The organism is Mycolicibacterium sp. Y3, from assembly GCF_051188035.1.
Taxonomy (GTDB): Bacteria; Actinomycetota; Actinomycetes; order Mycobacteriales; family Mycobacteriaceae; genus Mycobacterium; species Mycobacterium fluoranthenivorans.
The window spans coordinates 4,871,474-4,984,370 of the sequence record NZ_JAVQLT010000001.1 but is presented as its reverse complement, the minus strand read 5'-3'; the positions used below and the strand labels follow the sequence as shown (position 1 = coordinate 4,984,370).

At 65.6% G+C, this 112,897-nt stretch carries 113 protein-coding genes, 2 tRNA genes, 1 other RNA gene and 2 pseudogenes (2 of these 118 cut by a window edge); 50 read left to right on the top strand and 68 right to left on the bottom strand.

Annotated elements, in window-relative coordinates:
• Nucleotides 1–201, top strand: the 3' portion of a protein-coding gene (locus QN239_RS24270) for a hypothetical protein (RefSeq protein ID WP_499014322.1). Its footprint begins 195 nt before the window's first position; only the last 201 of its 396 coding nucleotides appear in the window; its start codon lies off the left edge, out of view; its stop codon occupies nt 199–201.
• 326 nt (nt 202–527) lie between these two features.
• On the opposite strand, the gene QN239_RS24265 is transcribed toward QN239_RS24270, so the two are convergent.
• Nucleotides 528–1,517, bottom strand: coding sequence for a hypothetical protein (locus QN239_RS24265; protein WP_499014320.1), 990 nt, complete (start codon nt 1,515–1,517; stop codon nt 528–530).
• Between the two features lie 310 nt (nt 1,518–1,827).
• Nucleotides 1,828–2,147 (bottom strand): annotated as a pseudogene (locus QN239_RS24260) (XRE family transcriptional regulator).
• 555 nt (nt 2,148–2,702) lie between these two features.
• Here QN239_RS24260 and mobF point away from each other — a divergent pair.
• From mobF to QN239_RS24245, 3 genes and pseudogenes are all read left to right on the top strand, one after another.
• On the top strand, nt 2,703–5,510 hold the full coding sequence (gene mobF / locus QN239_RS24255; protein ID WP_499014319.1) for a MobF family relaxase: 2,808 nt from the start codon (nt 2,703–2,705) through the stop codon (nt 5,508–5,510).
• A gap of 958 nt (nt 5,511–6,468) precedes the next feature.
• Nucleotides 6,469–6,714, top strand: coding sequence for a hypothetical protein (locus QN239_RS24250; protein WP_499014318.1), 246 nt, complete (start codon nt 6,469–6,471; stop codon nt 6,712–6,714).
• Between the two features lie 251 nt (nt 6,715–6,965).
• Nucleotides 6,966–7,268: pseudogene (locus QN239_RS24245) on the top strand (MspA family porin); the annotation flags it as partial.
• A gap of 71 nt (nt 7,269–7,339) precedes the next feature.
• On the opposite strand, the gene QN239_RS24240 reads toward QN239_RS24245, so the two are convergent.
• Nucleotides 7,340–7,612, bottom strand: a complete 273-nt coding sequence (locus tag QN239_RS24240; RefSeq protein WP_499017036.1) for a hypothetical protein — start codon at nt 7,610–7,612, stop codon at nt 7,340–7,342.
• Between the two features lie 597 nt (nt 7,613–8,209).
• Here QN239_RS24240 and QN239_RS24235 point away from each other — a divergent pair.
• The 8 genes from QN239_RS24235 (at nt 8,210) to QN239_RS24200 (ending at nt 15,494) form a co-directional block, all read left to right on the top strand.
• Nucleotides 8,210–10,006, top strand: a complete 1,797-nt coding sequence (locus tag QN239_RS24235) for a hypothetical protein (protein ID WP_499014317.1) — start codon at nt 8,210–8,212, stop codon at nt 10,004–10,006.
• Nucleotides 10,007–10,089: 83 nt separating this feature from the next.
• Nucleotides 10,090–10,533, top strand: coding sequence for a hypothetical protein (locus tag QN239_RS24230; RefSeq protein ID WP_499014315.1), 444 nt, complete (start codon nt 10,090–10,092; stop codon nt 10,531–10,533).
• Between the two features lie 200 nt (nt 10,534–10,733).
• Nucleotides 10,734–11,177, top strand: a complete 444-nt coding sequence (locus tag QN239_RS24225) for a hypothetical protein (protein WP_499014313.1) — start codon at nt 10,734–10,736, stop codon at nt 11,175–11,177.
• Between the two features lie 833 nt (nt 11,178–12,010).
• A complete protein-coding gene (locus tag QN239_RS24220; RefSeq protein ID WP_499014311.1) occupies nt 12,011–12,757 on the top strand; it encodes a hypothetical protein in 747 nt (248 codons plus the stop codon).
• Between the two features lie 1,000 nt (nt 12,758–13,757).
• A tRNA-Leu gene (locus tag QN239_RS24215) sits at nt 13,758–13,840 on the top strand.
• Between the two features lies 1 nt (nt 13,841).
• Nucleotides 13,842–13,916 (top strand) — tRNA-Leu (locus tag QN239_RS24210).
• Nucleotides 13,917–14,154: 238 nt separating this feature from the next.
• Entirely contained in the window at nt 14,155–15,081 is a 927-nt protein-coding gene (locus tag QN239_RS24205; protein WP_499014309.1) for a GH-E family nuclease, read from the top strand.
• Nucleotides 15,082–15,098: 17 nt separating this feature from the next.
• Nucleotides 15,099–15,494 (top strand): ankyrin repeat domain-containing protein, encoded by a 396-nt coding sequence (locus QN239_RS24200; protein ID WP_499014308.1) that lies wholly within the window; start codon nt 15,099–15,101, stop codon nt 15,492–15,494.
• Nucleotides 15,495–16,435: 941 nt separating this feature from the next.
• Here the strand turns inward: QN239_RS24200 and QN239_RS24195 are convergent.
• Nucleotides 16,436–16,792, bottom strand: a complete 357-nt coding sequence (locus tag QN239_RS24195; protein ID WP_499014307.1) for a hypothetical protein — start codon at nt 16,790–16,792, stop codon at nt 16,436–16,438.
• Between the two features lie 357 nt (nt 16,793–17,149).
• On the bottom strand, nt 17,150–18,487 hold the full coding sequence (locus QN239_RS24190; protein ID WP_499014305.1) for an aminotransferase-like domain-containing protein: 1,338 nt from the start codon (nt 18,485–18,487) through the stop codon (nt 17,150–17,152).
• 78 nt (nt 18,488–18,565) lie between these two features.
• On the opposite strand from QN239_RS24190, the gene QN239_RS24185 reads away from it, so the two are divergent.
• Nucleotides 18,566–19,183 carry a DJ-1/PfpI family protein gene (locus QN239_RS24185; protein ID WP_499014303.1) on the top strand — a complete coding sequence of 206 codons (618 nt, stop codon included), beginning with the start codon at nt 18,566–18,568 and terminating at the stop codon, nt 19,181–19,183.
• A gap of 66 nt (nt 19,184–19,249) precedes the next feature.
• Here the strand turns inward: QN239_RS24185 and QN239_RS24180 are convergent, their stop codons facing one another.
• The 7 genes from QN239_RS24180 to QN239_RS24150 form a co-directional block, all read right to left on the bottom strand.
• Nucleotides 19,250–20,092, bottom strand: a complete 843-nt coding sequence (locus tag QN239_RS24180) for a hypothetical protein (RefSeq protein ID WP_499014302.1) — start codon at nt 20,090–20,092, stop codon at nt 19,250–19,252.
• Nucleotides 20,093–20,837: 745 nt separating this feature from the next.
• A complete protein-coding gene (locus QN239_RS24175; RefSeq protein ID WP_499014300.1) occupies nt 20,838–21,473 on the bottom strand; it encodes a GPR1/FUN34/YaaH family transporter in 636 nt (211 codons plus the stop codon).
• A gap of 106 nt (nt 21,474–21,579) precedes the next feature.
• The gene (locus tag QN239_RS24170) at nt 21,580–22,005 is read right to left on the bottom strand and encodes an arsenate-mycothiol transferase ArsC (RefSeq protein WP_499014299.1); all 426 of its coding nucleotides are present in this window, start codon (nt 22,003–22,005) and stop codon (nt 21,580–21,582) included.
• Nucleotides 22,002–22,670, bottom strand: a complete 669-nt coding sequence (locus QN239_RS24165) for an arsenate reductase ArsC (protein WP_187098689.1) — start codon at nt 22,668–22,670, stop codon at nt 22,002–22,004. The genes QN239_RS24170 and QN239_RS24165 overlap by 4 nt, the downstream gene beginning before the upstream one ends.
• Nucleotides 22,667–23,782: an ACR3 family arsenite efflux transporter gene (gene arsB / locus QN239_RS24160; protein ID WP_499014298.1), complete on the bottom strand. Its 1,116-nt coding sequence runs from the start codon at nt 23,780–23,782 to the stop codon at nt 22,667–22,669. The genes QN239_RS24165 and arsB overlap by 4 nt, the downstream gene beginning before the upstream one ends.
• Nucleotides 23,779–24,147 (bottom strand): ArsR/SmtB family transcription factor, encoded by a 369-nt coding sequence (locus QN239_RS24155; protein ID WP_499014296.1) that lies wholly within the window; start codon nt 24,145–24,147, stop codon nt 23,779–23,781. Before QN239_RS24155 ends, arsB begins: the two co-directional genes overlap by 4 nt.
• Before the next feature lie 62 nt (nt 24,148–24,209).
• Nucleotides 24,210–24,704 (bottom strand): ArsI/CadI family heavy metal resistance metalloenzyme, encoded by a 495-nt coding sequence (locus QN239_RS24150; protein ID WP_499014294.1) that lies wholly within the window; start codon nt 24,702–24,704, stop codon nt 24,210–24,212.
• 102 nt (nt 24,705–24,806) lie between these two features.
• On the opposite strand from QN239_RS24150, the gene QN239_RS24145 reads away from it, so the two are divergent.
• Nucleotides 24,807–25,166, top strand: coding sequence for an Rv2640c family ArsR-like transcriptional regulator (locus QN239_RS24145; protein WP_167157701.1), 360 nt, complete (start codon nt 24,807–24,809; stop codon nt 25,164–25,166).
• Nucleotides 25,167–25,213: 47 nt separating this feature from the next.
• On the opposite strand, the gene QN239_RS24140 is transcribed toward QN239_RS24145, so the two are convergent.
• Both QN239_RS24140 and QN239_RS24135 read right to left on the bottom strand, forming a co-directional pair.
• Nucleotides 25,214–26,038: a hypothetical protein gene (locus QN239_RS24140; RefSeq protein ID WP_499014292.1), complete on the bottom strand. Its 825-nt coding sequence runs from the start codon at nt 26,036–26,038 to the stop codon at nt 25,214–25,216.
• A complete protein-coding gene (locus QN239_RS24135) occupies nt 26,035–26,664 on the bottom strand; it encodes a TetR/AcrR family transcriptional regulator (protein WP_499014290.1) in 630 nt (209 codons plus the stop codon). The genes QN239_RS24140 and QN239_RS24135 overlap by 4 nt, the downstream gene beginning before the upstream one ends.
• Before the next feature lie 175 nt (nt 26,665–26,839).
• On the opposite strand from QN239_RS24135, the gene QN239_RS24130 reads away from it, so the two are divergent.
• Complete coding sequence (locus QN239_RS24130) at nt 26,840–27,145, top strand: DUF4193 family protein (RefSeq protein WP_499014288.1); 306 nt, start codon at nt 26,840–26,842, stop codon at nt 27,143–27,145.
• A gap of 35 nt (nt 27,146–27,180) precedes the next feature.
• On the opposite strand, the gene QN239_RS24125 is transcribed toward QN239_RS24130, so the two are convergent.
• Complete coding sequence (locus QN239_RS24125) at nt 27,181–27,381, bottom strand: hypothetical protein (RefSeq protein ID WP_499014286.1); 201 nt, start codon at nt 27,379–27,381, stop codon at nt 27,181–27,183.
• A 438-nt stretch (nt 27,382–27,819) separates the two neighbouring features.
• Between QN239_RS24125 and QN239_RS24120 the strand changes: the two genes are divergently transcribed.
• The gene (locus tag QN239_RS24120; protein ID WP_090355524.1) at nt 27,820–28,182 is read left to right on the top strand and encodes a histone-like nucleoid-structuring protein Lsr2; all 363 of its coding nucleotides are present in this window, start codon (nt 27,820–27,822) and stop codon (nt 28,180–28,182) included.
• Nucleotides 28,183–28,621: 439 nt separating this feature from the next.
• Nucleotides 28,622–29,197: a hypothetical protein gene (locus QN239_RS24115; protein ID WP_499014284.1), complete on the top strand. Its 576-nt coding sequence runs from the start codon at nt 28,622–28,624 to the stop codon at nt 29,195–29,197.
• A gap of 4 nt (nt 29,198–29,201) precedes the next feature.
• Here the strand turns inward: QN239_RS24115 and QN239_RS24110 are convergent, their stop codons facing one another.
• From QN239_RS24110 to QN239_RS24100, 3 genes are all read right to left on the bottom strand, one after another.
• The gene (locus QN239_RS24110) at nt 29,202–29,864 is read right to left on the bottom strand and encodes a response regulator (protein WP_499014282.1); all 663 of its coding nucleotides are present in this window, start codon (nt 29,862–29,864) and stop codon (nt 29,202–29,204) included.
• Nucleotides 29,861–31,072, bottom strand: coding sequence for a sensor histidine kinase (locus QN239_RS24105; protein WP_499014280.1), 1,212 nt, complete (start codon nt 31,070–31,072; stop codon nt 29,861–29,863). The genes QN239_RS24110 and QN239_RS24105 overlap by 4 nt, the downstream gene beginning before the upstream one ends.
• Nucleotides 31,073–31,139: 67 nt before the next feature.
• A complete protein-coding gene (locus QN239_RS24100) occupies nt 31,140–31,382 on the bottom strand; it encodes a hypothetical protein (RefSeq protein ID WP_499014278.1) in 243 nt (80 codons plus the stop codon).
• Nucleotides 31,383–31,673: 291 nt separating this feature from the next.
• Between QN239_RS24100 and QN239_RS24095 the strand changes: the two genes are divergently transcribed.
• The 11 genes from QN239_RS24095 (at nt 31,674) to QN239_RS24045 (ending at nt 43,578) form a co-directional block, all read left to right on the top strand.
• Nucleotides 31,674–32,474 (top strand): DeoR/GlpR family DNA-binding transcription regulator, encoded by an 801-nt coding sequence (locus QN239_RS24095; protein ID WP_499014276.1) that lies wholly within the window; start codon nt 31,674–31,676, stop codon nt 32,472–32,474.
• Nucleotides 32,471–33,952 (top strand): FGGY-family carbohydrate kinase, encoded by a 1,482-nt coding sequence (locus tag QN239_RS24090; protein ID WP_499014274.1) that lies wholly within the window; start codon nt 32,471–32,473, stop codon nt 33,950–33,952. Before QN239_RS24095 ends, QN239_RS24090 begins: the two co-directional genes overlap by 4 nt.
• Nucleotides 33,953–33,977: 25 nt before the next feature.
• Nucleotides 33,978–35,312 carry an ABC transporter substrate-binding protein gene (locus tag QN239_RS24085; RefSeq protein ID WP_499014272.1) on the top strand — a complete coding sequence of 445 codons (1,335 nt, stop codon included), beginning with the start codon at nt 33,978–33,980 and terminating at the stop codon, nt 35,310–35,312.
• A gap of 68 nt (nt 35,313–35,380) precedes the next feature.
• Complete coding sequence (locus tag QN239_RS24080; protein ID WP_499016951.1) at nt 35,381–36,232, top strand: carbohydrate ABC transporter permease; 852 nt, start codon at nt 35,381–35,383, stop codon at nt 36,230–36,232.
• Nucleotides 36,229–37,044 carry a carbohydrate ABC transporter permease gene (locus tag QN239_RS24075; RefSeq protein ID WP_090355510.1) on the top strand — a complete coding sequence of 272 codons (816 nt, stop codon included), beginning with the start codon at nt 36,229–36,231 and terminating at the stop codon, nt 37,042–37,044. Before QN239_RS24080 ends, QN239_RS24075 begins: the two co-directional genes overlap by 4 nt.
• A gap of 23 nt (nt 37,045–37,067) precedes the next feature.
• Complete coding sequence (locus tag QN239_RS24070; RefSeq protein ID WP_499014270.1) at nt 37,068–38,138, top strand: ABC transporter ATP-binding protein; 1,071 nt, start codon at nt 37,068–37,070, stop codon at nt 38,136–38,138.
• A gap of 43 nt (nt 38,139–38,181) precedes the next feature.
• Nucleotides 38,182–38,952 carry an SDR family NAD(P)-dependent oxidoreductase gene (locus tag QN239_RS24065; RefSeq protein ID WP_499014268.1) on the top strand — a complete coding sequence of 257 codons (771 nt, stop codon included), beginning with the start codon at nt 38,182–38,184 and terminating at the stop codon, nt 38,950–38,952.
• Nucleotides 38,953–38,998: 46 nt separating this feature from the next.
• Nucleotides 38,999–39,820 carry a BtpA/SgcQ family protein gene (locus QN239_RS24060; protein WP_499014267.1) on the top strand — a complete coding sequence of 274 codons (822 nt, stop codon included), beginning with the start codon at nt 38,999–39,001 and terminating at the stop codon, nt 39,818–39,820.
• 112 nt (nt 39,821–39,932) lie between these two features.
• Nucleotides 39,933–40,223, top strand: coding sequence for a WhiB family transcriptional regulator (locus tag QN239_RS24055; RefSeq protein WP_090355501.1), 291 nt, complete (start codon nt 39,933–39,935; stop codon nt 40,221–40,223).
• Nucleotides 40,224–40,368: 145 nt separating this feature from the next.
• Nucleotides 40,369–41,898: a long-chain-fatty acid--ACP ligase MbtM gene (gene mbtM, locus QN239_RS24050; protein ID WP_499016950.1), complete on the top strand. Its 1,530-nt coding sequence runs from the start codon at nt 40,369–40,371 to the stop codon at nt 41,896–41,898.
• A 15-nt stretch (nt 41,899–41,913) separates the two neighbouring features.
• The gene (locus QN239_RS24045) at nt 41,914–43,578 is read left to right on the top strand and encodes a CocE/NonD family hydrolase (RefSeq protein WP_499014265.1); all 1,665 of its coding nucleotides are present in this window, start codon (nt 41,914–41,916) and stop codon (nt 43,576–43,578) included.
• On the opposite strand, the gene QN239_RS24040 is transcribed toward QN239_RS24045, so the two are convergent.
• Nucleotides 43,575–44,543 carry an NADPH:quinone oxidoreductase family protein gene (locus QN239_RS24040; RefSeq protein WP_090355495.1) on the bottom strand — a complete coding sequence of 323 codons (969 nt, stop codon included), beginning with the start codon at nt 44,541–44,543 and terminating at the stop codon, nt 43,575–43,577. The two genes, QN239_RS24045 and QN239_RS24040, sit on opposite strands and share 4 nt — an antisense overlap.
• Nucleotides 44,544–44,566: 23 nt before the next feature.
• Here QN239_RS24040 and QN239_RS24035 point away from each other — a divergent pair, with 23 nt between their 5' ends.
• Complete coding sequence (locus tag QN239_RS24035; protein ID WP_499014263.1) at nt 44,567–45,655, top strand: NAD(P)-dependent alcohol dehydrogenase; 1,089 nt, start codon at nt 44,567–44,569, stop codon at nt 45,653–45,655.
• A gap of 53 nt (nt 45,656–45,708) precedes the next feature.
• The gene (locus QN239_RS24030) at nt 45,709–46,632 is read left to right on the top strand and encodes an alpha/beta fold hydrolase (RefSeq protein WP_499014261.1); all 924 of its coding nucleotides are present in this window, start codon (nt 45,709–45,711) and stop codon (nt 46,630–46,632) included.
• A 49-nt stretch (nt 46,633–46,681) separates the two neighbouring features.
• Here QN239_RS24030 and QN239_RS24025 read toward each other — a convergent pair whose 3' ends face one another.
• A complete protein-coding gene (locus QN239_RS24025; RefSeq protein ID WP_499014259.1) occupies nt 46,682–48,010 on the bottom strand; it encodes a flavin monoamine oxidase family protein in 1,329 nt (442 codons plus the stop codon).
• Nucleotides 48,011–48,069: 59 nt separating this feature from the next.
• Here QN239_RS24025 and QN239_RS24020 point away from each other — a divergent pair, with 59 nt between their 5' ends.
• Nucleotides 48,070–49,041, top strand: coding sequence for a TIGR03617 family F420-dependent LLM class oxidoreductase (locus QN239_RS24020; protein WP_499016949.1), 972 nt, complete (start codon nt 48,070–48,072; stop codon nt 49,039–49,041).
• Between the two features lie 45 nt (nt 49,042–49,086).
• Nucleotides 49,087–50,655 carry a flavin-containing monooxygenase gene (locus tag QN239_RS24015; RefSeq protein WP_499014258.1) on the top strand — a complete coding sequence of 523 codons (1,569 nt, stop codon included), beginning with the start codon at nt 49,087–49,089 and terminating at the stop codon, nt 50,653–50,655.
• On the opposite strand, the gene QN239_RS24010 is transcribed toward QN239_RS24015, so the two are convergent.
• Nucleotides 50,652–51,218 (bottom strand): YdcF family protein, encoded by a 567-nt coding sequence (locus QN239_RS24010; RefSeq protein WP_499014256.1) that lies wholly within the window; start codon nt 51,216–51,218, stop codon nt 50,652–50,654. The two genes, QN239_RS24015 and QN239_RS24010, sit on opposite strands and share 4 nt — an antisense overlap.
• Before the next feature lie 33 nt (nt 51,219–51,251).
• Here QN239_RS24010 and mug point away from each other — a divergent pair, with 33 nt between their 5' ends.
• A complete protein-coding gene (gene mug, locus QN239_RS24005; protein WP_499014254.1) occupies nt 51,252–51,770 on the top strand; it encodes a G/U mismatch-specific DNA glycosylase in 519 nt (172 codons plus the stop codon).
• On the opposite strand, the gene QN239_RS24000 is transcribed toward mug, so the two are convergent.
• Complete coding sequence (locus tag QN239_RS24000; RefSeq protein ID WP_499014252.1) at nt 51,735–52,490, bottom strand: helix-turn-helix domain-containing protein; 756 nt, start codon at nt 52,488–52,490, stop codon at nt 51,735–51,737. The genes mug and QN239_RS24000 overlap by 36 nt on opposite strands.
• 52 nt (nt 52,491–52,542) lie before the next feature.
• Here QN239_RS24000 and QN239_RS23995 point away from each other — a divergent pair, with 52 nt between their 5' ends.
• Complete coding sequence (locus QN239_RS23995) at nt 52,543–52,878, top strand: DUF4345 domain-containing protein (protein WP_499016948.1); 336 nt, start codon at nt 52,543–52,545, stop codon at nt 52,876–52,878.
• 37 nt (nt 52,879–52,915) lie between these two features.
• Here the strand turns inward: QN239_RS23995 and QN239_RS23990 are convergent, their stop codons facing one another.
• Together QN239_RS23990 and QN239_RS23985 are read right to left on the bottom strand one after the other, a co-directional pair.
• Nucleotides 52,916–54,058, bottom strand: coding sequence for an Rv3169 family protein (locus tag QN239_RS23990; RefSeq protein WP_499014251.1), 1,143 nt, complete (start codon nt 54,056–54,058; stop codon nt 52,916–52,918).
• On the bottom strand, nt 54,055–55,197 hold the full coding sequence (locus QN239_RS23985; protein ID WP_499014249.1) for a phosphotransferase family protein: 1,143 nt from the start codon (nt 55,195–55,197) through the stop codon (nt 54,055–54,057). The genes QN239_RS23990 and QN239_RS23985 overlap by 4 nt, the downstream gene beginning before the upstream one ends.
• 54 nt (nt 55,198–55,251) lie before the next feature.
• On the opposite strand from QN239_RS23985, the gene QN239_RS23980 reads away from it, so the two are divergent.
• Both QN239_RS23980 and QN239_RS23975 read left to right on the top strand, forming a co-directional pair.
• Complete coding sequence (locus QN239_RS23980) at nt 55,252–55,848, top strand: TetR/AcrR family transcriptional regulator (RefSeq protein ID WP_499014247.1); 597 nt, start codon at nt 55,252–55,254, stop codon at nt 55,846–55,848.
• Nucleotides 55,849–55,905: 57 nt separating this feature from the next.
• Nucleotides 55,906–56,796 (top strand): alpha/beta hydrolase, encoded by an 891-nt coding sequence (locus QN239_RS23975; protein ID WP_499014245.1) that lies wholly within the window; start codon nt 55,906–55,908, stop codon nt 56,794–56,796.
• On the opposite strand, the gene nuoN is transcribed toward QN239_RS23975, so the two are convergent.
• From nuoN to QN239_RS23830, 29 genes are all read right to left on the bottom strand, one after another.
• Entirely contained in the window at nt 56,786–58,390 is a 1,605-nt protein-coding gene (gene nuoN, locus QN239_RS23970; RefSeq protein ID WP_499014243.1) for an NADH-quinone oxidoreductase subunit NuoN, read from the bottom strand. The two genes, QN239_RS23975 and nuoN, sit on opposite strands and share 11 nt — an antisense overlap.
• Nucleotides 58,387–59,964 (bottom strand): NADH-quinone oxidoreductase subunit M, encoded by a 1,578-nt coding sequence (locus tag QN239_RS23965; RefSeq protein ID WP_499016947.1) that lies wholly within the window; start codon nt 59,962–59,964, stop codon nt 58,387–58,389. Before QN239_RS23965 ends, nuoN begins: the two co-directional genes overlap by 4 nt.
• A complete protein-coding gene (nuoL, locus tag QN239_RS23960) occupies nt 59,958–61,832 on the bottom strand; it encodes an NADH-quinone oxidoreductase subunit L (RefSeq protein WP_499014241.1) in 1,875 nt (624 codons plus the stop codon). Before nuoL ends, QN239_RS23965 begins: the two co-directional genes overlap by 7 nt.
• 31 nt (nt 61,833–61,863) lie before the next feature.
• Nucleotides 61,864–62,163: an NADH-quinone oxidoreductase subunit NuoK gene (nuoK, locus tag QN239_RS23955; RefSeq protein WP_090356218.1), complete on the bottom strand. Its 300-nt coding sequence runs from the start codon at nt 62,161–62,163 to the stop codon at nt 61,864–61,866.
• Nucleotides 62,163–62,897 carry an NADH-quinone oxidoreductase subunit J gene (locus QN239_RS23950; RefSeq protein ID WP_499014239.1) on the bottom strand — a complete coding sequence of 245 codons (735 nt, stop codon included), beginning with the start codon at nt 62,895–62,897 and terminating at the stop codon, nt 62,163–62,165. The genes nuoK and QN239_RS23950 overlap by 1 nt, the downstream gene beginning before the upstream one ends.
• Nucleotides 62,894–63,433 (bottom strand): NADH-quinone oxidoreductase subunit NuoI, encoded by a 540-nt coding sequence (gene nuoI / locus QN239_RS23945; RefSeq protein ID WP_499014237.1) that lies wholly within the window; start codon nt 63,431–63,433, stop codon nt 62,894–62,896. Before nuoI ends, QN239_RS23950 begins: the two co-directional genes overlap by 4 nt.
• Nucleotides 63,426–64,643, bottom strand: a complete 1,218-nt coding sequence (gene nuoH / locus QN239_RS23940; RefSeq protein ID WP_499014236.1) for an NADH-quinone oxidoreductase subunit NuoH — start codon at nt 64,641–64,643, stop codon at nt 63,426–63,428. The genes nuoI and nuoH overlap by 8 nt, the downstream gene beginning before the upstream one ends.
• Nucleotides 64,640–67,018 (bottom strand): NADH-quinone oxidoreductase subunit G, encoded by a 2,379-nt coding sequence (locus QN239_RS23935; RefSeq protein ID WP_499014234.1) that lies wholly within the window; start codon nt 67,016–67,018, stop codon nt 64,640–64,642. Before QN239_RS23935 ends, nuoH begins: the two co-directional genes overlap by 4 nt.
• On the bottom strand, nt 67,015–68,352 hold the full coding sequence (gene nuoF, locus QN239_RS23930; protein ID WP_499014232.1) for an NADH-quinone oxidoreductase subunit NuoF: 1,338 nt from the start codon (nt 68,350–68,352) through the stop codon (nt 67,015–67,017). The genes QN239_RS23935 and nuoF overlap by 4 nt, the downstream gene beginning before the upstream one ends.
• Nucleotides 68,349–69,059 (bottom strand): NADH-quinone oxidoreductase subunit NuoE, encoded by a 711-nt coding sequence (nuoE, locus tag QN239_RS23925; RefSeq protein WP_499014230.1) that lies wholly within the window; start codon nt 69,057–69,059, stop codon nt 68,349–68,351. The genes nuoF and nuoE overlap by 4 nt, the downstream gene beginning before the upstream one ends.
• A complete protein-coding gene (gene nuoD, locus QN239_RS23920; RefSeq protein WP_499014228.1) occupies nt 69,056–70,381 on the bottom strand; it encodes an NADH dehydrogenase (quinone) subunit D in 1,326 nt (441 codons plus the stop codon). Before nuoD ends, nuoE begins: the two co-directional genes overlap by 4 nt.
• Nucleotides 70,381–71,058, bottom strand: a complete 678-nt coding sequence (locus tag QN239_RS23915) for an NADH-quinone oxidoreductase subunit C (RefSeq protein WP_499014226.1) — start codon at nt 71,056–71,058, stop codon at nt 70,381–70,383. The genes nuoD and QN239_RS23915 overlap by 1 nt, the downstream gene beginning before the upstream one ends.
• Nucleotides 71,055–71,609: a NuoB/complex I 20 kDa subunit family protein gene (locus QN239_RS23910; RefSeq protein ID WP_090355436.1), complete on the bottom strand. Its 555-nt coding sequence runs from the start codon at nt 71,607–71,609 to the stop codon at nt 71,055–71,057. Before QN239_RS23910 ends, QN239_RS23915 begins: the two co-directional genes overlap by 4 nt.
• Nucleotides 71,600–71,974 (bottom strand): NADH-quinone oxidoreductase subunit A, encoded by a 375-nt coding sequence (locus tag QN239_RS23905; RefSeq protein ID WP_090355434.1) that lies wholly within the window; start codon nt 71,972–71,974, stop codon nt 71,600–71,602. Before QN239_RS23905 ends, QN239_RS23910 begins: the two co-directional genes overlap by 10 nt.
• A 159-nt stretch (nt 71,975–72,133) precedes the next feature.
• Nucleotides 72,134–72,535, bottom strand: coding sequence for an Rv3143 family two-component system response regulator (locus QN239_RS23900; protein WP_499014224.1), 402 nt, complete (start codon nt 72,533–72,535; stop codon nt 72,134–72,136).
• A 10-nt stretch (nt 72,536–72,545) separates the two neighbouring features.
• Complete coding sequence (locus QN239_RS23895) at nt 72,546–73,055, bottom strand: YceI family protein (protein ID WP_499014222.1); 510 nt, start codon at nt 73,053–73,055, stop codon at nt 72,546–72,548.
• Nucleotides 73,052–73,420: a nuclear transport factor 2 family protein gene (locus QN239_RS23890; RefSeq protein ID WP_499014221.1), complete on the bottom strand. Its 369-nt coding sequence runs from the start codon at nt 73,418–73,420 to the stop codon at nt 73,052–73,054. Before QN239_RS23890 ends, QN239_RS23895 begins: the two co-directional genes overlap by 4 nt.
• A gap of 19 nt (nt 73,421–73,439) precedes the next feature.
• Nucleotides 73,440–73,766, bottom strand: a complete 327-nt coding sequence (locus QN239_RS23885) for a DUF6285 domain-containing protein (RefSeq protein WP_499014219.1) — start codon at nt 73,764–73,766, stop codon at nt 73,440–73,442.
• Nucleotides 73,763–74,710 carry a phosphotransferase family protein gene (locus QN239_RS23880; protein WP_499014217.1) on the bottom strand — a complete coding sequence of 316 codons (948 nt, stop codon included), beginning with the start codon at nt 74,708–74,710 and terminating at the stop codon, nt 73,763–73,765. The genes QN239_RS23885 and QN239_RS23880 overlap by 4 nt, the downstream gene beginning before the upstream one ends.
• Nucleotides 74,707–75,945: an acyl-CoA dehydrogenase family protein gene (locus QN239_RS23875; protein ID WP_499014216.1), complete on the bottom strand. Its 1,239-nt coding sequence runs from the start codon at nt 75,943–75,945 to the stop codon at nt 74,707–74,709. Before QN239_RS23875 ends, QN239_RS23880 begins: the two co-directional genes overlap by 4 nt.
• A 20-nt stretch (nt 75,946–75,965) precedes the next feature.
• A complete protein-coding gene (locus tag QN239_RS23870; RefSeq protein WP_499014214.1) occupies nt 75,966–76,580 on the bottom strand; it encodes a TetR/AcrR family transcriptional regulator in 615 nt (204 codons plus the stop codon).
• Between the two features lies 1 nt (nt 76,581).
• Nucleotides 76,582–77,472, bottom strand: coding sequence for a hydroxymethylglutaryl-CoA lyase (locus QN239_RS23865; protein WP_499014212.1), 891 nt, complete (start codon nt 77,470–77,472; stop codon nt 76,582–76,584).
• The gene (locus QN239_RS23860; protein ID WP_499014210.1) at nt 77,469–78,671 is read right to left on the bottom strand and encodes a CaiB/BaiF CoA transferase family protein; all 1,203 of its coding nucleotides are present in this window, start codon (nt 78,669–78,671) and stop codon (nt 77,469–77,471) included. The genes QN239_RS23865 and QN239_RS23860 overlap by 4 nt, the downstream gene beginning before the upstream one ends.
• Nucleotides 78,668–79,846, bottom strand: coding sequence for an alpha/beta hydrolase family protein (locus tag QN239_RS23855; RefSeq protein WP_499014208.1), 1,179 nt, complete (start codon nt 79,844–79,846; stop codon nt 78,668–78,670). The genes QN239_RS23860 and QN239_RS23855 overlap by 4 nt, the downstream gene beginning before the upstream one ends.
• A gap of 20 nt (nt 79,847–79,866) precedes the next feature.
• Entirely contained in the window at nt 79,867–80,970 is a 1,104-nt protein-coding gene (locus tag QN239_RS23850) for a homogentisate 1,2-dioxygenase (protein ID WP_499014207.1), read from the bottom strand.
• Nucleotides 80,971–81,128: 158 nt separating this feature from the next.
• On the bottom strand, nt 81,129–81,365 hold the full coding sequence (locus tag QN239_RS23845; RefSeq protein ID WP_499014206.1) for a hypothetical protein: 237 nt from the start codon (nt 81,363–81,365) through the stop codon (nt 81,129–81,131).
• A gap of 95 nt (nt 81,366–81,460) precedes the next feature.
• Entirely contained in the window at nt 81,461–81,739 is a 279-nt protein-coding gene (locus tag QN239_RS23840; protein ID WP_499014205.1) for an NADPH-dependent FMN reductase family protein, read from the bottom strand.
• Entirely contained in the window at nt 81,739–82,896 is a 1,158-nt protein-coding gene (locus QN239_RS23835; protein ID WP_499014204.1) for an acyl-CoA dehydrogenase family protein, read from the bottom strand. The genes QN239_RS23840 and QN239_RS23835 overlap by 1 nt, the downstream gene beginning before the upstream one ends.
• A 46-nt stretch (nt 82,897–82,942) precedes the next feature.
• Nucleotides 82,943–83,509, bottom strand: a complete 567-nt coding sequence (locus QN239_RS23830) for a TetR/AcrR family transcriptional regulator (protein WP_499014203.1) — start codon at nt 83,507–83,509, stop codon at nt 82,943–82,945.
• A gap of 231 nt (nt 83,510–83,740) precedes the next feature.
• Here QN239_RS23830 and QN239_RS23825 point away from each other — a divergent pair, with 231 nt between their 5' ends.
• The gene (locus tag QN239_RS23825; protein WP_090355398.1) at nt 83,741–84,709 is read left to right on the top strand and encodes an esterase family protein; all 969 of its coding nucleotides are present in this window, start codon (nt 83,741–83,743) and stop codon (nt 84,707–84,709) included.
• A 64-nt stretch (nt 84,710–84,773) separates the two neighbouring features.
• On the opposite strand, the gene QN239_RS23820 is transcribed toward QN239_RS23825, so the two are convergent.
• The 4 genes from QN239_RS23820 to hisN all read right to left on the bottom strand — a co-directional run bounded on the left by QN239_RS23820 (nt 84,774) and on the right by hisN (nt 89,739).
• Nucleotides 84,774–86,168, bottom strand: a complete 1,395-nt coding sequence (locus QN239_RS23820) for an FAD-dependent oxidoreductase (protein WP_499014201.1) — start codon at nt 86,166–86,168, stop codon at nt 84,774–84,776.
• A 114-nt stretch (nt 86,169–86,282) separates the two neighbouring features.
• The gene (locus QN239_RS23815) at nt 86,283–87,491 is read right to left on the bottom strand and encodes an acyl-CoA dehydrogenase family protein (RefSeq protein WP_499014199.1); all 1,209 of its coding nucleotides are present in this window, start codon (nt 87,489–87,491) and stop codon (nt 86,283–86,285) included.
• A 14-nt stretch (nt 87,492–87,505) separates the two neighbouring features.
• Nucleotides 87,506–88,882, bottom strand: a complete 1,377-nt coding sequence (locus QN239_RS23810) for an acyl-CoA dehydrogenase family protein (protein WP_499014197.1) — start codon at nt 88,880–88,882, stop codon at nt 87,506–87,508.
• Nucleotides 88,883–88,962: 80 nt separating this feature from the next.
• A complete protein-coding gene (gene hisN / locus QN239_RS23805; RefSeq protein WP_499014195.1) occupies nt 88,963–89,739 on the bottom strand; it encodes a histidinol-phosphatase in 777 nt (258 codons plus the stop codon).
• A 24-nt stretch (nt 89,740–89,763) separates the two neighbouring features.
• Between hisN and QN239_RS23800 the strand changes: the two genes are divergently transcribed.
• A complete protein-coding gene (locus QN239_RS23800; RefSeq protein ID WP_499014194.1) occupies nt 89,764–90,111 on the top strand; it encodes a hypothetical protein in 348 nt (115 codons plus the stop codon).
• Here the strand turns inward: QN239_RS23800 and QN239_RS23795 are convergent.
• A complete protein-coding gene (locus QN239_RS23795) occupies nt 90,108–91,055 on the bottom strand; it encodes a type IV toxin-antitoxin system AbiEi family antitoxin (RefSeq protein ID WP_499014193.1) in 948 nt (315 codons plus the stop codon). The two genes, QN239_RS23800 and QN239_RS23795, sit on opposite strands and share 4 nt — an antisense overlap.
• Nucleotides 91,056–91,180: 125 nt before the next feature.
• On the opposite strand from QN239_RS23795, the gene QN239_RS23790 reads away from it, so the two are divergent.
• The gene (locus QN239_RS23790; RefSeq protein ID WP_090355387.1) at nt 91,181–91,588 is read left to right on the top strand and encodes a PPOX class F420-dependent oxidoreductase; all 408 of its coding nucleotides are present in this window, start codon (nt 91,181–91,183) and stop codon (nt 91,586–91,588) included.
• Here the strand turns inward: QN239_RS23790 and QN239_RS23785 are convergent, their stop codons facing one another.
• Entirely contained in the window at nt 91,589–92,944 is a 1,356-nt protein-coding gene (locus QN239_RS23785; protein ID WP_499014191.1) for an FAD-dependent oxidoreductase, read from the bottom strand.
• 140 nt (nt 92,945–93,084) lie between these two features.
• Here QN239_RS23785 and prfB point away from each other — a divergent pair, with 140 nt between their 5' ends.
• Genes prfB through QN239_RS23750 form a run of 7 tightly spaced genes read left to right on the top strand, consistent with a single transcriptional unit; the run spans nt 93,085 to nt 98,624 of the window.
• The gene (gene prfB / locus QN239_RS23780; protein ID WP_499014189.1) at nt 93,085–94,209 is read left to right on the top strand and encodes a peptide chain release factor 2; all 1,125 of its coding nucleotides are present in this window, start codon (nt 93,085–93,087) and stop codon (nt 94,207–94,209) included.
• 3 nt (nt 94,210–94,212) lie between these two features.
• Nucleotides 94,213–95,121 carry a mechanosensitive ion channel family protein gene (locus tag QN239_RS23775; protein WP_235632763.1) on the top strand — a complete coding sequence of 303 codons (909 nt, stop codon included), beginning with the start codon at nt 94,213–94,215 and terminating at the stop codon, nt 95,119–95,121.
• Nucleotides 95,118–95,654, top strand: a complete 537-nt coding sequence (locus QN239_RS23770; RefSeq protein WP_499014187.1) for an Rv3103c family proline-rich protein — start codon at nt 95,118–95,120, stop codon at nt 95,652–95,654. Before QN239_RS23775 ends, QN239_RS23770 begins: the two co-directional genes overlap by 4 nt.
• Before the next feature lie 35 nt (nt 95,655–95,689).
• Nucleotides 95,690–96,379, top strand: coding sequence for a cell division ATP-binding protein FtsE (ftsE, locus tag QN239_RS23765; RefSeq protein ID WP_090356209.1), 690 nt, complete (start codon nt 95,690–95,692; stop codon nt 96,377–96,379).
• Nucleotides 96,380–97,273, top strand: coding sequence for a permease-like cell division protein FtsX (gene ftsX / locus QN239_RS23760; RefSeq protein WP_090355378.1), 894 nt, complete (start codon nt 96,380–96,382; stop codon nt 97,271–97,273).
• Nucleotides 97,274–97,275: 2 nt separating this feature from the next.
• Entirely contained in the window at nt 97,276–97,782 is a 507-nt protein-coding gene (gene smpB, locus QN239_RS23755) for an SsrA-binding protein SmpB (RefSeq protein WP_499014185.1), read from the top strand.
• Nucleotides 97,779–98,624, top strand: a complete 846-nt coding sequence (locus QN239_RS23750; protein ID WP_499016946.1) for an EamA family transporter — start codon at nt 97,779–97,781, stop codon at nt 98,622–98,624. The genes smpB and QN239_RS23750 overlap by 4 nt, the downstream gene beginning before the upstream one ends.
• On the opposite strand, the gene QN239_RS23745 is transcribed toward QN239_RS23750, so the two are convergent.
• The 6 genes from QN239_RS23745 to QN239_RS23720 all read right to left on the bottom strand — a co-directional run bounded on the left by QN239_RS23745 (nt 98,621) and on the right by QN239_RS23720 (nt 104,639).
• Nucleotides 98,621–100,207 carry an ABC transporter ATP-binding protein/permease gene (locus QN239_RS23745; RefSeq protein ID WP_499014184.1) on the bottom strand — a complete coding sequence of 529 codons (1,587 nt, stop codon included), beginning with the start codon at nt 100,205–100,207 and terminating at the stop codon, nt 98,621–98,623. The two genes, QN239_RS23750 and QN239_RS23745, sit on opposite strands and share 4 nt — an antisense overlap.
• Nucleotides 100,204–101,052 (bottom strand): phosphatidate cytidylyltransferase, encoded by an 849-nt coding sequence (locus QN239_RS23740; RefSeq protein WP_499014182.1) that lies wholly within the window; start codon nt 101,050–101,052, stop codon nt 100,204–100,206. The genes QN239_RS23745 and QN239_RS23740 overlap by 4 nt, the downstream gene beginning before the upstream one ends.
• The gene (locus QN239_RS23735) at nt 101,036–101,647 is read right to left on the bottom strand and encodes a lysophospholipid acyltransferase family protein (RefSeq protein ID WP_499014181.1); all 612 of its coding nucleotides are present in this window, start codon (nt 101,645–101,647) and stop codon (nt 101,036–101,038) included. Before QN239_RS23735 ends, QN239_RS23740 begins: the two co-directional genes overlap by 17 nt.
• A gap of 62 nt (nt 101,648–101,709) precedes the next feature.
• Nucleotides 101,710–102,450, bottom strand: a complete 741-nt coding sequence (locus QN239_RS23730; RefSeq protein WP_499014180.1) for a CDP-alcohol phosphatidyltransferase family protein — start codon at nt 102,448–102,450, stop codon at nt 101,710–101,712.
• A 115-nt stretch (nt 102,451–102,565) separates the two neighbouring features.
• Complete coding sequence (locus QN239_RS23725) at nt 102,566–104,395, bottom strand: serine/threonine-protein kinase (RefSeq protein WP_499014179.1); 1,830 nt, start codon at nt 104,393–104,395, stop codon at nt 102,566–102,568.
• Between the two features lie 31 nt (nt 104,396–104,426).
• Nucleotides 104,427–104,639, bottom strand: a complete 213-nt coding sequence (locus QN239_RS23720) for a hypothetical protein (protein ID WP_499014177.1) — start codon at nt 104,637–104,639, stop codon at nt 104,427–104,429.
• Between the two features lie 109 nt (nt 104,640–104,748).
• On the opposite strand from QN239_RS23720, the gene QN239_RS23715 reads away from it, so the two are divergent.
• Nucleotides 104,749–105,582 (top strand): maleylpyruvate isomerase family mycothiol-dependent enzyme, encoded by an 834-nt coding sequence (locus QN239_RS23715; RefSeq protein WP_499014175.1) that lies wholly within the window; start codon nt 104,749–104,751, stop codon nt 105,580–105,582.
• Between the two features lie 79 nt (nt 105,583–105,661).
• Nucleotides 105,662–106,033: a transfer-messenger RNA gene (gene ssrA / locus QN239_RS23710) on the top strand.
• A gap of 100 nt (nt 106,034–106,133) precedes the next feature.
• Here the strand turns inward: ssrA and QN239_RS23705 are convergent.
• Nucleotides 106,134–106,793, bottom strand: a complete 660-nt coding sequence (locus tag QN239_RS23705) for a helix-turn-helix transcriptional regulator (RefSeq protein ID WP_499014173.1) — start codon at nt 106,791–106,793, stop codon at nt 106,134–106,136.
• A gap of 238 nt (nt 106,794–107,031) precedes the next feature.
• Complete coding sequence (locus tag QN239_RS23700) at nt 107,032–108,330, bottom strand: glycoside hydrolase family 26 protein (RefSeq protein ID WP_499014171.1); 1,299 nt, start codon at nt 108,328–108,330, stop codon at nt 107,032–107,034.
• Between the two features lie 271 nt (nt 108,331–108,601).
• Here QN239_RS23700 and QN239_RS23695 point away from each other — a divergent pair, with 271 nt between their 5' ends.
• A complete protein-coding gene (locus QN239_RS23695) occupies nt 108,602–109,357 on the top strand; it encodes a glycoside hydrolase family 26 protein (RefSeq protein WP_499014169.1) in 756 nt (251 codons plus the stop codon).
• 53 nt (nt 109,358–109,410) lie between these two features.
• Here QN239_RS23695 and QN239_RS23690 read toward each other — a convergent pair whose 3' ends face one another.
• Nucleotides 109,411–111,762, bottom strand: a complete 2,352-nt coding sequence (locus QN239_RS23690) for a glycosyltransferase family 2 protein (protein WP_499014167.1) — start codon at nt 111,760–111,762, stop codon at nt 109,411–109,413.
• A gap of 620 nt (nt 111,763–112,382) precedes the next feature.
• Here QN239_RS23690 and QN239_RS23685 point away from each other — a divergent pair.
• A protein-coding gene (locus tag QN239_RS23685; RefSeq protein WP_499014166.1) for a UTP--glucose-1-phosphate uridylyltransferase crosses the window boundary here: on the top strand, nt 112,383–112,897 show its 5' portion. The gene runs 412 nt beyond the window's last position; only the first 515 of its 927 coding nucleotides appear in the window; its start codon is at nt 112,383–112,385; its stop codon lies off the right edge, out of view.

Genomic DNA, 112,897 nt, shown 5'->3' with positions numbered 1-112,897 from the left:
ACAACTCTGTTGCGGCTCGCGAACGACGCCTTGAGCGCGGCAGTCTCAGCGCAACAGGAATACCGCAGAGCACTCGACAAGCCTGAACACACCGATGCCGGGACGGCATGGCTGGACCGAATTTCGTTGGCGGGCCAGACCATCATGCCTGCAAGTACGACGCTGCGAATACTTGGTGCTGCGGAGTCCGCTATGGAATGAGTGCACTTGCATCACACATAATGGACGACGAGATCCTGCAGCTCGTCGGCGAATTTCCTCGTCGAGCGCAGCCGCACCGCGATCGTTTTGAGGAACTTCCTCGAACTGACTGGCCATCGAGCAACGGTTTTTGCGGAGATTGTTGCCAAAGCTATTGGGGAGCCGCAACTGAAGTCCCCGGCAATACCCGTCCGAACCTAGTGATGCGTGCCATACGCGCCAGCTAGGTTCTGTGAGTCTGCTGCTGGGTAACGTTTACACCCGGGGTGATTGGACCGGGCACGAAGTTGCCTTTCGTGATGAACTGCCCGCTCACTGATGACCGGCTACTGGATGGGCGGAGGCGGCGAGTCTTTGGTGTCGAGGTCGTTCCACCCGGGCCACGGCTCGATGTCGTGGTTATCGAGTGGTATTGCTGCTCGGATTCCCAAAACTTCGTCGGGACTATCTTCGTCGTCGGTGTATAGATCATCTGACTCGCCGGCCGCGTTGGGGAAGGCTGCGCGGGCCTCACGCCGTGTTTCGAATCGCGCGAACGTCGCTAGCTTCTCATGCGAGAGGCGCAGGCCACCGCCGCCGATGCCAAACACGACAGTCGCTTCGTTCGGCCCGACAGAAAGTATCTCGCCGATACCGAAGTCCGCGTTCGCGATGTACCTCGGTTCTGGTTTTACACCGACTCCTTCGGCGAGCTGATTCGTTCGGTCGAGTATCCGAGTGACTCGCCCACCGAGTGTGCGCTGGTGCAGTTCCATTGCACGTACCCGCTCAATCACCTCGCCTAGAAGCTCACTTGGGTTTCGCTGGTCGCTATTTAGTCCGACTTCCAGCTTCTGCTGCCTCTGACGAATCTTGTCGAGCTCGGCTACAAGTTCGGGCCAAAATCCGTCAAACAGTCGGCTTATCTGATGCTCAGACAGTTTTGGATCGGACACTTCGTTCACCGACTTCACAAACTTAAACATGTCGTCACGGTCGTTGATATTGGTGTGCTGAAAGTCCCACAGCGGTCCTGTGATGTCGCGCGGTTGTAGGTCGAAGAGCAGCGTCCGTACGCGCGAATTGGAGTGGCCTGCGAGCGCACCCGCTTCAAAGTTCAACCACGGTTCCGCGACGTTCTGTCGGGTGACACAGATGACGCCCTGCCCGCTCCCTGCCAGTTCATCCATAATGGTCCGGCTACCAAGGGTTCCCTTTGCGATGTCTTCGCTAGACACCCACGGTTGCGCGGAGGTAACCACGAGCGGTAGCCATTGATGGATCGCTCGCGCTACTGCGTGACTCACTGGCTTCGACCAACTGACGAAGATCTTCACGCACCCATTCTCCCAGCCAGGTGCGTGGCGGGTGGTCAGGCAGTCGCCTGCGTGGCGCACTCGTAACGCAAAGTGTCCGCAGCCAAATCGCGTCAGCATTCTATGCGAATACCTTCGGCTTAGTGGCTATCTTGGGTTACCACCGGGGGCATTTCGTGGAAGCGCAGAGTCACACCCTGCCACTCGGCGTTGGAACGAACTTGGGCCGCTCAATTTCGGTCGCGATCGCCTTCCGCCCTTTCTTAACCGCCGCCGACCGCGGATCAGTCCATGCCCGTCCGTCCAGGGCGGGGGCTTGAAGGTCTTGACCTCATGCTGTCAGTTCCATGGTTCTCTCGCCGAATTCCGCCACGATACGGAGATGCCCCCCAGGGCCGCGACATACGATTGCAGTGTCTCTAACTCGGTATGCGACAGATCGCCAGCCTCCAACTTCGACACCCAGGCCTGCGACACACCCATGAGAGCGGCGACGTCGGCCTGCCGTGCGTGATGGGCTTTACGGATGTCGGCGAGGCGCTGCGCCTGAACGGCGTCGTGCATCTTTTTACGCGCGGCATCGGCCTGCGCCGGGTCGATACTCCCCGAAGCAACTGCCTCGGCGCGGATCTCACGCCAGTGTCGTGCCATCGTCCTCGTATTGATTCCCAGTAACTCTGCTGCGCGAGGAACCGCAAGCAGGAGTGGAAGGTTGTCGAACACGCTGTCTTCCATCTTGATTCACCACCCTTCGAACGTGGTCCTGCGATCGGGAGAAATACGATGCCGGGCAGGCGCTGTGTGTGATTGAAGCCCCGGCTACTGGCGCCGCGAGGAGCGAAATGATCGCCCCGGTGTCGTATCCATCGAGCCGACTAACACAACTGTAAGTCTCTCCACCGACACTTCCGACGCTAATTTCTCACACCGTCTCGACGCGATTTGGCAGCGCTGCGCCCGAACGCGAGATCCCAACAGCCACGTGTCATCCAATCGCGAACCCTGAATCCTGTGACCTCTCCTCACCGCCTTCGCCATCGCTCACAGGCTTCTCATCACATACCAAAACAGCTGGCCCCGTTACACTTCCACCGTCGCATCTCATTCGTCCCAACTTCCAAATACTGCTTGGCACATTTGCGCAAGGTGCGAGAATGGTTGTGGCGCAGTCAGCGTCAACACCTCGATCTGTGGATGGATCGGCGAATGTTGACAATCTCGAAGCTCAAGGCGTGGTCGATCAGCTACTACATCGACACCGCGGACACCGCCGCGCGCGCCAGCCGGGACGCGAGCGCTGCCGGTGGCGGGCTGGGGGAGTACTACTCGGAACACGACACCCGCACCCCAATCTGGATATTCGCCGGGGACGCCCGCACGGCGGCGACGCTGGCTGGGCTCAGTGATTTCCAGCGTGGCGGCGGGCAAGCGGATTCGGCGGTGGTGGGGCGGTGGCTCGATGACGGGATCGCCCCGAACGGCGCGATGGGGCGCACCTTCGGGACCCGCGGTGTGCATGGTTTCGATCTGACGTTCGCCGCGCCCAAGAGTGTGTCGCTGCTACGCGTGCTGCGCGGTGATGATGTGGTGCAGAAGGGGATCGCCTACGCGCACGCCACCGCGATCAGTGAGGCGATGGAGTATCTGGCCCAGCATGTCGGTTACACGCGCGTCCACAATCCGGTGACGGGGGAGAAGGACCTGCAACGGCTGCCCGGGATCGTGGGGATCGCCTATCAGCATGAGACCAGTCGGTGTGGGGATCCGCACCTGCACACCCACGTGATCGTGCCCAACCGCCAAGCCCGGGCTGATGGACGGTTGGTGTCGTTGGATGGGACGTCGCTGTTTCATGAGGCGAAAGCGGCGGGCGTGATCTACCAGGCCACCCTGCGCCGCGAGCTGCAGCGGTCATTGGGGTTCGAGTGGGAGCAGGTCGACCCCGGCACGGGGATGGCGGAGCTGGCCGGGATGTCTCGCGAGACGATCACGGCGTGGTCGCGGCGCTCGTCGCAGTTGCGGGACTGGGCGGCCGGGCACCTGGAGCAAGGGGAGGACGGCGCGTGGTCGGCGGCGCAGCTCGGTACCGCGCAGAAAGCGACCCGGCCGACCAAACCGGAGGAGTTGGCGTGGAGTGTTTTGGTGGAGCAGTGGCGCGTGGATCCGCGTGGGATGGAAATTGACCGCGCGCAGTTTCTCGCAGCCCGCGCTGCGCGGCGCGCACATGCGCGGACCGCGTTTGACCGCGCGCGGGTGCTCGCGGCCGCGGAAAAGATCGACAAAGCAACTTTCATCCGGGCCGATCTCATCGAGGTCCTGGGGGCGCAGGTGCCGGTGGATTCGGAGCTCTCACCTCGGAAAATGGTGGAGGCCGCGGTGGACGCGGTCATTGTGCGGTTGTCCGCGCCGCGCGCGGCACACCAACGCGAAGGCCACGAAAAGTTCACCCTCGACGCCACCCTGGCCGAGGAAACCGCGGTCATGGAGTTAGTGGACGCGCGCAACGACCGTGCGCAGTTGTGGCTGCCCGCGCGGGACACCGCGGGGTTGTCTGCGGATCAGCGCGCCGCGGTGACCGAGATCGCGCGCTCGCCATGGCTGGTGCAGCCGTTGACTGCGCCTGCGGGCGCGGGCAAGACCACCTGCCTGCGCACCCTCGCGGGCGCTGCGCACGGAGTCGCGCGGGGAACCGCGATCGTGCTTGCCCCGACCGGCAAGGCCGTCGATGTGGCACTGCGCGAAGGGGCGGGGAATCAGGGCTACACCGTCGCCAAAGCACTCCAACTGCTCGACGACAAACAGCTGGAGTTGGACCGTTTCAGCCTGGTGATCGTCGATGAGGCCGCCATGGACGGCACCAGCGACCTACGCCGGCTGCTGACCGCCACCACCCAGGCCGGCGCGAAAACCATCCTGGTCGGTGACCCGCGCCAGTTGGCGCCGGTGAAAGCGCGCGGGGGAATGTTCGCCCAACTCTGCGAGGACCTGCCGTGGACCCAGCACCTGTCCGAGGTGTGGCGGATGCACGATCTAGAGGAATGGACTGCGTCGTTGGCGCTGCGCGACGGTGATCAAAAGGCGGTGAGTCGCGCAGTGGAGTGGTACCGCCAGCATGATCGCCTGCACTGTGGCGATGAGGTCACCATGGCCGCAGAGGCCGTGGCCGCGTACAAGAAGGACATCGCCGCAGGCAAGGACGCGCTCCTGCTTTGCGACACCAAGGAAATGGCCGATGCCCTCAACTGGCGGCTGCACCACGAGACCGTCGCCGCGGACGCGGAAACGGTGGCCGGCGCGCGTGGGCATCGGCTCGCGGTAGGGGATCTCATCCTCACGCGGCAGAACGATGCGTCGATCCCGCTGCGTTACCGCGAGAGTCAGTCGGTGGAGCCCGGGCCGATCCGCAACGGGCAACGCTGGCAGGTGGAGAAGGTGCACACCGGTCATCAACAGGTTCTCGCTCGCCGCCTCGACGACAACGCCTACACGATTTTCCCCACCGACTACACCCGCACACACGTCACCTACGGCTACGCGCTCACCGTGCACTCCGCCCAAGGTGTCACCGCCGACACCACCCACGCCGTCATAGGTGAGAACGCCACCCGCAGACTGCTCTATGTGGCGATGACCCGTGGGCGACAAGCCAACTCGGTACACATCTTTCAGCGCGTGGCCGAGGGACAGGAGCTTGATCACTCAGAGTCCGCAGGCGCGCGCCTTCCCGCCCGAGGTGATGGACTGGATGCTACTGATCTCGTGCGCAGGGTTCTCACCAATGATCAGCCGGACGTCACCGCCCACGCCTACACAGCCCAGACCTCGCAGGCGGCGCTACCTGCCGGTCTCCGCTCAATGCGAGCGCAGCATGCCGAAATGGTGGGCCGTCGCGCGGCCGGTTACCGCGCGTGGCTCACGGATTACGAGGCGAGGTCGATCGACGTAGACCGCGCCCATGAACGCAGCGCTAACAGGAGCCGAGACCGCAGCTCAGACTACGGAGTCGAACTTTGACCGGGACTTTGGGAGCTGTCGAATCATGTTGCGTCGGTGCCGCCGGTGCGACCCGCCGAATACGGTTGGAGAGTACCGAGGACGCCGCCGTTCCTGCGTGGGCGTGGCAGTGGCATGGGCTCCTTTCGTGGGTTTTGGACCCTCTTCATGCCGGGTTTGCCAAGGTCATCAGGGTGAACTCTCGGGCCTGTTCTTCGTTGTCTCTGGCCACCGTCAGTGCGCACCTCCGATGTTGTTGCGCCCCCGTTCATCTCCGGCTGCCACTCAGGTCGGTTGCGAGTTCGTGCAGCGAGAGGATCTGTATGTCGGCTAACGCTGCTGTCGGGTGTTGAGCGTGCAAGAGGCCCGGCGGGCCACTGCGGATGTGTGCAGTGTTCGTGCCCGCCTTGTGTGAGTGTCGGCAGGAGCTGCAAATGCGACACGTCGATATGGACCGACAACATGACATGCCGTGTCGATCCTCACGCGCTGTGAGCGCTGGCGCTGTGGTGGTCATCGACCGCACCGCCATCGAGACCAGCGAAAATGGCATGGCCCCAAACGATGACCTGCAACTTCGACGCGACGGGGGCCAGAAGTCGCGAGAAAAGTATGTCAGCAGCGGACGATCTAGGAGTTCCATGCCCTAGCGTGAAACGGGTGAATATCGAGATGCCCACGAATCTTCGTCCACTGGCCGGGTTGGAAGACACGAGCCCAAATTGCTGACACCGCTTTGTCGTGCGGTGGGCGTGAAACTAACACTCCTACATGGTGTGTCGAATTCCTAGACCGCACATAGAGGTCGAATCGCCGGTAGCGTTATTGATAGGAAGCCACCACGCAGGTGAGGGTGACCGATCCGCGAAGTCTGCGGGCAATCCGCTCGCCAAATGGCGAGCGGTCCCTGCTACCAACAGGGACCGCCCTACGACTCCCCGGGCAACCACTGTGAATAGTTGATGTGAGGAGTACACCTGTGACCATATCCAACCCGGGTCCCGACCGCCATACGGACGAGCCGGATCCTTCTAACTCAAAGGTACACCCGCTGTTATCGCTGATCGTCGCGATGATCGCCGTGTTTGTGACCTGCTGCGCGATCTACTTGGCTTTTCCGGTCGCCAAGTTCTGGGTCGAGATCGGCGGCGCGGCGATCGCACCGATCGTGGCCGAGGTCGTCCGCCAGATCAACGATCAGCGCGGCCGCCACCGCGGGACCTGATCGAGGTAATTCGACACCGGACGTGACGCGCAGAGGCCAGAAGGCCTTGGCTCTGCGCATCACGTGTTTCTGTGCTCGGAAGGCATGCAGGACGGTAACGAGATCGCCTCGCCGGCAGTTAGCGGGCACGGGCCTACGGGATCCACAGTTAGCGGCCCAGGGCCTACGGGGATCTAGCGGGGTGGAGCCGTCCGACACCTAACGACGACTTTCTGTCGTGGTACCAAGGCGCCATGTGCATCCATCATTGTGGATTAGGCGCTGGCGGCCCTGGGGGCAGTGGATTCGGCGGCATCTCAGCCGGCGCCCCTTCGGCGTCCTGGAACATCTCGGCGGTCACATCCGGGTCGTGCTTTAAACCCGGTGGCTTAGCACAAGTTCCGCTGGACCGGATCCGCCTGACCGACATGCACGCGGTGTCGAATCTACGGGAGCAAAACGTCGAAGCCGATGGCTGCGGTGGTCAGGTGATGATCCAGTCCTACACGACGATCCGGCTCCGTATCGACAACGACGACGACACCCAAACTCTTTACGGCGAAACGAAAGACCTCTGGCGCGTGGGTGATCGCGCTGACGATTCAACTGTTGGGCGTGTTTCTGAGCACGCGCTGCCAGCTCGGTGCTACGTGTCGATGCGTTCGTGGGTGATTGGAGCTGCGGGTGTGGTGCGGGGTTTGATCGCGGCCCAGGCGGCGTCGGCGCCTTTCCAGAAGAGGCGTCCGGCGATGGACATGTACAGGAAGTACGTGAGGTAGACCGCGACGGTTCCCCAGTGGGTGACCCAGCCGGGCAGCGCGGTAATGACGGCGAAGCCGGCGACCAGCATGCCCAGGCCGGCCAAGAGCGCACCGAAGTCTTTGAACTGAAACTGTGCGCTGTCGTTTGATGAGTGCATGATTCCCCCGAATCGATGGTTCGGTGGCCGTTGACGTCTGGGTGTCGTGACGTTCTGGCCACCGTGTGTTGGTGGTGTCGAAGCGTAGCCGCGATTGGCGCTGATGTTGCTGTGGGCTAGATCACCGTTCGCTGACGTTCGGTTTTGGCGTTCGCCCCCGACTACACCTTGCAGAGCCCGCCTGATTGACGGACTCCGATTTAGATGTCGAGGGGGAGATGTCATGGGGGGATTGTCGCGGTCTGACCTGCGCAGTCGGGACGTGTGGGGACGGCGAGCTGGTCATATCGTCGCTGAGTGGGTGGCGTGGTGACGCGGCGTCGGCGTGCTGCGACAGACCCGGCCAGCGCTCCTGTCGCCGTCGCGGATAGCCGAACGGATCTTTGCCCTGAAGCATCCATCGGCGAGTGGTTGAGGCTGCTCGAAGCATCGCGAGACCAGGGACTACTGCCGCAGGTCGATGCCGCCGCGGGGCCCGCATCAGGGCCGGCGGTTACTTCACCTTTGGTGTCGCATGCTGGCCGCGCATACCGGGGCCGGCACCGGGCGGTGCCGGCGCGATCGATCAGTGATCGCGGCCGCTGGGTGCGCCTGGGTGTGGCAGCGGGGCTGACGGCGCTGCTGGTCCCGGTCGCGGGTCTGGTGGTCCCGCTGATCAGCAGTGATCCCATGGTGATGGCGCAGGCCGGGGCCACCCCCAAACCGGGCTCCGCGGGTGGGAATCACTCCAAACCCGGGGACAACAAGAAAAAGAAGAAGAGCGACAACAAGAAGAAGTCGAACAACAACAGCAACCGTGGGGGATCTGCTGCCCGCGGATCTGGCAGCGATTCCGGTGCGCAGCGAGCGGGGTCGAGTTTCACTGAGCAGACCAACGCCAACAACCGCTGGAGCGCTGATGGCCCGAATCGCAGTGTGAACAACCGGATTTCCAGCCAAGCGCAGCCGTCACAACCGGCGCAGGCACCCAGCCAGGTGCAGGAAGCGCCACCGACCCAGGGGCAGCAGCAGGCCACCGAGTCGACCTCACCGCTGCAGACCACCACCACGCCGGACACGGCACCGTCGACACAGGTCGCGCCGCCGCCTTCTCAGGAGCAGACCCCGACCGTCGTGCTGCCACCACAAGGCGAGTACGCCGCAGGGCAGCAGACCACCACCACGGTCACACCGTCGGCGCCGAATGACCCGACCGGACCCGTCACCGCGCTGGTCGTCGGGTTGGCCGCCACCGGGGCCGGTGCAGCATCCTCACGACGCAACGGTGCCCGCACGCCCTCGATTCAGTCGACGACTGACCCCAACCAAGGGGTGCGCGGCGGATTCAGCGTCACCCATATCGGTCAAACCGATGGCGACCAAACACTGGTCACCCTCACTGACCCGTCCTCGCCCACCCGGTACAGCTTCGACGCCTCTCAGGTCGTCCCTGACGGCGGTAGCCTGAGGGTCAACCCCGACCAAACCGTCTCAATCCTGGACCCATCGGGTACCGCCACCGGTGACGGCTTCTCGGCCCCGTGGGCACGGGATGCCACCGGCGCCGCACAACCCACCCAATTCACCGCCCAAGGCACCACCCTCACCCAAACCATCACCCCACGACCGGATGCGGTCTACCCCATCACCGCCGACCCCGACGGAGACACGGTCACCCCGGAGGTTCTTGGCCAGGCCCTGACCAACCCGGCGTCTGCTCCCGGGTCGAGCGGGTCGGCTATCAGCGTGGAGAGCCTGCTCGAAGGACCGCAGGCTCCTGCGCAGCCGGCACCGGTCCCCACGGCCCAAAGCATCCAGGACGCCATCAAAGACCTGCCGCAGGGAAAGCGGGCCAACGTGCGTGTGGTGCGCGACCCCGAACAGGTTAAGCAGTTACAGGACTGGATCAGCAAGAACGGGACGGAGTTTCAGAGCGACCCGCCCTACCGCGATGGCCGAGGCACCGAGTACCGACTGTCCGACGGCACCGAGGTTCGGTTCGGGCCGAGCGGTAAGTACGGGCCAACTGTTGACTTGGCCCTCCCAGACGGTAGTTCGATCAAGGTGCATGTGGACGCTGTCAAGGGTGGTGACATCAAGTTCCTGAGCCCGCCGACGCCGCCGCCCGCGGAGGCGGCCGAAACTGCTACGCAGGCTGTGGAGGCTGCAGAAGCAGGTTCAGCCACAGCGGCTACGCCGAATGCAACAGTGGTTGAGCCTGCCGAGGCGGCTGTACCGAAAGCACCAGCAATGGAGGCCCCGGTGATGGAGGCGCCGCTGATGGAAGGTGGTGGCCCCGGCGCACTATTGGGTCCACAGCTGGTGCACCTACCCGGCAGCATCGACCACCCGTTCCCGATCCTGGGCGTCGACGACCTGTCGGAGAGCATCCTTGACTTTGAGGGCCACGGTTAGGGAGATGCATCAACGCACACCCCACCCCATTCATCCACAAACACCGCACCCTCGTGCGGACAGGAGGTTCTAGGGTCGTGAACATGGACACCGATACACCACCAGACTGCGCGGGCAACCTGCGGCAGGAGCTGCTATATGACGGGCTGTACGACTGGGTCAGCCTGGCCGATGCGAATTCGGACGCGGTGAAATTCTGCCCCGACGTCCCGAAGCCGCAGCGGCAGGAACTCCTGCTCGAAATCCTGCGCGAACTGGTGTCCGAAGGTTTGTTTCTCGTCGGAAGTCTGGACAACCCGGACGGCCGATTCGCAGCGTTCGACGAACCGCTCGATGAGGTCATGGCGCGAATCCGCCACGCCTACATCGACAACAACGACGACCGTAGCGGCTGGGTGTTCCGGTTCTGGTTCGAGCTCACCGATAAGGGCACCGCAGCAGCCACCGAGACCGAATATGGTCGCGAACTCGCCCGTGGCGTCGAAGAAGACGTCCGCCGCCTCGCCGCACAGCGAGAACAACAGTGACTCCCGATGGGACACCATCGCGTTCGATCTACACCATGGCGCACTGAAGGCTCGCAGAAGCTGACGATGGAGCGAGGACGTAGTGAGAGTTTCAGTGGAAAGACACGGAGTGGCTCACCTACGTTGCGCACGGCGGCCCGTGACGACGAATGAACCACATTCGATTGAGACCGCAGTCCTCTCATGCGAGGGGCGTGAACATGAACACTGATACTTCGCCAGAGTCCGCGGGCGGACTGCGCGAGGAACTGCTCTATGACGGACTGTCCGACTGGGTCAGCCTGGCCGACGCGGATTCGAAGGCGGCGAAGTACTGCCCCGACGTCCCCCAGGAGCAACGGCAAGAGCTGGTCCTTGACACCCTGTACACCCTGGTCGCCGAAGACTTGTTTCTCCTTGGGCATCGGGATACTCCAGATGATCGGTTCGCCGCATTCGCCGAACCTCTCGACGAGTCCATGGCCAAGATTCGTCATATTTGCGTCGACTACTACGACACCCCTATCGAGTGGGCGTTCTGGATTTGGCTCCAGCTCACCGACAAGGGCACCGCAGCAGTCACCAAGACTGAGCGCGGTCGCGAAATCGCCCGTGGGGTCGAAGAGGACGTGCGCCGCCTCGCTGCGCAGCGAGAACAACAGTGACTCCGTGATTGGGCACCGACGGGTCGATCGACACTGTGTAGATCATCGAACGGTGCACGCAATGACGCGGATCTCGTCAATCTGGCGGTCGTGGGATGAAGCGACTCGCCGCTCGGCGCTCTGGGCGATGGCGAGCGGCTTCTGGTTGGTGGTTCTCGGGCTCAGCGTCTTGACTCATTCATGGTTGGGTGGGGTCGCGGCGGGGGGTTTGGTCGTCATAACCGGCTACCGGTCCTACGTGGCAAAGCGGTGCAGCCGTCTCGGCGATCGCACAAACTGGTCGGGCTAGATGGCGCTGCAGACGGTCTTTGCTGGTCTCGCCCTCGTGGTGGGACTTGTAGTGTGTGGGCTCGCCTTCGTGAGGCGTCGCTCCGGCCGGAAACTCGGTGTCAATTGGAAAGTTTCTCTCGCCTGTTCGAGTATCGGTGCTGCCTTTATGGCGGTGGGCGCTGTTGTCGGCGTGATTGCAGGCGCAGTGCTGTTGCCGATCTCAAATGTGGTGTGGCCCGCGGTCTTCGCCGGCGGAGTCCACGACGCTCCCCATACCCGAGAATTCCTATCCGAGGTTGCTCGGGAATTTCGTAAAGTCTTGCGGTTGTACTGCATGGGCGAAATGACAGCGACAGCCCGGGGCCCTGTTTCCTTGGTGCCCCGCCGGAACATATTCGTAGATATTGGAATTTGGGTGTAATCAAGTCGGATCGTGGCTTCACCGCCCCCGACGACTACCGGCAGATAGTTGACACCTATGGCCGCGCGGCAAGTTCGGCAACTTTCTACAAGCATTCACCGGTGTGATTCGACCCCAATGGCATTTAGGAAAGGACACCGCTGTGTTGTCTGTGGAGGAGTTCGTTCGAGTCGGCTCGGCTTGTCTGCGGGGGCCGATCACCGTGGTAGCCAGCGAATCTGAGCTGACCGACGCCGAAACAATGTCTGTACCTGAATGGTGGCTGCGGCTGATTCACATGGAGCCCGCTGCAGCGGTGGAGGCGACGACGATGCAGTGGAGGCAAGTTTCAGTCGCGATACTGCCGCGCTTCCTTGAAATTCTTGGTGAGCACGGTACCGGCGTGCGCCTTGTTCGCACTGAATCCGAAGCCTATGTGGGGTTAGGTCTTGCCTACGGGGGCGATGTGCCAGGTAGGGGCCCTGACTTCGTCTTCGGATATCCCCCAGCGGTATCGCTCGGGAGCCCCGCGGCCAGCCTTTCCTCTGCCACAGTGCAGTTCTTTTCAGCGCTCCACGATGGGTTTCAGTACAGCCTGAGTGGCGCCCGACCGGGTATCAAGCGATCTGGCGAGCTTATCGACTGGCGATCTTGGCTCGGCGAAGAAGCCGAAGACCTTGAGTTCATTTCGACGCCGCCGCAACCGCTCCCAGCTTCGGAGAAGCTGTACGTCCTCTATGACGAGAACAACGGCGCCTACGTCGTGGAAGATGCCGATCCGAAAGACAAGGCGGTGTGGACCACCCAGACCGGGGTGTTCTGCGACGTGTCGGACCAGTACCCGACCACATGGGACGTCATCGACAGTTGGATACATCTACGAATGTCACCATCAGAGACTCAACGTTGAGCCAGCAATACCTCGTGCTTCATAGTTGACTGAGTCCTGCAACAGACTGACTCAGCAGCCGCCTTGCGGGGCCACGCTGCAAGAAAGCAACGAGCCAGTTTTGGCCGGTTCGAGCGGCACCGAGTTGTCACTACTCCGGCGGGGCGACAAGGGATGAGCGGATACCTGATGAGATCATCGCTGCAGCTCAGCGTCGCACAGGGGGGCATGACACGCTGGGAAACCGTGGTTCACGGACTGTTAATCCCTCGCCGTGCGCGCAGGGCTCCATTCCGTGCCCGACGGAATTTCTAGCCACCTTCGGGACCGCCCGCGGTCCAGGAGCTGCGAAACGGAGTATCAAACGTTGGGTGCGGGCGGCGGGGGCATGCCCTTCCCGTGGCCGCCAATGTGGTGAACGTGTCGGCGGCTGCCGTCAAGACCCTAGGCCGCTGGGCGGTCGGCTCACGCCGAGCCTTGACGGCACCCACCACCACGCACAAATCGGCCCATCGCAACGAAGGGCCCGTTGCGAGCACCACCAAAAGGCGATGGGGTAAGCAGGCGTGCTTTCTCCACCATCGCCGTGCGTCAACGTCCCAGAACAGCGGTGATGGCGTAGTGTCCGATCGCGCGCTCGGGTGCGGGATAGCGTTGGAGACCGCCAATGTGATTGCATGGCATTGTCTTTGGCAATCCAAGGGTCATCCCTGAGGCAAGTCGCTTCGCTAAATCCCTTCGCAATGCCGGCTCTATCCGATATGCTTGAGGAATGTACGCGCAGCACCGTCGCCGACCGCTTCGGCGATCACGCTCCTTCCGACTTAGCTAGTCCAGGTGTTCGCCCAGTTCTGCTGGGCGACGGTTGCTAGAGCCACTACGGCTCGGCTTTCCCCTTGCGGCCTTTGGTCAGTGCGAGTCCCTCGCGTCTTGGCTGATCTCGGGTCGAGGTCGTCGGCACAATTCCTGGACGTTCTCTTACGGTCTCAATGTCCCTGTACTGCAGGGTTTTTAGTGCTACGCGCTTGTGGCGGAATCTGGTATACGCGCTGGTTTCAGGTACCAGTGTCTTCGGGCATGAGGGTTCGAGTCCCTCCAAGCGCACGCTCCTCTAGCCCAACTTGGCAGAGGCAACGGCCTGAGGGGCCGTCCAGTATGGGTTCGAATCCCATGAGGAGCACGCAACCACACATGGGGAGAACGCCATCGTGCTCGCTGGTGGGCGAGACAGTGTTGATGTCGACGCGGCGTGGCGCAGTGGATGTTCATCGTGTGCGCGGGTCGGTCGGTACGGGTGAGGCAGATCAAGGACCATGGCAGAGATGGGATGCCGACGGTGGAAGAACAGTTGGTGTTTGACGAACACCAGCTGATCCATATCCATAACGGCGGCGTCCACGTTGGCGGACGTCGCGACGATGTTCACCCCGACCGGGGCGGCGAAGAAGATCGCCGAAGAAACGGCCGAAGTTGTCGCTGAACAAGCCCTCAAACACACCGACGACATCATCGATGCGACCAAAGTCGTACCCAACCCGGCACAGGTCCGCGAGGAGATCACCGCAGCCGCAGCGGCCGGGAAGCCACCGCTGCCCGGGGTCGGGACTGCGAAAGCACCCAACGCACCACCTTCTGCAGACGTTGTTCCTGGCGGGGAGCTTGCTCACCCGCTGCCTCCGGCTGCTTCCGACCGGCGTCTGACCACCAATATCACCAGCCGCGCGCCCCTTCGCAAGGACACCAAAGCAGATATCCATGCCGCTGCGGAACGTGATCCCGACTCCGGCCTGCCGCTAGACCCAAACACTGGTGAACCGATACATGGCACTCCCGACATCGGGCATAAGCCCGGTTTCGAGGAGAACACCACCAACGACATGATCACCCGGTACGGGCTGTCACGTCGAGAGAAAATCGAATGGTCGAACGAAGCCAGCCACTACCAGCTGGAGGCTCCTGGTTCCAACCGCTCTCACCAGTATGAGAGCCCGCGCAGCGCCAGCCACATGTATGAGGATGATTACAAGGACTGGCTGCAGAAGAACATGCAGACCAATCCGAAACTGGCTCAGGATCCGACGGCCCAGCGGCGCCTGGCTAACATCCAATCCCAAGCCCGACCAACAGGCGCAGCTCAGCAACGCCAGATCCAGGAGGCCAGCGTCAGGCAGAGCACCGACGGCCAGCGTGACGTCGCCCGTCAGTCGGCTCAGGAAGCCAACCGAGGCAGTAACCGATCCTCGTCGCAAGGCCAGGATCACGACAATGGCAGCTCGCACAAAAAGTCCAACAGCAAGAAGAAGAAAAAGAAGAGCAGCCAACACCATCCCAAACCGAAGGGCTAGACCGAAGGAGTCCTCACATGGCTCGCACCCCGCTGCACCAAGCGGCTGTCCGGGGAACCCAGGACAGTGTTCGTGACACGATCGACGAAGGTTTCGACGTCAACGAACCCGATGCCGACGGCCTCACCCCCCTGCACATGGCCGCCATCAACAAGAACTATGACGCAGCAAAGGCACTTCTGGAAGCCGGCGCCCAGGTCGATCTCCAGGACAAATGGGGAAACACATCCCTATGGCGTGCTGTCTTTGGCAAGGACGGCACTTTACCCCTCGTTGAGCTACTCATCCATTACGGTGCAGACCCCACTATCGAGAATGAAAGCGGAAACAGCCCGCTGAAACTAGCGCAACGACTCCAGAAATCGGACTACTTGGATGCCTTCGCCAAAAGGGGTCCCGAGGCCGACAGCTAGCATTGCGTTTCTACTTACTTCCGAACCGTTGCCGGTATCCTCGCGAGGGCCGTTAACCAATCTGGTTGTGGTGGCCCCTGATGAGACCGGTGTTGTGAAGATGCTGGCGGTGGTTCACCCTTGCGGCCCCGGCCGTTGGCAAACGCCTATCTCGTTTCCGGACCGGGAGTCCTTTCTCTAGACCGTGAGCGTCGCGGCGGGGTCGCAAGGGTTCTTGTCGGTGGGATTAGCCGCGTGGTTCGTGCCCACCGCACGGATACAACGCCTCAATGTTCTCGAGCCGAGAGCTCTGTAATAGACGGGCGCCGTGCGGGTTCGCTGGTTTGGGAGGTTGAGATGATGCTTAGCGTGGGGGAGCAGCGCGGGCGATGGATTGAGGCGACAAAACACGTGGCCGCTGGGAGCTGGGACAATATTCGTTGTCCCGCAAATGATGACGAATTCCTTGAAATCCAAGTGAGTGAGTGGCGTTCCGATCCGGAAGCGCCGACCATGTATGAGTACCGACTGCGCTGCCCCCGCTGTGGCGCTGAGAACTTCATGTATGGGCCTCAAAAGTACAGCCCGAAGGGCTGACAACGCCGCTGGCAATGTACGAATAGTTGGTGCAGGTCATCAGTGTTGACGGGTTATCGATGTGGTGCACTTCGTCCAAATCGACGCATCTATCGGGCCTATTTCGACATTCCGGTATCTCACAAGTTCGTCAGTTCGGGTCTCCTTCACGGCCGTAGCAGACAAGAGATGCAGATCTCGGCAGTTTGAGAACATTTTCAACATCAGTTGACGGCGGCTATGTAGTCGATCAATATCTCCCTAATTATGCTTGTCCATGAATATCGACGAGCAACACCTGTGGAAAGGAGTCTCGTTGCGATCGGGAAATTTGGCCGATCGTCAACGACGCGCTCAAGTCAACGAGAAGGTCGAGCCATCTCGGCTCAGACCACAATTATACGATCGCCGTTTTTTATAGTAAAACACTCATAATTTTTGTCCGAATCGTGCAGTATTAGCGTGTATTCACCATCGAATACCAGAAACAAGGCGCGTTGAGTCGACTTAATATCGGTGATCCTCTTGCCGAGAAAGTCCACAAGATCACTGGCAAGCGAGCGCGGGTCTTCTGCTGATCTACGTCCACGAATGTGGGTGACGATCTCGATGTCGGCCATGACGACGATGGAGATCGTAGGATCATCGAAACGAAGAATCAGCTCATTCTCGCCAAAACACATCTGCTGCAGCAGCTTCCGTTCGAGAAAGTCGAAGTTCTCTTCGGGCGAAATACCGTACACCGACGTCCCCTCACGCGTCTGAATATCAGGCTATGCGACTTCATGTTACCCAATTTTATTGACATTCGCTTTCGCTCGCCTGAAGCCAGCGAGGCAATGTCATTCTCATTGGCAAAGCTTTTTTAGAACCTTCGCAACGCGAACGAATTGTTGTTGACGGACCTGGAACGCCGTGTGCTGACAAGGCCACGTGACGCTGAAATACGCAATCGAAGCCAGCCAGTTCAAAACTGCACTGAGTATTTCATTTCAAAACTGCACTGAGTATTTCATACCGTGGAGTGTGGAGACCGTCGTGTGCTCACGCCAGCCTCTCGGTCGGACACCTCATTGGCCGTGGGGTCAGCATCTCAATTCTTAGCGATAGATCTCTGCGTCGACGGCCTGCCTGACCGTGCTTATCGTCTCGCCGAGGCTATCGATGTCCGCAGAGCCGAGGGCGAGTCGAATCGCCTGCGGTACATGGCCGGAGATGGAAAAGGGTTCGGCTGTCGACACGGAGATGTTCTCGAGCAGCAGTGCTGCGGCGATCCGGTCTGCGCGGGCTGGCTCGGGCAGTGGGAGCCACACGTAGTACGACGAGGGGTGGGTAATGGGCGCCAGGTCACCAAATGCCTCGCGGGCGATGGCTTGTCGGGCTCGCGCGTCCGCACGTTTTTCTTTTTCGAGCCGGTCGACGGTGCCGTCGTGCAGCCAGCGGGTCATGATGGCTGTCGTCAATGCCGGTGTGTTCCACGTGGTGGCGCGGATGGCACGCTCGATCGCAGGGATCAATGATGTTGGGGCAGCGAGGAACCCGACACGTAGCCCGGTCGCGACGCTCTTGGACAGCCCCGATACATAGACGGTGCAGGCGGGGGCTAGTGCGGCCAGGGGAGGGGGTGGCAACTCGTCGAGGTAGGCGTAAGAGGCATCTTCGATGATGAGGAGTTGATGTTCCTGGGCAATGTCGACCAGGCGCCGTCTCGTATCGAGGTCCATGACCCAACTCAACGGGTTGTGCATCGTGGGCATCGCGTACACGGCGCGAACCCTGCGCGTGGTGCACAGGCGGGTGAGTGCGTCGAGGTCCGGACCGTTCGGGGTCACCGGGATGGGTGCCAGTTCGATGTGCAGACTTTCGGCGAGCACTTTGAAGCCCGGGTAGGTGAGGGCGTCGGCGGCAACCACGTCGCCGGGGCGCAGTGCCGCCAGCATCGTGGTGGTGAGTCCGTGCTGTGCCCCGTTGACGATCAGCACGTGCTCGGCGTCGACGGCGAGCGTCCGGCGTCGTAGGTGGTCGGCGAAGATGGCGCGTTCGTGTGGTCGGCCGCCGTGGGGCTGATACCGGAGCAGAGTTTCCAGGTCACCGGAGTTCGCGAGGTCGCGTAGCGCGTGCCGGAGTGTCTCGGCTTGGCCGGGCACCGAGGGGTAGTTGAAGTTGAGGTCGATGGTGTCGCTTCTGGTGACCTGTTGGTCGATGCCGTGGCCAGGGGGCAGTGTGACTTCCCGCACGAAGGTGCCACGTCCCTGTTCGGCGCTGACCAGTCCCATGGCTTCGAGTTCGGCGTAGACGCGCGATGCGGTCGCCAGCGCGATGCGCTCGCGGGTGGCGAGGTCGCGGTGGGTGGGCAGACGTGTCCCCGAGGTCAACCGGCCCGCGCGAATATCGGACGCCAGTACGTCCACGATCGTCTTGTAGCGGGGAGCCGGCACACCGCGATTGTATCTAGAACAATTTATTGAATGTCATGAATAGGTCTCCTACGCTTTCGGCGACGACAGGAGACACTCATGCACATCGCCATCCTCACCTTCGAAGGTTTCAACGAACTCGACTCGCTGATCGCCCTGGGCGTGCTCAATCGGGTGAAGAAAGCTGATTGGCGCGTCTCGATCGCATGCCCGACACCGCGTGTGCGTTCCATGAACGGCGTGGTGATCGAGTCGATGGCAAGTCTTCAGGAGGCTGGCTCCGCCGACGCCGTGATCGTGGGCAGTGGCATGCAGACACGCGAGGTGGTGGCCAATCCGGCCCTGATGGAACAACTTCGACTCGACCCGTCACGGCAGTTGCTCGCCGGCCAGTGCTCAGGGACGTTGATCCTGGCCAAACTCGGCTTGCTGCAGGGTGTTCCGGCCTGTACAGATCTGACGACGAAGCCGTGGGTGATCGAGGCCGGCGTCGAGGTTCTCAATCAACCCCTTTACGCCAGGGGTAACGTGGCGACCGCAGGCGGTTGTCTTGCGTCGCCCTATCTGGCCGCGTGGATCATCGCTCGCCTCGAAGGCGTTCACGCAGCCGAAAGCGCGCTGCATTACGTTGCGCCCGTGGGTGAGAAGGAAGAGTACGTCACTCGGGCCATGGGCAACATCTCCCCGTACCTGGAACAGGCGGTCGCTGCCGTCTAGCCAAGGCAGTGGGCAGGGATTGGACGTGAGCGCGCCCAGGTCACACCGGTGCGGCGCTGACTTAACTCAGTTCTCCTGCCAGAAGCGGCGCGTCTGGTCAGCGATGGCGTCATTTGCGGTCCCGGTACCGTCCCATAGCCCTCGGTTGCGCGCGTTAGGGACTGACCACCACAACGCGGCGGCCTCGCGAACTTGGCGAATCTGCATACCTGAAGCGATCGTGGCGTAGTGCAGCCAGTAGTCGTCAGCGCGTGGGCACACCCGGGTGAATGCGTCGCCGCGATGTCTCAAGGTGAGAAGCACCGCGGGCGGATACGCCACACCGGAGGTGCCGGTCGCGAATACCGTGTCCGAAGCCTCGCTCGTTTGGCATATAGGCCATGTGCGATAGGGGCCTTCGCCGCGGATTCGTGCTCGAAACGCCGTCACCTGATTGGGGCGATGCGCGCTCAGAAGAACGTTCAGCCAGTTCGCCGGATACAGCACGTCGTCGTCGGCGGTGACCAAAGTGCGATCGGGTTCCGACGGAAGGATCTCGTTGACGTAGGGAAAATACTTCTTGTGCGGCCCATAGTCGAGGCACGGTCGGATTTCCAGCCCGCGCGCTTGTAGGCGTCGCAATGAGGGCGGCAGATCGCCCAGAGCCTCGGCATCATCGAGCCACAAAATGAGGCGACGGGGTCTGGTGCTTCCGGCACCTATGGTCTCGATGGTCTGCCATACCGTGGAGATGCGCTTTCCGTAACTGGTCAACGATACGTTCGCATCGGCATCCCCGAGGATGCTTGCCCGTGAGGTGCGGTTGGCGTGACGCAGCTGAAAATGTTGTGTGGCAAGCTCGATGAGAGCTGCGGCAAGCGCGACGGGGCCTCTGGGGTTGGTACCTGTGTTCCGGGTGGCCAACGTCAAGGTGGATTGTGTTCCGGCGGTGGGCTCTTCTGCTGACGTCGCTGATCCCAGGAGTCGTTGGTCAAGTCCTGGTTCACCGCTGTTCATCGTTCGGATGACCCGGCGACGGTCCCGGGCTGTGAAGTCTCGGCCACCAGAGACAGGGGTGAGTTCATGGGTCGAATGCTCGCACCCGATTCTTCGAACATTCCAAGAATCGGCGCCGGATGCTGTCTGGGTGATCGACCTCTGCTGCGACGCCGTCTACGGAATCCCGAAACCGCACAACCCTAACGAGATTCGAGACCGGTCGCTGCCTGAAGATCGAAGCGAACCAGGTCATACACATACGATCGATCACCCTTGTGGCTTACCCACAAGCCCTCGGGCGGACGATCACCCCACCCGGTATCGCCGAACGGGCGACTCAATATCGCAGCGGAGTCGCTGCACACCACCCAACCGAAGTCAGGGAGTCGTCGGTACCACATATCGCGGTCGACTCGCCTATTGGACGGAAAACCATGCGCCGCCCCGTCATGGATGAACTCATCGGTCAAACCGTCCAGACGCCGCACAAACCGCACGCCCTCCACTACGTGATTGTCGACGAGAGACGCCCACCGTCGTAACCGAATATCGGCCGCGAGGGGCCTTGCTGATGCCGTGGCTTCCTTGAATGACGCCAGCATCTTCTTCGCGAATCCGTCGGTTGCTGCATGGAGTGTCTGCTGGCCTGGTCGTCATTGGTGGCCACATGCGGGCCCTACCGGATGATCGGTCGACCTAGCGAAAGAGCCCTTCCGCCGAGCTCTTCCCACAGCGCAGCGAAATAGAAGTAGACGACCACGGCGACGAAGGCGAAAACGAGCCAGCCTGCGGCCCGGTTCGCGAGCACGCTTCCGGTTTGGTTGCCGATGATCAGCAATACCAAGGCGATGTCGACGATGGCGAGCACTGCAGGGTAAAGCCATGGCAGCCGCAGCGTGAGAACGGTGAGCAGGCCGATGACCAGGAGCCAACTGGCCAGCCACAGATTCGTGGTCTGGCGGGCATCGGAGGCGGCAATGCCGAACCAGTCGTGGGTGAGGCCGAGGGCGAGCACCGCGTAGCTGCCGTAGAAACCGAAGAAGGTGCCGTAGATGGTGGCGTTGACGTTCTGCCGCAAGGCCGCTGACCAGATGGTGGTGAGGAGCAGTCCGATTGCGGTGGCGGACACCAGGATCGGCACCGCGGCCGCCGATGTGCTCACCAGGCCGGTGTTGACTGCGCCGAGGCCGAGAGCGCCGGGGATGATGAGCGGCAGCCCGATCAACCCTGGGTTGCCTTCGGCGGGCGGGGCCGGCTGCACCGGAGTGGGTGCCGTGTGTGAAGCCGCGTTGCGTTCGGCGAGCGTCGTCACAGCGGTTCTTTCGTTCGTCGCGCTGAAGTCACGGTTCCGAACAGTAGGTGCCAGGTCGCGGGGCAACCATAGTTCTGATCGTCGTCAGGCGAAGTCGTATGCGGTGCTACTGAGCGGGGCGGCTTCCGGCCAGGCGCGAATCCAGGTCGATCACCCGGGCGGCGATATCGTCGCGGATCAACCGCATCCGCTCCATGCCCTCGATACCGCGCAACGACGGCTCGTCGGTCTCCCAGGTTTCGATCGGGGTGTGAGCGACCGGGTCGACGTGCGCCTGGGCGCCAAGGACCACGACCAGGTCCGCTCCGGCGACGAGGTCGTCGGTCAACTGGGTTGCGGTGTGGCCGCTGATATCGATACCCAATTCTGCGAGCGCCTCGACGGACTGCGCGTTGATGCCGGCCTTCGCTTTGGTGCCGGCGGAGGTGGCCGTGATCCGGTCGCCGGCGGCCTGACGCATGAGACCCTGGGCCATCACGGACTTTCCGTTGTTGCTGACGCAGACGAACAGCACCTTGGGGGTGTCGGTCATTGTGTGACGGTGACGTTGAGGTCGGCGAGCAGCCGCCGCACACGTTCCTCGATGTCGTCGCGGATCGGGCGCACCGCATCGAGTCCCTGTCCGGCCGGATCGGGCAATTGCCAGTTCTCGTAACGCTTTCCGGGGAAAACCGGGCAGGCGTCCCCGCAGCCCATCGTGATGACGACGTCAGCGGCTTGGACAATCTCGTCAGTCCACGGTTTGGGATATTCGCCGGTGATGTCGATTCCGATTTCGGCCATCGCCGCGATGGCCGCGGGGTTGATCTCGGTGCCGGGTTCGGAGCCGCCCGACCAGGCCACCGCACGGTCGCCGGCCAGGTGGGTGAAGTAGCCCAGTGCCATCTGGGAGCGTCCGGCGTTGTGGGTGCACAGGAACAGCACGGTGGGCTTTCCGTCGACGATCTTGCCTTCCACGCGCGCCAGGGCGTGCAACCGCTGTCGGGCGAACCGTTCGGCGAGCAGCGGAAGGAAGTTGGGAATGGTGGCCCGTCCGGCGAATTGGTCATACGAGGTGTGCAGGAACCGTTCGATGGTCGCCACCCCGAAGGTGTCCTCGAATTCGGTCCGCAGCCGTGTCGCTGCCGTTTTGAGGGCGAGCTTCTGGTCGATGGACAGATCTGCGCGCAGTGGATGGGTGACAGGTGTCTCGGTCATGAGGTGGGTTCCGTTCTCGTCGCCTCGTCGGTGGGAAGGTGCTGCGAAGTGTGGTGGCTGAACCGCTTTCGTAGGGCCAGAGAGACATAGACCAGCGCGACCAGGACCGGTACCTCGATCAGCGGCCCGACGACGCCGGCCAGCGCTTGGCCCGACGTGGCGCCGTAGGTGGCGATCGCCACGGCGATGGCGAGTTCGAAGTTGTTGCCGGCGGCCGTGAACGCCAGTGTGGTGGTGCGTTCATAGCCGAGGTCGAGCAGGGAGCCCAGCAGATACCCGCCGCCCCACATGATCGCGAAGTAGGCCAGCAGGGGCAGCGCGATGCGCACGACATCCAGTGGGCGGCTGGTGATCTGCTGGCCCTGCAGCGCGAACAGAATGACGACGGTGAACAGCAGGCCGTACAGCGCCCACGGTCCGATGCGCGGTAAGAACTGTGACTCATACCAGTCGCGGCCTTTGGCCTTCTCGCCGAGGCGTCGCGACAGATAGCCGGCGGCCAGGGGGATGCCCAGGAAGATGATCACCGATTTCGCGATCTGCCAGGGCGAGGTGGTGATGGTGGTCTGCGCCAAGCCGAGCCAGCCCGGCAGCACCGACAGGTAGAACCAGCCCAGCACCGCGAACATGACCACCTGGAAGATCGAGTTCAACGCGACCAGGACGGCGGCCGCTTCCCGGTCCCCACAGGCCAGGTCATTCCAGATGATCACCATCGCGATACAGCGAGCCAGGCCGACGATGATCAGTCCCGTGCGGTATTCGGGCAGATCCGGGAGCAGCAGCCAGGCCAGGGCGAACATCAGTGCGGGGCCGAGTACCCAGTTCAAGATCAGCGAGGACACCAGGAGCTTGCGGTCCCCGGTGACCGTGTCGAGGCGGTCGTAGCGGACCTTGGCCAGCACCGGATACATCATGATCAACAGACCCAGCGCGATCGGCAGCGAAATCCCGTCGATCTGAACCTTTTCCAGCGCGGTGTTCAGCCCCGGGATCCACCGGCCGAGCAGCAGGCCGGCGACCATCGCGGCGCCGATCCACACCGGCAGGAATCGGTCCAAGGTGGACAGCTTGCCCACGACTGCCGGTGCGGTGCTGGCGGTATCGGTCATGCGGTGGCTCCCATTCGGATATCGGCACCCAGTAGTACGGCGAGACTGGCCAGTGCTTCGGGGACGACGGCGTAGTAGACCCAGGACGCGCGGCGCTGCGAGGTGAGCAGGCCGGCGTCGCGCAGGACCTTGAGGTGATGGGACACGGTGGGCTGCGACACCTCGACCCCGTCGGAGATATCGCATACGCACGCTTCGCCGCCTTCGCGGCTGGCGATCGCGGAGAACAGTTGCAGCCGAACGGGGTCGGCGAGTGCCTTGAGCTTGACCGCCATATCGGCGGCTTCAGCTGCCGACAGTGGCTGCCGCAGTAGCGCCCCCGGTGCGCAACACGGGTCCGCGTCGGCCACCCATTGATTCGACATTCATCGATATTGACAGTTATCGATATCGATCGCAAGGCGCCGCCGGGTGAACAGTGAACGAATCAGCAGCAGGATGAAGCTGTGGCAGTCGGTGTGGCCGCGGCGTCGGACTGGTCGTCGACCTGACTTCCACAGCACCCACCCGCGGCGTCGGCGTTCTCATCGAGATGCTGCGGGCTGGAGCCGAAGGTGTCGGAGTCGGCGAGCACGGTATAGACCTCCCACTTCTCGCCGGCCGGCCCGGTCACCCACACCTTGTCCTGAGTGGCGAAGCAACAGGTGGTGCCGATCTCTTCGTCGGTGAACAAGCCCTCCCCGGTCAGGCGGGCGATCTCGTCGTGCACGGTCTCGCTGGAGGCGACCTCTACACCCAAGTGGTTGATGGTGCCGCCCTTGCCGGGGTTCTCCAGTAGCACCAGCTTCAGTGGGGGCTCGGCGACGGCGAAGTTCGCATAGCCGGGTTTCACCTTGGCCGGGGCGGTGTTGAACAGCTTGGTGTAGAACGTGATTGCTTCCTCAAGGTCGTCGACGTTGAGTGCCAGTTGTACACGGGACATGACTCACCCTCCTCGGGTTGTTGGACATATATCGAACTAGTGCGACACCGCCCAGCATGCCACCTTTTGGATATATGTCAATCTTTCTGGCAGACTCGTGCCATGCCCAAAGCGCTGCCCGTGATCGACACGTCCGCACCGGTGTGCTGCGCCCCGGTCGCCGCCGGCCCGATGAGCGACGACGATGCGCTCAACGTGGCCCTGCGGCTCAAGGCGCTTGCCGATCCTGCGCGCGTGAAGGTGATGTCCTACCTGTTCTCCTCCGCGGCGGGAGAAGAGAACAGTGGCGACTTGGCGGCCGCGCTCGCGCTCACCGAATCCACGGTGAGTCACCACCTCACTCAACTGCGCAATGCCGGCCTGGTGCTCTCTGAGCGCCGCGGCATGAAGGTGTTTCACCGCGCTCATCCGGAAGCGATGCAGGCATTGTGCGTCGTCTTGGATCCCCACTGCTGCAGGTGAGTTGCCACGCCGCTCTGGCGCGCACAGTCCGATAGGGCGCGCGGCTGTCAGGGATGGGTGACCAGATACGTCTCGTTATCCAGGCCGACGGTCAGTTCTTCGACGTCGAAGGGCCGGTCCAGCCGAGCACGGAGTTCGGCGGGGTCGATGAGCAGACCGATCTCCACGGTTTGTCGTGCAAATACCCGGCCGATGAGCGGATAGGCGCGTCTCATGATCGCTCGCTCGGCGGGTGTGCATCGAGAGGCGCAGTAGCCGACGTGGCCGATCTCGTCGGTGAGGATCTCGGTGTAGAGCCGCTGAATGCGCTCGCAGACTTCGGGCTCGTCGGCGAACAGTTCCATCCCGACGCGTCGGAGTTCATCGAACATCACGCAGCCCGCCATCTCGGCTGCGCCGACGAACATCACCCCGAGCCGCTCGGGCAGGAACACTCCCGCTTTGACGAACTGGCGCATCACGAACGGGGGCGGCACCACCTGGAAGGTCAAGTCGAAAACATCCAGCACGTATGCGAGAAGCCTTGTGTGATAATGCTCTTCGAGTTCCAGGTAGACACGCTCGGGAGGCAGGTTATCGTCGCTGTTCATCCCGTAGGTTTCGCCGAGTCCGACGCCGAACCGCTCGGCTTGATTGAGTTTGGCGGTCGCCAACAGGAACAGCATCTTCCGGTCCAGACCCGGTTCGGGCACCCGGCGGCGCAAGTTTCGCAGGAAGGTGGTCCGGTCGGCAGGCCGCTGTGACCGGATCGGATTGGTCTCAAGATGGTCGAAGAAGTCTTCGCGATTCGCCAGGCGCCGATTGAGAAGGTCGGCTTCACCGTCGCGCTTGCGCAGATAATCGCGATAGCCCTCGATACTTGTCGTGCTCACCGTGTCTCCATTCCTTTGACAATCGTTGTGACATAACGACCCAGCACCGCGTCTGCGGTGGGGGAGTCCTGCACGCCGGTGGCAAGCAATGCGAATAGGCCGGTGAGAAAGAAGACCCCGAGTTCACCTGCGTCCGCATCCGGGGGGATCTGTCCGGCGTGTTGCGCCTCGGTGATGACGCCGGACAGGAACTCCGCAAGGGGATGCTCGGCCACCTCGTCTTCGACCGGCCGTGTTGAGGAGAAATGCAATCCCAACATGTCCCGAAAGACGACGGGGCCCAATCGGCGTTCTGCGGCGAGCACGTGCCGCACCAACAGCAGCAGAATCGATATCAGGTCGCCGTCACCGGTTGGCGCGTCGCGAAGTTCGGCGACGATATTCACCTCTTCGTGGCGTTCCAACTCGACCAGGACGTGTTCCTTGGTCGGAAAGTGAAAGTAGAAGGTTCCGCGCACCACGCCCACCGTGTTGGCGATGGCGGTGACGTCCGCGGCCGCCAGGCCCGAACGGCCTATTTCGGCGACTGCGGCATCGAATATGCGCGCGCGCGTTTCACGTCGTCGGGCCTCTCGGGCGCTGCCGGTGGGCGATCCGCCTTTTCGCGTGGTGTGCGACGACTGCATGTCGTCACCGTACGGTCGCCGCTGACGATCGTCAATGACAGTCGTCAATAAATATCGAGAAGGTGCGTGTTTCGCCGGCTGTGGGCAGGTGTGATCGACCCCGACATCGGGTACACGGCGCTATCGGCATCCGCGGCGCTATTGTTGCGGCCCCTCGGTAAGGACGGATGAAAACATGGCAGCGACAGTTGACTACGACGCACCGCGACGGCGCACGATCGAAGAGGAGGGCACTGTCGCGGACCCGCTGGCCGACCTGGCTGCCGAATTGAAGCCCGTGCCTGCAGATGGTGATGACCCCGGCGAACTGGCCGAGTCCTTTGAGCTCCCGGGTGCTGACATCTCCGGTGAAGAGTTCACGGTCACGGTTGTCCCCAAACAGGACGACGAGTTCACCTGTACCAGATGCTTTTTGGTGACCCACCGGCATCGGCTCGGTTTCGCCCGGGGTGCGGAGACGGTCTGCGCCGACTGCGCCTGACAAACCGTCCGCGCAAAGCGGTGTGAGTCGACGCTTCAGCGCCCGTACTCGTCGGAATCCGGATCGATTTCGACGGGGTCGTTCTGCTCCTGCCAATCGGGGGCTTCGGCCTCCAGCGGTGGGCCGTCGGGCCCGCTGGCGGTGGCCTCGATATCGGTGTCTGTTGCGGTGAGGTCGCGCAACTGCTCGACGGCGTCGGCAATCGGCACGTCATCGGGAAGGCTCTCAGGGTCCATCGAGGCGGAGTACCCGCCAGTCCGGACATCAAACCCGGCCGGAGGGGGCGGGAGTGTGCAGAAATCGGTTTCTGTCTACCTACCCCTTTTCGACCACAGAAATTGACGTGGATGTCAATGAATAATGTGTGCACGCCCGAATGTGGACCGTCGCCGTAACGACGATCACCTATCGGCGTGAAATCCACTCGGGCCGCCACCGCCGCGGTGTGTCGGAGAAATCGGTGTCGGCTCTAACCGCGGCGATGATTGCGGTCCGGCTTTGACGGATTCGCCGAATCAATACGAAAGGTCTCCGGCCTCCTATGTGAGATGAGCATCTCCCGTCAAGTCGCTATGAACCGGCCCTGAATCATTAGAATCTGGTAGTTGATATGTGAAAGAGCGTGTACTCGCTGGTAGCCTGCGAAGGCAATCGAAGAGATGGGGGCATTTCCAATGGCCGAACGAGTTGTCCGCCAATTAATTGACGACCTGGATGGTTCTGAAATTTCGGATGGCGGCGGTGAGCGTATCGAGTTCTCGGTGCGCGGTGTTGAGTATCAGATCGACTTGGCGGCGTCGAACATCGCCAAGCTCGATAAGGCGCTGAAGCCGTTTGTCGACGCAGCGGTGAAGGTTCGCGGATCGCGCCCGCGTCGCGCCGTGAAATCGATTTCCCTCAACGGTAGTGGCAGCGGCGGCGGCTCCAAGGAGCAGCTGGCGGCCATCCGGAAGTGGGCCAGGAAGAACGGGTTTGAGGTTTCCGACCGGGGACGTATCAAGGGCGAGATCCTCGAGGCCTTCGAGGCTGCGCACTAGATTTCCGCACGAACGTCGACTTCTCGTCGATATAGGGAAGTTTCTCGACGAGAAGTCGACGTTGACGAACAGTGGCGATAACCAATGACCTGTTCCGCTATTCAGACTCGGCACTGCCGGACCTCTCGCTCACCGTTTCGGGGCGCGCCGGACTCGGGCGCTGGGGTAGCAATTCATCGACTACGTTGCCGACGCCGGATGCGCCGTTGGCAACCTGCATGAGTCGGCAATTCTTTCTGTGACGTGGATTCCCGGATAGTCGCAGGATTCACGGGGCGCGCCGCGATAGCGAGCAAAACGAATTGACGCCTACTTTCACGGCGTATTGGGCTCGTCAGTGCCGATCGAGCGGCAAACCGTCCCTCGGGGGCAACGCCGGCCCGGGCCACGCCGCACCGACGATCAAGCCAGGTCCCATCCGATTGTTACCCTTGCCCTCGTGTCCGCTGATAACGAGCCCGACGACGAGAACGTATCCGAGGATTCCGCACCGGATGCGGAGGAAGCCAAGTCCGGGTCCAATTTCGGTCCCGGTGTATTGGCCATGATCGCGGTGCTGATCGCGATAGCCACCCTGGGTGCGTCGGCGTGGATGTGGCGAAATCCGACGAACACTGCACCCGCCGCACCCGCCGAGGCGGCCGCGCCGACCTTCAGCGATACCGAGAAGAACGACGCCAAGACCAAGCTGTGTGCCGCGTTCGAACTCGTGCGCGCCGGTGTGGCCAACAGCAGCGCCCTGCAGGCCCCTGGGGGCGACGAAGATGTGACCGGCGCGCTGGCCGTGGCGGCCAATGCCCGCCTCGCGCTTTACGGCGGTGGTCAGTACCTGCTGGCCCGGATCGAGCCCGCCGCGCCCGCCGACGTTGCGGACGCAGCTCGCAAGTTCGGGAACACCTTGATGGATATCGGCGCCGCCGCGATGGCACAGGTTCCCAAGAGCGATCCGGGACAGGACGCTCGCCTCAAAGATGCGGACGCCCAGAACGCCGCGGTCGAGGAACTCTGCAAGTAGCGCCCTACCGGGGTGTGACGATGCGCTGCTCGTAGGCGAACACGATCGCCGAAGCACGATCGCGCAGACCGAGTTTGGTGAAGATCCGGCCGATATGGGTCTTCACCGTCAATCCCGAGATGAACAACTCGTCGGCGATCTCGGTGTTGGTGTGGCCCTTGGCGATCAAGGTGAGCACATCGCGTTCGCGCGGGGTGAGCTCCTCCAGCGCGGAACCGTCTGCGACCGGCGCAGCTGAGTTGCGGTAGGTGGTCAGGACGCGGGCCGTCACGGCCGGGTCGAGATAGCTCTGGGCACTGCCGACAGCCCGCACGGCGCGAATGAGTTCTTCAGCGGGGGAGTCCTTGAGAACGAACCCGGCGGCACCGGCGCGCAGCACATCGGAGAGCAGCTCGTCGTCGTTGAAGGTGGTGAGGGCGAGCACGGGCGGACCCCCGGCTGCGGTGAGCCGTCGGGTGGCCTCGATGCCGTCGACGCGTTTCATGCGTAGGTCCATCACCACGACGTCGGGACGGTATCTGCCGACGGCGGCCGGGACCTCGTCGCCGTCGGAGCATTCGCCGACCACCACGATGCCGTGTTTCTCGCGCAGGATCAGCGACAGTCCGGACCGCACCAGCTCCTGATCGTCGACGATGAGCGCGGTGACCGGCGCGCCGGCGGTCACGAGGCACGCATCCTGGCCGGCAGGTCCATATCCGCGGCGTACGACGGCACGGTGGCCTGCACCGACCAGCTGACCGGGCCTGCGCCGATGTCGACGGTGCCGCCGAGCAATTCGATGCGCTGGCGCATGCCGCGGACACCGCGGCCCTGGGTGGTGTTCGGCGGGATGTCGTGGTCGGGTAGCGCGTTGATCACGGTGAGCGTCGCGGCGGTGCGGGATACCGTCAGACTCACCGTCGCCGGCGAGGCCGGCGCGTGTTTGGCGATATTGGACAGCGACTCCTGGGCGATCCGGTACAGCGCCAGACCGGCGGCGGCGGAAACGTGTTCGAGTGTGCCGCTGATCTCGACGGTGAGGTCCAACCCGGCGCGCGCGAAATCCTCGGCCAGAGTCGAGATGTCGGACACACCGGGTTCCGGCGCCATGGGGTCGGCGTCGGCCGCGAGCAGCCCGACGGTGTGGCGGATATCGTCCATGGCCTGGCGGCCCAGGCGTTCGGCCTGCTGCAGCGCGTTGACGGCCTCGGCATCGTCACCGTCATGCTGGAGTGCGTGGCGCGCACCGGTGAGGTGCAGCAGCGTGATGCTCAGCGAGTGGGCGATCACATCGTGCACTTCGCGGGCGATGCGTCGGCGCTCGTCGGCAGCGGCGAGCGTGGCCAACTGTGCCTGGGCTTCGCGCTGTTTGAGGAGCAGCATCTGTTGACTACGCACCAGATATCCGATCAGCCAGGCGATCCCGACGAAGCTCAGGTAGATCGCGGGAGTGTCGATGCGGTGGGTGATCGCGGCGTACGCCAACAGGGCGGCGGCCGACGCCGCGGCCAGCGCGCCACCGCGGGTCGAGGTGATGGCGCCGACGACGCCCACTGTCAGTTGCAGCAGCAAGGGTGCGAAGTCGCCGTGAATGGGGGTGGAGGTGCCGAAGAGCAGAATGGCCGAGGCGCCGGTCCAGGCCGCCCACAGCGCGGGGCCCTCACATCGGTGGTCCTTGAACACGAAGAACATCGCCCACGGGATGATCGCGATCGCGTTGGCGAGCACCGCGGCCGGCCAGTCCGACATCGGCCGCTGCAGGGTGGCGATGACGCCGATCACCACCATGGTGACATCGATGGTCAGAACGAAGGGCCAGCTGAAGCCGCCCGGGATGCGCGGCTGCTGTAGACGCGCCCAGGCCCGTACGTAGCGTGTGGCCGCTTCCAGCATCGTTTCATGCTAAGGCGGTGGGCCCTCGCGCACGTCATGCTCGGGTTGTACTACCGGGGTAGGAGGCCTAAAGCCGGTACATCTCGCGGGCCATGGCCGCATCCTCGACGAATGCGGCGCGCCGAGGCGGGTAATAGGGCTGGTACTTCTCTGCCGGCGTGCTGCGTACCGCCGCGAGCAGGGTGGCGAGCCGTCGTTTGGCGGCACCGCGCGCGCATGCGGGAGCCACACTGATGCCCGGCCGGACGGCATGCCCCATCAGCAGGAACCCGAACAGGCCGACCCGTCGCGGACTTGTGTTGCTAGCCATGATCTTTGGCTTCTTCTGGTGTCATATCTCGACGCTACGAAGCGTGCGCCCTCGGCGCATCGTGCCGAGGGTCGATCTTGATCTGCGACCGTGGTAGGAGGAGGGTCCTCGCCAGGGCAGGAGACCACGCGGTGAGTGCCCCCGGCCTCGGGTCCATGGCTGCGGGTGAGAAAAAATCTCACTTTTGTGTGGACAGCTCACAACTCATGTCATAGATTCACACGCAATGAACGCATCAGGGGCAGTCTGGCCGGTATCGGTCACTGTTAATGTGAATTTTACACAGTGGAGTTGGGTGTGAGCGTGGACGCGAAGACCCGTCGCGACCGCATCGAGCAGCGCGTCAGAAGCGACTTCGAAGTCGGCTACGCCGAACTGGCCTCCGAGTTCGCGGTATCCGAGATGACCATCCGGCGTGATGTGGAAGCACTGGAGGCCCTCGGCGTGGTACGCCGAGTGGTCGGCGGCGCGATCGCCGTGAAAGGCAAAGATGCCGAACCCTCCTTCGCGACGCGGGTGGCCGACGCGGCCGAGGAGAAACGGCATATCGCCGATGCCGTCGCCGATCTCGTGAGCCCCGGTGAGACCCTGATCCTGGATTCCGGCAGTACCGCGCTCGCGGTGGCCCGCTCACTGCGCGGCCGCCGCCTCGGCCTGACGGTGGTCACCCCGAGCATCCTGGTGGCCCTGGAACTCGTCGACGAACCGGACACCACCGTCGTGCTGACCGGAGGTGAGGTGCGGCCGGGCGAATTGAGCCTGATCGGTCCGACCGCCGAGGACACGCTGGCTCAGTACAACTGCGACACCTTCGTCATGGGTGTGGCCGGCATCGACGTCGACCGCGGGATCTCCGACTACCACCACGGTGAGAGCCGGGTGAAGCGGTCGGCCAGCCGTCGCGCGGACCGGGTCATCGTCGCCGCCGACAAGAGCAAGCTGGGGCGCGTCACGTTCGTCAGCATCGCCGCACTGGCCGATATCGGAGTGATCGTCACCGACGGTGAGGTCGACCATCCGGCCCTGGTCGCCGCCCGCGGTGCCGGTGTGGAGGTCGTCTGTGTCGCCGCGGATGAGGACGCCAACTCGTGAGCGACTACACCATCGGCGTCGACATCGGCACCACCGGCACCAAGACAGTGTTGTTCAGCACGGACCGTGGCATCGTTGCCACCGCCACCCGTGAGACCGCGCTGTATTCGACCGGGCCGGGTATCGCCGAGGCCGACACCACGCAGTGGCACGACAATGTCGTCGAGTCCATCCGCGAAGTCCTGACCGTCAGTGGCGTTTCCGCCGCTTCCATCGGTGCCGTCGCCACCTCGGGCATGGTGCCCGCCGTCATCCCGGTGGACCGCGAGGGAAACCCGTTGCGGCGGGCCATTCTTCAGAACGACGCCAGGGCGCACCGCGAGGTGGCCGAACTCGGCGCCGCATTGTCCGGGGTCGACCTGGTCACCCTGACCGGGTCCGCACTGACCCAGCAGTCGGTGGCGCCCACCACGGTCTGGCTTCGCGAGCACGAACCCGAGATCTATGCCCGCACCGCACACTGGGTCGGCTCCTACGACTGGGTGCTCACCGCGTTGGGCGCGCCATGTCACGTCGAACAGAACTGGGCGCTGGAATCGGGACTGTTCGGCATTGATGGACCGATCGCCGCCCCCGTACTCGCGGCCGCGAAGCTGGACCCGGAAACCCTTGCGCCGGTGCACCGTCCGGGCACTCGCGTCGGTGAACTCAGTGCACAGGCCGCCGAACTGACCGGCCTGCGTGCGGGCACGGCACTTGTGGTCGGCGGCGCCGATCATGTGCTGTCCGCGTACGCCGCCGGAGTCAACAGGCCCGGCGACGCGCTGGTGAAACTCGGTGGTGCGGGTGACATCCTGGTCGCCAGCGACACCCAGGTCGTCGACGAACGCCTCTACCTGGATGCGCATCCGGTACCCGGGCACTGGCTGCCCAACGGGTGTATGGCCACCAGTGGCAGCCTGATCCGCTGGTTCCAGGCGCTCGTCGGGGGCGCCGAGCTGACCACCCTCGATGACGAGGCGGCTAAGCGCGCGCCCGCCGAAATCCTGTGTCTGCCCTACTTTCTCGGTGAGAAGAGCCCGCTGCACGACCCGGACCTGCGCGGCACGTTCGCGGGTCTTCACCTCGGCCACACCAGGGCCGACATGTACCGCTCGGTACTGGAGGCGATCGCGTTCGGGTTCCGTCACCACGTCGACGTCTTCGCCGATATCGGGATCCCGCTGAGCCGGGTGATGATCACCAACGGCGGCTCGAAATCCACACTGTGGAAACAGATCCACGCCGACGTGCTCGGTCTGGAGATGCTGCCCGTACGCGGGCACCCCGGCGCGTCGCTGGGCGCCGCGGTGATCGCCGCCATCGGCATCGGTGCGTTGGACGACTGGTCCGATGCCGGCCGGTTCATCACCCTGGACGCGCCGTACGTACCCGATCCGGCCCGGGCTGCGGCCTACGACGACGGGTATTCGGCATGGCGTGAACTCGGTGCGGCGATGACGCCCATCTCGCACCGGTTGGCTCGTACACCTCGATGAGTAATACGAAAGGATCAGTGCCGCAATGAAAATCACCACCACCCCGACACCAGGGCGGAGGCGGCCGTTCTTCTTGGCCACCCTGTTCGCCCTGGTGTCCGCCGTCGCACTGCTGCTGAGCGCCTGCGCGGGCAGCGGAGGCCCCGGGCAGGCTTCGTCTCCCTCGGCCACCGGCACCGGCGAGATCCCGAAGAGCACCTCGGGCAACGTCCGCATCCTGATGGAGAACGTCCCCGACAGCGATATCGTCAAATCGATGGTGGCCGACTTCAACAAGGACTACCCGGACATCAAGGTCGACATCGAACAACTGACCTATGACCAGATGCGCGACAAGCTGGTGTCCTCCTTCCAGTCCAGCACCCCGAACTACGACCTGATCGTGGTGGACAACCCGTGGATGGTGGACTTCGCCAAGGCCAAGTTCCTGCAGCCGCTGGATGCCCGCATCGACAGCACCCCCGACTACGACGCGGCCGACTTCTTCAAGCCGCTCACCGACATCACCACCGTCGACGGTGTGCGTTACGGCGTGCCGTTCTACAACTACGCACTCGGATACCTCTACAACACCGACGATATGGCGCAGGCCAAGCAGACGGTGCCGACCACACTGGACCAACTGGTCTCGGTGTCCAAGGCGCTCAAGTCCGGCGACCGTGCGGGTATCGCCATGCAGCCGCAGCGCGGGTACAAGATCTTCGAAGAGTGGGGCAACTGGTTGTTCGCCGCGGGCGGTTCCATCTACGGCCCCGACGGCAAGCCCACCCTGAACACGCCGGAAGCCAAGCGTGCGCTCGCGGCCTATATCGACACGTACAAGAACGCGGCCCCGGCGAACAGCCTGAACTGGAGCATGGACGAGGCGCAGCGCTCGCTAGCCGCCGGCCAGTCCGCGTCGATGATCAACTACAACTGGCAGCTGCCCGCCGTCAACGAACCCGGATCAGGTCCGTCCGCCGGCAAGTTCAAGCTGGCGACCATCCCCGGTGGCAAGCAGGTGCTGGGCTCGTGGAGCTGGGCCATCCCGGCCAACTCCGGCGCTTCGGACGCCGCCTGGGCGTTCGCCTCCTGGATCACGGCCAAGCCGCACGATGTCATCCGCACCGAGAAGGGCGGCGCGGCGATCCGGCAGAGCACCCTCAAGGATCCGGCGGTGCTCAACGGCACATTCGGCGCGGACTACTACCAAACGGTGGAGAAGCTGCTCGCCAACTCCGCGCCCTTGAGCCAGGGACCCAGCGGCGAGGAGATGATCCAGGCCGTCGGCACCGAACTCAACGAGGCCGTCGCCGGCACCAAGAGCGTCGACGATGCGCTGGCTGCGGCACAGGCCGCCGCCGAGAAGATCCAGGGCTAGCTCACCTCCCCCCGACGAGCTGGCCCTTCGAAGAGACCGACCACCCCACGAAAGGAGCGATGACCATGGTGCAGTTCAAACACGGCATGGTCGCCCCCCTGATCGCCCTTTTCGTCGGGGTGGTCGGTTTCCCTCTGGGATACGCCTTCTACCTGAGCGTCACCGACTTCAAGCTCACCAATCACGGCACACCGAATCTGGTGGGCGCCGACAACTACGTCAACACCTTCGGCGACGGGGAGTTCTGGCACGCGTTCGGCACCACGGCGCTGTACGTACTCATCGCCGTCGGGCTGGAGCTGGTGATCGGGCTGGCCATCGCGCTTTCGCTGCAAAAGCAGCGCTGGGCACGCGATCTGACCCGTTCGATGCTGTTGGCTCCGATGTTCATCACCCCGATCGCGGTCGGGCTGATCTTCCGTTTCCTGCTCAATGACCAACTCGGTGCCATTCCGCATCTGCTGCGGGCGATCGGTATCGACTACGACTTCTTCGGGCCGGGACGGGCACTGTTCACCATGGCGTTCATCGATGTCTGGCAGTGGACGCCGTTCATGGTGCTGCTGCTGCTGGCCGGCCTGGAATCCATTCCACGCCAACCGTTGGAGGCGGCCCGGGTGGACGGCGCGAGCGGCTGGTATGTGCTGCGCAGGGTGACACTTCCGCTGTTGGCTCCGGTGTTGGTGGTGGCCATCATGCTGCGGTCGCTGGACGCCATGAAGGTGTTCGAGTACGTCTTCGCCACCACCCGCGGTGGCCCGGGTACCGAAACCGAGACGCTGCAGTACTTCATCTACCAGACCGGCATCCAGTTCTTCCGGCTCGGCTCGGCGTCCTCGATGGCGTTCGTGGTGCTGGTACTCGTGCTGGCGGTCATCGTGGTCACGTTCCGCCGGATGGAGAAGGCGAAACAGTCATGAAGAACTCCCGCCTGTTGACCGCCTGCCGGATCACCCTGCTGTGGGCTGCCGCGATCACCGTGCTGTTCCCGGTGCTGTGGGTGGCGCTGGCGAGTGTGAAAACTGCCCAGCAGCTCAATGATCCGTTTCTGCTGAGCTTCACCCCGGTGCTCGACAGCTGGCGCAACGTGCTGTCCTCGGGCATCCTCGCGGCGGCCGGCCGCAGCGCGCTGGTCGCACTGGTCACCGTCGGCATCAGTGTCGTGGTCGGCAGCATGGGCGCCTACGCCATCGCGCGGTTCCGCGCCGGTGGCACCGCGACCCGGTTCGGCATGCTCGCTGCGCAGGTATTGCCGCCCGCGGTGCTGGTCTTCCCCTTTCTCACGATGGCCTATGCGCTGCGGCTCAACGACACCGTGGTGCCGGTGATCTTCGCGCATCTGAGTTTCGTTCTGCCCGTGGTCACCTGGTTCCTCATCGGGTTCTTCGAGGCGGTGCCGCGGTCCTTGGAGGAGCAGGCCCAGGTCGACGGCTTCACCCGGTTCCAGGCGTTCCGGATGGTGGTGCTTCCACAGGTGTTCCCCGGGATCGGTGCGGCGGCCATCTTCGGTTTCACCCTGTCCTGGAACGACCTTTTCTACGGCCTCATCCTGGCACCGGGTAAGGCGGCGATCCTGCCGGTCGCCATCGCCGGGTTCAACACCTTCCGCGGTGTACAGATCGGTTCGATGAGCGCGGCGATCCTCATCGCCGTGGTGCCGGTCGTCATCGCGAGCTTCTTCATCCAGCGCCGGCTCGTGCAGGGCATCAGCGGCGGCGCGGTCAAGTTCTAGAAATGATTGGGTAGCAACGCGTCATGGCAACAGTCCGTTTCTCCGGCGTCAACAAGTCCTATGGCTCCACGTCCATCGTGAAGGACCTGAACCTTGAACTGCCCGACGGTTCCTTCACGGTGCTGGTAGGACCGTCGGGCTGCGGCAAATCGACCTCCCTGCGCATGCTCGCCGGACTGGAATCCGTCACCGCGGGCACCATCACCATCGGCGACCGTGATGTCACGAACCTGCAGCCACGCGACCGCGACGTGGCCATGGTGTTCCAGAACTACGCGCTCTACCCGCATCTGAGCGTGCGGGAGAACATCGCCTTCCCGCTGCGCGCTTCCAAGACGCCGCGCGCCGAGGCACTGCGCCGCGCCGACGAGGTCGCCGAATCGCTCGGCCTGGGCAAGCTGGTGGGCCGTAAACCCAAGGATCTCAGCGGCGGTCAGCAGCAGCGGGTCGCCATCGGGCGCGCGATCATCCGGGAACCGTCGGTCTTCCTGTTCGACGAGCCGTTGTCGAACCTGGATGCCAAATTGCGGGTCGAGACGCGTACCGAACTGCTGCAGATCCAGCGTCGACTCGGCATCACCTCCGTGTACGTCACGCACGACCAGGAGGAGGCCATGACGCTGTCGGATCGCATGGTGGTGATGCGCGATGGGCGCACCGCCCAGGAGGGCACCCCACTGGAGGTGTACAACCGCCCGGCGGACACCTTCGTGGCCTCCTTCGTCGGCAGCCCCAAGATGAACCTGCTCGACGGCGAGCTGATCGGCCGGACCTTCACCGTGCCAACCGGATTCACCATCGATGTCGACGGGATGGCCGCAACCGGACCACTCATCCTCGGTGTCCGGCCCGACGACCTCGTGCCGGTGGCGGCCTCTGGTGATCAAGATGCCACCGCACACGTGACCCTGATCGAACTACTGGGTCCGCGCGCCATCGTCACCATCGAGGCGCGCGGCACCGAACTGACCAGTGTGGTGGAGACCGCACGCCTGACGGGCATCACCGAGGGCGCCGCGGTGGCGCTCTCGGTCCGGCCGGGTGCCGCCCACGCCTTCGACGCACGGACACAACTGCGCCTGGCCGGCGTGTAACGCAGAGAAGCAGAGAACCTGACAGAAGAGGACAAGCAGATATATGACCAAGACAGTCGTGGTGACCGGCGCGGGATCCGGCATCGGGCGGGCGATCGCGACCACCCTCGCGCAACGTGATTGGCGCGTGGTCGTCACCGATATCAACGGCGACGCCGCGCGTGACGTCGCGGCCGGCCTGCCGAACCAGGAGGCCGGGCACGAATCGGCGGTGCTCAACGTCAGCGCACCCGAGGACGCCGCCACCGTCGCCTACGGGATCGCCGATCGACTCGGCCTGGATGCGTGGGTGAGCAACGCCGGAATCTCGTTCATGCACAAGTTTCTCGACGCCCCGGTGGCCCGTTACGACCAGACCATGGACGTCAACCTCAAAGGCGTCTTCGTGTGCGGTCAGGCGGCCGCCCGTGCCATGGTGCGCAGCGGTACCGCCGGCAGCATCGTCAATACCGCGTCGATGGCGGGCAAACAGGGCCGGGTGCCCTACCTGTCGGATTACGTGGCGTCCAAGTTCGGCGTCGTCGGCCTCACCCAGGCGATGGCCTACGAGCTCGGCGAGCATGGCATCACGGTGAACTGCGTGTGCCCCGGCTACGTCGAGACGCCCATGCAGACAAGGGAACTGGAGTGGGAGGCGGAGCTCCGCGGATCCACGCCGGACGGTGTGCGCACGATGATGATCGACGACACCCCGCTGGGGCGGCTGGAACAGCCCGACGACGTCGCGCGTGTGGTCGCGTTCCTGCTCTCCGCGGACGCCAGGTTCATCACCGGTGAGGCGCTGGCCGTCAACGGCGGCGCCTACATGGATTAGCCGTCCGCTCCCGATCAGCTTTGTAGTCAATAAGAAAGGCATATCAGTGACCACCACCTGGCTCGACGAGGTCTTCGGAGTACGAAAGCCCGTCATCGCCATGCTCCACCTCAGCGCACTGCCCGGAGATCCCGGCTACGACACCGCCGGCGGGATCGCCGCGGTGGTCGACCGGGCCCGCGCCGAGCTCGACGCGCTGCAGACCGGGGGAGTGGACGGCGTGATGATCAGCAACGAGTTCAGCCTGCCGTATCTGACCAAGACCGAACCGATCACGGCGATCACCATGGCCCGCATCATCGGCGAGCTGCTGCCCGACCTCTTCGTGCCCTTCGGGGTCAACGTGTTGTGGGACGGGCGTGCTTCCATCGACCTGGCAGTCGCCACCGGTGCCAAGTTCGTCCGGGAGATCTTCACCGGTGTGTACGCCAGCGATTTCGGCTTGTGGGACACCAACGTCGGCGAGGTGGCCCGGCACCGGGCACGCGTCGGCGGGTCCGCGGTGAAGCTGCTGTTCAACATCGTCCCCGAGTCGGCCACCTATCTGGCCGCGCGCGACCTCGCCTCGATCACCCGCACCACGGTGTTCGCGACGCTGCCCGACGCGATCTGCGTGTCTGGGGCCACCGCGGGCGCGCCGACCGACACCGAGGCACTGCGTGTGGTGAAGTCGGCGGCCGGTGACGTACCGGTGTTCGTCAACACCGGGGTGCGGGCCGAGAACGTGGCGACGCAACTCGGCGTCGCGGACGGGGCGGTGGTGGGGACGTACTTCAAGGCTGACGGTGTGTTCGAGAACCGCGCCGACCAGAAGCGGGTCGAGGAACTGATGCTCGCTGCCAGGGCATTCCGGGAACAGCTGGCCTGATCCGGGGCACGGGACCGGGCTCGGCTCACGGCGAGTCGATCTCTGGTCCCGTGCCGCATCGCCCGCGACACTGGCAGCACACAGTCACCGGGACAGGAGGCGTTGTCGGCAGATGACGGTACTGAGCGATGACCAGTGGCGAACCGTGCGGCCATTGGTCGAGGACTGGACCTGGCAGACGCTGGGCACCTGCAGGCAGCTGGCTCCCGAGGTGTTCTTCCCCGAGGATTCGGGCCGGTCTGGCCTGCGGGCCCGCGAAGAGCGCGCCAAGCAGATCTGCCGCGCCTGCCCCGTCCTCGCGCACTGCCGAGACCATGCGCTGTCTACGCGGGAAACACACGGGGTGTGGGGTGCGATGTCGGCGCGCGACCGCGCCAAACTTCTGACCGCGCGCGGACAGTAGCGCCGCGGACGCCGCCGTTGACGGTGCCGTCAAGGTACGCGCCCACGTGCCGTTCCTTTGCTGTAATTTCCTCCCATGACGCTCGGCGCGCTTGGGGCCGCGATATGACCCTCATGACGATCATTGCCCGAATCGCACACCGATGGTGAACCCACTGGCCGCGGTACTGCGTGAGCGGTTACCGGTCAGCGGCAACCATCTGGTGTTGCTCGAGGACGGCATCTGGGTCCGGCACCCGTGGCCGGAGATCTATGCCAGGGCCGAGAATGTGGCCGAGTGGATCTCGGACGCCGGTGTCACCGCGATCGGGCTGGTGGGTGAGCCGTCCGCAGAGTTCGTCGGAGCGGTCATCGGCGCCCAGCTGGCCGGCGCCGCGGTATCGATCCTGCCGGGCCCCATCCGCGGCGCCGATCCCGCGGAATGGGCGCGCGGCACACTGGCACGGTTCGCCGGGATCGGCGTCCGGCGGGTGCTGAGTCACGGGAGCTATCTGGAGCGCCTCGCCGCCGAGTCGCCGGCGGTGACCGAGCTGGCCACCATCGCGCATCCGCGGCGGTCGTCCACCGTCGCGTTGCCCGACGTCGACGCGCCGATCGCCGTCCTGCAGGGCACCGCCGGTTCCACGGGCAGCCCCCGCACGGTGGCGATGTCACCGGCCGCGGTGCTGGCCAACCTGAACGGGCTCAACGAACGCATCGGGGTGGGACCGGACGATGTCGGGTGTTCGTGGTTGCCGCTCTATCACGATATGGGCCTGAGCTTCCTGCTGTCCGGCGCGGTCGCGGCCATCGACGTGTGGCAGGCCCCTACCTCGGCGTTCCAGGCCTCACCGTTCCGGTGGCTCAATTGGCTCAGTGATAGCCGGGCCACCATCACGGCCGGACCGAATATGGCCTACGGCATGATCGGCAAATACTCCCGCCGCGTCACCGACGTCGACCTGTCCGCACTGCGCTTCGCGCTCAACGGCGGTGAGCCCGTCGACTGCGAACTCACCGAACGGTTCGCAACGGAGATGGCGCGGTTCGGCTTCGATGCGGGGGCCTTGTCGCCGTCCTACGGTTTGGCCGAATCCAACTGCGCGGTCACGGTTCCCGTACCTGGGAGGGGTTTGCGTGCGGTCGAGACCGAAGGCGGCAGGCGCGCCGTGCTCGGTGAACCGATCACCGGGATGGAGGTGCGAATCGAACCCCGCGACGACGACACCCACGGAGTGATCGGCGAGATCGCCATCCGCGGCACCTCGATGATGACCGGGTATCTCGGTGACGAGCCGCACGGCGACCAATCCTGGTTCCGCACCGGCGATCTCGGCTACTTCGCCGAGGGTGGTCTGGTGGTGTGCGGCCGGGCCAAGGAGATCATCACGGTCGCCGGGCGCAACATCTTCCCGACCGAGGTCGAGCAATTGGCCGCCCAGGTGCCCGGAGTGCGTGAAGGTGCCGTGGTGGCCGTTGGCATCGGCGAGGGGTCGGTGCGGCCCGCCCTGGTGGTCACCGCCGAGTTCCGCGGTCCCGACGAGGCCGGTGCCCGCACCCAGTTGATGCAGCACGTCGCGTCGGGATGCGGAGTCATGCCCGCGGACGTCATCTTCGTCAGGCCGGGCACCCTGCCCAGAACGTCCTCGGGCAAGCTGCGTCGCCTGGAGGTCAGGCGCAATCTGGAGAACCGTTAGCTACGCTGGACGTACATGTCTGATCTCACGCCGGCCAAACGTATGCTGACCGCACTGGTACTGCGGGTGGCCGCCGCCCGGTTCGGCCTGGGGCCGCCGACGACGAACTACGGCGTGACCCGCGATATCGACGTCCCGACCCGGGATGGCGAACGGCTGCGCACCGATGTCTACACGCCGGAGTCGGAGCCGGTCGGCACGCTGCTGATGCGCACCCCGTACGGCCGCTCCAGTCTGTTGGTGACGGTGGTCGTCGGGCTGTACGCCGGACGCGGCTATCGTGTCGTTTTGCAAAGTACGCGAGGGACTTTCGGTTCCAGCGGAACGTTCGAACCGGGCCGCGACGAGACCGCGGACGCGGCCGACACGGTGGCGTGGCTGCGCACTCAACCATGGTTCGACGGGCAGTTCGCCACTATGGGGGCGTCGTATCTCGGGTTCACCCAATGGGCGTTGCTGTCCGACCCGCCGCCGGAGCTGGCCACATCGGTCATCGCCATGGCATCTCATAACTTGGGCGAGTCCTGTTGGAGTACAGGGTCATTCGCGCTCGCCGACATCCTCACCTGGAGCTACCAGGTGGCTCATCAGGAAGACGGCGGCACCGTGCGCGGCCTGGTGCGGGCGCTTACCACGGTGCGCAGGATGCGGCGGCCGTTGCAGACGGTGCCGCTGCGCGATGCCGGCCACCGGGTGCTCGACGGCCGCGTCCCCTGGGTGGAGTCATGGCTGACCACACCGGATCCCGCTGATCCGTACTGGCAGCCCAGCCGGCTCGACGACGCACTGCACCGGGTCACCGCGCCGGTGCTGCTGATCGCCGGGTGGCAGGACGTGTTCCTCACCCAGACCCTCGAGCAGTACGGCGCGCTGGCGCGCCGGGGTGCGGAGCCGGCGCTGATCGTGGGGCCGTGGACCCATGCCGAGGGCGGTGGAGATGCGGTCCGCGAGACGCTGGCTTGGTTGTCCGGACCGCGCTGGAGCGGGGCGCGGATCTACGTCAGTGGTGGTACCGGGGCGAGCGAAGCGACGGGGAGTGATACCGGGGTGAGCGCAAACGAGGGGCCGTGGCGTGAGCTGCCCGCATGGCCACCGCCTGCCGAGGACACGGTGCTGTACCTGCAGCCCCGGGCCGCACTGTCCGACCGGCGGCCTGCCGATGAGGGGACCATCGCCCGGTTCGTGTTCGACCCGGCCGACCCGACCCCGACGGTCGGTGGCCGACTTCTGTTCGCGCCCAGTGGGTATTGCGAGGACCGGGCTCTGGCCGCGCGCGCCGATGTCGTCACCTTCACCACGGCCTCGCTCACCGAGGCGCTGGAGGTGATCGGCACCCCGCGGATCGAGCTCGTGCACCGTACCGACATCGGGTGGGCCGACGTCTGGGTGCGGATCAGTGAGGTGGGGCCCGACGGCGCGTCCCGCAATGTCAGCGACGGCTACGTGCGACGGACACCCGGGGCCGAACCGGTGCTGCAGCTGGACCTGGACCCGATCGCGCACCGGTTCTCCGCCGGCTCCCGGATCAGGCTGCTGATCGCCGGCGGCTCGCATCCACGCTATGCACGCAACCACGGCACCGGCGAATCGGTATGGGCGGCAACGCAGATGGTGTCGTCGTCCCATGAGATCGGCGCGGGCTCCCGATTGTTGCTGCCGGTTCCGGTGGACCCCGCCTAGCGCACCTTCAGTACGACTTTGCCGGTGGCACTGCGGTTTTCCAGCGACGCGATGGCGTCACCGGCCCGCTCGAAGGGATAGACCTCGGGTTCGGGTGCGCTGACCGCACCGGAGGCCAGCAGCGGGGCCAGCTCCGCCCACTGCTGCGCGAGGTAACCCGGGTGGGTCATGGTCCACGCGCCCCAGCCGACACCGACGGCGTCGACATTGTTGAGCAGCAACCGATTCACCTTGACGGTCGGGATCTCGCCGCCGGTGAACCCGACCACCAGCAGTCGGCCGCCCGGCGCGAGGGAACGCAGCGAGTCGGTGAACCGGTCCCCGCCCACCGGATCCAGCACGATGTCCACGCCACGGCCGCCGGTCAGCTCGGCCACCGCGTCCTTGAACCCGTCGGCCAGCACCACGTCGGTGGCTCCTGCGGCACGGGCGGTCTCACCCTTGGCCTCGGTGCTCACCACCGCGATCACCCGGGCGGCCCCGAACGCCGGTGCCAGCCGCAGCGTCGAGGTGCCGATCCCGCCGGCGGCACCGTGCACCAGCACCGTCTCCCCGGCGGCCAACCGGCCGCGGGTCCGCAAGGCGAAGTGCACCGTCAGATCGTTGAACAGCACGCCCGCACCGGCCTCGAAGGACACCGAGTCCGGCAGAGCGAACACCCGCTCGGCGGGCAGCGTCACCACCTCGGCCATCCCGCCGGTGAGCAGGGTCAGTCCCGCCACCCGATCCCCGGCGCGCACATGGGCATCGGCCGGTGCGCTACGCACCACCCCGGCAACCTCGGCTCCCGGAATATAGGGCAACGGCGCCTTGTACTGATAGAGCCCGCGGGTCTGCAGGGCGTCGGGGAATGCCACGCCGGCCGCGTGCACCTCGATCACCACCCCGTCGGTGCCTGGTTCCTCGATGTCGACCAACTCTGCGACCGACGGACCGTCCAACCGGGGTATGTGTATGGCGCGCATGAAGCACCATTTAACATCCCGGCGTGATATCAGCACGTGCCGCGGTACTCCGCGCAGCAGGTCAGGACCCGCAGCTCACCGATATCGAACTGCGTGATCCGGTCGCTGACGAGGTGCTCGTCCGCATCGAGGCCGTCGGCATCTGCCATACCGACATCAGCGTGGCGGCCTGGTTTTCCAAGGTGCCCATGGTGTTCGGGCACGAAGGCACCGGCACCGTCGTGGCCGCGGGACCCCGGGCACAGGATCGCATCGGGGCGCGGGTGGTGCTCACCTTCGCCAGCTGCGGCACGTGCTCCAACTGCGCATGTGACCGTCCGGCCTACTGCGACCAGTCGACCAACCTGAACATGAGGGGCAGCCGGCGCGACGACACCAGCGCTCTGCGCCTGGACGGCGAGCCCATCACCGGAGGATTCTTCGGCCAGTCCAGCTTTGCGACCTACGCCATCGCCCGCAGTCGCAACGCCGTCACGCTGCCCGAGGGCATCGATCCGGCGCTGGCCGCACCGCTGGGCTGCAGCGTGCAGACCGGTGCGGGTGCGGTGCTCAACGTGCTGACCCCGGCCGCCGACGACGCGGTCGTCGTGTTCGGTGCCGGCGCGGTCGGGCTCTCGGCGGTGATGGGGGCTCGCATCGCGCGGTGCCGCACCATCATCGCCGTCGACCCGATCGCCGCGCGCCGCGAGCTCGCCACCGAACTGGGCGCCACCCACACGTTCGACCCCGTCGGTACCGACGTCCCGGCCGCCGTGCTGGAGCTGACCGGTGGGGCCGCGGCCGTCATCGACACCACGGCCCGCCCGGAGGTCGTCGCTTCCGCGGTCGGGCTGCTGCGCTCTCGCGGCACCCTGGCGCTGCTCGGACTCGGCGCGCCGATGGCCGAGCTGCCGGTCGCGCTCATCATGGCCAAAGGCATCACCGTGCGTGGTGTCGTAGAGGGCGACAGCGACCCGCATGTGTTCATCCCGTACCTCGCCGACCTGCACCTGCGTGGTGAGTTGCCCCTGGACAAGCTGGTCACCAGCTTCCCCTTCGATGATTTCGGCCGGGTGTGGTCCGCGGCGAAGGCCGCCGAGGTGATCAAGCCGGTGCTCGTCACCTCCGATTGACACGGCGTAGGCTGGGCGGTCCGGCAAAGAAGCCGAGACGATTGGAGCTGGCGATGGCGCTTCCCCCGCTACCTGCGAGCCGCACGCTGACGGTGCGTTCGGCCGACGGCACCCGGCTACACGCGCAGGTGTTCGGGCCGGAGCACGGTTACCCGATCGTGCTGGCACACGGCATCACCTGCGCCCTGGAGGTCTGGGCCCACCAGATCGCGGACCTGGCCGGCGACTACCGCGTGATCGCCTACGACCACCGCGGCCACGGCCGCAGCGAAACCCCCAGGGAGCGCCGCGGCTACAGCCTCAACCACCTGGCCGCCGACCTCGATGCCGTCCTGGACGCCACAATGGTGCCCGGTGAGCGGGCTGTCATCGCCGGGCACTCGATGGGCGGGATCGCGATCTCGTCCTGGTCGCAGCGCTACCCGCAGCGCGTCGCCCAGTGCGCCGACGCCGTCGCCCTGATCAACACCACCACGGGGGACCTGCTGCGCAACGTGCGGCTCGCGCCGGTGCCCGCCCCGCTCACACAGGCCCGGATCCGGGCCGCCGGGACCTTCCTCAAGACGTTCGGGGCCACTCCGATCCCCAACCTCGCAGGCGGGCCCAACAAGCGATTCGTCCAATACCTGGCCGTCGGCCGCGATGCGGACCCGGAGGTGGCCGACCTGATCTACCGGCTGTTCGCCGCCACCCCGCCGGCCGGCCGCGGCGGGTGGGCCAGGGTTCTGGTGGACGGTCTTGGGCCCACACACATTTCGCTGCACAACCTGACGGTGCCGACGCTGGTGATCGGCAGCCGCAAGGATCGGCTGCTACCGATCAACTCGTCGCGCCACATCGCCGAACACGCACCCAATCTTTCGGCGTTCGTCGAGATGTCCGGTGGCCACTGCGCCATCCTGGAACGGCCGGCCGAGGTGAACCGGCAATTGCGCAGCCTCGCCGAATCGGTTGCCGCGCAACGCCTCAGTTCCTGAGCGATTTCGGCGCGCTCGCGTTCGGTGGGCGAACGCGAGCGCGCCGAAATCACCGGCTGAGGTAGTCGGTCACCTCGGCCGCGGCACGCTGCCCGGACCGCACCGCGCCGTCGAGGAACCCGGTCCATTCGTCGGCGGTCTCGGTACCCGCCCAGAACACACCGTCCACCGGGGTCCGCAGCACGTGCCCGTAGCTGCTCCACGACCCCGGCGGCACCGCCGCGGTGGGCCCGCCCGGCGCGAACGGTTCGGCACCCCAGCAATGGTCGATGTAGTCGATGGGGTTCGCGGCCGCCTCGCCGAACAGCGCGGTGAAGTTGCGCAGGGCCCGTTCCCGGCGCTGCGCTGCCGGTAGCGGGTCGAAGGTGCGGGCGTCGGCGAAGCCCAGCAACACCCCCGGTCCGTCGTCGCTCGGGCTGACGTCGAAGGTGATGAACACCGGTCCTTCGTCGGACAGCGCCTCCCCGGAAAAGCCCGCCGCCCGCCAGAACGGCCTCTCGTAGGCGACGTAGGCCTTGCTGAGATTGCCCTGCGGCCAATGCGCGATGAGTTCCCGGTGATCTTCGGGCAGGGCCGGCTCGAAGGTGATCGCCCCGCGATGGGCGGGCGGGATCGCGACGATCACCGCCGTGGCGTGCCATGACTCTGCCGCCGATTCCACGCGATAGCCGGTGCCGTCCCGCGCGATCCGGAGTACGGCCGTGTTCAGGTAGACGGTCAGGTCTTCGGCCATCCGCACCGCGATCGGTTGCGTCCCGGCGGGGAAGTGGTCCTGCTGGGCGCCGCCCTTGACGTCGAGCATCGGTCCCAGGCCGCCGGCCGCCTTCACGTAGCGCACTGCGTGCAGCATCGAGACCTCGTCGGGTTCGCACCCCCAGGTCACCCGGGACATGATCGCCATCAGATTCCGCGTCGAGGCATTCGCGTGCACAGACCGCAGCCAGCTGTCCAGGCTGCGCCGGTCGAGCCGCGCGGCGGCGGGGACCGACCACGGGTTGGTCACCGGGATCAGCCGGGACAGCCGCTCGAAACGCCACTGGATACGGGACACGTCGAACAGTTCGATCATCGACAGCTTGGGGATGGTGCTCCGATAGGACCGCACCCGTCCGTGCCAATCGATCAGGTTCTTCCCGCGGCTGTGGGTGGGGACGGTATCGCAGCCCAGCTCGGCGGCCAGGGTGAGCACCGCATCCTGGGTCGGGCCGACGAAGGTGCCGCCCAGGTCGACCGGTACGCCGGCGATGGTGGTCGTGTACGACCGGCCGCCGACGCGGTCGCGGCCCTCCAGCACCACCACCTCGTGCCCGAGTTTGGTCAGCTCGCGCGCTGCCGACAGTCCTGCGAATCCGGCTCCCACCACGATGACATCGCCCACAGGCCCAGTCTGCCCCGAATCTTCGCAGAATCGCACTAAGGTGAGCCGCTGTGAAGGTCATGACGGCGTTGTACGGGCCGACCGATGCCGTCGACCGTGCGCAGGCGCTGCGCGATGCCGGGGCCAGTGGGGTGTTCACCTTCGAAGGGCCGCACGACGTTTTCACGCCGCTGACGCTGGCGTCCACCGTGGGCGGCCTGGATCTGATGACCAATGTGGCGATCGCATTCCCGCGCAATCCGATTCACCTGGCGCACCAGGCCATCGACCATCAGATCCTGTCTGGCGGCCGGTTCACCCTGGGGCTCGGCACTCAGATCCGCACCCAGATCGAGAAGCGGTTCGGCGCCGATTTCGACAGGCCGGTGGCGCGGATGACCGAAATGGTCGCGGCGCTGCGGGCCATCTTCACCACCTGGTCGACGGGGGAGCGGCTGGATTTCCGGGGCGAGTTCTATCGGCACACCCTGATGACCCCGACCTTCACGCCGCGCGGCAACGTCTACGGACCACCGCCCATCTATGTGGGTGCATTGGGTCCGCGACTGACTCGGGCAGTGGCCGAGCACGCCGACGGCTTGCTGGTGATGCCGTTCGGGAACAAGAAGTTCCTCCACGAGGTCACGATGGCCGCCGTCGACGAAGGACTAGCCGCGGCCGGACGGGACCGCGCCGACCTGGCGATCGTGCCGGAGATCATCGTGTCGGTGGGCGACGACCACGCCGCGACGCGCCAATTGCTGGCGTTCTACGGTTCCACCCCGGCCTACCGGCCCGTACTGGACGTGCACGGATGGGGCGATCTGCAGCCCGAACTCAACGCCCTGTCCAAGCAGGGACGATGGGCGGAGATGGGGGCGCTGATCGACGACGACGTGCTGCACACCATCGCCGCATGCGGCACACCCGCCGAGGTGGCCGCCCATATCAGGGACCGGGTGGCCGGTATCTCGGACCGGATCTGCATCTACCAGCCCGGACCGATCGCGGTGGATTCACTGGCGCAGATCGTCGACGCGCTGCGCACCTGAGCACCTATGGTGGTGGTACGGCAACGGACCACGAGGAGGTTGTCCATGGGCGAGGAGCAGGTCGAGTCCTCTCCCGAATGGTCAGATGTACTGATCATCGGGGCCGGCATCTCCGGGATCAACGCCGCCTACCGCATCCACGAACAGAACCCGCAGCTGAGCTACACCATTCTGGAGCGGCGCGAACGCATCGGCGGCACATGGGATCTGTTCCGGTATCCGGGTATTCGATCTGACAGCGATATCTTCACCCTCAGCTTCCCCTACGAGCCGTGGACCCGGCAGGAACACGTCGCCGACGGCGCCGATATCCGCCAGTACCTCACCGATGCGGCGCGCAAATACGGCATCGATCGGCACATCCGGTTCGGCACCCGGGTGCTCTCGGCCGATTGGGACTCGACCACTGATACCTGGACGGTACGTACCAGGGCGAGCGAAGCGACGGGGGAAAGTTCCAGGGCGAGCGAAGCGACGGGGGGCGATTCCGATAGCGCGGTGTACCGGGCGCGGTTCCTGTTCTTCGGTACCGGCTATTACGACTACGACCAGCCACACAACCCGCGGATCCCCGGAATGGAGGATTTCGGCGGTCAGGTCGTACATCCGCAGTTCTGGCCCGAGTCATTGGATTACGCAGGCAAGAGGGTGGTGGTGATCGGCAGCGGCGCGACGGCGATCAGCCTGGTGCCCGCGCTGGCCGAGCAGGCCGCCCACGTCACCATGCTGCAGCGCTCCCCGACCTACATGGCAGCGATGTCCGCTGTCCCTGCTTTCACGCAGGGAATCCGGAACATACTGCCGCGCAAGATGTCTCATCAGATCGTGCGTACACTCAACGCCTGGGTTCACTACCTGACGTACGTCTTCTTCCGGAAGGCCCCGAACATGGGGCGCAAGGTGATCCGCGACCGCAACAAGGCGCGACTGCCGCACGGATATCCCATCGATGTGCATTTCAACCCGCGCTACCGGCCGTGGGACCAGCGGATGTGTCTGGTGCTCGACGGCGATCTCTTCGAAGACATCACCGCCGGGCGTGTCGAGGTGATCACCGACCACATCGACCACGTCGACACCACCGGCATCGTGTTGAAGTCGGGCGAGCGGGTGGGCGCAGACATCATCGTCACCGCGACGGGGCTGACGTTGCAGGCGCTCGGCGGGATCGAGCTCAGTATCGACAAGCAGCGCATCGACCCCACCGATCGCTTCGTCTACAAGGAACATCTCCTCGAGGAGGTGCCGAATATGGCGTGGTGTGTCGGCTACACCAACGCCTCGTGGACGCTACGGGCCGACATGACCGCCAAAGCAGTGGCAAAGCTGCTGGCCTACATGGACTCTCACGGATACACCCATGCGTATCCACATTTGGGTGGGGTACCCATGCAGGAGAGACCGGCCTGGGATCTCAACGCCGGGTACGTGCAGCGCGCCCCGCATGCGCTGCCGAAATCCGGTACCCGGCGGCCGTGGAAGGTGCGGCACAACTACGCTCTTGATGCGTTGGAGCACCGGCTCGACCGGATCGGGGAGTCGATGGTCTTCGGCCGGGTGCCGGTCAACTCCGCCGCTGGCAAGCCGGCCGCCACACCGAAGGTCGCCATCTAGTTCGCGTGCCGGTCCCGGTGGAGGTGATAGGCGAGCAGGAGCGCGTGCAAGGGCCCCCACTCGGCCGGCAGGTAATCGCGGGCGGCTCGCAGGCGGGACGCCAGGTGCGGCGACTGGTCGTGAAGAATCTGTCGGGCCCGACGCGCATGGAAGGTGTTCGATGCGATCTTGATGACGGGGCTTGCGGTCAGCAGCGGTATCGAATTCGCCACGTTCTGCACCGTGGTGCGCGACTGGTCCTCGAGCACGACATGTGCCGAAGGCACGCCCAGACGGTCGATGGCGTAATCCGCCATCATGCGAGCTTCCGGCAGCCGCGTGCGCACCGCCCCGCCGGAGAAGACGAATAGGGCTGTGCCGGGATCGGTCGAGCGCACGGCTATGCGCACCCGCCATTTCCACAGCGGGGGAATCGGGCAGCCCAACACCAAGATCGCCTCGCCCGGTAGCGGAGGCCCGGACGGCCCCGCGGTCAGATCGCGTGAGGCCTTCCATGTCACCCATTCGACCGCGCCGAACACCGCGGCCAGGGCGACCAGCACCGAAGTTCGTCCCGAGGCCATCGGTCCATTCGACCACAGTGCACAATCTCACTGATGGGGTATTCGCCCGACATCCTGGCCACCGGACTGGATGTCGTCTTCTGCGGGATCAACCCGGCGTCCACCGCCGCGGCTGACGGGCACAATTTCTCCAGCCCGAGCAACCGCTTCTGGACGGTGCTACACCGTGCGGGTTACACCGACGTCCGGTTGCGACCCGACCAGGAGCAGCTGCTGCTGACCTACGGCTGCGGTATCACCGCCGTCGTCACCCGGCCGACCCCGCGTGCCAGTGATGTCACCGCAGCTGAATTCCGTGACTCGGCACCGGTGTTCGAGGCCAAGATCCGGCATTACGCGCCGCGGGTGGTCGCGTTCCTCGGCAAACGTGCGCTGGCGGCGATGCTGTCGCGCCCCGATCTCGAGTGGGGACGGCAACCGCGTGACATCGCGGGCGCACAGGCGTGGGTGCTGCCCAATCCGAGCGGTCTGAACCGGAATTTCACGCTCGACGCGCTCGTCGCCGCGTATGCCGAACTACGGCGTCCGGATGGTGACGCCGGTCGCCAGTAGCCGGGTGGCGGACAGTCCGAACGTCGTCTTGAATCGGTCGGCCAGGTGCGACGGGCTGGCGAAACCCGCCTCGGCAGCGGCGGTGGTGAGATTGCTGCCGGTCGCCAGCTCGGTTCCGGCCCGGATCAGCCGGCTCCACAGCCGGTAGCGGCGTAGGCTGCATCCGGTCTCCTGCCGGAACAGGTGCAGGAACCGCGATTCGGACAATCCGGTGGCCGAGGCCATTTCTCCGGCCGGGATCGACACCGCGGGGTCGTCACGAATCTGCTTGGCCACCATCTTGATCCGGGTATCGATGGGGTGGATTGCGGCCGGGGCGGCGGCATCGCGCCAGCGTGCTGCGGCCCCATCATCCTGGGGCAGCGTCAACAACGCGTCCCGGCGCTCATGATCGATGCCGACAACGCCCTGGAACTGGGTGAAACGAAGCCGGCAGGACGCGCTGCGCTCGGACGCGGGATCGAGGTAGCAGGTCACCAAACGGCCGTCCAGGGCCAAGTGGTGGATCACCCGCGGTGGGATGAGCGCCGTACGCGTGACGATCCGCTGGCTGCCCACGGTGACGGTCAGCGGCCCGTCGACTCCGACGGCCAGGCACCACGCCGACCCGGAATGCGGCGCCAATCCCAGTGCTGGACCGGCATACAACGCCTGCCCGGGCCACAACCACACCGTTGGGGAGCAGGTTTGTGGAAGCGCCGCCGGTACGGGGCTGGGCATGCTGGACTCCTGATCGCTGACGAAACAGGAGGTTACCGTGGTCGAACTCTTCATGGCGGTGTTCTTCGCCAGTATGGGTCTGTACGCCCTGGCGGCCCCGGCAACCATGCTGCGCCCGTTCGGCGTCACCCTCGGCACGGCGACCGCACGCGCTGAAGTCCGCGCCGTGTACGGCGGGTTCGGTCTGGCCATCGCCGCGGTGCTCGTCTACGCATCACGGGTGCCGGAGGCGCGCACCGGCATACTGATCACCGTCGGTGTCGCCCTGGCGGGGATGGCTGTCGGACGGTTGGTGTCGGTGTTCGACGGGCGGACGCCGTTCTACCCCAACTGGTTCTACTGCCTGGTGGAAGCTGTGGCCGCGGCGGCGCTGTTCGGGGCGGTGTGACTCGCACCGCGCACGTGTGGTGCCGCAGGCTCTCGGGTTACGGTGCGACCGTCAGCCAGTCGGCGAACCCGGACGGGTCGTGCCGGCCAAGCGCACCGTGCTCGAACAAGCCCCAGCCCTCGGCGGGGGAGCGGTCACCTTCGGTGCACACGGCGCGGCCGACGTGATCGATCACCCCGAACCCGGAGCGCCCGATGACGGCCGGGTCGTTCATGTCGTAGGTGAGCCGCTCGGTGAACTTCTCACCTCGCCATACGCCGTGCGTCCAGTCCGAGTCACCGCCGTAGCCACCGCCGACGTGAATGGGCACGGGCAGTTTGGATTCCACCTCGAACCGCACGGGAGAACCATCCTGTGCCGTCGCGTCGATGGTGGCGCCGGTGGGGATGCGGGTGCCGGATCGGTAGTGGATCTTCACCCGCGGCCAGCCGAGTTGCTCGACGCGCCCGTCTTTCCAGATGCGGGTGCAGTCGTTGAGTGACCGGAACCCGTTGGGCTCCTCCTGGATGATCACCACGATCGAGAACTCGTCGAACGCCATCGGGACGTAGAGCCACCACATGCCCTCGAAGGGCGGGTCGGCGGGCCGGCCCGCCGGCTCGGCCTCGCCGATCGGGCGGATACCCCACGAGCGGTCCCGGGATCCGATCCATACCGCGGGGTCCACCGTGATGTGTTCGCCGTCGATCTCCAATGAGCCGCTCCACGAACCCAGTTGGGCGAAGCGCTGGGCATCCAGGGTGACCCGGTTGCCCTGCCGCATGATGTGTGGCTGCTCCTGCACGACGTCGAACAGGCCGGTCCAGGTGAGGTCGGCGGCGATCCCGTCGGTCTTGTCGAGGGTGATCCGCAGCTTGTGCAGCGGTTCCTGGACCTCGACGCGGTAGCCCAGCACGTGTTGGTCGAGCCGATCCTGGTCGATGGCGTCGGACAGGTGGACCGCGGTCTGGGTATCTCCGCTTCCGCCGAATCTGCCGCTGCCGCGGCGGGAGACCAACAGGAAGGCGTCCTTCACCCCGAGGTTGGGGTAGTACCCGATACCGGTGATGAGGAAGATGTCCCCACTGCGGTCATGCGCGTTGTAGTAGGACCGGTCGTAGAAGTTCCGGTCCGAAGATCCGGGCCAGGCAATGGGTTTCGGGATCTGGTGAATCGGGAATTCGTCCATCGGGCCGATCATGAGTGTTCCTTTCCCCGCGGATCCTCCAGCAGTCGTCGCAACAGTGAGGCGTGATAGAACGTCGACTCCACGTCCTCGGGTTTGTCCATCTCGCCGAAGTGCACACGGCGTGCGGTGGTGCGCATGAATACGCAGCACCAGATCACGCCGGAGTAGATGTAGAACCACCGCAGGTCGCCCAGGGTGACCCCGGTCTGCCGCTCGTAGGTGGCGCGCACGTCCTCCTCGCGTAGCACGTCCGGCAGGCCGGGCAGCCCTGCCAGTCCGGCCAGCTCCTGGAACACCATGTGCGCGAAGATGATCCACGAGACGTCCAGCTCGCGTGGGCCGACGGTCGCCATCTCCCAGTCCAGCACCGCGGCCGGCCGGAAGTCCTCGTACAGCACGTTGCCGATACGCGAGTCGCCCCACGCCAGCACGGGAGTCGTGGCGGCCACCTCGGCCGGGAAGTTGTCCGCCAACCAGCCCAATGCCCGCTCGACCAGCTCGGAACGCCCGATATCGGGCACCGAGAACTCATACCAATCCTTGAGCCAGCCGAAATGCCTGGCCAGCAGGGTGTCCCCGGATGGGTCGGATTCGGACAGGAACGCAAACCGTTGCGCGGCATCGGGAATCGAGTGCAGTTTGGCCAGCACCTCGACGGTGGAGTCCTGCAATTCGCGCTGCCGATCCACCGGTGCGTCGGCGAACCAGTTGCCGCCGAACGTGTAGGGCATGACATCGGGCGGCACGATGCCCTCGACACGGTCCATCAGGAAGAACGGGGTGCCCAGCACGTCACCGGTGGTGTCGATCCAGCGGACCCGGGGGACCGGGACATCGGTGAGCTCGCCCACCTGGCGCATGAGCTCGAATTGGTGGTCGAGCCGGTATGAGGAGAACACCGGAACATCGGCATCGGTGGGGGCGACGCGTGCGACCATGCGCTGCTGCGTGCCGTCCCAGTCGACGGTCAGCAGGATGGTCTCCGAGGACATGCCGTTGGCGTCCACACCGCTCTCGACGGTGACCGCGGGCGTGTCCTTGCCGGGCAGTTGCGTCGCAAGCCACTGGGCGATCGCGGCGGGCACGGTGCTGACATCTCGGCTGGAGTGCTGGAGGCGGCTGACATCTTCGACGGCCGGTTCGTTCGACACGGTGTTCCTTCCGAAACGACTGAAGCTACCAATTACGCTACTATTGGTAGCGATATGAAAGCAGACTCGTCTTCGATTGACAAGGGGGCCGGGCGGCCCCGGGATCCCCGCATCGACGCTGCCATACTCGGGGCCACAGCGGATCTGCTTGTGGAGATCGGTTATTCAAACCTGACCATGGCGGCCGTCGCGGAGCGCGCCGGCACCACCAAAACCGCGCTCTACCGCCGATGGTCGAGCAAAGCCGAGTTGGTGCACGAGGCGGCGTTCCCCACCGCACCGACCGCCCTCGGCATGCCGGAGGGCGATATCGCCACCGACGTCCGCGCCATGATCGCCGCGGCAGCAGCGGTGTTCACCAGCCCTGTCGTGCGTGCCGCGCTGCCCGGGGTCATCGCCGATATGGCCGCCGACGCCGAGCTGAGCTACCGGGTGATGAGCCGGTTCACCGGATTGTTCGGCGTCGTGCGGGACCGCCTGGTACATGCGGTCGACCGTGGTGAGGTGCGTCCCGATGTCGACCCCGACCGGCTCATCGAGGTCATCGGCGGGGTGAACCTGCTGCGCATGCTGCTGGTGCCCGGATGGGAACTCGACGAAGAGTGGCTGGACCAGACCACCGCAATCGTGGTGCACGGCATCGTCCGCTGACCCAGTGCTAGGTGATCCGACACCCATCGCTGCAACCTCGTGCGTATGGTCGATGCGGTGTCCATCTTGTCGACTCCCCTCATCGCCGATGCCCTGGCCCGGCTGTTCTCCCGGGTCGTCAACCCCAGCCCAAAACCGGGTGTGCAGTTCCCGGACATCGCCGGGCGCACCACCGAGGCCGACATCCCGACTCGGCACGGTGACACCGCCGCAACCATCTACCACCCGGTCGGCGAGCCCGCCGGGGTGTACGTCAACATCCACGGCGGCGGCTTCGTCGTCGGACACCGGGAACAGGACGATCCATGGTGCCGCTTCCTGGCGGCCCGCGCCGACGTCACCGTGGTTAACACCGACTATCTGCTCGCTCCCGACTGTCGATTCCCGACCCCCGTCGAGCAGTTGTACGACGTGGTGTCCTGGGCGGCGGCACAGGAGGCGGGCGACCGGCTCTGTGTGGGCGGACAGAGCGCAGGGGGCAATCTGTCGGCGGCCGTGTCCCGGATGGCGCTGACACCCGGCGGTCCGCCGATCGCGCTGCAGGTGCTGCACTATGCGCCACTGGACCTGGTGACGGCGACGGGACGCAAGCGGTCGCCGCTGGGCGGCAAGGCCATCATGAAACCATGGATGGGAGAGGTGTTCGACACCGCTTACATTCCCGACCAGAAGCGCCGCCGCGATCCGCTGGCCTCGCCGGCGTGGGGTGACAACGCCGACGAGATCGCCGGTATTGCACGGGCTTTGGTGATCACATGCGAGTACGACAGGCTTCGCGACGAGGCGGCCGCCTACGCCAAGAGCCTGGACGCGGTCGGTGCGCTCGCCGACTACGTCGAGGTGCCCGCCGTCGACCACGGCTACAACATCATGAGCGACGCCACCGAGGTCACCCGTGGCATGTACGAGCTGATCGCCGGGCAGGTACGCCAGGCCGTCAACCGGTGAACTGCTGGCCGTTGACCAGGTCCAGCAGGGGTTGGGGCAGCGCGCCGAGCGCGAAAGTCACGGCCGCGGTGATGGTCACGGTCACCGTGCTGAGCATGCTGGGGACCACCACGACGGGTGGGTTCTCGGGCGGATCCGTGAAGAACATCAACACGATGACGCGCACGTAGAAGTACGCTGCCACGGCACTGGCGACCACACCGACGATCACCAGCGGAGCGGCTCCGCCCTCGGCGGCGGCCTTGAACACCGCGAACTTGGCCACGAAGCCACTGGTCAGCGGGATACCCGCGAATGCCAGCAGAAACAGCGAAAAGACCACGCTCACCAGGGGATAACGACGGCCCAGCCCGGCCCACTGGGACAGAGTGGTGGCCTCTTCGCCGTCGGCGTTGCGTACCAGGCCGGCGAGCGCGAACGCGCCCAAGGTGCTGAAACCGTAGGCGAACAGATAGAACAGTGTCGCCGACAGTCCGGCACCGTTGAGGGCGATCACCCCGGTGAGGATGAACCCGGCATGCGCCACCGAGGAATACGCCAGCATCCGCTTGACATCGCTCTGGGAGATGGCGGTGATGGTGCCGACTGCCATGGTGAGGATGGCGATGACCCACAGCACTGGACGCCAGTCATGCGCCAGGCCGGGCAGCGCCACATAGAAGATCCGCAACATCGCCCCGAACGCGGCGATCTTGGTGGCCGCCGCCATGAACGCCGTCACCGGCGTCGGGGCGCCCTGATAGACATCGGGAATCCACGAATGAAACGGCACCGCACCCACTTTGAACAACACCCCGACCGACACCAGGGCCACCCCGACCACCGCCATCGAGGTGTCCCCGCCGGTGGTCACCGCGGCGGCGATCCCACCGAGGCTGAAGCCGCCGGAGAACCCGTACAGCATCGCGATCCCGTACAGGAAGAATGCCGACGAGAACGCACCCAGCAGAAAGTACTTCAGCGCGGCTTCCTGGGACAGCAGCCGTCGCCGGCGTGCCAGCCCGCACATCAAGTACAGCGGCAGGGAGAACACCTCGAGCGCGACGAACATGGTCAGCAGGTCGTCGGCGGCCGGGAACAACATCATCCCTGCCACGGCGAACATCGTGAGCGGGAAGACCTCCGTCTGGGCGACAAAGAATTTCGGGCTGGCTTTGTCCGCGATTTTCTCCGCGACGCTGCCCGGAACCGCCGCGGCTTGCGGGGTGAACGCGTCCAGACCGAGCCCCCCTGGTCCTTCTGTGGCGGGTATCCGCCGCTCGGCGATCAGAAGCGTGCCGAGGATACCGATGAGCAGCAGCGTGCCCTGGAGGAACAGTGCCGGTCGGTCCAGCGCGACAGCGCCGACCGCCGCCGGGCCGCCCGCGCCGTTGAGGGACAGTGTCACCAGTACCACCGCTGCCAGCGCGGCCAGTTGACCGCCCACGGCGAGCACCAGTTGGGTGGCGTACCGGACACCGCGCGGCAGGAACGCTTCCACCAGAACGCCCGCCACCGCCACCCCGAGCACGATGAGCATCGGTGACAGCTGGAAGTACTCGATGGACGGTGCCGGAGAGAGCGAAGCGACCGGAAATGGACCAGGCAGTGTCATCGGTGCGAGCCCTCCGCGGTCGGGACGGGATCCTGCTGATGAATCGTGCGCAGGGTGTGGTCGACGGCCGGATTGATGACATCCAGCGCGGGCTTCGGGTAGATACCCAGCACCAGCAGCAGCGCGATCAGCGGCGCCACCACGATCAGTTCCCGCGGCACCAGATCGCGCAACCGCTCGTTGCCGTCCTTCACCGGTCCCGTCATCATCCGCTGGTACGCCCACAGGATGTAGATCGCAGACAACACCAGTGCACTCACCGCGAACACCGCGATCGCCGGGTATCGGGTGAATGTGCCGATCAACACCAGGAATTCGGAGATGAACGGCGCCAGCCCGGGCAGCGACAGGGTGGCCAGTCCCGCGACCAGGAAGGTTCCGGCCAGCACCGGGGCCACCTTCTGCACACCACCGAAGTCGGCGATGAGCCGCGAACCCCGGCGTGACACCAGGAATCCGGCGATCAGGAACAGTGCCGCCGTGGAGATGCCGTGGTTGACCATGTAGAGCGTGGACCCGGACTGGCCCTGGCTGGTCATCACGAAGATACCCAGGATGATGAACCCGAAGTGGGAGATCGACGTGTAGGCGATCAGCCGCATGACATCGGTCTGACCGATCGCCACGACGGCGCCGTAGACGATGCCGATCACCGCGAGGGTGATGATCAACGGCCGGAACGTCATCGACGCGTCGGGGAACAGTTGCAGGCAGTACCGCAGCATGCCGAAGGTGCCGACCTTGTCGACGACGGCCATCATCAGCACCGCCGTCGCCGGGGTGGCCTCGACGGCGGCATCCGGCAGCCAGCGGTGGAACGGCCACAGCGGGGCCTTCACCGCGAAGGCGAACATGAATCCGAGGAACAGGGCATTGAGCACGGCGGGGCTGGCGCCGAGTTCGCCGCGGGAGACCGCACCGACGATGGCCCGGAAGTCGAACGTCCCTCCGAGGGCATCGGTGGTCACCACGTACAGTCCGATCACCCCGGCCAGCATGATGAGCCCGCCGAACAGGTTGTACAGCAGGAACTTCACCGCCGCGGCGCTCCTGCCGACGCCACCGAACCCGCCGATCAGGAAGTACATCGGGATGAGCATGGCCTCGAAGAACACGTAGAACAGCAGCACGTCGAGGGCGACCAGTGAGATCAGCACCATGCCTTCGACAGCGAGGGTCAGTGCCAGATAACTCTGGGTGGAACGTATCCCGAAGCGGGTCTCGTCCCCGGCAGGTGATTCTCCCGCCGCTCCGCCCCCGGTGTTCCAGCCTGCGATCAACAGCAGCGGCACCAACACCGCGGTCAGCACCACCAGGGCCAGCGCGATCCCGTCGACACCGAGGATGTAGCCGGTGCCGAAGGTCGGAATCCACTGGTGGTCCTCGACGAACTGGAACTGCGGTCCCACCGGGTCGAACCGCACCGCGAGCACGAGCGCGATGGCCAGCACCGCACACGACACCGCCAGCGCCACATAACGTGCGACCCGCTTGGCGGGCAACAGGATCACCACCGCGGCGCCGACGATCGGCACCGCCCACAGCGCGCTCAGCCAGCCGATGCCGGTCACCAGATCCTCACCACCAGGAACGCTCCGATCACCAGGGCCGCGCCGCCGAGCATGGACAGGGCGTAGGACCGGGCGAATCCGGTCTGCCAGGACCGCATCCGCCGGGAGGCATCACCGATCAGTCCGGCCAGGCCGCGGGTCACCCCGTCGACGGCGTCATCGTCGATCTCGACCAGACCCGCGGTGAGCTGCCGGCCAGGCCGCATGAACACCGATTCGTTGAACCGGTCGCCGTACAGGTCGGCGCGCGCCGCCTCGGTCAATGCCGAGCCCTGCGGCGCGGTGTCGGGAACCGGGCGCATCGCGTACATCCGGTAGGCGACAACGACACCGATCGCGACCACCGACAGGGTCACCACGGTCATGACCCACACCGGGACGGCACCGTGGGCTTCGTGGCTGCCGACCACCGGTTCCAGCCAGTGCGCCAGGTTGCCGCCGATGGCCAGCAACGCACCGGCGCCGACCGAGCCGATGGCCAGTACGATCATCGGGGCGGTCATGATGCCGGGGGATTCGTGGGGATGTTGTTCGTGTTCTTCCCAACGCTTTTCGCCGAAGAACGTCATCAGCATCACCCGGGTCATGTAGAACGCGGTGATACCCGCACCCAGCAGTGCCGCGCCGCCCAGCAGCCATCCGCGTGCCCCGCCGGTGGCGAACGCGGTCTCGATGATGGCGTCCTTGGAGAAGAAGCCGGCGAACGGCGGCACCCCGATGATCGCCAGGTACCCCAGCCCGAACGTCACGAACGTCACCGGCATGTACGTGCGCAGACCACCGTAGCGGCGCATATCGGTTTCGTCGTTCATACCGTGCATCACCGACCCGGCGCCGAGGAACAACCCGGCCTTGAAGAAGCCGTGCGTGAGCAGATGCATGATCGCCACCGCGTAGCCGGCCGGGCCCAGCCCGGCGGCCAGCACCATGTAGCCGATCTGCGACATCGTCGAGGCGGCAAGGGCTTTCTTGATGTCGTCCTTCGCGCACCCGATGATCGCGCCGAACAGCAAGGTGACCGCGCCGACGACCGTGACGGCCAGCTGAGCGTGGGGGGCGAGGTTGAACACCGGCCCGGATCGCACGATCAGATAGACACCCGCGGTGACCATGGTTGCGGCATGGATGAGCGCCGACACCGGCGTCGGGCCTTCCATCGCGTCACCCAACCAGGACTGCAGTGGCACCTGCGCGGACTTACCGCACGCGGCGAGCAGCAGCAGGAGCCCGATCGTGTTCAGCGAACCCTCGGACAATCCCGGTGCCGCCCCGAAAACGCCGGCGTACGAGACGGTTCCGGCCGTACTGAACATCACCATCAGCGCCAGCGCCAGGCCCATGTCGCCGACCCGGTTGACGATGAACGCCTTCTTGGCGGCGGTCGCCGCCGACGGCTTGTACGACCAGAACCCGATCAGCAGGTAGGACGCCAAGCCGACACCTTCCCACCCCATGTACAGGCCCAGGTAGTTGTCGGCCAGGACCAGCAGCAGCATCGCCGCGACGAACAGGTTGAGGTAGGCGAAAAACCTTCTACGATCGGGATCGTGGCTCATGTAGCCGATGGAGTACAGGTGGATCAGCGAACCCACCCCGGTGATCAGCAGCACGAAACAGATGGACAGCGCGTCGACTTGCAGACCGAAGTCGACGTGCAGCGCCCCGACCGGTACCCAGGAGAACAGGGTCTGCTGGATCACCCGGTCATCGGCATCGCGGCCGAGCAGATCGGCGAACAGCACCACGCCCACAAGGAATGACGCCAGGGCCGTCGCGCAACCCAGCAGGTGACCCCAGCTGTCGGTGGCCCTGCCCCCGAGCAGCAGCACGGCCGCACCGGCCAGGGGGAGGGCGATCAGCAGCCAGGTCATCAGTACCGTCTCTTCTTCGCGCAGGCGCTCATCAGTTCCTCAGCAGACTGGCCGCGTCCACGGAGGCCGATCGCCGGGCCCGGAAGATCGTCATGATGATGGCCAGGCCCACCACCACCTCACACGCGGCGACCACCATGGTGAAAAACGCCACCACCTGCCCGTCGAGGTGACCATGCATCCGGGAGAGGGTGACGAAGGCCAGGTTCGCCGCGTTGAGCATCAGTTCGACGCACATGAACATGACGATCGCGTTGCGGCGCAACAGCACCCCGGTCGCGCCGATGGTGAACAGCAGGGCCGACAGATACAGGTAGTTCGCGGGATTCATCACTTGCTCCCGTCCCGCGGAACCAGAATGGTGCTGACCGACGTCCGGGCCGCGGTGCCGTCGGGCAGCCGGGCCGGGACATCCACGGCGTTGTGCCGCGCGTACACTCCGGGGCTGGGCAGTGTGGTCGGATAACCGCCCGGCCCGAACCGCTCGATCGCCAGCTCGCGCTGGGTTTTGCGGCGGTCGAACCGTTCCCGGTGCGCCAGTACCATCGCGCCCAGGGTGGCGGTGATCAGCAGCGCGCTGGTGAGCTCGAACGCCCAGACATAGCGGGTGAAGATCAGGGCGGCCAGACCCTCGACGTTGCCGCCCCGGTTCGCGGCATCGAGCCCCGCGAATCCGTTCACCGCGACGTTGCCGATCCCGCCGATCAGCAGTACCCCGAAGCCGATACCGGCCACGATGGCCGCAACCCGTTGCCCGCGAATGGTTTCCACCAGCGACTCCGAGGTATCGACACCGATCAGCATGAGTACGAACAAGAACAGCATCATCACCGCACCGGTGTAGACGACAACCTGGACGATCCCGAGGAACACGGCGTCCTGCGCGATATAGAGCACCGCGAGGTTGATCATCGTGATCGCCAGGAACAGTGCCGAGTACACCGCTTTGGTGGCGGCCACCACCCCGATCGCACCGAGGACGGCCAGGGTGCCGACGATCCAGAAGGTGACGGCCTCGGTGGTCGAGGTCTGTGCCAGGCCCTCGGAGAGCAGCGTCGCGTTCATCGGGTCGGGACCTTCGGAATGCCGAGGCCTGTCGCGGTGATGTTGCCGCGGTAGTAGTCCTCGTCGGTGCTGCCGGGCGCCATCTCGTGCGGCGGGACGGTCATCTCGGGTGTGAGCGGGGCCAGCAGTTTGTCCTTGCCGTAGATCAGGTCGGCACGGTTGTCATCGGCCATCTCGTAGTCGTTGGTCATGGTCAGCGCCCGGGTGGGGCAGGCCTCGATGCACAACCCACACCCGATACAGCGCAGGTAGTTGATCTGGTACACCCGTCCGTACCGCTCGCCGGGTGAGAAGCGTTGTCCCTCGGTGTTGTCCGCGCCTTCGACGAAGATCGCATCGGCCGGACACGCCCATGCGCACAGTTCGCAGCCGATGCATTTCTCCAGGCCGTCGGCATACCTGTTGAGCTGGTGGCGGCCGTGATAGCGCGCTGCCACCGGACCGGGATGTTCGGGGTACTGCTCGGTGATCGGCTTGGTGAACATCGTCTTGAAGGTGACACCGAACCCGGCCAGTGCATCGCCGACCTTAGACATCTGCGGCCTCCTTGTGCGGTAGCGGCGGCACCGGGAAGGCCCCGGTGTCAGGGGGTGGGGTCGGCGCCGCGATGTTGTGCCGCAGTGCATTCCACACCAGTAGAAGCAGGGCGGCGGCCGCGATGACGCCGACGCTGACCACCGCGGTCATCCACGACGGGGAGCCTTGGGCCCGCAACTCGTGGGTGACGGCGACGACGACGATCCAGCCCAGGGACAGCGGGATGAGGATCTTCCAGCCCAGCGCCATGAACTGGTCGTAGCGCAGCCTGGGCAAGGTGGCACGCAGCCAGATGTAGAAGAACAGGAAGGTCCACACCTTCGCGACGAACCACAGCAGTGGCCACCACCAGGAGTTCGCGCCGTCGATCATGTTGAACGGGAACGGTGCGTGCCAGCCACCGAGGAACATCGTGGTGGCCAGGGCCGACACCGTGGTCATGTTGACGTACTCGGCGAGCATGAACATCGCGAACTTCAGCGACGAGTACTCGGTGTGGAACCCGCCCACCAGTTCACCTTCGGCCTCCGGCAGGTCGAACGGCGCCCGGTTGGTCTCGCCGACCATCGAGGTGACGTAGACCAGGAATGACGGCAGGAGCAGGAAGACGTACCAGGTGTCGTGCTGGGCGGCCACGATACCCGAGGTCGACATGGTGCCCGCGTACAGGAACACCGCGGCGAAGGACAGTGCCATCGCGATCTCGTAGGAGATCACCTGGGCGCTGGAACGCAAACCACCCAGCAGCGGGTAGGTCGAGCCAGAAGCCCAGCCGGCCAGCACGATGCCGTACACCCCGATGGAGGTGACCGCCAGCACGTAGAGCACCGCCACCGGCAGGTCGGTCAGCTGTAACGGTGTGGTGTGCCCGAACACCGATACGTAACCGCCCATCGGGATGACGGCGAACGCCATGATCGCGGGGATCACCGCCAGTACCGGGGCCAGCAGGTAGATCGGCTTGTCGACCGCGGCCGGGATGAGCCCCTCTTTGAGCGCGAGTTTGACGCCGTCGGCCAGGCTCTGCAACAGCCCGAACGGGCCGACCCGGTTGGGGCCGAACCGCATCTGCATGCGGCCCAGCACTTTCCGCTCCACCAGGATGGCCACCAGCACGGTCAGTAGCAGGAAGACGAAGATGCCGAGCGCTTTCGCGATCACCAGCCACCATGGGTCGTGGCCGAATGAGGTCAGATCCGGGGTGTTCATACCGGCTCGATCCGCACGATGTCGCCGACGCCGGCGCCCAATGTCGTATGCACCGCCGACCCGGCCGAGTTCAGCGGTAGCCACACCACCCGGTCCGGCATCTCGGTGATCTCCAGGGCAACGGTGATCGATCCCCGGTCGGTACTGACCCGAACCGTGTCGGTGCAACCGGTTTCGGCGGCGGTGCCCGCGGACAGCCTGGCCACCACCGGGCGGGCGGTACCGGCCAGGTACGGTTCCCCGTCCTGTAGCCGGCCGGCATCGAGCAGCATCCGCCACGAGGAGAGCACGGCCTGGCCCGGCCCGGCCTCCCGTGGGGCCGGGGCGATATCCGGTGCGAGGGCCGGCTTGCCCTGCCACCCGCCGAGGCAGGCCAGTTCGGCGCGCACCCGGGGCGCGTCGGTGAGGCCGAGGTCGACGCCCACCTCGTCGGCCAGCGCGGCCAGTACCCGCATATCGCTGGTCGCCGCCGGGGGCAGGGCACCGTCGAATACGCGGGGACGGCCCTCCCAGTTCACGAAGGCGCCGCTCTTCTCGGTCACGGGTGCGACCGGGAACACCACGTCGGCGCGCTCGGTGATCGCGCTGTGGCGCAACTCGAGGCTGACCACGAAACCCGCGGCCTCGACGGCGGCCAGTGCGGCGGCCGGGTCGGGCAGGTCGTCGACGTCCACCCCGCCGATCAGCAGGGCGGCCAGTTCGCCGGCGGCCGCGGCGGCCAGGATGTCCGCGGTGTCGCGGCCCGGCCGCTCCGGCAACTCTTCGACATTCCAGGCCGCGGCCACTTCCGCGCGGGCGGCCGGGTCGGTGACCGGCCGCCCGCCGGGCAGCAGGTTCGGTGCCGCACCGGCTTCCAGCGCGCCTCGGTCGCCGGCGCGCCTGGGCACCCAGCCGATCCGGGCGCCGGTCGCATCCGCCAGCCGGACCGCTGCGGTGTAGGCACCCGGTGAGGTGGCCAGCCGCTCACCGACCAGGATGATGCTGCCCGAGGGGAGCTCGGCGCGCAGTCCGTCCAGCGCCGCGGCTTCGCCGCCCGGCGCCGCGCTGACCAGCCGGCCGCCCAATTTCGTCAGCCCGCGGCTGGCGAAGGGGGCCACGCAGACGACCGGCAGCCCGCGCTTGCGGACCGCCTTGCGCAGCCGCAGGAACACGATGGGGGATTCCTCTTCGGGTTCCAGCCCGGCCAGCAGGACTGCGGGTGCGGTCTCCAGGTCGGCGTAGGTCACCGCGAACGGCTGACCGGCCACGGCGTGAGCCAGGAAGTGCAGCTCCTCCTGTGAGCCGGCCCTGGCCCGGAAGTCGATATCGTTGGTGCCCAGCATGATCCGGGCGAACTTGGCGTAACCGTAGGCGTCTTCGAGGGTCAGGCGGCCGCCGGTCAGTACCCCGGCCCCGCCCGCGGTCAGTCCCCGCAGGGCCACCGCCACCGCTTCCGACCAGGAGGCGGGCCGTTGTGTTCCGTCGGGGTCGCGCAGCAGCGGGGTGGTGATCCGGTCGCCCTGGGTGGCGTAGGCGAACGCCCACCGACCCTTGTCGCAGTTCCATTCCTCGTTGACCTCGGGATCGTCGCCGGCCAGGCGCCGCAACACCTTTCCGCGCCGGTGATCGGTGCGCTGGGCACAGCCCGAGGCGCAGTGCTCGCACGCGCTCGGCGAGGACACCAGGTCGAACGGGCGGGCGCGGAACCGGTAGGCGGTGCCGGTCAGCGCACCGACGGGACAGATCTGCACGGTGTTGCCGGAGAAGTATGAATTGAACGGCGCTGCTTCGTCTCCTGATGCGATGCCGACCTGCTGCAGCGCGCCGCGTTCCAGTAACTCGATGAAGGGGTCTCCGGCGATCTGATCGGAGAACCGGGTGCAGCGCGCGCACAACACGCAGCGCTCGCGGTCCAGCAGCACCTGCGCGGACAGGTTGATCGGCTTGGGGTAGGTGCGTTTGACATCGGTGAACCGGGAGTCGGTGCGGCCGTTGGACATCGCCTGGTTCTGTAGGGGGCATTCGCCACCCTTGTCGCAGACCGGGCAGTCCAGCGGGTGATTGATCAGCAGCAGCTCCATCACCCCGTGCTGGGCCTTGTCGGCGGTGGGCGAGGTCAGCTGGGTACGCACCACCATGTCCGGGGTGACGGTCGTGGTGCACGAGGCGAGCGGTTTGCGTTGCCCTTCCACCTCGACCAGGCACTGCCGGCACGCGCCGACCGGGTCCAGCAACGGATGGTCGCAGAACCGTGGGATCTGGATCCCCATCAGCTCGGCCGCTCGGATCACCAGCGTGCCCTTGGGCACGCTGATCTGGTGATCGTCGATGGTCAGCGTCACCATGTCCACGGGTGTGGTGTCGCCAAGCGGCCCAGCCGGTTCGGCCAACGTCATACCCCTGCCCCTTCCGTCGCGAACACTGTCGAGGCATGCGGGTCGAACGGGCATCCGGTGCCCAGATGTGCCTCGTACTCGTCGCGGAAATACTTGATGGACGAGATGATCGGGCTGGCGGCGCCGTCGCCCAGGGCGCAGAACGACTTGCCCAGGATGGCGTCGGAGATGTCCAGCAGGGTGTCGATGTCGGTCCGGTTGCCCGACCCCGTCTCCAGCCGCTCGAAGATCTGGCTCAGCCAGTAGGTGCCCTCCCGGCACGGCGTGCACTTGCCGCAGGACTCGTGCGCGTAGAACTGGGTCCACCTGCGCACCGCCCGCACCACACAGGTGGTCTCATCGAAGATCTGCAGTGCCTTGGTGCCCAGCATCGACCCGGCCCCACCGACTCCCTCGTAGTCCAGTGGGACGTCGAGGTGTTCGGGGGTCAGCATCGGCGTCGAGGAGCCGCCCGGGGTCCAGAACTTCAGCTGGTGCCCGGCCCGGACCCCACCGGCGTAGTCGAGCAGTTCTCGTAGCGTGATGCCCAGCGGAGCCTCGTACTGGCCCGGCCGGGTGACGTGACCGGACAGCGAGTACAGCGTGAAGCCCGGCGACTTCTCCGAGCCCATCGACTTGAACCAGTCCACCCCGCGGCGCACGATCGGCGGCACGCTGGCAATGGACTCCACGTTGTTGACCACCGTCGGGCAGGCGTACAAGCCGGCCACGGCCGGGAACGGCGGCCGCAGTCGCGGCTGCCCGCGGCGGCCCTCCAGGGAGTCCAGCAGCGCGGTCTCCTCACCGCAGATGTAGGCCCCGGCCCCGGCGTGCACCACCAGGTCCAGATCGAAACCCGACCCCAGGATATCGCGGCCCAGATACCCGGCCTCGTACGCTTCGGCGACCGCGGCGCGCAGCCGCCGTAACACGGGTACCACCTCGCCGCGCACGTAGATGAAGGCGTGCCGCGCCCGGATCGCGTACGAGGCGATGATCGCACCCTCGACCAGCACGTGCGGGGTGGCCATCATCAGCGGAATGTCTTTGCAGGTACCGGGTTCCGACTCGTCGGCGTTGACCACCAGATAGTGCGCCTTGGGGTCGGCTTCGGTTGAATGGTCGCTCCGCGGGCTCCGCTCCTGGTTGATGAACGACCACTTCTGTCCGGTCGGGAAGCCGGCGCCGCCGCGACCGCGCAATCCGGACTCCTTGACCAGTGCGATGACCGCGTCGGGTTCCATGTCCAGGGCCGCGTCGAGCGCCTGGTACCCGTCGTGGCGCAGATAGGTGTGCAGCGTCCAGGATTGCGGAGCATCCCAATAGCTGCTCAGCACCGGTGTCAGGTCGGTCATCGCTCACCCCTGGCGGCCCGGAGCCCGGCGAGCGTCGCCGCACCCGGCGGTGAGGTGTCGGGGGCGCCGGCGGCCCTGTCCTCGACACCGGCCAGGATCCGCGCGGTCTCGCGGAAGGTGCACAGCGTCGCGCCGCGGCTGGGGGTGACCGGCTGCCCCGCGCGCAGATCGTCGACCAGTTCCCTTACCGAAGAAGGGGTTTGGTTGTCGAAGAACTCCCAGTTCACCATGACGACCGGAGCGAAGTCGCAGGCGGCGTTGCATTCGATGTGTTCCAGGGTGATCGAGCCGTCTGCGGTGGTCTCGCCGGCGTGTACACCGAGGTGTTCCTGCAGGATGTCCAGCAGCGCGTCGCCGCCCATGACGGCACACAGCGTGTTCGTGCACACCCCGACCAGATAGTCCCCGGTCGGGCTACGCCGGTACATGGAGTAGAAGGTGGCGACCGCGGTCACCTCGGCCGGACTGAGCGCCAATTGCTCAGCGCAGAACCGGACTCCGGCCGGCGTCAGGTAGCCGTCCTGCGCCTGGACCAGGTGCAGCAGCGGCAGCAGGGCGGAGCGCGGATGCGGGTATCGGGCGATGATCTGCTCGGCGTCGGCGCCCAGGCGGCTGATCACCTCGGCCGAATAGGATTGCGGCCCCGCCGATATCGGGGGACCGGTCTCATCGGGCCGCTGGCCCAGTCGCAAATCGATGACACTCACCTGTCCACGCCTCCCATGACCGGGTCGATCGACGCGACCGCCGAGATCGCGTCGGCGACCATGCCGCCCTCGCACATCGCCGCCACCGCTTGCAGATTGGTGAACGACGGGTCGCGGTAATGCACGCGGTACGGCCTGGTGCCGCCATCGCTGACGATGTGCACACCCAGTTCCCCGCGCGGGGATTCGACCGCGACGTACACCTGGCCGGCGGGCACCCGGATACCCTCGGTGACCAGCTTGAAATGGTGGATCAACGCCTCCATCGAGGTACCCATGATCTTGGCGATGTGATCTGGGGAGTTGCCCAGCCCGTCGGGGCCGACCTTCAGATCGGCCGGCCAGGCAAGTTTCTTGTCGGTCAACATCACCGGGCCCGGCCGTAATCGGTCCACGCACTGCTCGACGATCTTCAGCGACTCCTTCATCTCGTCGACCCGGATCAGGTAGCGGCCCAAGGCATCACAGCCGTCGGCGGTGCACACGTCGAAGTCGTAGGTTTCGTAGCCGCAGTACGGTTGTGCCTTACGCAGATCGTGGGGCAGACCCGTGGAGCGCAGCACCGGCCCGGTGATGCCCAGTGCCATACATCCGGTCAGATCGAGATACCCGATGCCCTCGGTGCGGGCCTTCCAGATGTAGTTGTCGCGCAGCAGTTTTTCCATTTCGCGCAGTTGCCCCGGCAGGTCCTTGAGCAGGTCGCGCAGTTGGGGCATGGCCTCGTCCGGAAGATCGGCCGCCAACCCGCCGGGCCGGATGAATGCGTTGTTCATCCGCAGGCCGGTGATGGTCTCGAACATGGAGAGGATGGATTCGCGGCCGCGGAACCCGAAGAACATCGCCGACATGGCACCCAGTTCCATCCCCCCGGTGGCCAGCGCCACCAGATGACTGGAGATGCGGTTGAGCTCCATCAGCAGTACCCGGATGACGGTGGCCCGCTCCGGGATGTCGTCGGTGACATCGAGCAGCTTCTCCACGCCGAGGCAGTAGGCCGTCTCGTTGAAGAATGGCGACAGGTAGTCCATCCGGGTCACGAAGGTCACGCCCTGCGTCCAGGTGCGGAACTCGAGGTTCTTCTCGATGCCGGTGTGCAGGTAGCCGATTCCGCACCGGGCCTCGGTGATCGTCTCGCCTTCGATCTCCAGGATCAGTCGCAACACCCCGTGCGTCGACGGGTGCTGCGGACCCATGTTGACGACGATGCGTTCCCCGGCGTGTTCCCGGGCGGCGGCCACGACCGCATCCCAGTCCTGACCACCGACCACGACGACGGGCGGGCCGCCGGGCGGGACGGTGGGAATGTTGCCCTGCAGCGTCATCAGTTGTAGGACCTCCGCTGATCGGGCGGCGGGATCTCGGCGCCATGGTATTCCACCGGGATTCCACCCAGTGGGTAGTCCTTGCGCTGAGGATGGCCGATCCAGTCGTCGGGCATCTCGATCCTGGTCAGTGCGGGATGACCGTCGAAGATGATGCCGAAGAAGTCGTAGGTCTCCCGTTCGTGCCAGTCGGTGGTCGGATACACCGAAAACAGCGACGGCACATGGGGATCGGCATCGGGTGCGGCGACTTCGAGGCGAATCCGGCGGTTGTGGGTGATCGACATGAGCGGATAGACCGCGTGCAATTCCCGATCCTGCTCATCGGGATAGTGCACCCCTGACACGCCCAGGCACAGCTCGAAGCGCAGACCGGGATCGTCGCGCAGCGTCTGCGCCACCGCCATCAGGTGAGCGCGCCGCACCTCCAGCGTCAGCTCGTCGCGGAACACCACGACGCGCTCGACCGCTGCCTCGAAGTGCCCAGCACCCCCGAGTGCAGTGGCCAGCCGGTCGACCACGTCGTCGAAGTACCCGCCGTAGGGACGTGGTGAACTACCGGGCAGCGCGACTTCCCGGACCAGTCGACCATATCCGGAGGTGTCACCGGATCCGTGCACACCGAACATGCCCCGGCGCTCGCCGATGACCTCCTTGTCGGTCAGCTTGTCCGTCATCGCAGCAGCCCGGTCAGTTCGATCGTGGGCCGTGAGGCCAGGGCGGCCTGCTCAGCGGCGGCGATGGCCTCGGCCCGATTCACCCCGAGCGGCATCTCGGCAATCTTGGCGTGCAGCTTGAGGATTGCGTTGAGCAGCATTTCCGGACGCGGGGGACAGCCCGGCAGGTAGATGTCCACCGGCACGATGTGATCGACACCCTGCACCACCGCGTAGTTGTTGAACATGCCGCCCGACGACGCGCATACGCCCATGGCCAGTACCCATTTCGGTTCGGCCATCTGGTCGTACACTTGGCGCAGCACCGGTGCCATCTTCTGGCTCACCCGGCCCGCCACGATCATCAGATCGGCCTGCCGCGGAGTGGCGGAGAAGCGTTCCATTCCGAACCGGGCGATATCGAAACGCGGACCCGCGGTCGCCATCATCTCGATGGCGCAGCACGCCAATCCGAACGTCGCCGGCCACAACGATCCTTTGCGGACGTAGCCGGCCACCTTCTCCACCGTCGAGAGCAGGATTCCGCCGGGCAGTTGTTCCTCTAGTCCCATGACAGACCTCCCCGTCGCCACACATAGGCGTAGGCGACGAACACCGTGAGCATGAACAGGATCATCTCGACCAGCGCGAACATCCCCAGCGAGTCGAATGAGACCGCCCAGGGATAGAGGAACACGATCTCGATGTCGAAGACGATGAACAGCATCGCCGTCAGGTAGTACTTGATCGGAAATCGCTGCCCCGTGGCCAGCTTGGCGTCCTCGGCCGGAAGCAGCGGTTCGATACCGCACTCGTAGGCCTCGAGTTTGGCCCTGTTGTAGCGGCGCGGGCCGATCAACACGGCGATACCGACCGAGCCGACCGCGAAGGCCGCCGCGATCACCCCGAGTACGAGGATGGGTAGGTAGATGTTCATAGCTCCCTCGTTGGGCTTTCGATGTGAGCTAGAACACAGCTTAGTCACGCTACCGGTCGGACCGGCGCATTTTGGCTAGGATGAAAATGACAGCTGGGTTACCACGTCCTCACCGGCGACGACGTGAAGAATTAACGGCCACAGCGCTTTTCGTGCTGCTTAGAGAGCAGCCCCGCGGAGCAGGGCTGCGACGGCCTCGCCGAGCCGGATCGGGTCGATCGGATGCGATACCGCTGCCTCGGCTCGTGACCACGTCGCAAGCCAGGCGTCATCGGCGCGGCCGGTCAGCACCAGGATCGGCGGGCAGTCGGTGATCTCGTCCTTGAGTTGCTTGGCCAGTCCCAGGCCGCCGGCCGGCGCGGCCTCACCGTCGAGGATTGCCAGATCGAACCCGCCGTCGGCGAGCTGCTGGACGACGACCGGTGCGGTCGCGACATCGAGATAGCTCAGTTCGGGCAGATCCGGGTGCACACGGCGGCCGAGTGCCGACCGCACCGCGTCGCGAGTGCGGGGATTGGAGCTGTATACGAGGATCCGGACCTGCGCGTCGGTGTCGGCCACGCCTGCGATGCTACGACTGCCGGATGAAGACCGCGGTGGCTTCGATGTTCACCGCTTCGCCCATCATTCCGAACAGGTTGCCGTCCACGCCGTAGTGCAGCCGGTTCAGGGTGGTGGTGGTCTGTAGTCGCAGCGCACCCTCGCCGTCGGCGCGGACGTGGGTGGGCAGTTCGAGCTCGCGCTGCACACCCTTGACCGTCAACTGGGCGCGCAGCGACACCCAGCCCGGCTGGGTGGCCTCGGCGGACTCGATCGAGACCGCGATGCTGGGAAAAGCCTGGACGTCGAAGAAATCCGGTGACCGCAGGTGCTCATCGCGTTTGCGGATACCGGTACGCAGCGACGCGGCGCCGATCTGCAACTGCCCGGTGACGCTGTCCTCGGTGGCCCGCGCCGATCCGCTCACGTCGGTGAACGTTCCCTTGACATGGGCCAGGCCCCAGAAGGTCGGGCTGTGGAACTCCAGCGCTGTGCGCTCGGGGTCGAGCTGCCAGTCGCCGAGCCAATCGGTATTCGTCATGACATCAACGGTGCCATATCCGCCGGGTCGAAGTACTCGTCGATCCGGGTGATGAGCCCGTCGGTCCCCACTTTGATGACGATGCAGACCCGCAACGCGATGGACGCGCCGTTGGTCGCGTCGGCGTGCAGAACGTGCTGTTGCACCAACCCGCCGTCGAAGAACTGACGGTCCAGGATCTCGTATCGCCGCGCGGTGGTGGTGTCGAGGAACCATCGGATCACCTTCAGCGCGCGCCGCCTGTCGTTGTCGTGGGTATCGCCGCTGTGCCACACCGTGACGTCGTCGGCCCACAGCGCCTCGACGCCGGGGTAATCGCCGCGCTCGATGGCGCCGAACAACCGGTTCGCCACATCGATGCTCATCTGTCCTCCTGTTGCTGGCTTACTCGCGTTCATAGCCGGGATGTGCGACGGCCAGCCTGTGCCGGACCAGCGCGTGCAGCGCAGGCAGCACCTCGTCGCCGCTGGCCCCGGACCGGATGGAGGCCGCCAAGGCGGGTTCGTCGGCGAAACCCAGTGCGTCCAGAGCCCGGCGGGGGATGTCGGCGCGGTCGTCGAGCAGTTCGCGTTCGACGGTACGCAGCACGTTGGCCGCGACGCGGGCGTGGAAGTTCACCGCCCCGCTGGTGCCGTCTCGGACCTCGGTTTCCAGGAATTCGGCGACGGCGGCCACCAGTTCGGCCGCGGTCGGTTTGTAGTGCAGATTCACGCGGAACCCTCCAACAACGTCAGCAGGTCGTATTCGGTTTCGCACACCCGTCGTCCGATGGCGGCCAGTTCCACCGAACGGGTCTGCCCGGATCGGTGCCGCTCGTACTGATAGCGGCAGATGACTCCCCAGCGCAGGGTGGCCAGCACCAGCCACCAGTGCAGGGCGGCCCGGTCGATCGCGGCGCCGCCGGCGTTCTCGTAGGCGGTGACGAAGTCCTCGATGCTGCCCAGCCCACCCGCACCGAGTTCTCTGGGCGCGCCGAATCGCCACGCCCTGATGCAGAACCACGCCAGGTCGTCGGCGGCTTCACCGATGTGGGTGAGTTCCCAGTCCAGGACGGCGGCCAGGCTGCCGTCGGCGACGATGAGGTTGCCCATCCGGAAGTCGCCGTGTGCGAGCACCGGGGCGGTCGGGGCCGGCCGGCGTTGTTCCAACCACCGGAACGCATACTCGAAGGTGGCCGTGGTGTCGCCCATTTCGTCGAGCTCGTGCCGCCAATCCGTCAGCGGATCCGAGACGGGCAACCCCACACCCTGGGGATCGGCACGGTGGATCTGTGCCAGTGCCTGCGCGCACTGCGCCAGCAGTGCGGCCCGGGAGGTGTCGTCCAGGGTGCGTGCGATCTTGCGGACGATCGTCTCACCGGCGATGAAATCGCACACCAGGTAGGGATTGCCAAGCGGCTCAACCGAGTTGGAAGCCGCCAGGACACCGGGCACCGGCGCACCGCTGGCCGCGGCCCGGCGCAGCGCCGCGGCCTCCAGTTCCATCCCGGCGTGGACCTCATCGGGTGGGCCGGTGCGCAGGATCAGCGGGCGGTCGTCGGCCGTGAACGCCCACGTGGCTCGGCTTGCGCCCCCGGTGAGCACCCGAAGATCTGCGATGCCGACGGTGCCGAGCACCGGTTCCAGCACCCCTGCGAGGGCTTGCGGATCGATCACTTCCGGCCGAACTTCAGCATCCGCTGGGCCACGCGGCGGATCTGGATCTCCTCGGCCCCCTCGGTGATCCGGTATCTGCGGTGGTGGCGGTAGATGTGTTCGAACGGTTCGTGGCGGCTGTAGCCGACGCCGCCGTGAATCTGCATGGCCCGGTCGGCCGCCTCACACACGAGTCGGTTGGCCCGGTAGTTGGCCATCGAGACCTTGTCCGAGACCTCCATATGGTGATCGCGATCCAGGTGCCAGGCCGCGTAGTACACCAGCAGTCGCACCATCTGCGCTTCGGTCTGCAATTCGGCCAGTGGCCACTGCACCGCCTGGTTCACCGACAACGGCTTGCCGAACACGATCCGGTCACCGGCGTACTGGGCGGCCCGGTCGATACAGTATTGCGCTGCGCCCAGGCTGCTGGCCGCCTGCCGAATCCTGTTCTCGTGCAGGAAGGTCTGACCGACCTCGAGGCCGTGATCCACCTCGCCGAGCACCGCGTCGGCGGGCACCCGGACATCGGAGAGTTCGACCTCACCGTGGTCGCTGGGCATGTTGAACGTCCACCAGTAGTAGGGGACGGTGAAGCCCGGGGTGTCGGTGGGTACCAGGAAGGCGGTGATCCCCACCGGAGATCCGGGGGACCCGGCCGTCCTGGCGAAAACCAGGTCGTGGGTGGCCCGGTGCACCCCGGTGTTCCAGCGTTTGGCGCCGTTGATCACCCAGTCGTCGCCGTCGCGTACCGCGGTGGTCTCCATCCAGGTGGCGTCGCTGCCGTGGTTGGGTTCGGTCAACCCGAACGCCATGGAGCGCTCGCCGGTGAGCATCGCCTCCACCCACTCGGCCTTCTGCGCCTCCGTGCCGAACCGGCTCATCATGATGACCTGCGGGAAGTTCCCGACGATCGACGATTCGTCCTGAAGGTCGTTGTGCAGCCCGAGACCCTTGTGGGCCAGGTGTTCCCGGATGACGGCCATGTCCAGGTTGCTGCCGCCGCGCCCACCGAACTCCACCGGCAGCCCATACCGCAGCCAACCCGCGGCATCGGCACGCCGGCGCATCTCGTCGAGCAGATCCTCCCATTCCCTGGCCGGCACGCCGCCGTTGTCCAGGTCGGTGCGCGCGAACTCGCGGCGCCGGTCGAAGTACTGCATGTTCTCGCGTTCCAGCGGTTTGATCTCCGCCTCGATGAACGCATCCATCTCGGCCAGCAGCCCCGGAAGATGTTCGGGTAAAGCGAAATCCACTCTGATCTCTCTTTCGTCCTTTAGAAGCCGTACAGGGTTCGCTTCCAGATCGTCGACAGCGTCTTGATCGCGTCCTGGTCGCTGATCTGCAGTTCGGATCCCGGACTGCCGACCACGACGACGGTGAAGTTCTCGAAGAGCAGCGCGATCGCGGCGGCGATGTGCTCATCGGCCAGGTCCTGGGCGTACCCCTGTTGGCGGGCCCTGCGCACCGATCCGGCAACCATGTCCATGCCGAACCGGCGGAACTCGTGCTGCACCTTGGCGAATCGCGGCTGGGTGGCGCCCAGTTGGGCGACGGCGATCATGATCCCGATGTTCTGCTTGAACAGATTCCAGTATCCGGTCACCACCGTCGTGAAGTATTCGGTGTCCTCGGGGGAGTCGGGAAGCGGAACCCGGGTGCCGGACGGTTCCACGATGTCATGCAGGAAGGATTCGGCCAGCGAGGCCAGCAGGTCTTCCTTATCGTCGAAGTAGCGGTAGAACACCGCCGAGGATTTGCCCGCCGCCGAGGTGATGTCCGCTAGGGTGGTGCCGTGAAAGCCGCGTTCGGCGAACAGTTTCCGGGCCGCCAGCTCGATGGCTTCGCGGGTCTGGCGGCCTTTGGCGGTCAGCGCTTGGGCGGGCGCCATATCAGGCCAGGATGCGATCCCCGGCGCGCAACAGCGCGCTGGGCAGTTCGTGGCCGACGGCGTCCTGTGCCACCTTCGCGGCGTCGATCGCGCGGTCCAGGTCGACGTCGACGTCGATATCGCTGTCGCGCAACAGGTACACCAGATCCTCGGTGGCGATGTTGCCGGAGGCACCCGGGGCGAACGGGCAGCCGCCCAGGCCGCCGACGGAGGCGTCCAGCCGGGTCACCCCGGCCTGCACCGCGGCATACGCGCTGGCCAGTCCCGCGCCGCGGGTGTTGTGAAAATGCGCCCCGAGAGGGATGTCCCCGATGAGGGGTTTCAGCTTGCCGATCAGCACGCTGACGCGCCGCGGGGTGGTGGTGCCGATGGTGTCGGCGATGGCGATCCGGTCGACGCCGAGTTCTACTGCGGCGATGGCGATATCGAGCACGTGGCGGGCAGGTGTCGGGCCGTCGAACGGGCAGTCCCACGCGGTGGCGATGATCACCTCGACGGTGGCGTCACTGTCGTGCGCGATGCGGGCCACGTCGGCGATCGCGGCGGTGGCCTCGCTGCTGGAGCGTCCGACGTTTGCCATGCTGTGCGCGTCCGAGGCCGATACCACGTATTCGATGGACCGTAGCCCGGATGCGATGGCGCGCTTGGCGCCGTTGGCGCTGGCGACCAGAGCGGAGAATTCCACGTCCGGGAACCGGTACAGCTGCGCGGCGAGTTCGGCGGCGTCGGCGAGGGCGGGCACCTTGGACGGTGAGACGAAGGCGGTGGCCTCGACCTCGCGCACCCCGGTCGCCACGATGGCCTCCAGGAGTGCGACCTTGGCCGCCAGGGAGATCGGCTTCTCGATCTGCAGGCCGTCGCGCAGGCAGACCTCGCGGATGTCGACCTTCATAGGACGCCCTCCTCCTGTAGCGCGGCGATCTGGTCGGCGGACAGGCCGAGCAGGCCACCGAACACCTCGTCGTTGTGTTGGCCGGGGCGCGCGGAGCCGGCGTTGCGCACCGAACCGGGGGACTCGGTCAGCACGGGAACCACACCGGGCCCCTTGACATTTCGCTCGATCCGCTCATCCCAGTGGTCGGCGATCATGCCGCGGGCCTGCAATTGCGGGTCGGTGACCACTTCGGCGACGGTGTTGATCGGCCCGGAGATCACGCCGGCCTGCGACAGCGTCTCGATGATCTCGGCGGGCTGCCGTTGTGCGGCCCAGTCGCCGATGATCTTGTCCAGTTCATCCTGATTACGGCCACGCGCAACGTGATTGACGAACCGGTCATCGGCGGCCAGCTCGGGCCGGCCCATCGCCTCGCAGAGGCGCCGGAACACGGTGTCCTGGTTGGCGGCGATCACCACCCAGCTGCCGTTGGCGCTCTGATAGATGTTCGACGGCGCGATACCTTCCAGCCGGGTACCTGACGGGCCGCGCACCACGCCGCCGACATCGTAGTCGGGGATGGTGGATTCCTGGATCGCCAGACATGATTCGGTCAGCGCGGTGTCGACGACCTGACCGACGCCGGTGACGCTACGCCGGTACAGCGCGGCCAGTGCCCCCTGGGCGGCGAACATGCCGGCCAGGCTGTCACCGAGGGAGAGCGCCAGCCGTGGGGGAGGGCCGCCGGGAAAACCGTTCATATGCCGCAGGCCGCTGGCGGCCTCGGCGACCGAGGCGTACCCGGCCTTGCCGGCGTCCGGCCCGGTCTGCCCGTACCCGGACACCCGCACCAGGATGATGCCCTTATTGCGTTCGCGCAGCACGTCGTAACCCAGGTTCCACTTCTCCAGGGTCCCGGGCCGGAAGTTCTCGACGATCACATCGGAACGGTCGACCAGTTCGAGAAACAGCGCCCGGCCGGCTTCCTTTCGCAGGTCCAGGGTGACGGCCTTCTTGTTGCGGGCGTGCACGGTCCAGAAGAAATGGTGCCCGTCCAGTTCGGCCTGCCCCCAGGTACGCAACGGATCCGGGGCGGAGGGCAGCTCGATCTTGAGCACCTCGGCGCCCATGTCACCGAGCAGCCGGCCCGCGAACGGGCCGGAGATCAGGGTGCCGAGTTCGAGCACCCGGATGCCATCGAGGGCGCCGGTGGTCATGGCGTCTCCAGCGAGAATCCGTGCCGGTGCAGCCAGTCCGTACAGATCCCCACGGCCTGACGCAGCGTCCCGCGCTGATCGGGTCCGGAGTAGTAGTGGTTGGCCCCGGGGATCTCGTGCATTTCCTTGTCCGGATGCCCGATCGCCTCGTACAGCCGACGGGTGTGGCTGGGGGTGCAGGCATCGTCGGCGAGGTTGCCGATCACCAGTGCGGGCACCGCGATGTCAGGGCCGGCTTTCACGGCGTCACCGTTGGCGTCGTCATAACTCCACTGTGACAGCCAGCTGCGCAGGGTGCAGAACCGGGCGAGGCCGACCGGGCTCATGTTGACCACCTGGGGGTCGCCCAGGTAGCACTGGCCGGGGGTGCGGTCATTGGGATCGACGGTCGGATCCAGCCAGCGCGGATCGGCCATGGTGCCGTGCACGACGAACGCGAATTCGTCATCCGGTCGGCCGGCGGCCTTGAGTTCCGCGAGCTTGTCCTTGACCCACGCCGTGATTCGCCGGTTCCGGGCGATCTGGGCCTGGTGGTAGCGCTCCAGGAACTCCGGCGTATAGGGCGGTTGGTTCGGGTTGTCCGGGTTGTACAGGTCCAACTCGGGGTCCCGCTTGGACGGGTCGTTCTCGTCGAGGATGGAGGCGTCCATCCATTCGGTCATGGTGCCGTGCCGGCTGATGTGGGCGGCCAGCAGCATGATGCCATCGGCCGGGATGAGCCCGAGCTTGGTCAGATCGGGGCCGTCGCCGGACGGGCTGGCGGTGACGGTCGGGTGCTGCGCCTGCTGTTGGTAGAACACCGACAATGAACCGCCGCCGCTCCAGCCGGCGAGCACCACCTTGGAGTAGCCCAGCCGGTTCTTGGCGTCTTTGATGCACTCGCCGAGGTCTTCGACCACCTTCTCCATCAGCAGCGCGGAGTCGGTGCCGCGGAACCGGCTGTTGCAGTAGATGACATGGTGGCCGGCGCGGGCCAGTGCGTTGATCATCGGCAGGTAGGCGCCGCCGCCGATCGGGTGCATGAACACCAGAACGGTGTCACTCTGTGTGGTCTTGGGCTTGAGTAGATAGCTCTCCAGCACCACCAGTTCGGCGACGCCGCCGTACACGTCGCGGACGCTGGAGGTGTTCTGGTACGCGACCAGATACGGGATGCGCTCGTACTCGAACCTCACGGGTGTTTCCACGGCGGTCACTAGTGTTGCCCCAGATCGTTGGCGAGGATTTCGGCGGACGGTGTGAGCCTGCGGCGGGTGTCAATGGCGATCACCGACCAGTCGACCCGGTCGTAATCGTCGAACTTGCGCCGGGCCCGTTCACGCGCCTTCTCGGGTGCGCCGTGGTGAACGCCTTGCGGCGCATGGGAAACCAGACCCGGAGGCATCGGGATGCCGTACAGCGAGCCGGAGTGGAAGAATGCGATCTCGTCATAGTCGACGTTGCGGTGATACCACGGCGTGCGCTCGGTGCCGGGCACGCTCTCGGCCGGCTTGGGCAGGAAGTTCATCACGTACACCCCGGTGGCCTGCATGAACAGATGCACCGTCGGCGGCAGGTGCACGCTCTCGGAGGTGATGACGGTGTAGTCCTCGATGTTGAAGGTGAACGGGAAGTTGTCTCCACGCCATCCCTCGACGTCCAGCGGATTATGCTGGTAGAAAAGCGAAGTCGGCCCACCTGCGTGGATCAGCCGCACCTCATATTCTCCGTCGGCCTCTGGCCCCACGCCATCGTCGATCGGTGCCGGTTCGGGGACGGTCACCTGCGCCGGGTCGAACGGGAAGTGCCGGCCCAGGATGCCGGCCGGCGGCACCCGGAAGTCGTCGGTGGCCTGGATCATCAGCCAGGTCGATTCTTCGTCGGGCACCTGCCGGAACGTGCACGCCTTGGGGATGTACACCCAGTCGCCTTCGCGGTAGCGCAGCGGGCCGAACTCGGTTTCCAGCAGGCCGGCGCCCTTGTGGACGAACACCAGCAGGTCACCGTCGACATAGCGGACGAAGAACGGCATCTCCTCGCTGCGCCGGCTCAGCAGCACCAGGCAGTCATCATTGGAGTACATCAGTAGCGGCCCGCCGTGAGCATCGGTGGCGTCGCTGGGCTTGAGTTCGGACGACAACACATCGGTGGGCCGCAGGGGACCGACGGTGCGGTAGGCGGTGGGGTCGTGGCGCCGGTACATGTTGGCGGTGCGTCCGACGAACCCACCGCGACCGAGTTCGTCGTCTTTGAGGCCGTCCAGGTCGGCGTGCACACGCTTGGGCGTCTTGCCCTTGCGCAGGTGAACGAAGGATTCCATCTCGCTCCTCGATGATCCGGCGATGCAAAACTGAAAGTGACTTTACTTTTTGTTTCACGAACAGGCAAGGGCGATCCGGCGTCGGTTTTCCGCGGAGAACCGGACCGTCAGGGGACCGGCACACCGTCCTTGAGGAACTTCAGGCCGGAGCCGTCGCGCTAACGTCTTGCCGCGCGGGCCAGTTCGATCGCCTCGGCGCGCAGCTGTGCACGCTCGGCCGGTGTCCACCGGGTGGTCGGCTCGATCACCAGAGTCTCCACCGAGTATCCGAGCATGCCGAACACGTACTCCAGATACGGTTTCTGGAAGTCCTGCAGCTCAGGATGGCGGCCGTCGTAGGCGCTGCTGCGAGTCAGCAACAACTGCAACGGTTTTCCGTCGCCGAGGGTGCCCACATGTTCACCGTGTTCGTTGAGGGTGAAGCTGGCTGCGGTGAATGCCGGGGCTGCACGATGATATCGATCCAGGCCTTCAGGGCATGGGGCACATGCTAATTCCACATCGGCGAGGACACCACCAGCCGATCGAAGCCGCGTACTCGTTCGATCTCGTCGAGCACCCGTTGCCACGCCGTCTGCTGGTCATCGGTGATCGGTTCGCCGAACAACTGCGCGAACTTCGCCAGGGCGGCGTCCCGGCCGAAGCGTAGTACATCATCGCCCCACACCGAGAAGCGTTCGTATTCCTGGCCTTCCAGATAGGCCAGCGCCAGCTGGGACGACAGCGCGTCGTCACCCTTGGGACTGGCCTCGACCCACAGCGTCGCCATCAGACCATCGATGTACGGGGGATCTTCAAGCCCAGGCTCAGCGCCCCGGCCAGCTCGCGGCTGGTGTCGTAGTCGAACACCACGTGCCCGGCCAGCACGTCGACATCCCGTTTGAACCGTTGCAGCGGGTTGGACAGGAAGTGGATGCTCGCCCCGCCCGCGCCCAGCAGCTCCGCGATGACGGCCCGTGATTCGGTGACGATATGCGCCGCGGCCAGCCGGGCCTGTGCGCGGACGGGTTTCTCGACGGCATCGCCGGCCTCGACGATGGACTCGATCTCACCGACGGTGTCGGCGAGCAGCCCACGCAAGGCGCGTAGCCGGACCTGTGCCCCCGCCAGGTGTGCCTGGGCGATCGGCTTGTCCTTCTGCATCACGCCCTCATACGGCAGCACCCGTTCGGCGAGTCGGTCCGCGTAGATCTCGGTGACCCGTTCGGCGCTGCCCAGCGCGGGCATCGCCGCCAGCAGCGCCAGCGCCGGCACCATCGGCCAGCGGTAGGTGGCCGCGTCGTGCAGCCCGGCTCCCGGTGCGGTGCCCGCATAGATGTCGGTCACCTTCACCAGGCGATGCTCCGGCACGAAGGTGTCGGTGACGATCGCGTCGTTGGACCCGGTGGCCCGCATGCCATCGGTGTGCCAGACGTCCTCGACGGTGACCTCACTCATCGGCAGCAGCGCCAGCGCCGGATAAACAGCGTCATCTGGCCCACAGAGCGCGGCGACGATGATCCAGTTGCCGTGCATCACGCCGGTCGACCAGGACCACCGGCCGGTCAGCCGGATCCCCCCGTCGACGGCCACGCCGCGGCCCGTCGGGGCCAGGGGAGCGGGCGCCAGGAACGGCCTGCTGCCGAAGGCCTCCTCCTGGGCCTGCTCGCCGAACAGCGCCAGCATCCAGTTGTGCAGGGCGAAGAAGCCGATGGTCCACGCGCTCGAGGTGCAGCCATGAGCCAGCCGTCGGACCGGATCGAGGAGGGCGGGAAACGGGGCCTGCGCTCCTCCGTACCGTGTCGGCACCAGGAGATCGGTGAAACCCGAGGCCAGCAGGTCTTCGACGGTGGCGTCGGGCAGTCGGCGCAGGGTTTCGGCTTCGTCGGCGCGGGCGGCGAGCGCGGTGACGAACTCGCCGGTGATCTGGGGCTGCGTGATCAGCATGGCCAGAACGTACCATACCTTTTGGTATGGATTCGGGTGGAAGGCGTCAGGTGGCCAGCATCAGATCCAGAAATCGTTCGCTGCGGGCGGCCTGGCGCGGATGGGGGACGGGCCCCGATAGATGCAGCAGGCCGACCCCCACGGCAAACGTCGCGTCGGCTCGTAACTCGGCCTCGTCGGGGGCGAAGCCGGAGTCGAGAAACGCGTTGCGCACAGCGGCCCACACCCGGCGGTCGGCGGCGCGCACACTCTCTGCCACCTCGTCATCGGTGCGGGCCCATTCGCGCATGGCGCGCTCCAAGGTCCAGTGTCCCGGGGTGATGAGTGAGGCCATCATGTGCCGCAGTCGGTCGCGGGGTGGCAACGATCCGATCTCTTCTATCGAGCGGCGATCCCGGTCGCGAAGCTCACCCCAACCCTGCACAAGCGCTGTGCGGTAGCTGGGCATGCCGTCGAAGTGCCAGTAGAAGCTGCCTTTGGTCACCTCGAGGTGGCGGCATAAACGGTCGATTTTCAGGGCTTTTATCCCTTCGGCGGCGAGGATCGTGTAGCCGGCCTGCAGCCAGTCATCGACTGATAGACGATTGCTCGAAGAGGTCCGTTCACCCGCCATGAAGCGAAGCCTACGGCGGCACGCCGTGACCCCGGACTTTCTGAACTTGCTGGCACCGTGTTTTACTGCAATCCGCGACAACTGAATTTCTCGGTCCGCTCTGCTGCCCGAACGTCAGGTCGAGCGGACGCGTGATATCGCCGTGCAACGGAGCGCTGCGGTGTCGCTGGGCGGTGCCGCCATCGTCCAGAGCCGAGCGTGACCGCGGACAATGTGAGTTGGGATGGATTTATGCAGAACGTTGTAGGCCGGTGGATGCGCCGGATCGGGGCCGCCGCCGCGGCCGCCCTTGTCATTCCGGGCGCGGTCGCCATGACCGGCGAAACCGCACCAGCGGGGGCCTTCTCCCGCCCGGGTTTGCCGGTGGAGTACCTGCAGGTGCCGTCGCCGTCGATGGGCCGGGACATCAAGATCCAGTTCCAGAGCGGTGGCGAGGGTTCGCCCGCGGTCTACCTGCTCGACGGTCTGCGTGCGCAGGATGACTTCAACGGGTGGGACATCAACACCCCGGCCTTCGAGTGGTTCCTCAACAGTGGCCTGTCGGCGATCATGCCGGTCGGCGGACAGTCCAGCTTCTACGCCGACTGGTACTCCCCGGCCCGTAACAAGGGCCCGACGCTGACCTACAAGTGGGAGACCTTCCTCACCCAGGAGCTGCCGCAGTGGCTGCAGGCCAACCGCGGTGTCAAGCCCACCGGTAGCGCCGCCGTCGGTCTGTCGATGGCCGGCTCCGCCTCGCTGACCCTGGCGATCTGGCACCCCGAGCAGTTCGTCTACGCGGGCTCGCTGTCGGGCTTCCTGAACCCCTCCGAGGGCTGGTGGCCGTTCCTCATCAATATCTCTATGGGTGACGCCGGCGGCTTCAAGGCCGACGACATGTGGGGCAAGACCGAGGACCCGAACAGCGGCTGGAAGCGCAACGACCCGATGGTCAACATCGACCGCCTGGTGGCCAACAACACCCGCATCTGGGTGTACTGCGGCAACGGCCAGCCCAATGAGCTCGGCGGCGGCGATCTGCCCGCCACCTTCCTCGAAGGCCTGACCATCAAGACCAACATCACCTTCCGCGACAACTACCTGGCTGCGGGCGGTAAGAACGGTGTCTTCAACTTCCCGGACAACGGCACGCACAACTGGGCGTACTGGGGCCGGGAGCTCCAGGCGATGATCCCCGACATGCAGCGCGTGCTGGGCTGATCTGCGACATAGATCTGCGACATAGAAGAATCCCCCGGGGCCTGAAAGGGTCCCGGGGGATTTTTTATGCGGTTTCGCCCGCGGAAGCCGCTACCGGGTGGAGGGCCGCGGTGGGCCCGGGGCGGCGCAGGTTCACCCGTGCGACGCGGGCCATGAAGTCGGGCCGGAGCAGCTGCACCGGGGAGTCCATCATGCCCGTGACGCGCAACAGCTGGACCGCGATATCGACATCGGTCTCGGCTGCCCTCATCACCCGGTCGAGGTAGGCGTTGGACAGCCGCATCGACAGCGGGCGCGGGCCGGCCACTTCGGGCAGGGAGAGATCGGAGCCCACCGCGGTCTGCCATGCCACCCGGAGCCGGCGGGCGCTGGCCCGGAAGAAGCGCCGAGACATGTCGCGATCGCCTCGGCGCAGGCACTCCCGCAAGATGGTGGACTCGATGGCGGCCATCGTCATACCTTGCCCGTACACGGGATTGAAGCTGCAGATCGCATCTCCGAATACCAACAGCCCCTGCGGAAAGCGCTTCATCTTGTCGTAGCGCCGCCATCGATTCGAGGGCACGCGGTAGTGCTCGCCCTCGCCGAGCGGGGTGGCTGCGTGCACTGCTGCGACGGCGTGCGGCGGCGCGAATCCCGCACCGAAGGTGAGCATTTCGGATCGGTTAGCGGGTGCGTCATGGCCGCACATGGATCCGACCGTCATCATCCAGGTGTCGTTCTCATGGCCGACGATCGTCCACGTCCTCGGCCGGCCCGGCGCCGGGAAATAGCCGATCATCTGCTCGCGCAGGGTGCCGGCCGGTATCTGTAGCAATTGGCTGGCATAGGCGAGTTTGACGACGAGCTCGTCCGTGGGTGGGCTGCTGTATCCGATCTCGCGCAGGAACGTCGGCGTCCGGGAGCCGCGACCGGTCGCATCGACGACGAGATCGGCAACCGTCACCCGGGGATCCTCGCCGCCGTGGCTGACGATTCTCGCGCCGGTGACCCGGTCGGCGTCCGGGGTGCAGGTCAGCCCGACCACGTCGTGGCCGTCGAGGATCGTCACCGTGTCGATCGCGCGGACCCGCCGGCGGACATTGCGTTCGAGCAGAGGCCGGCTCGGAAAGTACAGTCGGGCGGCGTCCGGCGATTCGACATCGGTGTGGTGGGCCAGGACGTGGCCGGCAATCGCCACCTGCATCCGCGTCATCTCGGTGGACAGGGTGGCGGCACCGTCGCGGACCAGTTCGTCACCGAACCCGGGGAACAGCTCTTCGAGTATCTGCGCGCCGCGGGCCAGCAGGACGTGCCCGTGCCGGCCCTGGGGGACGCCGCGGCGGGGGACGGGCTCGTCGTTGAGCTCATCGCGTTCGACGATGGTGACGCGGTGATACTGCTCGGACAGCACGCGCGCCGCCAGCAGCCCTCCCATGCTCGCGCCCAACACCACCGCGTGATCACCGAGAACAGCCATTATTGGAGTGTCGGCGCGCTGGTCGGCGCGACGTAGGGCAATTCGGTACTCGAATCTGCGCACGCCGACGGCGCCCGCACGAAACTCCGTACGGGCGCCGCCAACGTCGTGACGTTACTTCAGCTGGGCTGAGGACAGCCCGAGCAGCCGTCGCGCGACGACCAGCTGCTGAATCTGCTGCGTGCCCTCGAAGATGTCCAGGATCTTCGAATCACGCGCCCACTTCTCCAGCAGCGCCTCTTCGGAATAGCCTGCAGTGCCGGCCATTTCGACGGTCTTGAGGGTGATGTCGGTACCTACCCGGGCGGCCTTGGCCTTACCCATCGAGGCTTCCTTGGAGTTCGGGATCTTGTTGTCGGCCTGCCATGCCGAGCGCACCGTCAGCAGGTAGCCGGCTTCCCAGTCAGCCTCCATACGCAGGAATTCCGCGGCGGCGGCGCTCTGCGCGTGTGCGGGCTTGTCGTAGGAGATCTCGATCCCGGCGTCGGTGAGGATGGTGCGCAGTTCCTCCAGCGCCGCCCGGGCGACGCCGACAGCCATCGCGGCCACGATGGGCCGGGTGTTGTCGAAGGTCTCCATGACGCCGCCGAAGCCCTTGTCCACCTTGACTTCCGGATCGCCGAGGAGGTTCTCCTTCGGGATGCGGGCGTTGTCGAAGCGGATCACGGCGGTGTCGGAGGCCTTGATGCCGAGTTTGTGCTCGAGGCGTTCGACGATCACGCCGGGATGCTCGCGTGGCACCACGAACGACTTGATGGCCGCCCGGCCCAGCGACTTGTCCACGGTCGCCCACACCACGATGTGGGTGGCCCGGGAGCCCGCCGTCACGAAGATCTTCTCGCCGTTGATGATGTATTCATCGCCGTCGAGAGTGGCCGTCGTCGACACGGCCGCCGAGTCGGAACCGAAGCTCGGCTCGGTGATGGCCATGGCGGCCCACACCTTGCCGAAACGCTCCAGCTGCTCCTTGGTGGCCACGCTGGAGATGGCGGCGTTGCCGAGGCCCTGATAGGGCACCGTCAGCAGCAGGGCGACATCGCCCCAGCTGACCTCCAGCGCATTCAACAGGGCAGACATGTTGGCGCCGTTGATGTTCTTCTCGGAGCCCTCGCCGGCGGTGAACGCGTCGGCGCCGGCCAGGGAGAGGGTCTTGGCCTCTGAGATCCCCTCGAAGAGGCTGGACAGGGTGTCCAGCTCGACTGGGTAGGCGTGCTCGGCCTTGTCGTACTTGCGGGAGATCGGCCGCAGCATCTCGGCTGCGCCCTGATGTCCCTTCTCGAGGACCGCTTGTAATTTCTTCGGGAGTTCCAGATTGATCGCCATTGCTCAAATCCCTTCTAGAGAACCACGACACCCTCGGCGACACCGATTGCCCGCAGATCGCGGTACCAGCGTTCGACCGGGTGTTCCTTGGTGTAGCCGTGGCCACCGAGCAGCTGGACGCCGTCCAGGCCGATCTGCATGCCCTTGTCGGCGCCGAACTTGCGCGCCAGCGCGGCCTCGCGGATGAACGGCAGGCCCTGCTCGGCGCGCGCGGCGCCGCGCCAGGTGATCAGCCGCAACCCGTCGAGTTCGATGGCGATGTTGGCGGCCATGAACGCGACCGACTGGCGGTTGGCGATGGGCTCACCGAACGCTTGGCGCTCCTTGATGTAGGGGATGACGTAGTCGAGTACGGCGTGTGACGTGCCGACAGCCAGTGCGGCCCAACCCAATCGGGCCAGGGCGATAGCCTCCGAGTAGTCGTTGTCGGTGGCCTCGTCCTCGCCGAGCCGGTTGTGCAGTGGGACGGCGACGTTGTCGAGTTCGATCTTGCCCAGGGCGGCGGCGCGGATGCCCATGCTCGGGTCGGCCTTGACGGTCAAGCCCTCGGACTTCGATTCGACGATGAACAGCGCCGGCTTGCCGTTGAGCTGGGCGCCGATGATGAAGAGTTCGGCGTCGGCGGCGGCGGGCACCAGCGATTTGACGCCCGACAGCCGGTACCCGCTGGGGGTGCGGACCGCGGTCGTCTTCAGCGCGGTCGGGTCGAACAGCGCATGCGGTTCGGTGATGGCGACGCAGGCCTGCGGGACGTTCTCGCCGGCGAACTCGGGCAGGTACGTGGCCTGCTGGTCGGCGCTGCCCCAGTGGGTCAGGGCCGAGGCGACGCCACCGGGCGCCAGGATCGGCAGGGCCAAGCCCATATCGCCGTAGGCCAGCGCCTCGGCGACCAGCGCGGTGGTGACGGTGGACCGGTGGGCAGCGATCCCGTCGAAATCCTCGGGGATGTTGATGGCGGTGATGCCGAGTTCGGCTGCCTTGGCGATCAGGTCACCGGGGTAGGTCGCGGCATCGTCGGCGTCGTGCGCGGCGGGGCGCAGGATCTCGGCGGCGAACTCCTCGACGGTTTCGACGATCAGCTTCTGATCCTCGTCGGGCGTGAGGTCGAAGTAGTCGGATCCGCTGGGCTTGAGCCGGGTGGCCGGCTTGCCGAGCCCCTGGATGCGCTTGATCTGGCGCGTCGAGGCGCCGGCGGCGGAGAACGCCGTCTTGACGCCGTAGCGCAGGCCCTTGTTGAGCGGATCGCGCAGGCCGTAGCGGTCCAGGAATTCCTGGCCGACGATGGGGGTGATCAGCGCCAATCCGATATCGGTCGCTGTCCGCTTGTGCTTTTGCAGCCCGATGGCACTCTCGGGTCCGGTGCGCTTGGGGCGGGATTCGATCTGGGTCATGTGCAGCCTCGTCTAGTAGGTGCGGTGTGCCATGACCGTATCTTACTCCCGAGTAAGATCGGCGAAACCTGTTACTAAGTTCACACCAGACGGCGCAGAACCTGGTCGTGCAAAAGGCCATTGGTGGCCAGCGCGCTGCCGCCGTGCGGGCCGGGCCGGCCGTCCACGCTGGTGAAGGTTCCGCCTGCTTCCCTGATGAGGACGTCCAACGGCGCGATGTCCCACACCTTCACCTCGGGCTCGCAGGCGATGTCGACCGCGCCCTCGGCGACCAGGCAGTACGACCAGAAATCCCCGTAGGCCCGCACCCGCCACACCTCGTCGGTGAGTGCCACGAACTCCTCACGGCGGTCCTCCCACCCGGTGGTGAGGTCGGAGTAGGACAGGCTGGCCGCGCTCAGTTCGGTCACGCCGGACACCTGAATCCGGCGGGTCGCCCCGTTGAACGACGCGTACGCACCCTCGCCGGCGGCGGCCCACCAGCGCCGGCCCAGCGCTGGTGCGCTCACCACTCCGACCACCGGCACACCGTCGTCGACCAAAGCGATCAGCGTGCACCACACCGGCACCCCGCGCACGAAATTCTTGGTGCCGTCGATCGGATCGATGATCCAGATGCGGCCCGCTGTCGTCCCGGAAGTTGTTGCACCACCGAACTCTTCGCCGAACACCGCGTCCGTGGGCCGCGCCTGCGCCAGTGCCGCGCGCAACGCCTGCTCGGCGCCCTGGTCGGCGTCGGTCACCGGGGTCAGATCCGGTTTTGTCTCGACGCGCAGGTCCAGCGCGCCGAAGCGCTCCATGGTGAGCGCATCGGCCTGGTCGGCGAGCTGCAGGGCGAGCGTGAGATCGGTACTCATGGCTGCAGTCCTACCATGGGGGCTATGTGGGAATTCGCTCTGCTGTTGCTGTTGGTCGGCGCGTTGGTCCTGATCGTCGTGCCGCGGCTGCGCAACCGACGGGGCGCTCCCGGCGATTGGCAGTCCGGCCAGCTGTTGGTGACCGGTCTGAGCCCCCGCCCGGACGCCACCGGTGAACAGTTCGTCACGATCACCGGCGTGATCAACGGCCCCACCGTGGCCGAACACGTGGTGTATCAGCAGCTGGCGGTCGACGTCGAGAATTGGCCGACCGTGGGCCAGTTGATCCCCGTCGTCTACTCACCGAAGAATCCCGACAACTGGCGGTTCGCCCCGTCGCAGGTGCCCGACCACCCGGGCGAGTTGTCCTAACCCGCGAGATTGCGGTTATCGGCCGAAAGAACGAGTGCACGCCGCAGCAACTGCAATCTCGCGGCGAGCCGGGCCCGCGACGGATGTGGTGGGCCGAGTTTCCCGTCCCAACCGTGGGCGAGCAGAGTGCGATACGTCCGTTCCAGGATCTCCCAGTCGCTGTCCTCTTTGATCACCCGCACGACGTTCCACCCGAGTCGTTCGATCCGGGGGATTATGCGTAGGTCTTTCACGTACTGAAACCGGTTGGTGCGGTGTTGATCTCCGTCGTACTCGACGACGACCAGATGCTCCGCCCAGCCCATGTCGACGGTGCGCAGCAACCTGCGGCCGTCCAGGATGGGGATCTGGGTGACCGGCCGCGGGAAGCCCGTGTCGAGGAACAACAAGCGCAGGCGGCTTTCCTGAGGTGAGGCCGCGCCGCCGTCGACGAGGGGCAATATCGCCCGCAGTTGTTTGAGCCCGCGGACGCCGCGATAGCGCTCCGCCAACATGGACACGTCCGCGATGTCGAACGCCGTGACGCGCTTGAGCTCGTCCATCCGGGCGAGCGCCTCGGTCCGCGGCCGGTATCGGCCCAGGTCTAACGCGGTACGGGCAGGCGTTGTCACCCGGACGCAATCCTCGACCATCACCTCGTCGGCGCCGAGTCGGTCGCGCCGCACGACGATCCCAGGCGGCGGCCGGCTGATGGTCCAGATCATCTCGACATCGATGTCCATATCGATCCAGCGGGCGCCGTGCAGTGCCGATGCGGCGAGGCCGGCGATGACTCCCAGCTTGCGGGAGCGAAGGAAGGCGCCGTCGATGCGCTCGTCGAGGGTCAATTCGTGACCCCTGGGCGCATAGACGTCGCGGTGGACGCGGTCGTGGTGGCGGCGCAGTTCGTGTGGCGTGACTGAGCCCTGCGCCAGGGCCTGCGTGCCCACGATGAGTTTCCTCATACCGGGATGTTCACCCCGCGTGCCGACAGAACTCGTCGACATTGCCGTTGTTGTGCACAAGTGCGAGTGGCGTCCGCAATAACGGCAATCTCGCGGACGGGCGGGGGATGGCTACGCTGACATTCATGCCCCAGCCGCTGCCCGAAGACCTGCTCGACCTGCTGCGCAAGCCCAGCCCGTGCTTCGTCGCGACATTGATGCCGGACGGGTCACCGCAGCTCACCGAGACCTGGGTACACACCGACGGCGAACACGTCGTCATCAACATCGTCGACGGCCACCAGAAGGCGCGGAACATCGCGCGCGACCCACGCGTGGCGGTGAACATCGCCGACCCCGACGACATCCGCCGGTTCTACGCGGTCCGCGGGCGGGTCAGCGCCGTCACCACCGAGGGTGGCAGGGAGAGCATCGACGAGATCTCCCACAAGTACCTCGGGATCCCGTACCCGAACTTCAGCGGAAACCCGGACGAGACAAGGCTCATCGTCACCATCGAAGCGGACAAGATCACCCCGCCCATGGGTGGGTGATCAGCCGTGCGCGATGCCCAGCATGTCGGCGACGCTGACCAGCTTCACGCGGGGCCGGTGCTGAGCCTCGCCGGTGGCGCGCTCGTGGGCGTCGATGCGCTGCCAGTGATCGTCGGTGACGAGCTTGGGTTGCCGCGACAGCAACCACTCGACGAGTACCTCGGAATGGTCGGCGGGAAAACCGGGTTCGCCGAGCCCGGCCAGCAACGTGGTGACGGTATCCGCCGAATCCTTCTTGTTCGAACCGATCACGCCCGAGGGGCCGCGCTTGATCCAGCCCACCACGTACTCGTTGCGTGAACCCTCGACGCGACCGTCGGTGTGCGGGATGGTGCCGGAGCGGTCGTCGAACGGCAGCCCACTCAGCGGCACCCCGCGGTAGCCGACCGCGCGCACCACCAGCTGTACCGGAATCTCCTCGCGCTCCCCGGTGTCCTTGGCGACCACCCGGTTGCCCTCGTTCACCAGCTCGTTGCGCCCCAACACAATCGACTCGACGCGGCCGTCGCCACGGATCTCGATCGGTGAGGTGGCGAACTTGAAGACCACCCTGCGCTTCGCTCCGCCCGGGTCCATCTCGGCGTACTCGCGCAGCACCTTCACGTTCTGCTTGACGGCCTTGCCGGCCGCCTCCAGCTCCTCGTCGGTGATGGCGTCGAAATCGGCTCGGTCCACCACGATGTCCACCTCGGCCATCTGTTCCAAGTGGCCGAGCTCGCGTAGTTCCAGCGTCGTGAACGGGGCCTGCACAGGCCCGCGCCGACCGACCACGATCACCTCCTGCACACCGCGGACCCCGAGCGAGTCCAGCGCGTGGTCGGCGATATCGGTCTGCGCCAGGATCTCCGGATCGCTGATCAGGATCCGCGCCACGTCCAGAGCCACATTGCCGTTGCCGATCACCACGGCGCGCTGTGCGTTGAGGTCCGGTGCGATGCCTTGGAAGTGCGGGTGGGCGTTGTACCAGCCGACGAAGTCGACGGCGGCGACACTGCCGGGCAGGTCCTCACCGGGGATGCCCAGGGCCCGGTCGGACTGCGCGCCGACGGCGTAGACCACCGCGTCGTAGCGCTGCGCCAACTCTGCGGCCTGCACATGCTCACCGACGGTGATGTTGCCGAAGAAGCGGAACCGCGGGTCCTCCGATGTCTTCGCGAACTGCGCGCTGATCGACTTGATCTTCGGATGATCGGGCGCCACGCCCGAGCGCACCAGGCCCCACGGCGTGGGGAGCATCTCCAACATGTCGACGCGAATCTCCCGATCCTGCGACGCATCGGCGGACTTCAACAGCGATGCGGCGGCGAAGAACCCGGAGGGTCCCGAGCCGACGATCGCCACGTGGTACGGGCGCATGTGCGAGCCTTTTCGTGAGGCTGACCGGCGGCGCGCAAGGGGCTGTCGCGACGTCGCCGCAGCGGTTACCAGGCCGATGCTAGCCGCGCCGCGCCGATCGAGGGCGGACTCTGGATAAGCGGCCGGTACCCTGAACTTTCGTGGATCCAGACCTACTTGCAGATATCGCCGCACTCGACGGAACGCTCACCACCGTGGAGCGGGTGCTCGATGTCGACGGTCTGCGCGCGCGCATCGCCACGCTCGAGGCCGAGGCCACCGATCCGAACCTGTGGAACGACCAGGCCAATGCGCAGAAGGTGACCAGCAGCCTGTCGCACGCCCAGAGCGAGCTGCGCCGGGTCGAGGAGCTGCGCCAGCGCATCGACGATCTGCCGGTGCTCTACGAAATGGCCGCCGAAGAGGAAGACCAGGAAGCTCGTACGGCGGCCCTGGAGGAGGCAGACTCCGAGCGGGCGCAGCTGCGCGAGGACCTGGAGGCACTCGAGGTCCGCACCCTGCTGTCCGGGGAATACGACGAACGTGAAGCCGTCGTGACGATCCGCTCCGGGGCGGGCGGGGTGGACGCCGCGGACTGGGCCGAGATGCTGATGCGGATGTACATCCGCTGGGCCGAGGCGCACAAGTATCCCGTCGAGATCTTCGACACCTCCTACGCCGAAGAGGCCGGTATCAAGAGCGCCACCTTCGCCGTGCACGCGCCGTACGCTTACGGCACGCTGTCGGTGGAACAGGGGACGCACCGGCTGGTGCGCATCAGCCCGTTCGACAACCAGGGCCGACGCCAGACCTCGTTCGCCGATGTCGAGGTGCTGCCCGTGGTGGAGACCACCGACCACATCGACATCCCGGAAGGGGATCTACGGGTGGACGTCTACCGCTCCAGCGGCCCCGGTGGGCAGTCGGTGAACACCACCGACTCCGCGGTACGCCTCACCCACATCCCGACCGGCATCGTCGTCACCTGCCAGAACGAGAAGTCGCAGCTGCAGAACAAGGTGTCGGCCATGCGGGTGCTGCAGGCCAAGCTGCTGGAACGCAAGCGCTTGGAGGAACGCGCCGAGATGGACGCCCTCAAGGGTGACGGCGGCAGCTCCTGGGGCAACCAGATGCGCTCATACGTGCTACACCCGTATCAAATGGTGAAAGACCTGCGCACCGAATACGAGGTGGGTAGTCCGTCCGCCGTCCTCGACGGCGATATCGACGGCTTCCTGGAAGCGGGAATCCGTTGGCGCAACCGCAAAGACGATGACGAGAAGTAGCCCTTGAACTGGTCCCAGCAGTGGCACAACTTCTGGCACGGTCAGATCGGTGAATGGATCCTGACCCGCGGCCTGCGGATTGTCATGCTTGTGCTCGCCGCGATGCTGGCCGCCCGGTTCGTCAACTGGATCGCGCAGAAGATCACCCAGCGCATCGATGCGGACTTCCGCGAGAGCGACGCCCTGGTGCGCTCGGAGACCACCAAGCACCGTCAGGCCGTCGCCTCGGTCATCTCCTGGGTGACCATCGCGATGCTCGTCGTCATCGTCTTCGTCGAATTCACCGACATCCTGGCCATCCCGATCGCCTCCCTGGTGGCACCGGCCGCCGTGATCGGTGCCGCGCTCGGTTTCGGCGCCCAGCGGCTGGTACAGGATCTGCTGTCGGGGTTCTTCATCATCACCGAGAAGCAGTACGGCTTCGGTGACCTGGTCGCGCTGACCGTCTCCGGTATCGCGCTGCCCGCCGAGGGCACGGTGATCGACGTGACACTGCGGGTGACCAAGCTGCGCTCGTCGGAGGGCGAGATGCTCACCATCCCGAACGGCCAGATCGTCAAGACGGTGAACCTGTCCAAGGACTGGGCCCGCGCGGTGGTGGACATCCCCGTGCCGACCACCGCCGACCTGCACACCGTCAACGAGTTGCTCAACGGGGTGTGCGAGTCCGCCATGAACGATCCGCAGATGCGGGAACTGCTGTTGGACAAGCCGCAGCTCATGGGTGTGGAGAGCATCCAGGTCGACACCGTGAACCTGCGCATGGTGGCCCGCACGCTGCCGGGCAAGCAGTTCGAGGTGGGCCGCCGGCTGCGGCTGCTGGTGATCGCCGCTCTGGCCGGGGCGGGTATCGCCTCACCCGCCGAGTCCGCGGCCTTGGCCCCGGTGGTGCCGCAGGAGCCGCACCAGTGAAATTCAGACTGCGTCGCGAAGGCGAGAACCGGCACTGGCCCACCTATCTGTTCTGGGGCCGGGTGCGCACCTCCACCTTCGGGTTGATTGTCGCGTTCTTCTTCACCTGGTGGCTGTACAACACCTATCAGCCACCGCCGCCGGCGCCGGCGGTCCCGGCGCAGCAGGTGGTGCCGCCCGGCTTCGTGCCCGACCCCGAGTACACCTGGGTGCCGCGTACCAACGTGGAGTCGCCGCGCACCACACGCACCACGACGACCACCACCCCGACTCCGACGACGACCGAGCCGACCACGACCACCGAGGCGACCGACACCACCACCACCACCACCCCGGGTGTGCCGCCGACCACAACGACGTCCACTCCGGCGGCGCCGACCACGACGGTGATCGACCCGGACGGGCCCGGTCCGATTCCGCCGCTGACCTTGCCCGTCATCCCGGGGCCGGCCCCGGCGGTGACGACGCAGACGACGGTCGATCCGAACGCGGCGCCCGCGACACCGGTGCCGCCCGCACGCAGCGCCAGCTGACACGCGTCACCTTCCGGCTACACTGGCGTGCCGTGATGATCACGCTCGACAAAGTGAGCAAGCAGTACAAATCCTCGGCGCGGCCCGCGCTCGACGATGTGTCGCTCAAGATCGACAAGGGCGAGTTCGTCTTCCTCATCGGACCGTCGGGGTCGGGCAAGTCGACGTTCATGCGTCTGCTGTTGGCCGCCGAACACCCGTCCAAGGGTGATATCCGGGTGTCGAAGTTCCACGTCAACAAGCTCTCCGGCCGGCACATCCCAAGCCTGCGCCAGGTGATCGGCTGCGTGTTCCAGGATTTCCGGCTGCTGCAGCAGAAGACGGTGTTCGACAACGTGGCCTTCGCACTGGAGGTGATCGGCAAGCGCGGCGATGTCATCAACCGGGTGGTGCCCGACGTGCTGGAAATGGTCGGACTGTCCGGCAAGGCCAACCGGCTGCCGCACGAGCTCTCCGGTGGCGAGCAGCAGCGGGTGGCGATCGCACGGGCGTTCGTGAACCGTCCGCTGGTGCTGCTGGCCGACGAGCCCACCGGCAACCTGGACCCCGAGACCAGTAAAGACATCATGGATCTGCTCGAGCGGATCAACCGCACCGGCACCACCGTGCTGATGGCGACGCATGACCACCACATCGTGGACTCCATGCGTCAGCGCGTCATCGAGCTCGAACTGGGCCGGCTTGTCCGCGACGAACAGCGCGGCGTCTACGGAATGGATCGCTAAGTGCGTTTTGGCTTCCTCATCAATGAGGTTCTGACCGGTTTTCGTCGCAATGTCACCATGACGGTGGCGATGATCCTGACGACGGCCATCTCCATCGGTCTGTTCGGTGGTGGTCTGCTGGTGGTACTGCTGGCCGACCATTCCCGCACCATCTACCTGGACCGGGTGGAAAGCCAGGTCTTCCTCACAAACGACGTGTCGGCCAACGACCTGACCTGCGACTCGGATCCGTGCAAGGCGCTACGCGCCCAGATCGAGGCGCGCGATGACGTCAAGTCGGTGCGGTTCTTGAACCGGGACCAGGCTTACGACGACGCGATCAGGAAGTTCCCGCAGTACAAGGACGTCGCCGGCAAGGACGCGTTCCCGGCGTCGTTCATCGTCAAGCTCGACAACCCCGAGCAGCACAAAGACTTCGACGTGGCCATGCAGGGCCAGCCCGGTGTGCTCAACGTGCTCAACCAGAAGGACCTGATCGACCGGCTGTTCGCCGTGCTCGACGGGATCAGCAGTGTCGCGTTCGCGGTCGCGCTGGTGCAGGCCATCGGTGCGGTGCTGCTGATCGCCAACATGGTTCAGGTCGCGGCGTACACCCGGCGCACCGAGATCGGCATCATGCGGCTGGTCGGCGCCACCCGCTGGTACACCCAGTTGCCGTTCCTCGTCGAGGCGATGCTGGCCGCGCTGATCGGTGTGCTGCTCGCGATCCTCGGCCTGGTCGTGGTGCGGGCATTGTTCCTGGACAAGGCGCTGAGCCAGTTCACGCAGGCTAATTTGATTGCGCCCATCGACTACGCTGACATTTTCTACATCACCCCCGCCCTGCTATTCGTCGGCGTGGCGATGGCGGGGCTCACGTCCTACGTCACGTTGCGCCTGTACGTCCGAAGATAGAGATGGCTACCAAGAGTAAGAAGCCCGACAAAGCTGCCGACAAGGCCAACAACCAGGTTGTTGCGACCAACCGCAAAGCCCGGCACAACTATTCGATCCTGGATGTGTACGAGGCCGGGGTGGTGCTGGTGGGTACCGAGGTGAAGAGCCTGCGCGAAGGTCAGGCGTCGCTGGTCGACGCGTTCGCCACCATCGACGACGGCGAGATCTGGCTGCGCAACCTGCACATCGCCGAATATCACCACGGCACCTGGACCAACCACGCGCCGCGGCGCAATCGCAAACTGCTGCTGCACCGGCGTGAGATCGACAACCTGGTCGGCAAGATTCGCGACGGCAACCTGACTCTGGTGCCGCTGTCGCTGTATTTCACCGACGGCAAGGTGAAGGTGGAGCTCGCGCTGGCCCGCGGTAAAGAGGCCCACGACAAACGTCAGGATCTGGCCAAGCGCGACGCGCAGCGCGAGATCACCCGCGAGCTGGGCCGGCGCAACAAGGGCATGCGCTGATCGGCGTAGTGCTCGCGCTGGTCTCGGCCGCCGGGTACGGCGTGAGCGACTTTGTCGGCGGCATCGCCTCGCGCCGGGTCGCCGCGCTACGCGTGGTCATCGTGTCCTACCCGCTGGCGATGGTGTTGCTGAGCTTGCTGGCGCTGTTCGTCGACGGGCACGTGACGGGCCCTGCGGTGTGGTGGGGTCTGCTGTGCGGGTTCTGCCAGGCATTCGGGGTGTGGTGGTTCTACGCCGCGCTGGGTTCGGGCCCGATCTCGGTGGTGTCCCCGCTGACCGCGATCCTGGTGGCCGGCGTCCCGGTCGGCTTCGGCGTGCTGATGGGCGAGCGCCCCAGCGCGGTGGCCCTCGCCGGGATCGCGGTGGCCCTGGTCGCGGTGGTGCTGGTGTCCCGGGGTGTGAGCGATGAGGATGTCACCGAACACCGGTTCACCACCAAGGTGGCGTGGTTGACGGTCGGGTCCGGCCTGGCCTTCGGACTGAACTTCGTGGTGATCAACGAGGCCCCGCACGACGCCGGGTTATGGCCGCTGGTGTTCGCCCGGATCGCCGCCTCGGTGATGGTGGTGCTGATCGCCCTGGTCGCCGGGCAGTTGCGGGTGCCGACCGGGGTGCCGCTGTGGCTGGCGCTGTCGGCCGGTGTGCTGGATACCGTCGCCAACATAGCCATGCTGTGGGCTTTACAGAACTCCCTGCTGTCGTTGACCGGAGTGCTCATCTCGCTGTATCCGGCGGGCACCGTCGCGCTGGCGCTGCTGGTGCTCAAGGAGAAGGTGACGCGCTGGCAGGTGGTCGGGATGGTCGCCGCGCTGGCCGCGGTCGCCATGATCGCCGGCGGCTAGTTCCCGGGCCGCAACCGCCACCGCGCGATGCCGGCGAACCCGATCGCCAGCACCCCGAGCATGACCATGTCGAACCACCACGCGCTGGCGGTGTGCTGCCAGTGCCCGTCTTGGGCGATCCCGACCACCGAGTTGCTCAGATCCGAGGTCGAGGCCGTCGCCGAGAAGCCCCAGCGGGCCGGGGTCAGCGCTGCGAGTACCGACAGCGCCGGCCGGCCCGTCACCGGGATGAACCCGCCGGCCAGCACCAGTTGCGCGGTAAGGGTCACCGCCAGTAGCGGCATCACCTGATCGGCGGTGCGGGCCAGCGCCGAGATGGCCAGGCCGAGGATCGCGGCGACCAGACCCGCGGCCGCGACACCGACGAGGAGCTCGAGCAGTGGGTTGCCGAGCGCCGACGCGCCGGCCGGTCCCGGCTTGCCGAGGCGGACGATCAGCACCAGCGCCACCGACTGCGCGACGGCGACCGCGCCGAACACGGCGATCTTGGCCAGCAGATAGGCGGTCGTCGACAACCCGGCCGCCTGCTCGCGGCGGAACAGCGCCCGCTCGTTGGTCAGGTCGCGCACCGTCAGCGTGACGCCCATCAGGATGGCGGCGAAGTTGGTCAGGGCGATCACCTGTTTGGCTTCGAACGGCGCCGACGCGGCCGCGGTGAGAAACCCGGCATGCCCGGACACCGTCAGCGGCAAGATCCCGACGAGCAGCGGCAGCACGGCCAGCAGGGCCAAAGGACCGCGGTCGGCGAGCAGCAGCCGCAGCTGGCGGCGGGCCAGGATGAAGAACTGGTCGCGCGGCGTGACCTTTTCGGGCAACGGCTTGGGTGCGAGTGTGATGAGGCGCAGCCGGGGCGGCGGGCTGGGCGCCCAGCGGCGGCCCAGGTAACGCCGTTGCGCCCCTTCGGGATCGGCGCACAGGCCGGCGAAGATCTCGGCCCAGTCGGTGCTGCCCATCGCCGGCCCGAGATCGACGGGTGTGCCGCAGTAGGCGGTCCGCCCGCCGGGTGCCAACAGCAGCACCTGATCACAGACGTTCAGGAAGGCCAATGAGTGCGTGACCACGATGACGATCCGGCCGGCGTCGGCGAGGGCGCGCAGCATCGTCATCACCTGGCGATCCAATGCGGGATCCAGGCCGGTGGTGGGCTCGTCAAGGATCAGCAGCGCCGGGTCGGTGAGCAGTTCGATGGCGACCGAGACCCGTTTGCGTTGCCCGCCGGACAGTGCGTCGATGCGGGTGCCGGCGTGAGGTGTCATCTCCAGTTCGGCGAGCACCTCGGCGATGGCCTGCGGGCCGGCGCCGCGCAGTTCGGCCGCGTACTGCAATGCCTGTGCGACGGTGAGCTTTCCGTGCACGATGTCGTCTTGCGGGACCATGCCGACGGAACCGTCGAAACGCACTATCCCCGAATCCGGTGCGATGGCACCGGCCAGGGTCTGCGCCAGGGTCGACTTGCCCGCACCGGACGGCCCGATGAGCGCGGTGAGCGTGCCGGGCGCGGCCGAGAACGACACCGAGTCCAGGCGGGTGTCGAGGGTGACGTCGTGGACGACGAGGCTGGGATCGGTCAATCGTGTGGTCATGTCAGCACGTACACCAGGGGGAGGGCCAGCAGGAGAGAATCGATGCGGTCGAGCAGGCCACCGAATCCGGGCAGCCAGTCGCCGGCGTCCTTGACGCGAGCTTGACGCTTGAGCATCGATTCGAGCAGATCGCCGAACAGGCCGCCGAGTGCGATGGCCAGGACCAGTCCGACCGAGACGGTGCCGAGCAGGAACAGCACCGCCGTGGCGCCGAGCAGCGCGCCGACCACACCGCCGAGGGTCTTGTTCGGGCTCAGCGGGGAGATGGGGCGCCGCGCCCAGGCCATGAAGCGCAACCCTTTTCCGCCGCACCAGGCGGCGACGTCGGTCGCGGCGACCGCGAAGCACACCAGGAAGGCATCCGGCCAGACCAGCACCAGATGTGCCAGCGCCCAGCAGATCCAGATCGACCCGAAGGCGGTGAAAGCGGTACGCCGCGCGCCGTTTTCGATATCACCGGACAGCACTGCGGGCGCCGCGCACAGCAGCACCAGCAGCGGGGTGAGGTCCAGCAGGGTCGGACGCAGCCAGGCTGCCAGCGGGTAGGCGACCGCGAGTGCGATGAGGACGACGGTGTCGGCACGGCTCAGCCGGACCAGCCGGCAGTACTCGATGACGGCCACCACGGCCAGTGCCGCGGCGAACGCGGCGGTGGTGCCCGGGCCGAGGACGGTTGGGACACCGACGGCGGGGGCGATCAGTACCCAGGTGCGCCATTTGCGGACCAGCTCGGGTTTGCGCGAGATCAGCACCGCGACACCGGCAACGGCCAGGATGCTCACCGTCAGGATCGGCAGGAACCAGGGGCCCCGGTCGAAGTGCACGGTGTCAAGCAGCGAGGGCATGACGCACTCCGGTAGCGAGTTGCACGACCTCGGCGCGCAACTGGGCGGCGGTGGTGTCATGCGGGTCGACGGGATCGCCGATACGGACCTCCATCGGGGAGCCGGGGGAGAACCTGCCGCCCTTGGGCAGAACATCGGCGGTACCCAACAGGGCCACCGGCACGATCGGCACACCGAAGTCACGAGCCAGGCGCAAGGCGCCGGAACGGAATTCGGCGATGCTGCCGTCGGTGGACCGGGTGCCTTCGGGATAGATGACCACGGTGTGGCCCGCGTCGAGCAGCGGACCCGCGGCATCACACAGGGCGGTGTAGCCGCCGTCGCCGGAGCGACGCAGCGGCAGCACCCCGATCAGCGAGGTGGCGACCAGCCGGCGGGCCGGGACATCGAACCAGTAGTCCGCGGCCGCAGCGAATTTCACCTTCGCCGCAGGGGGCAGGGCGGCCAGCAGCACCGCGGTGTCGGCGTGGGAGGAGTGGTTGGCGACGATCACGGCGCCCCCGCCGACCTGCCAACGGCCGGTGACGGTCAATCCGCCCGAGGCGTCGCAGACCGTGCGCCACAGCCAGTGCCGTAGGAAGCCGGCGCCGCTCATGCGGTTGCCTCGCAGGCTCGGCATCCGCATGCCAGATCGCCGATTCGCTCGGCGAGCCTCGCTCATGCCGCCACCGCCCGCATCGGCCGGGTCGGGATGTTGGAGACGACGATCCGCGGGCGGGTCATCGGCACGGTGATCGGGTCCTCGTCGGCGACGGCCCGTGCGTTCAGCTCGCGGTGCGCACTGCGCAACCGCAGCGCGGTGGTGATCAGCGACCCGTTGACCAGCTGGGCCAGCAGGATGGGCATGAGGCCGGGGAACGCGGTGGCCAGCACGGTGAACACGCACCGTTCGGTTTTGCCGAGCGGGCCGCCGTTGACGCGGGTGGCGCCCGCTCCGGCGGCGGCCAGCGATGCGAAAGTGGGCAGCGTCGCGGCCAGCGCGGCCAGTACCACCTGCAGGACGGTCCAGGACAGGACATGCAGGCCGGGGCCGTGCTGGCGGGCGGCCCAGACCGCGAGTCCGCCGAAGGTGAGCAGATCCGCGGTGCGGTCACCGATCTCGTTGACCACGAAACCCCACGGCCGGCTGACGCCGCGGGCGCGGGCGACGGCACCGTCGAGGTTGGCGCCGGCCAGTCGCAGCACCAGGAACACCGCGGCCAGATGCCACCAGCCTTGCGCGATGAACACGCCGGCAATCCCGGCGGCGAGCACACCGGCGGCGGTGAAGACGTCAGGTGAGATGCGATGGGCGACGGCGGCATTGAGGATGGGGGCGAGGCGGGCGGTGAACCACGGCTTGAGCGCATAGAGTCCGGCCATGCGGCGTCGCTGCGGGGTGGGCACATGCTGGTTCATGGCTGGCTCCTTTCGTGTCGAGGCGTTGTCGCCTGGTCACGAACAGGTTGCGGCCACGTGCTTGGGGGATTCTTGTCACGAAACGAGAACGTGCCGTCGATACGCGCAGGTGATGTCAGTCCCCGGTACGAGTGAAGGTCTCATCGAACTCGGACGTCATCGCGCAGGGCGCCGACTCCTCCCAATTACCATGCCCCAGTAGCAGATTGATCGGCTTCTGCGCCGGCTGCGGCATCGGGTACTGTCCGGTCGCGGTGATCTTGATGACCTTGCCGTCGCACATGCCCTCGGATTGGCTGTTGAGTGACCAGGTGCCGTTGGTGAACAGCAACGGCCGGAAATCCTCGGGTTTGTGGAAGTAGCTCATGCACCGGTCCCCGGTACGCAGACAGTCGGTTTTGACGGTGTAGTCGCCCTGAATCGGTGCCACGCCGTTGCGGAAGGTCCGGGTGCTGCGGTAGGTGCCGCGTAGGGCTTCGGCCGGGGAGACGACCCGCGGGGGCAGCTCGGCCGGGTCCGGCAGCGTGTCCACGTCGACGTCGGTGGTGCGGTTGAAGGTGAGGGTGGACCTGCCGGAACACGAATTGCCCGCGGCACCGGTGTAGTCACCGGTGAGGCTGCCATTGGGATGTTCGCGCAGCGTGAAGACGTACCAGATCTCGTCGGCGATGTCGTGGCACTTCTCGGCGGCGAGCGCGACGGCCACCCAGCGGTCGTCGATCCGGTCGAACTCCAACTTCGCCATCGGGGGACCACCGTCGCCGCTCTGCCGCTCGGCGATGGCCACACAGCCGTCGGGGCGACAGGCCGAACGCACCGCCCACATCGCCGTCGACGGCTTCGCGTCGTCCAAGGGGCCGCCGTCGATCAGGGTCGGCGCGCTGAACACGGCTTGGTAGATCCCGGTGAACGGGGGCGTCTCGGGGACCACGGAGGCGCTGGTGGTCGTGGTCGGCGCAGCGGTGGGCGCGTCGTCCTTGGTGAGTGCGACGGTCGTGCCGACGCCGCCGGCGACGAGCAGGACGACCGCCGCCACTGCGGTGAGGATCAACCCGGTGCGTTTCTTTCGCGGTGCCGGCGGCTGCTGCCACAGCTGGGTGGGAGCGGCGGGTTCGGGGCCGGAGGGACCAGAGGGATAGGTGAGGGCGCGTTGGGCGGCGCCGGCCAGCTCCACGGTGGTTGGGAAGCGCTGGGCGGGTTCCTTCGCCAGGCCGGTGGCGATCACGGGATCCATGGCGGCGGGCACGGTGGCGAGTTCCTGCGACGGTCGTGGTGGCGGCATCATCATGTGGCTGACCGCGACTTGTTCCAAGGTGTCACCCGGGAAGGGCAGGTTGCCGGTGAGGCATTGGTAGAGCACACATGCCAGCGCGTAGATATCGGAGCTGGGTCCGCTCTCACCGGTCCGAAAACGTTCGGGTGCCATATACGCCCAGGTACCGATCGTGGTGTTCGCCGACGTGAGTGCGGTGTCGGTGGTGGCACGAGCGATGCCGAAATCGATGAGATAGGCAAAGTCGTTGGGCGCCAACAAGATGTTGGAGGGTTTCACATCGCGGTGGATGAGGCCGGCCTGGTGCGCGGTGTGCAGCGCCGAGGCGATCTGGCCGATGATGTACACCGCACGTCCGGGATCGAGCGGACCGTTGTTGATCAAGGTCTGCAGGTCGGTGCCGTTGATGAGGCGCATGGTGACGTAGAGGCGCCCGTCGATCTCGCCGACGTCGTAGATGGGCACGATATGCGGATCGTCCAGCCGCGCCGCGGCGCGGGCTTCACGGCGGAACCGCGTCTCATAGTCAGGGTCCCGGGCGAAGTGCGGCAGCAGCATTTTCAGCGCGACGACACGATCGATCTCGGTGTCATGCGCCCGCCATACCTCGCCCATCCCGCCGCGGCCCAGCAGTTCGATCAGCTGGTAGCGGCCGAAAGGCGTCCCCTCCACCGGTTCAAGATAAACCAGTGCGGGCCCCGGGTCAGTGCTGATTGACCTGGGTGTTCACCTTGATGACCGGTCGTCCCGGCGGTTCGGGCTGCGGGTTGAAGCCATGGGTCTCGGCCGGGGTCACATGGCTCGTGAGTCCGGGCGGTTCCGGCTGGGGGTTGAACGCCGAGGCGGTCCCGGACGCAATGGCCAGGCTCGCGATGGCGAGACCGGTGGCGAGGACTACTTGCCTGAAGCTGTGCATTTCGGGTCCTTTCGGTGGGGTGGTGAGGCGAGCGTGCACGGCGGCGCTTGGCACATTCTTGGCGTGGATTTCCCTCCGCCCGCGGACTTGGCGACGTAGCGTCTGCCCCGTGAGCCGCCCCGTCACCGTGTTGTCCCAAGCCGAAGTGGTGCCGGCCCTCTTCGGCGTCTTGGCCGATATCGACCGCCTGCTGGACGGACTTCCCGAGGTGAGGTGGGAGGCGCGGGTGCCGTTGCCCGCCTGGCGGGTGCGCGACGTCGTGGCCCACGTCCTGGGTACCGAGCTGCTCCTGCAGGGGGAGTCGGCGCCGCCGGCGGAGGTGTCCGGCCTGACCCATGTGCGCAACCCGATCGGTGAGATGAACGAGGCCTGGGTGCAGCACCTCGGTGCGCTGACCCCGGAAGGCTTGTTCGCCCGGTTCCGGGAGGTCACCGCGAAACGGCGGGCCGAACTCGCGGCGATGCCCACCGAGGAGTGGAACGCGGTGATGGCGACACCGGTGGGGCCGGACAGCTATGGCCGCTTCATGCGGGTGCGGATCTTCGATTGCTGGATGCACGAGCAGGATATTCGGGAGGGATTGGGCCGGCCGTCCACCGACGAGGACCTGTCCTGTCCGGGTGCCCGGATGGCGCTCGACGAGATCGCAGCGGGCTTGGCCCGCGTCGTCGGCAAGCAGGGTAAGGCGCCTGCCGGGTCACGCGTGTTGTTCTCGTTGACCGGGCCGCTGTCGCGGGAGATCCGCGTGGCCGTCGATGAGCGTGCGGCTGTGGTGGAGGCGTTCGACGGTGAACCGACGACGGTGATCCGGATGGACGGGCTGCAGTTCACCAGGCGTTGCGGGGGCCGGCCGTTGGCGGTGACCAGGGCAGACGAGGTGGAGTGCGACGGAGACGTCGAGGTCGGGGAGCTGATCGTGGCGAATCTGGCGTTCGTCATCTGACCTGGAACATTTAATCGCTGGCCGTCGTTGAACAAAGCGCTATGATTGATCGTCCTGCCGAAACTCGGCGGGGATGCGAGGGGCTGAACGGTTTCGACTTCGCGCATCGAATCAAGGGAAGCGTGCCGGTGCAGGCAAGAGACCACCGTAAGCGTCGTTGCAACCAATTAAGCGCCGATTCCAATCAGCGCGACTACGCCCTCGCTGCCTAAGTAGCGACTGCGTGTCTGTCAGACCGGGAGCGCCCTCGGCCCGGACCCTGGCATCAGCTAGAGGGACCCACCCACGGGTTCGGTCGCGGGACCTGTGGGGACACCAAACAGCGACTGGGATCGTCATCTCGGCTTGTCTGCGTGACCGAGAGATCCGAGTAGAGGCATAGCGGACTGCGCACGGAGAAGTCTTGAGGGAATGCCGTAGGACCCGGGTTCAATTCCCGGCAGCTCCACAAGAGAAGGCCAGGGCACACAAGCCCTGGCCTTCTTTCGTAAACTGCCGCCCAGACTCTCGTTGGGCGCCATCGCGTTCGATCCACTGAGGCGGACCCGCGTCTACAACTCGTAGACGTCGACCAATCCATCCTGGACGGCCCGTGCGATCAGGGCGGCCTTGGTGCTGGCCGATCGTCCCACCGCGGCATACTTCGCCCGGATCCGCTGCAAATGTGAACTCACCGTGGCGCGTTCGATGGCCAGCCGTGCGGCGACATCCTCCTTGGTGCTGGCGTGACACCATGCGATCAGGACCTCGGATTCCCGATGCGTCAAGCCCGGGGACGCGACGCTGGCCGGGCTTGACGCCGGAGCGTACAACTCGGAGGCCGTGCACGTGGTCACCGCGGTGTAGCCCGACGGTCGGCGGTCTCCAGCGACGAATGCGACAGCCCCGGCATCAAGGTAGTGCAGCACTGCATCATCGAGAAGGGTTGTCCCGAAGAGTATTACGCGATACCCGGCAGTGGAGATTCGTCGCATGGCCGCAATATCCGCGTCGTCGTCATCATCGGAGGTTCGCGCAACGAGTACAAGATCGATGCGAGTGGTGGCGGACAGGCGGGCGCCTTCGAGAAAGTCGCTCAGGGTCGTGTACACGGCCGACACCGTGGCCGGGGCGCCGATCTCTTCCAGCCACCTGTAGATGCCGGTGTAGAACCGCTGCGTCGGTGGGCACACGATGACGACCGATAAGTGCGACCGATAGTCTTCGGCCATACCCACTCCTTGGCTCACACCTGAACGCACTCACCCGTGCAGGTTCCGCGGCACCCAACCAGCGATGGACGTGGCCGGCGCTCACCCTCGGCACTGAAGGAAGAGTGGTGGTGGTTCGCTATGTTTCAACCCAATGATGACATATCGCCTCATTTCCGCACGTGAGTAGTGGACTACCTAGATGCGCTTTTGAATTGCTCGTTGTGCCACGTCCCGACAGGTCCGGTGACGATCGACGTCACTCGCAGGCATCGACGGAATCCGCGTAGTGCAACCAATCCGGCAGGTCGGCGACGAAGGCGTTCTTGATGGCGGGCGCACCTGCCGCGCGCCAGTCCACCCAGTCGTTGATCTCGATCTCGAACTTGCGCCATTCGAACCAATTGATCATCTTGAGCTGCGGAAAGCGCTGGCGTGTCTCCGCCGAGAAAACCTGACGCCACCATGCCTGTTTGACGTCCAGTTCGGACTGGCCGCTGCGTGACGGGGTGAAGATGGCAGCTGTTTCCACGATGGCGACCGGCTTGTGGTGCTGTACTCCGTAAACCTGATAGAAGTCGGGCACTCCCAGGTCGTCGCCGGCTGTTCCGTCGTACGTGCCGGTCAACATATCGATGAACTTGTGGGGCTCGGTGATCTCGTTGTTGCCCCACGGCCGTCGATTTCCCCAGTGGTAGAGCGACACGCCAACCCAGTCGACGTAGGCGTCGCCGGGGTAGTAGGGCTCGTAGGAGTCGTCAGTCATGGTCAGTACACCGTCGTGGTCGGTGTCGAGTTCGTGATAGACCTCGGTGCCGGGCGCGGCGGCGAACTTCCCACCCGAGAATGGGTACCCGCCACCATAATTCGGTGCCCACATCATGGCCGACCCCGGCGCGATATGGTGCACGGCATCAGCCACCTGACGGAAGACCGCCTTGTAGTGGTCGGGCTGCTGGCCCCAGGCGTACCAGGATCCGTTCATCTCGTGGGCAAACCGCACGATGACGGCGACACCGCTGTTGTTCAAATCCAGGAGGTCGTAGGCGAGTGTCCGGATCACCTCGGGGCTCACCGTATCGAGTCCGCCGTGCGGCTCCAGCGTCAACAGCAAAGCCCCACCGTTCTCTTTGATCTGGCGGGCAGCGCTTTTCGTGTGTTCCCAGGTCGGCCGGTCGTAGGGAATGTCGGAGAACTCCACCGCCACCGCCGGGGAATGGCCCAGGTTCGCCCGGTGCTCGCCGAGTGTTTCGGACTTCCAGTCCAGGTTGACCCCGAAAAGCACGCCGTCCTTCGGTATCACCGCACTGGCATTGCTGACTTTGCATCGTCCGAGCAGCAGCTGCAGGGGCCTGATCTGCGGTTCGATGACGATGACCAGGATGACGCCCAGCAGCATGGCGATCAGCGGCACAACGACATTCTGGCCGCGCCGTCGACGGCGGGTGGGGTGGGCGACGAACTCCGGTTCCTCCCTTTCGTGACGGGCGGAGGTGTCACCGTGCTCGCCCGGTCTCGGGAATGTGCGAACTCCGTTGTCGTGCATATCATGTGTCATGCCCAGCGCCTTTCATCGACACAGGTCGAATGACCGGACGAAGATCCGCGACATTGCGTTTCGTCGGCCGAGGTTCTCGCAGTTGACGTTGCCTGTGACTGTCTCCGTGCTTGCGTTGCTCACCGGCTGTGGGCACGACGCCTCCCCGGCGGCCGCCGGGGAGCGTGCGTCCCACTGGATCGACTGGGGTGTCTTCCTGCCCGACGACGGGGCGCCGTCCAGCAATCTGTGGACCGTCCGGGAAATGACCGGCTCTCAGCCGCGTTATGTCATGCGGTTCGCCGCGCTCGACGACCGCACACCGATTCCCGAACTCAATGTCATCGCGAGTTCCGGTGCGGAACCGATCATCACCTTGGAGCCTTGGCAGCCGGGCGCAGGAGTAGACCAACCGGAATATGCGTTGTCGCATATCGCTTCTGGTGATTTCGACACTCAGATAGACACGTGGGCGCACAACCTCGCAGAGTGGGGCCAGCCCGTCGTGCTGCGTTTCGCGCACGAGATGAACAGCGATCACTATCCATGGTCGGTCGGCGTCAACGGGAACTCGGCGGAGGACTACCGCGCGGCGTGGGCTCATGTGCGGGAACGCTTTTCGCGTGCACGGGCGGGCAATGTGTCGTTCATGTGGTGCCCCGATGCGCCAGGGGAAGGATCCAACGACCTTGCGAGCACCTATCCCGGTGCGGAGTCGGTCGACTTGTTGTGCCTGGATGGCTACAACTGGGGTGACGGCAGCGGGCATACGTGGCGCAATCCGGAACAGATCTTCACCGATGGTCTGAACCAACTTCGGGCGTTGGAAGGAAATCGTCCGATCGTGATCGCCGAGACAGCCAGCGTTGAGGGACCGCAGTCGGGCACGGATAAGGCCGCCTGGATCAACAAGCTGTTCGAATTCCTCAGACGCGAGGACAGGGTCGCTGCCGTGGTCTGGTTCCAGATGGACAAGGAGCGTGATTGGCGCCTGAATTCGTCCGGCCAATCCCAGCAAGCGTTCAAGCGGGCCCTCGCCGACCGGTAACGGCCGTGATCGACAATTCATCTCGGCGTCGGCATCTGTCGATGTCCTCGCCGTCACCTCGGGCCGGACATGATCGTGGAGTGGCGGTGTGCCCCGCGGCCACGCTGTGCTGGGCCTCGGCGCCACGGACCGTTCGCGTATGCCGAGTCGGCGGCCTCTTCCGGGTCACCGTGCAATCGCGTCACGTGTGACAGTGCCATCGTCTCGTAGGCCAACGCGAACGAGCGAGAGTCACCGAAGATTCTGAGATCGCCGCCACTGGTGCGCAGCAGCCGAAGCAGGTCCACGACAACGGCCACGGCCGACGGGGTGATGGTGCGGACGCCGGACACATCGACGAGGACAACCGGTGCACCGTCGAGGACGCTCTCCGCGACGTGGGAACGCAATGCCAACGCCGCGACGGCATCGAATCTGGCTGCCGCATAAAGGAGGATGGCCAGCTCCGCGCCTGCTGCCCGGACCGGCACGTTCGCGGCGGGGGGTGTCGGTGCGTGGTATGGCTCGATGGCGGCGGTGCTTGCGGCGTTGGCGGGATGGTGGATAGCGGCGATGACGTCGCGCACCTCATCGGTCAGCGCCGCTGGGAAGGGGCTGTCGATGTGGTCGGGCCCGCGGTACCGCGCGGCGCGCGTCATGGCCGACAGCAGCACGATATCGATGCCGACCCAGATCAGCGTGATGATCGAGGCGAACAACGGACGTTCACCGTCGGCCGCTTGGATGGCGCCGTAGCCGCCGGCGAGCACCAGGGCCGCCATCGCGATCAGTTGCGGGCGGATGTGGCGCAGCCCGATACCTGTTGCTTGCTTGGTCTTTTGGGTGACGGCGAAGGTCAGCGCCTTACCGAAGAACGCCGCACTCGCCCCGGCAATCGTGGCCTTGATCCAGGTCGGGAACAGCGCGAACGACATCTGTTGCCCACGCCACAGCCCTCGGGAACGGTTGCCGGCGACGACGAACAGCGTTTGCGAGCACAAGAAGAACGGCATGAAGTACACGAAGAACGCGATCGAGTCGCACTTGATGGGGAAGATCCCGCTGACCAGGAACACCATCGGCGCCGCGATGTACACGACAGCGGCAAACCCGTTGAGGTAGCTGGTCATGGTGGCCAGGTACATCAGGCGCTGACCGATGGTGAGTCCACGCAACAACAGCGGATTGTCGGAGAAGAAGACCTGCATGGTTCCGGTCGCCCAGCGTTGGCGTTGGGAGAGCATGGTCCGCACGTCTTCGGGAGCGAGCCCTTGGACCAGCACCTCGTGGTGGTAGACGCTGGCCCAGCCCAGCGCATGCAGGTGCATCGCGGTGGCCATGTCCTCGGTGATCGATGACGTGACGATCGGATCGATGGCCAGTGCCCGGTCGGTACGGGCCACTTCTGCTGCGCCGAGGGTATCGGTGATCGCGTCGATTACCGGCTGCGGCAGCATGTCCGACAGGGCGATGCTCTTGATCTGGCGACGCAGCACGTAGGTCACGTCGGCGAGCACGTCGCCACGGCGGACCCTCGCCTCGGCTTCGACCAGCAGCCCCACCGCACGGCGGCCGATGATCTGCCCGATGTCACCGGGGAGATGGATGTTCACGGCTGCCTGTACGCGCCGGCGCCCATCGTGTAGCGCCTTGCGCACGCGTTCTGCGGCTGACCGCGAGAACATGGTCAGGCCAAGCGCCATGAGAGCTTCGCGACGCAGGACGGCGTTGGATCCGCAGAAGAACGCCGCACCCCAACCGTCCTTACCCTGCTGAATGGGACCGTAGAACAGGTCTGCACCGCTGCCGAGGGGATCAGATCGCGGTACGTTCCAGAAACGTTGCGGCGTTTGGACGAACGCGACTTCTGGGTCGTCGAAGTAGCCCAGGACGCGGTCAAGGAACGCGGGATCGGGCACCTGGTCTGCATCGAAAACAGCGATGAACTCGCCGGATGTGCGGAACAGCGCATTGTTGACGTTGCCCGCCTTGGCAAATCGAGGTCGTCCATCCCAGTCAGGACCACGGACGATGTAGCCCACGCCGATTCGCTTGGCCGCGTCGGCGAACTCTTGCCGATTGCCGTCATCGAGAATCCACGTCTTGTGTGGGTAGGTCATGTCGCGTGCCGCGATCGCCGAGGTGAGAACGATCTCGAGTGGCTCGTTGTACGTTGCGATGAAGACGTCGACGGTCCGACCGCGCTGCGCCGGCGGGGGAGCGGGTCGTCGGCGAGAGTTCCACATGGTCACGCCATAGAGCACGGATTCGCCGAAGCTGTAGGTCTCTGCCAGCACCAACGGAACGGCAATCCACCAGGCCCCCCAGGCGATGGTCGACGACCATCGCCAGACCATGTAGGTCCCACCGAAAGCCACGACCAGCAATGCCAGACAACGTACGACCAAGAGTCGGCCACTAGTCATTCTGAGCTCTTTTCATCTCGATATAAGAGTTGCCAAAATCGCACGACAGCTAATTGTTTGTTATTTACCGGTAGTGCTCTATCGCTATTAGATTGTATTTCCATGCTCGATGTATGCGTCTATCGATTTACGCAATTTATGCTCACTAAGTCTGAGCGTTCAAGCAAAATTAATCGTCCACGCCGAAGGATTGTAAGGCGCGCAAGAAGGTAATTCATCGAGCCATTCGAGCCGAAACGTTTCGGCGGCCGTGAACCCCGAAGTCGTCCGGACGGTCACGAAGAGATGCGGAATTACCTGCATAAATATGTCTGCCTCAGGAGTCCTCCCCGTGGAACCCGCATGATCGCACATACCCGCAGTCCCCATTGATTGCGCTCGCAACAATCACCCCGAATCAAGGCTCATCGCCTCGATTAACTTATACAAGCCTGCTCACCGACCCGCGCGACGAGATAAGGGCATAATCTGTGATGTGCATCACGAAAGGCGATCTCGATGCCGATATTAGTACGTATGACGTCATACGATTGAACGACTCAATGATACGAACGTACTAATGATTGAAAATTTACTGGGAGAGATAAGCCGCGCTGTGATTTTTCGGTTATCGTTCACCCATGTCAGCGCCACAGGTACTGCTGCCCCGTACCGCCGTAGTTCCCGCTGCAGGACTCGGCACCCGCTTTTTGCCCGCGACCAAAACTGTGCCGAAAGAACTTCTTCCCGTGGTCGACACGCCAGGAATTGAGCTGGTTGCCGCAGAAGCGGCGGAGGGTGGCGCCGAGCGGCTCGTCATCATCACCTCACCCGGGAAGGACGGAGTGGTAGCGCATTTCGTCGAGGACCTCGTCTTGGAAGGCACTTTGGAGGCCCGTGGGAAACACTCGATGCTGGAGAAAGTCCGTCGAGCCCCCGCGCTGATCAAGGTCGAAGCGGTTGTTCAGCACGAACCACTGGGTCTCGGGCACGCGGTGTCGTGTGTGGAACCGCTGCTCTCGCCCGACGAGACTGCAATCACTGTTCTGCTGCCTGATGATCTGGTATTCCCGACGGGCGTGCTCGAAACGATGATGGCGGTCCGCGAGGCGTTCGGCGGATCGGTGTTGTGCGCCATCGACGTACCCCAGGAGGA

Excerpts from the sequence above, each read along its gene's own strand:
- smpB (WP_499014185.1), top strand. The coding sequence starts at position 97,276 with ATGGCTACCAAGAGTAAGAAGCCCGACAAAGCTGCCGACAAGGCCAAC.
- QN239_RS23980 (WP_499014247.1), top strand. The coding sequence starts at position 55,252 with ATGAAAGCAGACTCGTCTTCGATTGACAAGGGGGCCGGGCGGCCCCGG.
- QN239_RS24085 (WP_499014272.1), top strand. The coding sequence starts at position 33,978 with ATGAAAATCACCACCACCCCGACACCAGGGCGGAGGCGGCCGTTCTTC.
- QN239_RS24055 (WP_090355501.1), top strand. The coding sequence starts at position 39,933 with ATGACGGTACTGAGCGATGACCAGTGGCGAACCGTGCGGCCATTGGTC.
- QN239_RS24230 (WP_499014315.1), top strand. The coding sequence starts at position 10,090 with ATGGACACCGATACACCACCAGACTGCGCGGGCAACCTGCGGCAGGAG.
- mobF (WP_499014319.1), top strand. The coding sequence starts at position 2,703 with ATGTTGACAATCTCGAAGCTCAAGGCGTGGTCGATCAGCTACTACATC.
- QN239_RS24105 (WP_499014280.1), bottom strand. The coding sequence starts at position 31,072 with ATGCTGGAAGCGGCCACACGCTACGTACGGGCCTGGGCGCGTCTACAG.
- QN239_RS24120 (WP_090355524.1), top strand. The coding sequence starts at position 27,820 with ATGGCCGAACGAGTTGTCCGCCAATTAATTGACGACCTGGATGGTTCT.
- QN239_RS23835 (WP_499014204.1), bottom strand. The coding sequence starts at position 82,896 with ATGCTGATCACGCAGCCCCAGATCACCGGCGAGTTCGTCACCGCGCTC.
- QN239_RS23840 (WP_499014205.1), bottom strand. The coding sequence starts at position 81,739 with ATGGCGACGCTGTGGGTCGAGGCCAGTCCCAAGGGTGACGACGCGCTG.
- QN239_RS24075 (WP_090355510.1), top strand. The coding sequence starts at position 36,229 with ATGAAGAACTCCCGCCTGTTGACCGCCTGCCGGATCACCCTGCTGTGG.
- QN239_RS23790 (WP_090355387.1), top strand. The coding sequence starts at position 91,181 with ATGCCCCAGCCGCTGCCCGAAGACCTGCTCGACCTGCTGCGCAAGCCC.
- QN239_RS23825 (WP_090355398.1), top strand. The coding sequence starts at position 83,741 with ATGCAGAACGTTGTAGGCCGGTGGATGCGCCGGATCGGGGCCGCCGCC.
- QN239_RS24225 (WP_499014313.1), top strand. The coding sequence starts at position 10,734 with ATGAACACTGATACTTCGCCAGAGTCCGCGGGCGGACTGCGCGAGGAA.
- QN239_RS23720 (WP_499014177.1), bottom strand. The coding sequence starts at position 104,639 with ATGCACAGCTTCAGGCAAGTAGTCCTCGCCACCGGTCTCGCCATCGCG.
- QN239_RS23890 (WP_499014221.1), bottom strand. The coding sequence starts at position 73,420 with ATGAGCATCGATGTGGCGAACCGGTTGTTCGGCGCCATCGAGCGCGGC.
- mug (WP_499014254.1), top strand. The coding sequence starts at position 51,252 with ATGGGGTATTCGCCCGACATCCTGGCCACCGGACTGGATGTCGTCTTC.
- QN239_RS24150 (WP_499014294.1), bottom strand. The coding sequence starts at position 24,704 with ATGTCCCGTGTACAACTGGCACTCAACGTCGACGACCTTGAGGAAGCA.
- QN239_RS23910 (WP_090355436.1), bottom strand. The coding sequence starts at position 71,609 with ATGGGACTAGAGGAACAACTGCCCGGCGGAATCCTGCTCTCGACGGTG.
- QN239_RS23735 (WP_499014181.1), bottom strand. The coding sequence starts at position 101,647 with ATGAGCGGCGCCGGCTTCCTACGGCACTGGCTGTGGCGCACGGTCTGC.
- hisN (WP_499014195.1), bottom strand. The coding sequence starts at position 89,739 with ATGAGTACCGATCTCACGCTCGCCCTGCAGCTCGCCGACCAGGCCGAT.
- QN239_RS24135 (WP_499014290.1), bottom strand. The coding sequence starts at position 26,664 with ATGCAGTCGTCGCACACCACGCGAAAAGGCGGATCGCCCACCGGCAGC.
- QN239_RS23745 (WP_499014184.1), bottom strand. The coding sequence starts at position 100,207 with ATGACCACACGATTGACCGATCCCAGCCTCGTCGTCCACGACGTCACC.
- QN239_RS24130 (WP_499014288.1), top strand. The coding sequence starts at position 26,840 with ATGGCAGCGACAGTTGACTACGACGCACCGCGACGGCGCACGATCGAA.
- arsB (WP_499014298.1), bottom strand. The coding sequence starts at position 23,782 with ATGACCGATACCGCCAGCACCGCACCGGCAGTCGTGGGCAAGCTGTCC.
- ftsE (WP_090356209.1), top strand. The coding sequence starts at position 95,690 with ATGATCACGCTCGACAAAGTGAGCAAGCAGTACAAATCCTCGGCGCGG.
- QN239_RS23865 (WP_499014212.1), bottom strand. The coding sequence starts at position 77,472 with ATGAAGGTCGACATCCGCGAGGTCTGCCTGCGCGACGGCCTGCAGATC.
- QN239_RS23935 (WP_499014234.1), bottom strand. The coding sequence starts at position 67,018 with ATGACGTTGGCCGAACCGGCTGGGCCGCTTGGCGACACCACACCCGTG.
- nuoH (WP_499014236.1), bottom strand. The coding sequence starts at position 64,643 with ATGAACACCCCGGATCTGACCTCATTCGGCCACGACCCATGGTGGCTG.
- QN239_RS24240 (WP_499017036.1), bottom strand. The coding sequence starts at position 7,612 with ATGCACTCATCAAACGACAGCGCACAGTTTCAGTTCAAAGACTTCGGT.
- QN239_RS24040 (WP_090355495.1), bottom strand. The coding sequence starts at position 44,543 with ATGCGCGCCATACACATACCCCGGTTGGACGGTCCGTCGGTCGCAGAG.
- QN239_RS24165 (WP_187098689.1), bottom strand. The coding sequence starts at position 22,670 with ATGACCGAGACACCTGTCACCCATCCACTGCGCGCAGATCTGTCCATC.
- QN239_RS23870 (WP_499014214.1), bottom strand. The coding sequence starts at position 76,580 with ATGGCGCCCGCCCAAGCGCTGACCGCCAAAGGCCGCCAGACCCGCGAA.
- QN239_RS23810 (WP_499014197.1), bottom strand. The coding sequence starts at position 88,882 with ATGACCCAGATCGAATCCCGCCCCAAGCGCACCGGACCCGAGAGTGCC.
- QN239_RS23690 (WP_499014167.1), bottom strand. The coding sequence starts at position 111,762 with ATGACTAGTGGCCGACTCTTGGTCGTACGTTGTCTGGCATTGCTGGTC.
- QN239_RS24070 (WP_499014270.1), top strand. The coding sequence starts at position 37,068 with ATGGCAACAGTCCGTTTCTCCGGCGTCAACAAGTCCTATGGCTCCACG.
- QN239_RS24170 (WP_499014299.1), bottom strand. The coding sequence starts at position 22,005 with ATGACCGACACCCCCAAGGTGCTGTTCGTCTGCGTCAGCAACAACGGA.
- nuoD (WP_499014228.1), bottom strand. The coding sequence starts at position 70,381 with ATGACGCTGCAGGGCAACATTCCCACCGTCCCGCCCGGCGGCCCGCCC.
- QN239_RS24015 (WP_499014258.1), top strand. The coding sequence starts at position 49,087 with ATGGGCGAGGAGCAGGTCGAGTCCTCTCCCGAATGGTCAGATGTACTG.
- QN239_RS23785 (WP_499014191.1), bottom strand. The coding sequence starts at position 92,944 with ATGCGCCCGTACCACGTGGCGATCGTCGGCTCGGGACCCTCCGGGTTC.
- QN239_RS24200 (WP_499014308.1), top strand. The coding sequence starts at position 15,099 with ATGGCTCGCACCCCGCTGCACCAAGCGGCTGTCCGGGGAACCCAGGAC.
- QN239_RS24065 (WP_499014268.1), top strand. The coding sequence starts at position 38,182 with ATGACCAAGACAGTCGTGGTGACCGGCGCGGGATCCGGCATCGGGCGG.
- QN239_RS23705 (WP_499014173.1), bottom strand. The coding sequence starts at position 106,793 with ATGGCCGAAGACTATCGGTCGCACTTATCGGTCGTCATCGTGTGCCCA.
- nuoN (WP_499014243.1), bottom strand. The coding sequence starts at position 58,390 with ATGACACTGCCTGGTCCATTTCCGGTCGCTTCGCTCTCTCCGGCACCG.
- QN239_RS23695 (WP_499014169.1), top strand. The coding sequence starts at position 108,602 with ATGCGGTTCGCCGCGCTCGACGACCGCACACCGATTCCCGAACTCAAT.
- QN239_RS23730 (WP_499014180.1), bottom strand. The coding sequence starts at position 102,450 with ATGAACCAGCATGTGCCCACCCCGCAGCGACGCCGCATGGCCGGACTC.
- nuoF (WP_499014232.1), bottom strand. The coding sequence starts at position 68,352 with ATGACCGACCTGACACCGGTGCTGAGCAGCTATTGGGATGCTCCGCAA.
- nuoL (WP_499014241.1), bottom strand. The coding sequence starts at position 61,832 with ATGACCTGGCTGCTGATCGCCCTCCCCCTGGCCGGTGCGGCCGTGCTG.
- QN239_RS24125 (WP_499014286.1), bottom strand. The coding sequence starts at position 27,381 with ATGGACCCTGAGAGCCTTCCCGATGACGTGCCGATTGCCGACGCCGTC.
- QN239_RS23895 (WP_499014222.1), bottom strand. The coding sequence starts at position 73,055 with ATGACGAATACCGATTGGCTCGGCGACTGGCAGCTCGACCCCGAGCGC.
- QN239_RS24185 (WP_499014303.1), top strand. The coding sequence starts at position 18,566 with ATGCACATCGCCATCCTCACCTTCGAAGGTTTCAACGAACTCGACTCG.
- nuoI (WP_499014237.1), bottom strand. The coding sequence starts at position 63,433 with ATGTCTAAGGTCGGCGATGCACTGGCCGGGTTCGGTGTCACCTTCAAG.
- QN239_RS24205 (WP_499014309.1), top strand. The coding sequence starts at position 14,155 with ATGTTCACCCCGACCGGGGCGGCGAAGAAGATCGCCGAAGAAACGGCC.
- QN239_RS24100 (WP_499014278.1), bottom strand. The coding sequence starts at position 31,382 with ATGGCTAGCAACACAAGTCCGCGACGGGTCGGCCTGTTCGGGTTCCTG.
- QN239_RS23820 (WP_499014201.1), bottom strand. The coding sequence starts at position 86,168 with ATGGCTGTTCTCGGTGATCACGCGGTGGTGTTGGGCGCGAGCATGGGA.
- QN239_RS23915 (WP_499014226.1), bottom strand. The coding sequence starts at position 71,058 with ATGACGGACAAGCTGACCGACAAGGAGGTCATCGGCGAGCGCCGGGGC.
- QN239_RS24045 (WP_499014265.1), top strand. The coding sequence starts at position 41,914 with ATGTCTGATCTCACGCCGGCCAAACGTATGCTGACCGCACTGGTACTG.
- QN239_RS24020 (WP_499016949.1), top strand. The coding sequence starts at position 48,070 with ATGACGGCGTTGTACGGGCCGACCGATGCCGTCGACCGTGCGCAGGCG.
- QN239_RS23740 (WP_499014182.1), bottom strand. The coding sequence starts at position 101,052 with ATGCCCTCGCTGCTTGACACCGTGCACTTCGACCGGGGCCCCTGGTTC.
- QN239_RS23800 (WP_499014194.1), top strand. The coding sequence starts at position 89,764 with ATGTGGGAATTCGCTCTGCTGTTGCTGTTGGTCGGCGCGTTGGTCCTG.
- QN239_RS23850 (WP_499014207.1), bottom strand. The coding sequence starts at position 80,970 with ATGGAATCCTTCGTTCACCTGCGCAAGGGCAAGACGCCCAAGCGTGTG.
- QN239_RS23950 (WP_499014239.1), bottom strand. The coding sequence starts at position 62,897 with ATGAACGCGACGCTGCTCTCCGAGGGCCTGGCACAGACCTCGACCACC.
- QN239_RS23830 (WP_499014203.1), bottom strand. The coding sequence starts at position 83,509 with ATGGCGGGTGAACGGACCTCTTCGAGCAATCGTCTATCAGTCGATGAC.
- QN239_RS24155 (WP_499014296.1), bottom strand. The coding sequence starts at position 24,147 with ATGTCGAATCAATGGGTGGCCGACGCGGACCCGTGTTGCGCACCGGGG.
- QN239_RS24000 (WP_499014252.1), bottom strand. The coding sequence starts at position 52,490 with ATGCCCAGCCCCGTACCGGCGGCGCTTCCACAAACCTGCTCCCCAACG.
- QN239_RS23700 (WP_499014171.1), bottom strand. The coding sequence starts at position 108,330 with ATGACACATGATATGCACGACAACGGAGTTCGCACATTCCCGAGACCG.
- QN239_RS23905 (WP_090355434.1), bottom strand. The coding sequence starts at position 71,974 with ATGAACATCTACCTACCCATCCTCGTACTCGGGGTGATCGCGGCGGCC.
- QN239_RS23795 (WP_499014193.1), bottom strand. The coding sequence starts at position 91,055 with ATGAGGAAACTCATCGTGGGCACGCAGGCCCTGGCGCAGGGCTCAGTC.
- nuoK (WP_090356218.1), bottom strand. The coding sequence starts at position 62,163 with ATGAATCCCGCGAACTACCTGTATCTGTCGGCCCTGCTGTTCACCATC.
- QN239_RS24010 (WP_499014256.1), bottom strand. The coding sequence starts at position 51,218 with ATGGCCTCGGGACGAACTTCGGTGCTGGTCGCCCTGGCCGCGGTGTTC.
- QN239_RS23815 (WP_499014199.1), bottom strand. The coding sequence starts at position 87,491 with ATGGCGATCAATCTGGAACTCCCGAAGAAATTACAAGCGGTCCTCGAG.
- QN239_RS23995 (WP_499016948.1), top strand. The coding sequence starts at position 52,543 with ATGGCGGTGTTCTTCGCCAGTATGGGTCTGTACGCCCTGGCGGCCCCG.
- QN239_RS23860 (WP_499014210.1), bottom strand. The coding sequence starts at position 78,671 with ATGACCACCGGCGCCCTCGATGGCATCCGGGTGCTCGAACTCGGCACC.
- QN239_RS24145 (WP_167157701.1), top strand. The coding sequence starts at position 24,807 with ATGCCCAAAGCGCTGCCCGTGATCGACACGTCCGCACCGGTGTGCTGC.
- QN239_RS24030 (WP_499014261.1), top strand. The coding sequence starts at position 45,709 with ATGGCGCTTCCCCCGCTACCTGCGAGCCGCACGCTGACGGTGCGTTCG.
- QN239_RS23990 (WP_499014251.1), bottom strand. The coding sequence starts at position 54,058 with ATGATCGGCCCGATGGACGAATTCCCGATTCACCAGATCCCGAAACCC.